This window comes from Flavobacterium sp. Root935 (genome assembly GCF_001429295.1).
Taxonomy (GTDB): domain Bacteria; phylum Bacteroidota; class Bacteroidia; order Flavobacteriales; family Flavobacteriaceae; genus Flavobacterium.
Map to the genome: position 1 here is coordinate 306,313 of NZ_LMJL01000010.1, position 85,208 is coordinate 391,520.

Genomic DNA, 85,208 nt, shown 5'->3' on the forward strand with positions numbered 1-85,208 from the left:
AAAATAAATTTACTTCGTAAATTTATTTTTTACAAGTTTACACAATAAAAAAAGCCTCTTCAAAAGAAGAGGCTTTAGTACTCAGAGCGGGACTTGAACCCGCACGAACATTGCTGTTCACTGGATTTTAAGTCCAGCGTGTCTACCAATTTCACCATCCGAGCATTATATGATTTTGAGCGAAAAACGGGGCTCGAACCCGCGACCTCGACCTTGGCAAGGTCGCGCTCTACCAACTGAGCTATTTTCGCGTTTCAAATTCTATTTAAGAACTCTGCAATACTTGACTTGTTTCGTATTGCGAGTGCAAATTTAGGACATTTATTCAATTACACAAGCATTTTTTTTAAAAATATTTTACTTATTTTATAACTTTCTGATAACCTAAACTTTAAACTTGAAAATTTTTTAAATTTATTTTTTCACTAACATTCTTTTAATCTCATTCAGCTTCATCAGGGCTTCTACTGGCGTGATTGCATTAATATCGAGGCTCAAAATCTCTTCTTTTATCTCTTCCAATAAAGGATCATCCAAATTAAAGAAACTCATCTGCATTTCGTCATTAGCCGCTTTTATTCCTTGCAAAGCATCACTGGAATGATTCTTCTCTAATTTCTTCAAAAGTTTTTGTGCTCTAGAAATAACAAGCTGCGGCATTCCCGCCATCTTTGCAACGTGAATTCCAAAACTATGAGCACTTCCTCCTTTTACCAGCTTTCTAACGAATAAAACAGTATCCTTTAATTCCTTTACCGCCACATTAAAATTCTGGATTCTCGGCATCGATTCTGTCATTTCATTCAATTCATGATAATGCGTCGCAAATAAAGTTTTTGCTCTTCCTGGATGCTCGTGAAGGAATTCAGCAATTGCCCAAGCAATCGAGATTCCATCATACGTACTAGTTCCTCTTCCAATTTCATCCAGCAACACCAAACTTCTATCTGAAATATTATTCAAAATAGAAGCGGTTTCATTCATTTCAACCATAAATGTAGATTCACCCATCGAAATATTATCCGAAGCTCCTACTCTTGTAAAAATTTTATCTACAATTCCCATTCTAACGCTGTCTGCAGGAACAAAACTTCCCATTTGAGCTAAAAGCACAATCAAAGCAGTTTGTCTCAAAATAGCAGACTTACCAGACATGTTTGGCCCGGTAATCATAATAAGCTGCTGTGTTTCTCTATCCAGAAAAACATCATTGGCAATATACGGCGTTCCTACCGGCAATTGTTTTTCAATTACAGGATGTCTTCCGTTTTTAATATCTAATTCAAAAGTATCATCGATTTCCGGCTGTACATATTGGTTTTCTACTGCCATCTGAGTAAACGAACACAAGCAATCTAACTGGGCAACCAAATAAGCATTCATTTGAACCGGCTTAATATATGTACTTATCCAAGCCACCAATTGTTCAAAAAGCTCACTTTCTATTTTGTATATTTTTTCTTCGGCACCTAAAATCTTGGTTTCATATTCTTTTAATTCCTCTGTAATATATCGCTCAGCATTTACAAGAGTCTGTTTACGAATCCATTCTTCTGGAACTTTATCTTTATGTGTATTTCTAACTTCAATGTAATATCCAAAAACATTATTAAAAGAAATTTTCAGCGATGAAATTCCTGTTCTTTCTGATTCTCTTCTTTCAATTCCTTCTAAAAATTCTTTTCCAGAAGTTGAAATCGCACGAAGTTCATCCAATTCTTCATTAATGCCGCTTGCAATTGCATTTCCTTTTGAAATTGCAACAGGCGCATCTTGATTTAATGTCGTTTTAATTTTTTCGCGAAGCAGCTCACAAGCATGAAGACTGTCTCCAATTACTTTTACAGCTTCCTGCGGACTTTCGAGCGCCAAAGTTTTTATCGGAATAATAGCATCTAGAGATTCTTTTAAATAAATAATTTCTCTTGGAGATACCTTTCCTGCAGCGATCTTAGAAATTAAACGCTCTAAATCAGAAATCTGCTTAATTTGATATTGAATGTTATGCAGAATTTCTGGATTCGACTTTAAATAAGCGACAACTTCATGTCGGCTTTTTACTTTATTACTGTCTTTTAAGGGCAGAGCAAGCCAGCGTTTCAATAAACGTCCTCCCATTGGAGAAAGTGTTTTATCGATAACATCTAAAAGCGTAACTGCATTTGGATTATAACTGTGATATAATTCTAAGTTTCGAATCGTAAAGCGATCCATCCAAACATAGGCATCTTCTGCAATACGCTGAATTGCCGTGATATGCTGCACACGATTATGCTGTGTTTCTGATAAATAATACAGAATTGCACCAGACGCAATAATTCCTTCTTTTAATTCCTCAACACCAAATCCTTTTAAAGAAACGGTTTGAAAATGTTTGGTCAGGGTTTCTAAAGCATAATCTTCTTTATAAATCCAATCTTCTAGATAAAAACTATGAAAATCTTCACCAAAAGCGTTTTTAAAATCGTTCTTGTTATTTTTTGGAACTAAAACTTCGCTTGGGTTAAAGTTCTGCAATAATTTATCAATATACTCTGCATTTCCCTGAGCTGTTAAAAACTCTCCTGTAGAAACATCCAGAAAAGAAATTCCGATATTTTTATTGGCAAAATAAACCGAGGCCAAAAAGTTATTTGATTTTGAATGCAGTACTTCATCATTTAAAGAAACTCCGGGAGTTACCAATTCTGTAACACCTCTTTTGACAATGGTTTTAGTCATTTTTGGATCTTCTAACTGATCACAAATCGCTACACGAAGTCCGGCTTTAACTAATTTTGGCAGATAGGTATTTACAGAATGATGCGGAAAACCAGCCAGAGCCGTTTCTGTATCAGACCCTGCTCCTCTTTTAGTTAATGTTATTCCTAAAATCTTTGAAGCTCTAATGGCGTCTTCTCCAAAGGTTTCATAAAAATCCCCTACTCTGAAAAGCAGACATGCATCAGGATATTTAGCCTTGATTTCGTTGTACTGTTTCATCAAAGGTGTTTCTTTCACCACTTTATCTTTAGCTGCCAAATTATTATGTTTTAAATGAAAAAATTAAGACAGCGAATTTATGATTTTTTAACGGCAATTCGAAAACTTCAAAAATTAAAATATTTTAAGATATTTTTAGGTTGTGGTTTCAGAATTTTACATAGCTTTGTTTATCATTTAAAAAAAGACCCTAAAAAGATGAAAAAAATAATTTTATTCGCTATGTTAGCTGTAGCTGGTATTACAGCTACTAATGCACAAACAACTAAAAAAGCTAAAGCTGCTAAAGTTGCAAAAGTTGAAGGAGCAGGAATGCTTTTCGAAACAGAAACTATTGATTACGGAACTATCGCTCACAATGCTGATGGTAAACGTGAGTTTGTTTTTGTAAACAACGGAACTAAGCCATTAATCATTACTAACACTACAGGATCTTGCGGATGTACTGTTCCAACTACTCCAAAAGAACCAATTGCTCCAGGAGCTAAAGGTGTTATTGGTGTAAAATATGCTACTGACAGAGTTGGTGCTTTTACAAAAACTGTAACTGTTACTTCTAATGCTGAAGGACAACCTACAAAAATCCTTACTATTAAAGGTACTGTTTTACCAGATCCAGTAAAAAGCTAATCTGAAAAACATATAAATAATCGAAAAAGCTTCCTTATCTTTGGAAGCTTTTTTTATGACTACAATTCAACACCAATGAGAAAACTCGAAAACAGCGAACTAGACCGTAAATCTATAGAAGATTTTAAGAAATCTGAAAAAACACCTTTAATATTAGTTTTAGATGATATCCGAAGCCTTCACAATATTGGTTCTGTTTTTAGAACGGCAGATGCATTTTTGATTGAAAAGATTATTTTATGCGGTATTACTGCCACTCCTCCAAACAAAGAAATTCATAAAACTGCTCTTGGCGCGACTGAAACTGTAGCATGGGAACATCATGAAAATGTTCTTGAAGTTATTGAAAATTTAAAGAAAGAAAATGTGCTTACAATGGCCATTGAACAGGTTGAAAGTGCGATTTTTCTTCAAGATTTTACAATTGAAAAAGATCAAAAATATGCACTGGTATTTGGTAACGAAGTTTATGGTGTTGCACAGGAAGCTGTTGCAATATGCGATGGATGTATTGAAATCCCTCAGCTTGGCACCAAACACTCACTAAATATAGCAGTTAGCGCTGGAATAGTAGTTTGGGATTTGTTTCAAAAAATAAATTGGCCGAAATAGAAATTATTTTTTTTGTTATTAATTAATTGATATTTTTAGCAAATGAAAAATATCAAATTACTAACCATTCTTGTTTTATTTTCCGTTTTAAGTTTTAATTTTTCCATTGCAAATGAAAATACAAAAACTTTTAACAAAAAGAATACACTTACTTCAAAACATTCTATAAATCCCAAAATAAAGAAGCATAAGAAAGACAATTTCGTAATTGATCCTCCTAAACTTATTGCAGAAGGAGATCAATTATACTGTCCACAAACTACAATTAATATTGTTACTGATTTTACCATCAATCATGATCCTGCAGAAAACGGAACACAGGTACTTTATATACAGATTTCATCAGGATACTCAAGCGGACTTGATCGCTTAGAATTAGCTAATCCTGCATCACATCCAAATATTATAACGAGCTGGGATGCAGCTTCAGGAAAATTACAATTATCTGGATCAACCTCTTCCACTATAATTCCGTATGCTGATTTTGTTGCTGCAGTAAAAGATGTTGTATTCACCAATTCGTCTGCAACGGCATCTGGAACAAGAACTTTTTCTATTACAATCGGTCAAGCTAATTATCTTCCTTCTACAGGACATTATTATTTATTTATTCCAAATGTAGGCGTTACATGGACAAACGCAAGAGATTTAGCCGCTGCCAGTACATATTACGGTCTTCAAGGATATTTAGCTACAGTTTTATCTGCCGATGAGGCTAAATTAATTGGTGAACAGGCTTCTGGAACTGGATGGATTGGCGGAAGCGATGCGGAAACAGAAAGTGTCTGGAAATGGGTTACCGGCCCTGAAGCTGGAACTATTTTTTGGAACGGAAATGCAAACGGTTCGACTCCAAATTTTGCTTTCTGGAATACGAGAGAACCTAATCAGCAGGGAGATGAAGATTATGCACATATTACACAGCCAGGAGTTGGAATAAGAGGCTCTTGGAACGATTTATCAAACACAGGATCATTGACTCCCGGCGATAATTATCAGCCAAAAGGATATGTTGTAGAATACGGCGGAATGCCAGGCGAAGCTCCACTGGAAATTGCAGCAAGTACAAAAATTACAATTCCCGTTGCAACGCCAGCAGCAAATCCGGGTCCAGTTTGTGATTCGGGAACTTTTACATTTACTGCAACGGCATCAAGTGGAGCGACTATTGGATGGTATGATGCCGCTACGGGAGGAAATTTATTAGGAACCGGAACTTCTTACACCACTCCCTCAATAAGTACAACTACAACTTATTATGTTGATGCGGGCTGCGAATCGAATAGAAAATCTGTAACTGCTACAGTAAATGCCACTCCAGCAACCCCAATTACCGAACAAAATACATATACTAATTGCGGACCTGGATCTGTAACTATTAAAGCAACTTCAAATATTGGAAGCATCAACTGGTTTACAGCTTCTACAGGAGGAAATAGTGTTTTTTCGGGAAATAATTTCGTAACTCCTGTAATTTCTTCCAACACGACTTATTATGCTGAGTCTTCTAATAACGGCTGTATTAACTCCACCCGAATTCCTGTAGACATTGTAATTTATGCACCGCCTGCAGTAACTGATGAAACTTTACCTCTGTGCCAGCTTCAAACTATAACACTAGACGCGGGGATTTCTGGAATGAATTATCAATGGTCAAATGGAGCAACAACTCAAACTACTACCATTAATTCTGGAGGAACTTATACTGTTGATGTTACTAGTCCAGCTCCTGAGAATTGCACAAGCAGAAAAACTATAGTGGTTGAAGAGCATAAAGTTCCACAAATTGATCGTATCGATGTTGAAGGAACAAGAGCGATTATCTATCCTGTTAAAGCCGAAAATTATTTTGAATATTCTCTGGATGGAATTAATTATCAAGATTCCACCATTTTTTATAATGTTCCTGGCGGGCTTCAAACGGCTTATGCGCGAGAAAAGAGCGGATGCGGACAAGTTACCAAACAATTTGTAGTTCTTGTTTTTCCTCCATTTTTCACTCCAAACAACGACACTTTCAATGATGTATGGGAGGTAACTGGAATGGAAAATTATCCGCAGGCAGAAGTCACTATTTTTGACCGATACGGAAAACTAGTTGCACAATTAAGCAGATCAAAAATGGGCTGGGACGGCAATTTAAACCAAATTCCGCTTCCTGCTTCTGATTATTGGTACGCTTTAAAAATTGATGATACTAAGCCGATTTTAAGAGGTCATTTTACTTTAAAAAGATGATTTAATTAGATAATGTGTCAATTTGAGAATTAGAAAATGTGCCAATTTGAAAATTAGATAATTTAAAAACACAAAAGAATTATCTAATTGACTAATTATCTAATTACCACATTAGCGTAACTTCTTCTTGATTTCATCTAAGATAAAAACGTAGTCTTCGTGTTTTTTTACAAAATCACGATCTGAAACGTCGATTATTAAAACATTCAAGTCGGTTTGCGATTTTATGTATTCTAAGTATCCGTTGTTGATTTTATCTAAATAGGATGCTTCGATGTTCTGTTCATAATTACGGCCGCGTTTCTTGATATTTTGAAGCAGACGTTCTGTATTCTGATATAAATAAACGTACAGATCTGGTTTCGGCATTTCTTTGTAAATGATATCGAACAAATTTCTGTACAAACGATATTCATCTTCTGCAAGCGTAATTTTAGCAAATATCAGCGATTTAAAAATATGATAATCAGCTACAATAAAATCTTTGAACAAATCAAATTGAGCCAAATCATCTGATAACTGCTGATAACGATCGGCTAAAAATGACATTTCTAACGGAAAAGCATACCTGTTTTGATCTTTGTAAAACTTTGGAAGAAACGGATTATCTGCAAATCGTTCTAAAACCGTTTTAGCATTAAAATCTTCTGCAATTTTATGCACCAAAGTAGTTTTCCCTGCACCAATATTTCCTTCAAAAGAAATATAATTAAATTGATTTAAAGGAATTTCATCGAGCGGGTTTTTCAAATCCTGAACAATAGTACAAACACTTTCGTCTGGAGTAACAGCAATTAGTTCTGTTATAGTTTTCTGCAAAATAGGATGTTTCCAATTTAGCTTCAAATCCTGCATCGGGAGCAAAACAAAATTCCTATTTTGCATCAGCGGATGCGGAATTTTTAGTTTCTCTGAATCAATAATTTCATTATCATAAACAATTAAATCAACATCAATAATTCTGGATTGATAACCTTTTTGATTCAAGCGAATTCTTCCCAGCTCTTTTTCGACCTTCAAAACCTGATTTAGTATTTTTTGAGCAGAAGAATTGGTATGCAAAAGAAGTGCACAATTATAAAATGCATCACTCTCAAAACCCCATGCAGGAGTTTCGTAAAGTTTTGAAACCTGAATGACAGTACCTACTTTTTGATGGATTAAATCAATACATTTTTGGATGTTTTCTAGTCTGCTGCCTTGGTTGCTGCCTATCGATAAAACGACTTGATGCTGTAATTTCATAATTAATGCAAATTAACTAAAACTATTTTAGAATTAACCAATATATTTGTGAAACGACGTCTTAGATTTTATCATAATTTTAGATGTCTAATTTGTAACATTTTGCCCTTTTTCTCTACTTATTAAAAAAATATACATATGAAGTTTTTAGGAAATGTACTTGCTACCGTAATTGGTATTTTTGTATTTATTATGCTCTTCTTTTTTGGAGTAATTTTTATTGTCACACTTTTTGGCGGAGACGACAAGGTTTCTGTTAAATCTGATTCGGTTATTGAATTTAATTTAAAGGAAATCAAAGATGATTATGCTGGGAAGTATAAAGATCCTTGGGTAACTGCTTTTTCTGATAAAAAAGGTATTGGTTTAACTGATGTGATTAATGCAATCGAAGCGGCTAAAACAGATGATAATATTAAAGGAATCTCTATTTTAAATGACGAATCTTCGTTGGGTCTTGCTCAATACAAAGATTTAAGAAATGCTCTTGAAAGTTTTAAAAAATCAGGAAAATTTGTTTGGGCTTATGCCAATACATATTCGCAGAAAGAATATTATTTAACTTCTGTAGCTAATACAATATATATAAATCCAGTTGGTGATTTAGATTTTAAAGGACTTTCTTCTGAAGTAATGTTCTTCAAAGATTTTCAAGAAAAATCAGGAATTCACATGGAAGTGATCCGTCATGGAAAATATAAAAGTGCCGTTGAACCTTTTTTACAAAATAGTATGAGTGATGCCAACAGAGAACAGATTACTGCGCTTTTAAACTCAATTTGGGCTACTGTTTCTTCCGATATTTCAAAAAGTAGAAATATTCCGCTGCCAAAATTAAATGAAATTGCCAACGGACTTTTAGCAAGAACTCCTGAAATGGCAAAGCAGCAACATTTGGTAGACGTAATTGCTTATGAAGATGTGTATCACGATGCCATTAGAAAAGCATTGAAAGTAGATAAAGATGAAGATTACAATAAAATTTCGATTTTAGATTATACTCAAAATAATGCTACAACTGCCCTAGCTAATACTGCAACTGATCAAATTGCAATTATTTATGCTCAAGGTGAAATTGGAAGCGGCGAAGGAGATGTAAATACTATTGGAGAAGGTTCGATGCGTCGTTCTTTGCAGGAAGCAAGAAAAAATGACGACGTAAAAGCGATCGTTCTTAGAATTGACAGCCCAGGAGGAAGCGCCCTGACTTCTGATTTAATCTGGAGAGAAATTGAGGTTACTAAAAAAGTAAAACCAGTCGTGGTTTCTATGGGGAATTATGCTGCTTCTGGCGGCTATTACATTGCCTGCAACGCCAATAAAATATTTGCAGAAAACAATACAATTACAGGATCAATTGGTGTTTTTGGAGTACTTCCAAACTTCAGTCCTTTGGCTAATAAATTAGGAATCAATTCAGAACAAGTAAAAACTCATGAAAACGCAGCAAATTACAGTCCGTTTTTGCCAGTTGATGAGAAGTTCAAGGCTTTTACCTTAGAAGGAGTCGAAAAAATTTACAACACTTTTGTAACGCGTGTAGCAAACGGACGTAAGATGTCTTTCGATCAAGTTGATGCTATTGCGCAAGGCCGAGTGTGGTCAGGAACAGAAGCTTTAAAATTAGGTTTAGTAGATAAAATTGGAGGATTGAATGCTGCAATTGCCGAAGCTGCTAAGATTGCCAAAATAAAAAAATACAGCACTCAGAATTATCCTGAATACGAAAAGACTTTTAACGATTTACTTTCTACTATGCCTTTTGCAAAATCGAAAGAAGCTTTTATTAAAGAAGAAATTGGAGAAGAAAATTATCTTCTTATCGAACAGGTAAAGAAATTTCAAAAACAAAAAGGAATACAAGCATTAATGCCTTACGGAATCAATATTTATTAATATGAATAAGATAATCCTTTTTTTAACGGTTTTGTTTTGGAGCGTTTTAAATGCGCAGAACAAAAAAGAAATTACTTTTAAAGAAACTCCAGCGGTCTTAAAAATAAATACCAATCAAATTTTTGGTACGCTGACTACGCCAGATCTAACAAAAAAATATCCAGTCGCTTTGATTATTGCAGGATCTGGACCAACAGATAGAAATGGCAACAATGCAATGATGAAGAACAATTCTTTAAAAATGCTGGCAGAGGCGCTGGCTAAAAATGGAATTGCATCTTTAAGATTTGATAAAAGAGGAATTGGCGAAAGCAAAGCAGCCGGCGGATTATCTGAAAGCAGCTTGGTTTTCGAAAATTATATAGACGACGCTAAAAGCTGGATTAATTATTTAAAACAAGATAAACGTTTCTCTAAAATAGTAGTAATTGGGCATAGTGAAGGATCATTAATAGGAATGATTGCGTGCGCCAAAGCAGATAAGTTTGTTTCGATTGCGGGTGCAGGTGATTCTGCAGATAAAATTATCAAAACGCAGATTGGTTCAAGATCTATGAAACAGCTTAACGATATGACTTTTCCTATAATCGACAGTTTAAAAAACGGATTTACAGTAAAAAAAGTTGATCCGATGGTGGTTTCACTTTTCCGACCAAGTATTCAGCCTTATCTCATTTCTTGGTTCAAATACAATCCTCAGACAGAAATAAAGAAAGTTACTATTCCAATTTTAATTCTGCAAGGAAACAATGATATCCAAGTTACTGTGAAAGATGCCGAAAATTTATCTGAAGCCAATAAGAATTCTGAAATGGTTATAATTGACAAAATGAATCACGTTTTAAAAATCATTGACGGTGATAAAGACGCCAATTTAGCGAGTTATAATAATGAAACACTTCCTATATCTGAAACGCTGGTCGATAAGATTGTTTCATTTATTCAGAAATAGTGAAATAAAGAATATTAAAAATCCGTTTGAACTAATTTCAATCGGATTTTTTTTATTTAACAAACAAAAGTAAAATTCTTACATTTTTAAGAAAACTTTATCTGCGCACTCTGCTAAAAAAAACTATTTTTGCAGGAGTCGATTTTTAAGATGTTAAACCCTCAAATCTATTTATATGCTAAAGAAAGTTTTAAAAATAAGTGCCATAGTCATTGTGGTATTTGTTGCCGCATTATTTGCCATTCCGTATTTCTTTAAAGATCAAATTAAAGCCAAAATTGCCGAAGCCATTAACGAAAGTGTTGATGCCAAAGTAAGTTTTAAAGATGCTGATTTAAGTTTATTCAAAAATTTCCCAAACGCAACAGTCGGAATTGAGAAACTTGTGATTATTAACAAAGCTCCTTTTGAAGGCGATACATTGGTTTCTTTAGGCGAGTTAAATTTAAAAATGAGTATCAAAGAACTTTTCAAAGGAAAAGAAGAACCGTTAAGCATTCAGGGAATTAGTTCTACAAACGGATTAGTAAATATCATCTTCAATAAAGATGGTGTTGGAAACTTTGATATTGCATTAAAAGATAAAAAAGAAGACAAAAAAAGTGAAGAAAGCAAACCGCTTTCTTTAAAAATTCAAAATTATAAAATCGAGAATTTCACTTTTAGATATATCGATCAAGGTTCAAAAATCAAGATGGTTATTGACAGTTTGAATCATGAAGGAACTGGAGATTTTACGAATTCAAAATTAGATTTGGATACAAAAACTACTGCAAAAGTTTCATTGGACATGGATAAAATGAATTACATGAAAAATGTCAAACTTACTTTAGACGCAGTTCTTGGAATTGATTTAGAAAAAAGCAAATATACTTTTAAAGAGAATAAAGCTTTAATCAATCAATTACCTTTGGAATTTGACGGATTCATTCAAATGGCTGAAAATAAACAGATTTACGATTTGAAATTTAAAACACCTACTTCATCATTTACCAACTTCTTAGGATTAATCCCTTCAGCTTATGCTTCGAGTTTAGACGGCGTAAAAACTACTGGAGATTTTACCGTAAATGGTTTTGCTAAAGGTGAATTAACAGAAACAACTGTTCCTAAATTTAATATTGAAATCGCATCTAATAATGCTTCTTTCCAATATCCAAACCTTCCAAAATCTGTTCAGAATATTGTAATTGATACTAAAATCATTAACGAAACTGGAATTCTAAACGATACTTATGTGAATTTAGACAAGTTATCTTTCAGAATTGATCAGGATGTTTTTAACGCTAAAGCGAATATTAAAAACATAACCGTAAATCCGATTGTTGATGCGGCTTTAAAGGGAACAATCAATTTGGCGAACCTTTCGAAAGCATATCCAATTAAAATGGATAAACCTTTGGCTGGAATTTTAAAAGCTGATGTTACAACTAATTTTGACATGGCTTCTGTTGAAAAAAGCCAGTATCAAAACATAAAAAATGCTGGAACAATGAGTTTATCTGGATTTAAATATACAGATGAAAACAATAAATCTATGAACATCAGTACGGCATTGGTAGAATTCAATCCGAGCAAAATTAACTTAAAACAGTTTAATGCGACAACTGGAAAAAGTGATATTGCTATCAACGGAGTGTTGGAGAATTTCTACGGTTTTATGTTTAAAAAACAAGAACTTAGAGGAAACTTCAACATGAGCTCGAATCAATTGGCTGTTGATGATTTTATGACTTCTGGCGAACCTGCAAAAACAGAGACTAAAACTCCGGCAAAACCAGCTGAAGCAATGAAGATTCCTGCTTTTTTAAATTGTACTTTAAATGCAAAAGCTACAACTGTTTTATACGACAATTTAAAACTAAAAGATGTTTCTGGAAAGTTACTTATCAAAGATGAAAAAGCAACTTTAGAAAACTTTAAAACTTCTATTTTTGGCGGAACAATTGGTCTTAATGGTGCTGTTTCTACAAAAGAAAAGGTTCCAACTTTTGATATGAATTTAGGTTTTAATCAAGTTGATATTGCACAGACTTTTACGCAATTGGACATGATGAAAAAAATTGCCCCAATAGCTGGAATTATTAATGGAAAATTAAATTCGACTATTAAACTGAATGGAAATTTAGATGCGAAAGAATTAACGCCAGATTTAAAATCGATTTCAGGAGACTTAATCGGTCAATTGCTTTCGACTACCGTAAATGCTAAAAACTCAACTTTACTTAATGCCTTAAGTTCAAATGTTAAGTTTATTGATTTAAACAAAGTTAATTTAAATGATATTAAAGCAGCTCTGACTTTTGAAAACGGAAGAGTAAACGTAAAACCATTTGATATTAAATATCAAGATATTAAAGCTACAGTTGGAGGAACTCACGGTTTTGACCAAACTATGAATTACACCATTAAGTTTGATGTTCCTGCTAAATATTTAGGAACAGAAGCCAACAATTTAATTGCAAAATTGTCTGCTGCAGATGCTGCAAAACTGGATAATATTCCAATAAATGCTTCTTTGACTGGAAACTTTTCGAATCCTAAAATCAGTACAGATATGAAAACTGCCGTAAGTAGTTTGACTACACAACTGGTTAATCAGCAGAAAGATAAATTGACTCAAAAAGGAACTTCGGCTCTTACTGATTTAATCAACAAAAACACAAAAGCTAAAGATACAACGCAGGCTGCAAAAACAGAAAAAGAACAGAAAACACAAGAGGTTACCAAAAAAGCAAGTGATTTGCTGAATGGTCTTTTCAAAAAGAAAAACTAATCTCAGTATACTAATAAAAAGGCCAATCAAATGATTGGCCTTTTTTTATACTGCTTTAGGATATACTTTTAATTTCCCGTTATCTAAAATTGAATTGATAATTTGGAAATATTCTAATGGCATACATTTTCTAGTATCCACTCCTACACTTCCACTATCATAAGGGGCGTATTTTTTTAATTCTGAAACTGAGAACAATCCAACAGTTGGCGTTTGAGCAGCACTTGCTAAATGCATAATACCGCTGTCTGCACCAATAAACAAATCTACATTTGCCAATACAGATCCCATTTCGCGAATATCTTTACTGTAATAGGTTGGCGCTTGGAACCCAATTTGCGAAACGTTTTCGACTGGCAATATTTCAATAATATTATAATTGCTGTATTCTTCTTTAAGTTTAGAATAAAAGTTTTCCCACCATTCTCCTGAATAGCATTTAGCTCCCGTTGCATAAGTAAAGATACAGATTGTTCGTTTTGATGGATCTGGAGTTATAAGATCTAAAATTTTCTTTCCGTTATCGAGCTCTGCATCAGTAAGCTTAAGATCCAAAGATGCTACTATTTTATTGCTTTTAGGCAATCCTAATTTTGTCAAATAAGTCCTGAAATTATAAACCGGGTATTTAGCAATATGATCATAATCCGTTTTTGACTCTGTTAGCTCACCGTCCAAATCTCCGTAGAATTTATACTTTGCTCTTGAAAATCGTACAGCCAATCTGCCAGAAGAAGAATTTTGATCGACATTTATAGCCATATCATAAGGTTCGCTCTTAATAGAAATCCAAACCTTCATATACTCAACTAAACTTTTAAAAGGTTTTTTGGGTAAATGAATTGTTTTGTTAACTGCCTGATAATTTTCAAAAACAATTGGTGCTAATGTACCTTTTACAAACAAATCAATTTTACAATTCGGGAAAGTTTCTGCTACTTCTTGAACCAGCGGCGTAATTAATAAAAGATTGCCCAGTCTGCCATTTGGTCTGCAAATTAAAACGCGTTTAATTTCAGCTTTATCAACCAAAACAATATCACGTTCCGTTTTTGGTTTTCCAATGTTTTTAGTCAGACCACGCATCACGCCTCTTCTAAAATTGTTTATTTTGCTTAAAGTACTCATTTATTATTTATAATTAAAGAATTAAATAATTTCGATTTAATTTTAAAAAAAAGCCTTAGATAGAACAAACTTCAAATCTAGGCTTTTTTTTGTTTCTAAAATTAATTTCTTTGAATAAGTAATTATTACAAAATTGTAATCAAATTTATCAAAATTCACATCACCTATTCTTAAAAATTCTAAAAATACAATGATTATGATAATTGATGAAAATTATTATAAGGGTGCTGAATAAGGATAGACAAACAGGAAATAATGCTAGACGTCTATACTTACAACATAGCCTTCGGAACCACGAACATTAAAAACAGTTCCGTTTTCAAAAATTAAATATTGTCCTTTTATCCCAACTAATTTTCCTTGAAACGAAGGCATTTTATCCAGATTTAAGCTATTTACTTTTGCAGGATAACTCAAAACAGGATATTGTAAATCGTACAAATCATCTTTTTGAGAATAAAAATAATCTTTAACCTCAGCTGGAATTAAACTTTCAATTTTCACTTTTTCTGCAATTAAATCAAAAGTTTCGGTAGAATTTTGAAGCATTTTTCTCCAATTGGTTTTGTCCGTGTAATGGTTTTTTAAAGCAACCTCTGTAATTCCTGCCAGATATCTATTTGGAACCTCAACAACTGCAATTGCCTGAGATGCACCTTGATCGATCCAACGAGTTGGGACTTGAGTTTTACGAGTTACTCCTACCTTTATTTCGCAAGCAGCGGCTAAATACACGATATGCGGCTGTAATTGTGCTTTTGATTCATAATCTAAATCACGGTCTGCAATTCCTAAATGTGCTGTACTTAATTCTGGTCTCATAATCCAGTCACCAACTGCCGGACTAGAATAAAAACAGTCGTAACAAAAACCTTGACGGTAAATTTTCTTCTTTTTACTGCAATTTAAACACTGGCAGCCCAAAAAGCTAATTTCGATTTCTTTATCCAATAATTGATTAACATTTAGAAAACTGTCTTCAAAGACCAAATAATATTGAATTGGACTTCCAAGTTCGGTTTGCATTTTTGTCAGGACACCTTGATATTGCATTCGTATTTTTATTTATATTGCTATTTTGGAATTATCAAAAGAATTGGACATTTTAGTGTTAAAATTCGACCTACTAATTAGAATCTTTGCTAGAAATCGGGTTGTTTTTTACAAAAAAATACTATTTTTGATATGAAGACAAAGTTACTATTTGTCTCTCGATATTCAAATTTTAAGTTTTTTGTTTTTACATCACCTGTAAAATTTAAAACCTAAAATCAGTAATCTAAAAAACAAATTCATGCCTCTATCTATAATCAATTCGTTTGCATCATGGGTCCTTAAACAACGGATTCACCAAATAGAACTTTTTTTAAAATACCCAAATGAAGTTCAAGAAGAACTATTGCACAACTTATTGACGGCATCTGAAAATACTGTTATTGGAAAACAATATGAATTTTCGACAATAAAATCTTATCAAACTTTTGCAGAAAGAGTTCCTATTGCAAGTTATGAGGAATTACAGCCTTTAATTGAACGTACACGTCAGGGTGAACAAGGCGTTTTCTGGGAAACTCCAATTAAATGGTTTGCCAAATCGAGCGGTACTACAAACGCAAAAAGTAAATTTATTCCTGTAAGTAATGAAGCACTAGAAGATTGCCACTACAAAGGCAGTAAAGATCTTTTATGCCTGTATTTGAATAACAATGAAGATTCTGAACTTTTTTTAGGAAAAAGTCTTCGCTTAGGCGGAAGTTCTCAGATTTACGAAAATAACAACACCTTCTTTGGCGATTTGTCTGCAATTTTAATTGAGAACATGCCAATTTGGGCTGAATTCAGCAGTACACCAAGCAGTAAAACTTCGTTAATGAGTGAATGGGAAACTAAAATCGCTGCAATTATTAATGAAACCAAAAATGAAAATGTTACCAGTTTTGCGGGAGTTCCTTCCTGGATGCTGGTTTTAATGAATAAGGTTTTAGAAAATACTGGTAAACAAAGTTTATTAGAGCTTTGGCCAAATCTTGAAGTTTATTTTCACGGCGGAGTGAGTTTCTCTCCTTACAAAGAACAATACAAAAAATTGCTTCCTAGCAAAGATTTTAGATATTACGAAATTTACAATGCCTCTGAAGGCTTTTTTGCGATTCAGGATTTGAACAATTCGAGTGATTTATTATTGATGCTTGATTACGGGATTTTCTATGAATTTATTCCGATGGACACTTTTGGAACTTCGAATCAAAAAGTAATTCGTTTGGTCGATGTCGAATTGAATAAAAACTATGCTATTGTAATTACTACAAATTCTGGTTTGTGGCGTTATTTAATTGGCGATACAGTTCGTTTTACATCATTAAATCCATATCGTATAAGAGTTACTGGAAGAACCAAACATCATATTAATGTTTTTGGTGAAGAATTAATGGTTGAAAATACCGATCAAGCCATTGCAAAAGCCTGCCAGATTACACAAACTGAAGTGATTGATTATACTGTTGCTCCTATTTTTATGCAGGACAAAGAAAAAGGCGCACACGAATGGATGATTGAATTTAAGAAAAAACCTGCTGATTTTGGCCTTTTCCAAAAAGTTCTAGACGAAACTTTACAGACTTTAAATTCAGATTACGAAGCTAAACGCTACAATAATATGACTTTAAACCCTTTAGTAATTAATGTAGCTCGTGAAAATCTATTTTATGATTGGCTGAAGGAAAGAGACAAATTAGGCGGACAGCATAAAATTCCAAGACTTTCGAACCAAAGAGATTATTTGGAGCAGTTGAAGGAGATGCAGTCTATTAAAGTTTAATTTTCCAATTAAAATCTTCAACTAAAATGAAAAAGAATTTTAACGAAATGACTAGTGAAGAATTAGTCAAAACACAAAAATCTTTAAAAACAGTAACTTACTTATTTGGTGTGGTATTACTTTTTTTGTTTGGACTTAACATTTTTCTTGTAGCGAATAAAGGTTTTAGCGCCTCTAATGTTATTCCGATTGCATTGCTTCCTATTTTTATTTTGAATATGAATACTTTAAAAGAAATTAAAAAGGAGTTAGAAGCTCGAAAGTAATTTTTCTCTATTGTCAGGCTGAGCGGAGTCGAAGCCATTTTCTATATAAAATCTTGCAACTTCGCTCAGAGTAACAATTCGAATTACATCATATCAATATATCTGTCGTGGTAACCTAAAAGATATAAAACTCCGTCAAGACCTAAACTTGAAATTGAAGTTGAAGCGCTTTCTTTTACTTTTGGTTTGGCATGGAAAGCGATTCCTAGACCCGCTAAATTTAGCATTGGTAAATCGTTTGCTCCGTCTCCAACTGCAATGGTTTGATTAATGTGAATTCCTTCTTTCTCAGCAATTGCTTTTAAGAATTCTGCTTTTTTCTGACCGTCTACAATATCACCTATATATTTACCCGTAAGTTTTCCGTCTTTTATTTCTAACTGATTGGCGTGAACATAATCTATTCCTAATTCTTTTTGCAGGTATTCTCCAAAATACGTAAACCCTCCAGAAAGTATTGCCGTTTTATAACCGTAATATTTTAGAGCTTTCATTAAACGATGTGCTCCTTGTGTTATTGGTAAATTGACTGCAACATTTTGCAGTACTTCTTCGCTTAAACCCTCAAGTAAAGCCATACGCTGCTTGAAACTTTCGTTGAAATCAATCTCTCCATTCATAGCCGATTCTGTAATAGCTCTTACTTGATCTCCTACTCCATTAAGTTCTGCAAGCTCGTCGATTACTTCTGTTTGAATAAGCGTTGAGTCCATATCGAAGCATACTAAACGGCGGTTTCTTCTATAGATATTATCTTCTTGAAAAGAAATGTCAACATTAAGTGTTCTGGAAATTTCCATAAAACTTGCCGTCATAATAATTTTGTTTACAATTTCGCCTGTTACAGACAATTGAATACAAGAACGCGGATACTCTTCTTTTTCGACAATAGAAGTTCTTCCTGTTAATCGAATGATAGAATCGATATTCAGGTTTTGATCTGACATTATTTTGGTCACTGCTGCTAATTGTGAAGCGGCCAGTTTTTCGCCCAAAATATTGATGATATAGCGCTGTTTAGATTGTGATTTTACCCACTTTTCGTAATCTTCAATAGAAATCGGAATAAATTTCACTTTAATTTCTAGTTCATAGGCTTTAAACAAAAGATCTTTTAAAACTGGCGCAGAAGAAGACCCTGCTTCAATCTCGAATAAAATTCCAAGTGACAGCGTATCATGAATATCAGCTTGTCCAATATCTAAAATATTAGCATCGTACGCAGCCAATACAGCTGTTAAACCTGCTGTAACTCCAATTTTATCGTGTCCTGAAACTTTTAATAAAATTATCTCTTTATCTTCTATCGCCATTTTTCCTATTATTGATTTTGAAGCGACAAAAATCGACAATCTATGCTTTATAAAAAAGAATAATCTTTGTTTTTTTGAAAAGAAAAAGCACATTTTCATGTGCTTTTTGGAGTAATTTAACAATTATGTTCCGCTATTAAAATAACATAACTTTTTAATTATTTATTCGGCTGATTTTCATCAAAATTTACCATCCAGTTCACACCGAATTTATCTTTGAACATTCCAAAATATGCACCCCAGAAGGTTTTGTTCATAGGCATTTCTACTTTTCCTCCTGCCGAAAGTCCGTTAAAAATTCTATCTGCTTCATCTGTGCTTTCTACATTAATCGAAATGGAGAAATTATCGCCAAAACCAACATCCCCATATCTTGGATGACTGTCACTTCCCATTAAAATCGTATTCCCAATTGGGAGTGAAACGTGCATAATTCTATTTAGAGCTTCCTCAGAGAGTTGCTCACCTTCTTCTGCTGGTGCGTCTTTGTATTTTCCGATGTACGGAAATTCGCCGCCGAAAACTGATTTATAAAATAGAAATGCTTCTTCGCAAGTTCCATTAAACATTAAATAAGGATTTATTGCTGCCATGATGTTTTTTTATTAATTGTTGATTGTTAATTATAAATTGTTAATGTCTTTTTTACTAATCTTTTAGTTATAGATACACTCTTTACTCTTTTCTCTTTTCTCTTTAATCTTTACTCTCTTACTTATTCCTCAGACAATTCTTTAATTCGATCCAATGCTTTTGGAAAAGTACCTTTAAAATAGTCTATATGCTTTTCGGTTACATCAACTTCTACCTCAAGATCAACTGCATCTCCGTTTTGAGTTAATCTATAGGTTTCCATTGAACCGCTCCATTCATTTGTTTCTTCATTGAGGGGTAATTCCTTAAAATCTTTCAGTTCTCCCAAATGCTTAAAAGCCATATATTCATTTGGGATTTTTTTCTCGATTATACTATTCATTCCTCCACCGTCAGGCCCAAGAAAGTGTATTTTTCCACCTTCGTTCCAATCACTTACTGCATACGACCCTTCATAAAAAACTCCGGTCCATTTTCTGTAAGTTTCGTCTTCCCATAAGACTTTCCAAATCTTTTCTTTAGAAGCCTTGATACTGATATTAAATTTTAATTTTTCCATCTTAATTTGGTAATTTACTAAAGTCCATAAATAAAACATTCCAACGATGACCGTCTAAATCGGCAAAACCACAGCCGTACATCCAACCTTGACTTTCTGCAGGAGGAGCAAAAACAGTTCCGCCAGCTTCTTTTACTTTTTCTGCTAATTCATCAACTTCTTCTCTGCTTTCAGCATCAATCGAAATCAATACTTCCGAGCTCGATTTAGTATCGGTAAGACTGTTTTGAGAAAAGCTGGAAAAAAGCATTTCTTCAAAAAGCATTACAACAAAATGTCCTTCACCTACAACCATGCACGTCGAACTTGGCGTATCATGCTGTTCATTAAACGAAAAACCAATTTTCCAGAAAAAATCTTTCGCTTTTGCTACATCCTTTACAGGAAGATTCAACCATATTTGTTTTGTCATTTTTTTGTTTTTTTTTGGTTAGATATTGTGATAGTAAGTAATGTGTAAGCCTCTGAACCTTTGAACCTTTGAACCTCAAGAAAAAGAATTAATTGTTTTCTGCGTAATTTTTAAAATTATCCAAAATTGCCTGCCAGCCTGCGCGCTGCATTTCTTCTGGATTTTGCGTTTCTGGATCAAAACTTTCAACAATTTCGACTCCGTCTGCCGTTTCTGTAAACTTAATTTCAACCTTTCTTCCATCTGCCATAACATATTCGAGTGCACTTTTTGGTTTAACCAAAGTAAATTCACCTTCAAAATCGAAACTCATGCTTCCATCTTTTGCTGCCATAGTCGATTTAAATTTTCCTCCTTCTCTTAAATCAGATTCTGCATACGGTGTGTGCCAGTCTGGAGATGCAAAACTCCAATTCTTAACATGTTCTGGCGTATTCCATAAATCCCAAACTTTGTCTAAAGATGCATTAACGGTATTTTTGATTGTTATCATGATTTTTATTTTATAATTTATAAATTGATTTATCGTTTAAAATTCTCCACGTAGCTTTTAAAATTTTGAATGATAGCCGTACAAAATTTTTCTTCCATATCTGCAGATTCGATTGCTGTCGGCTCAAATGTTTCAGTAATTTTTACTTGATTATCTTGATTTTCAAAATGAACACTTGCCGTTCTATTATCATAAAGCTTATATTCTAGTAATGAAAATTTGTCAATTTTCGTGTATATGCCTTCAAAATCAAAACCATCACTTCCATCCTTTACAGCCATGGTAAATTTAAATTTACTGCCTTCTGTTAGGTTATTTTCTACAAAAGGCGTATGCCAATCTGGAGAAGCATTATTCCAATTTATAATATGCTCAGGCAATGTCCACAGCTCCCAAACTTTTTCTATAGGTGCATTAATTATAGCTTCTACCGAAATCATAGTTAATTATTTGGTATCTGGCTTTCATCCATATAAAAAACTTCCCAATGATGCCCATCTAGATCCAGAAAAGTTCTTTGGTACATCCATTCATAATCATGCTCTTTATTGTAATCAGTTCCGCCGGCTTTAACTGCTTTTTCCATTATTTCATTCACTTTTTCGCGTGTTTCAACAGAAATAGAAATAAGGACTTCGCTGGTTGTAGCGGTATCACAAATTTGCTTATTGGTAAATGTTTTATAAAAGTCCTCAACCAAAAGCATCACATTTATATTTTCACCAACAATTAAACAAGTTCCCTTTTCATTTGTAAACCTAGAATCGAATGAAAAGCCTAAATCCTTAAAAAAGGATACTGAACGATTTAAATCTTTTACAGCAAGATTTAAGAATATCTTTGTTTTCATCTTTATAAAATTACGAATTAATTAAAACAAATGTAAAATTTTAAGATTAGTTAAAAATGCCAATAAAAGTCATTTTTAGGGGCATTTAAGACAAAATGATTATTTTTGTTTGAAGTTACATTTCAAAAACAATAAAAACCATGAGCAAGAAATTAGGATTAATCGTACCTCACGACTACAAATTATTAAGTATTGCAGCGATATTAGAAGTATTTGAAACTACTAACAAACTCAGTTCAGGAAACGAAAAACCATTTGAAATCATGATTTTTCAATCGAAAGAACAAAATGATGAGGGAAATTTGTTTGGATATGTATCTAACGTAATTGAAACGTCTAATATTATTTTGGATCTGATTTTAATTCCCGCTTTTACAACTGACAATATGAGTGAAATGATTAAGAAGAATAAAAATTTCATTCCTTGGCTGCAAAAACAACATCAAGCTGGAGCCGAATTGGCCAGTTTTTGTACTGGAGCATTTTTGTTTGCCGCTTCTGGTTTGTTAAACGAAAAACTGGCTACCACACATGTTGACGCCTGCAGTGCTTTTACAAAAGCTTTTCCGATGGTGAAATTAAAACCCGAAGAAACTCTAACTGCTGATGGAAGTTTGTATACCAGCGGCGGCTCTACCTCAACTTTTCATTTATTAATTCTTTTAGTTCAAAAATTCTGCGGCAACGAAATGGCTGTCAATATTGCTAAAATCTTTTCTATCGATTTAAATAGATATAAACAAAGTTATTTCAGCACTTTTAGACCCAATCATTTGCACAATGATACTTTGGTTGCTATGTTACAGCAAAAAATTGAAAGCCAATATCATACAATAGAAAAACTGGAAGAAATTACCAAAGACATTCCAACAAGTGCCAGAAACATGACACGTCGCTTTAAGCAGGTAACCGGAATTCCGCCAATAGAATATCTTCAGAATATAAGAGTCGAAAGTTCAAAAAAATACTTAGAGCAAACTCAGCTTTCCATTTCAGAAATCATCGAAAAAACAGGTTACAACGACCCAAAAGCTTTTAGAAAAGTGTTCTATAAAATGGTCGGTATGAAACCAATTGAATATAGAGAGAAATTTAGGGTGCAGTAGTTTTTTTTAGCAGCAGAAAATTTTGTTTTCAAAAGAACTTTCGGTCCTGCTCTACACTATATCTTTTGCTCTGAACCCCAGAGCAAAAGGATGCCGTTTCGATCAGGGCTAAAATTCAACTTTTTGTTTTCAGAAGAAAAAAATCTTTAAAATTTATTCCATACAACAAACAAAAAGTTTTTGAAAATCATAAAAAAAACCTGCTCAGTGAGCAGGTTAAAAAAAAAACTTTGTCAAAATTTAAAACTTTGACAAAGTGATATTTAAGATTTAAGAAGCAATTTCCATACGCTTCAATAAATTTTTACTTAATGTGTGTTCTGCGTATTCTTTGTCAATTGTCAGACTTGTGTCATCTGAAGTTGGCAATTCGTACATAGCATCAGTTAGGATAGCTTCACATAAAGAACGAAGTCCACGTGCACCTAATTTGTATTCTAATGCCTTATCCACAATAAAATCTAAAGCCTCGTTTGTAATAGTAAACTCAACATCATCCATCAAGAATAATTTTTGATATTGTTTTATTAATGCATTTTTAGGCTGTGTCAAAATAGCACGAAGCGTTTCTTTATCCAAAGGATCCATATGCGTTAAAACTGGTAAACGACCAATAATCTCTGGAATCAATCCAAAATCTTTAATGTCTTTTGGAATAATGTATTGCAGTAAATTGTCTTTATCAATATTGTCTACATTTTTAGAAGTTGAATAACCAACTGCCTGACGGTTTAAACGTTTAGAAATAATACGTTCAACTCCATCAAAAGCTCCTCCTGCAATAAACAATATATTTTGAGTATTTACCTCAACAAATTTTTGGTCTGGATGCTTACGACCTCCTTTTGGCGGTACGTTTACAACAGTTCCTTCTAATAATTTTAATAATGCTTGTTGAACTCCCTCACCAGAAACGTCACGTGTTATTGATGGATTATCGCTCTTACGGGCAATTTTATCTATTTCATCAATAAAAACAATTCCTCTTTCTGCTTTAGCTACATCATAATCAGCAGCTTGAAGTAAACGGGTTAAGATACTTTCAACATCTTCTCCAACATAACCAGCTTCTGTTAATACTGTTGCATCAACAATAGCCAAAGGAACATCTAACATTTTTGCAATTGTTTTTGCAACTAATGTTTTTCCAGTTCCGGTTTGACCCACCATAATGATGTTACTTTTTTCAATCTCTACTTCGTCGTCTAATTGCTGCTGCATTAAACGCTTGTAGTGATTGTAAACCGCAACTGACATTACTTTTTTAGTTTGATCCTGACCAATAACATATTGATCTAAGAAAGCCCTAATTTCTTTTGGTTTCTTTAAAATTAAATCTCCAACAAGTTTTGCGCTTCCACTAGACTTTAATTCTTCTAATACAATTCCGTGTGCCTGCTCAATACACTTATCACAAATATGTGCATTGATTCCAGCAATCAATAAATTAGTTTCTGGCTTCTTTCTTCCACAAAACGAACATTCTAATACTACTTTAGCCATTCTTTTTTAGTTACTAAGCTGCAAAGTTACTAAGTTTCTGAGACTTTCAACGAAAACCTCAAAAACTTAGTAACTTCTTAACTTTTATTTTTTGTTTCAAGTTTTATTTGTTTGAAGTTTCAAGTTAACCATAGCAGCTTGAAACTTGAAACTTGAAACTAAGTTTTATCCTCTTCTCAAAACTTCATCAATCATTCCGTACTCTTTTGCTTCGTCAGCTTTCATCCAGTAATCACGCTCACTGTCTTTATGCACTTTATCAAAAGTTTGTCCTGAATGTTGTGAAATAATATGATATAATTCATCTTTTAATTTCAACATCTCACGTAAGTTGATTTCCATATCTGTCGCAACACCTTGTGCTCCTCCAGACGGCTGGTGAATCATAACGCGTGAATGTGGCAGAGCCGAACGTTTTCCTGCAGCTCCTGCACATAATAAAACTGCTCCCATAGAAGCTGCCATTCCTGTACAAATTGTAGCTACATCTGGTTTAATGTACTGCATTGTGTCATAGATTCCAAGACCTGCATAAACACTTCCTCCAGGAGAGTTTAAGTAAATTTGAATATCTTTTGAAGCATCGGCACTTTCTAAAAATAATAATTGAGCCTGAACAATGTTAGCAATCTGGTCATCGATACCAGTTCCTAAAAAAATAATTCTGTCCATCATTAATCTTGAAAATACATCTAATTGAGAAACATTCAACTGACGTTCTTCAATAATATATGGAGTCATATTAGTTGGAGTCATCGCCGCAACGATTTTATCGTAATACATTGCATTTACTCCTTGGTGCTTTGTAGCAAATTTTTTGAATTCTTTACCGTAGTTCATATGTATTTTGTTCTAAGTTTTACGTTTATTTGGTGTATACATTTTTATTCCCTGCAAAGGTCATACCCTTTTATAAAGAATGTCATTATGTCTTCTTTTTTTTAAAGTTTCAAGGTTCTGAGATACTATCCCGAAGCTTCGGGACTAAGTTTTTTTTTTAATCTGGAATATCACATACAGCCGAAACAAAAAAAAGCGTCAAAAGAAAAATCTCTTGACGCTCAAATATAATTATTTTTCAGAAATTATTCTCCGTAAGAAGCAGCAATAAATTCTTCGTAAGTAACTTCTTTTGTTGTTGGATTTGCTTTCTCTTTGAATAAATCTAACAATTTAGCAGCTACAACTTGCTCAGAAAGTCTTTTCACTTCTTCTTGGTTAGATAAAACTCTAGCCACGATTCCTTGAACTTCTTCTTCAGTTGGGTTAGTTTGTCCAAATTGAGCCATTTGTTGTCTGATTGCGTTTGATGTAAACTCTTTCAAATCTTCAAATGTAATTTGGATATTACTTTGAGCCATTGCTTTTCCTTCAATTAATTGGAAACGTAAACCTTTTTCAGATCTTGCGTATTCAACTTCAGCTTCTTCTGCAGAAAGTTTTTTCTCTCCAACAGTTTGCAACCATTTTTTAAGGAATTCTGCTGGTAAATCAAATTTTGTGTTTTCGATCAAGAAATCCTGAACGTCTAACAATAATTTTTGATCTGCTTGCTGCGCGAATTGAGCTTCAGCATCTTCTTTGATTTTAGCTTTTAAATCTTCTAAAGAAGCTACTTTTCCTTCACCAAAAAGTTTATCAAATAATTCTTGGTTTAATTCTGCCAATTCTGATCCGTTGATAGCTTCGATTGTAAAGTTTACTTCGATATCTAAACCGTGAACATCATCATGAGATACTTTTAAGTAATCCATTAATTGGTGATCGTCTTCGAATAAACCTTTTGTGCTTACTGTAACAACATCTCCAACTTTTTTACCGATGAATTTATCTCCAGCCTCTTTGTTGAAAGTAGATACAGAAATTGTAGTTGTATTGTTGATTCCTTTTTCTTCGTTTGTGAAAGTTCCAGTTAAATCTGAATCAGCTTCAACTTTATCTTGAGGAATTGCTTTTCCAAATTGTTTTTGGATACGCTCTACTTGTCCGTCGATTAATTTATCGTCAGCAGTAACAATATATTTTACGATATTATTTTTAGCTTCTAAATCAATTTCGAAGTTAGGCACTAAACCAATTTCGAATTCAAAAGTTAATTCTTCAGCATCCCAGTCAAGGTTTTCGTTTACTTTTGGAAGAGGAGTTCCTAAAAGATTTAATCTTTCAGATTGAATATAACGCTCTAAAGCTAAATCAACTACTTTTTTAACTTCTTCTTGTTTAATACCTTTTCCGTATTGTTTTTCAACAAGATCTTTAGGAACTTGTCCTTTTCTAAATCCTTTTACTTGCGCCAAAGGCAATTTTTCGTTGATTCTTTTTGCCACTTGACCTTTATAATCCATATGAACCACGTTCATTACAATTGTCTCGTTAACAGCGTCTATTGCTACTCTTTTAATATCCATCTTCTTCTTTAATTTACATAATAAAATTGGGTCGCAAAATTATAAAATTTTTGCAACCCAACCAAGTTTTTAATCTATTGTATTTGAAGCAGTTTTAATCTGCTCAATTTGTTTTTATTTATCGTCTCCTAATATTTTATAGGTAATAGATTGCAGAATAGACAAAATAACACTAAAAATCAATGCTGTCCAGAAGGAATCGACTGCAAAACCGCCAACAATATTAGTGCATAACAAAATAATTATAGCATTGATTACCAGCAAAAACAAACCTAAAGTCACAAATGTAACAGGTAAAGTCAAAATGACTAAAATTGGTTTTATAAAAACATTCAGTAATCCCAAGACTACTGCAACAATTACAGCTGTCCCAAAACTTGCAACGTGTACGCCAGTCAAAAGATTAGACAACAATAAAACTAAGGCAGCAGTAACAAGGAGTCTAAGTAATAATTTCATAGTTTTTTTCTTTTAAAATTTTAATAAAAGTAATGATTTTTTACTAACCATATATTATTCAAAAATGGTTTCTTTAGCTTGAAGATTTCAGATTACTGTAGGATATTATTTTGCTTTGACTCGTATTCTCTCTGATAATCTTTTACTGTTTTTCCTTGTCCGTCTGGTTTCCAACCAGGAGCAAAAAACACATACTTTAATCTATTCTGCCAGCCAATGTTAGGTTGTTTAACATCTTTCCACATTTTCTTCCATTCGTAAAACAACATTTCAAAAGCACTATCATCTTTTGGCCTTGGATAGATACCGAATTTCACAGGAATTTCTGATTCTTCTTTCTGAAAAGTTCCAAACATTCTATCCCAAATTATCAAAGCCATTCCCATATTTTTGTCTAAATATTTGATATTTCTGGCATGATGCACACGGTGATGTGATGGCGTAACTAAAATCCATTCTAGAATGCCCATACTTTTTACGCTTTGTGTATGTACCAAAGTTCCATAAACTTGAAACAATGCATAAGCCGCCATAATATGCCAGGGATCAAAACCTAAAAAAGCCAAAGGGGAAAAATACAAATAGCGGTAAAGCGGCTGAAAAACAGGCGATCTGAATCCTGTAGAAATATTATAATATTCAGAACTGTGATGCGTAATATGTACAGACCAAAAAAAACGTGATTTATGATCTACAACATGCAATACATAATAAGCGAAATCTTGTAATAAAAAAACTGCAACCCAATAATGCCATATTTGTGTATTCCAAGAAAAAATGCGGTGTTCGAAAAAGAAAAACATAACCCCAAAAGCAAATGATTTCATTATAAAATCTAATGCAAAATTTAGCACCGCAAATGTGACATTTACAAAAATGTCATTCTTAGAATACAAGTTTTTTTTGCCAAAATGACTAAAAAACATTTCGACAAATATCAAAAGTGCTAAGAATGGAGAGGAGTATAAATAAATTAACCCCAAACCATTTTCATCAAATAAACTATAAAAATTGAAATCCATTAATTATAAACATTAAAATTCATAAAGCAAATTTATGAATTTTAATGTTTAAATGTAAGTTAATTCTTATTTTTTAATTGAGGCAGTGTGATAACTATTTACATATTTAACTGAAAAAAAATCTAAAAAATTTACTCTTTCAAAAACTCCGTTGTCAATTCAAAAAACATTTTAGGATTTTCAGCATGAAGCCAATGTCCTGCGTTTGGAATAGTTTCTAATTTTAAATTTGGAAAATGCTGACGAATAGATTCTACATCTGAATCTTGAATATAACCCGAATTTCCTCCACGTATAAATAAAGTTGGTTTATCAAAAACCAAATTATCTGGAAGCGGTTTTCCAATTGCATCTAGATTATTATTAAACGCTTCCAAATTAAACCTAAAAGCCAATTGTCCAGGTTCTTTCCAATATAAATTTTTTAGTAGAAACTGTCGTGTTCCAAAATCAGTAACATATTGTGATAAAGTTGCCTCTACATCATTTCGGCTTGGTTTTACAGAAAAATCTATTGCATTTAATCCTGCCAAAATATCCTGATGATGCTGTTTATAAAATTTCGGACCTATATCTGCTACAATTAATTTGTCTACAATTTCGGGATGTGTTGTCGAAAAAAGCATCGCAACCTTTCCACCCATTGAATGCCCCAGAATATCAATTCTGCTTAAATTATTGGCTTGACAATATTCATATACATCTTGAACCATTGCGTCGTAACTCCATTCATCTGAATGAAAACTGCGTCCGTGGTTTCTTAAATCCAAAATATGAACTTGAAATCCAGCTTCTACATATTGTCCCGCCAAAGTTTTCCAATTATCAGACATTCCTAGAAACCCGTGCATGATAATAAATGGTTTTCCTTCGCCTTCTATTTTTGAGTAAAGCATATTTATATTTTTTATTCTGAAGAATTATTTCAATTTATTCAAATACATATTCACTACATTATCCAAACCAAGATAAAGTGCTTCTGAAATCAAGGCATGGCCTATAGAAACTTCTAATAAACCTGGAATATTTTGTTTGAAAAACTTAATATTATCTAAACTTAAATCGTGTCCGGCATTAATTCCCAAACCTAATTCGTTTGCCAATTCTGCAGCTTTTACATAAGGATCAATTCCGTTTTTATTTCCCAAATCATATTGATGTGCGAATGCTTCTGTATATAATTCAATCCTGTCCGTTCCGGTTTTTTTTGCTCCTTCGATAATTTCTAAAACTGGATCAACAAAAATCGAAGTTCTAATTCCGTTTCTCTGAAATTCCTGAATAACTTCTGTCAAATATTCTTGGTTTTTAATCGTGTCCCAACCTGCGGAAGAAGTAATTGCTCCAATTGCATCTGGAACCAATGTTACTTGATCGGGTTTGCATTCTAAAACCAAATCAATGAAATTATGCTGTGGATTTCCTTCAATATTATATTCTGTAGTAACAATTGCTTTCAAATCGCGTGCATCCTGATAACGAATATGACGCTCATCTGGACGTGGATGAATCGTGATTCCCTGCCCTCCAAATCGCTGAATATCGACAGCTACTTTTAATAAATCAGGAACATTTCCGCCTCTTGCATTTCGAAGCGTTGCAATTTTATTGATATTTACACTTAACTTTGTCATATAAATAGATAATTAATTCTAGTAACACTATATTTGTTACGACAAAAATACAAAGTAAAACGCAGCAGTTTTCGGTATTTTTTGATTATTTTGCATCAAATATCTTCAATGATTTATGACAGAAATTACAAACTATATCACAAATGATTTCAGAGCGATTGATAGTCAGGAAACGATAGCCTCGATCCAGGACTTTTTTATCGATGTAAATTTTTCTCATTTTCCCATTTTAGAAGATGGGGTTTTTATTGGAAGCATCTCTTCTGAGGATGTAGAAACATTTGACACCGATAAAAAAGCGATTGACTACAAATATACTTTAGAACGTTTTTTTGCCAGAAAATCGATGATCTGGTTAGATGTTCTGGAAGTTTTTGCTAAAAACCACACCAATATCCTTCCAATTCTTGATGAAAATAATGCTTATATAGGTTATTATGAAATGGAAGATATAATGAAGTTTTTTCAGGAAACTCCATTTTTAAAAGAGCCAGGAGCGATTATTATTGTTCAAAAAGGTCTTTTGGATTATTCTATGAGCGAAGTAATGCAGATTGTAGAAAGCAATAATGGTAAGGTTTTAGGTTCTTTTGTATCTGAAGCTGATCTGGAAAATGTTCAAATTACAGTAAAAATTGGTTTAGGAGCGATAAATGAAATTATTCAGACCTATAGAAGATATGGCTATGAGATTATTTCAGAACATCAGGAAGACACCTATATTAATAGCTTGAAAGAACGTTCTGATTATTTAGACAAATACCTTAATATATAAATTATTAATGTGGCAATGAGAAAATTAGTTAATTAGATAATTTTCACAGCTGCAAATTATCTGATTGACACATTGACAAATTACCTAATTTAACTCGAATGAAAATAGCCATTTACGGACAATATTATCAAAATAGTACTGAACCTATTATAAAAGACATTTTCTCTTTTTTCAATTCCAACAATGTTGAAATGGTAATTGAAGAAAATTTTCTGAAAATGCTTTATGAAAAGCAGCTGATAAAAAAAGAATATAAAACTTTTTCGCCAAGCACTGCTTTAGATAATAGTTTTGAAATGCTGATTAGTATTGGCGGTGATGGAACAATTTTGAGAGCAGCTGCTTTTGTTCGAAATTCAGGCGTTCCTTTGTTAGGTATAAATGCAGGAAGATTAGGATTTCTTGCTAAAGTTCAAAAAGAAAATATTGATAGTTTGTTACAGTTTGTTATTGATCAAAATTACACCACTTCTGAAAGAACTCTATTAGGATTAACTTCTGAGCCAAAGAATGATGCCTTCGAAGAACTTAATTTTGCAATGAATGAAGTTACAGTGAGTAGAAAAGATACTACTTCGATGATAACTGTTGAAACTTATTTGAATAACGAATATTTAAATTCTTATTGGGCAGATGGATTAATCATCTCTACTCCTACCGGCTCTACTGGATATTCTTTAAGCTGCGGCGGTCCCATCTTAACACCAGATGTAAAAAGCTTGGTAATAACACCTATTGCGCCTCATAATTTAACTGCCAGACCACTTGTTATTCCAGATGACACAGAAATCACACTGCGGGTAACAGGAAGAGAAGACCAATATTTGGTTTCTTTAGATTCGAGAATTTCTTCAGTGAAAAATGAATCAATTTTAAAAATAAAAAAAACAGATTATAAAATAAAAATGGTTGAAATACCAGGCGAAACGTTCTTAAAAACCTTAAGAAATAAATTGCTCTGGGGAGAAGATAAAAGAAATTAAACTCTTTTCTGATTCTTCACTATACGATAATACCACATTTTCTCGTTCTGCATGTAGTGAATCATCATTAAATGACTCAAAATCATAATGTAAATTGAAAAAGGAGCACATTTAACCAAAGGAACTTTGATTCGTATTGATAATTATTATATTTGCACGCAATTTTGAATTAAATGAAGAAAATTTTTAATTTATTGTTATGTTTTTTCCCCTTTATTACACTTAATGCTCAAATCAATGAGATAGGTGTTTTTTTTGGCGGAAGTAACTTTGTAGGTGACGTTGGAAAAACAACTTATATCGCCCCAGAAAAACCAGCTTTTGGTGTTCTTTATAAATGGAACAGAAGCCCAAGGCATTCCTGGAGATTTTCATATACACAATCAAGTGTAATTGGAAATGACTTCAAATCTGAAGAAACAGGTAGAAATCAAAGAGGATATCGTTTTGAAAACAATATTAAAGAACTTTCTGCAGGACTTGAGTTTAATTTTTTCGATTTTAATCTTCATGATTATCATACAAAGATTAGTCCTTATGTATTTACAGGTCTAAATTTCTTTATCTTCGACAACTTATATCGATATAATACAAGCCCAAACACAATTTATTCTGATAATTCAAACTCTTTTGCTATACCTATTATATTAGGTGTAAAATCGAACATAACGCCGCATCTTGTTTTAGGAGTTGAAGCTGGAGCACGTTATACTTTTACAGATAACATTGACGGAAGCAATCCTAAAACAAACAATCCAAATATTTTAAAGTTTGGAAATTTAAATAATAATGACTGGTATGTTTTTTCAGGTATCACCTTAACGTATACCTTTGGACAAAAACCTTGCTATTGCGCAGAATAATAAAATGAATTTAATAGAATCAATAGATCACACAAACTTACCTAAACACCTTGCCATTATTATGGACGGTAACGGACGCTGGGCAAAACAACAAGGTTTCATGCGCGCGTTTGGACATGAAAATGGTACAAAATCAGTAAAAGAAATAATCAAGACCTCAGCTAAGCTGGGAATTGAATATTTAACTCTATACGCCTTCTCAACTGAAAACTGGAACCGACCAAAACTTGAGGTTCAAGCTTTGATGAAAATATTGATCAATTCATTAAAAAAAGAGCTCGTTACGCTTCAAGAAAACAATATTAGACTCAATGCAATTGGAAATCTTGACAAATTGCCAAAAACAGCCCAAAAAGAACTTTTGGATGTTATAGAAAAGACAAAAAACAATTCTCGATTAACACTTACTCTTGCCTTAAGCTACGGATCTAGAGAGGAGCTTGTAAATGCTGTAAAGGCAATTAGTGATAAAGTTAAAAATAATATAATTTCAATAGACACTATTGACGATTCAATTATAAATGAGCATCTTTACACGCAAAATTTACCAGACGTAGATTTATTAATACGAACAAGTGGAGAACATAGAATAAGTAATTTTTTGCTGTGGCAGATCGCTTACGCAGAATTGTATTTTACTAATGTCTTGTGGCCAGACTTTAAAGACCAAGATTTATATGAGGCTATTATTAGTTATCAAAAAAGAGAACGTAGATTTGGAAAGACCAGTGAACAAATTAAATAATTTTTTAGTGTTGCAAAAAAAAATACAAATAGTCCTTACCCTATTACTTTTGGGTAGTTTTTCACAAATTAAAGCACAAGAAAGAGTTCCTTTTGATCAAGGAAAAAAATATATTCTGGCCAAAGTTTCCGTTGTTGGTAAAATAAGCTTCAATGAACAGACTGTAGTAACATTTTCAGGCCTTCAAAAAGGACAGGAAATTACTGTACCTGGAGAAGAAATTAGTAGTGCAATTAAAAAATTAGGTAAACTAGGCCTTTTTGATGAAATTGCTTTCTACGTCAATAAAGTAGAAAATGATAGTATTTATCTAGATTTAAATATTATTGAACTTCCTAAATTAAACGAAGTTAAATTCGTTGGAGTTAAGAAAAGTAAAGTAGAAGGTTTAATTAAGGACAATAACTTGACAAAAAACAAAATTGTCAACGAAAACTTAATTACTACAACTAAAAACTATATTGAAAACAAATACAAAAAAGAAGGTTATTATAATACCAAAGTTACTATAACAAATACTCCAGACACTATTAACGGACATCAGGTTAATATGCTTGTCAGGATAGATAAAGGAGATAAAGTAAAAATCAGCAGTATTGATTTCATTGGAAACAAACAGCTCACAAGCAGTCAATTGCGTGCTGCAATGAAAGATACGAAACAGAAAAACTTTATTCGCGTTTTTAAAGCTTCTAAATTTATTCCAGAAAAATACAAAACTGACTTAGAAAAAGTAATTGCTTCTTATAAGGAGAAAGGATACCGTGATGCACGTATCATTTACGATTCTGTTAAATACAACAAACAAAAAAATACACTTGCTATTAAGATTAATGTAGAAGAAGGAAATAAATACTACTTCGGAAATATTAAATTCTTGGGTAATACTGTTTATTCAGATCAGCTTTTAAACCGCTATTTAGGAATTAAAAAAGGAGAAACTTACAACGGAGTTTTATTAGAAAAAAGAATTGCCGATAAGACAAAACCAGATGCAGAAGATATTACCAATTTATATCAAAACAATGGTTACTTATTTTCAAATATCAATGCTGTTGAGGTAAAAACAGTTAACGATACAATCGATTTTGAAATTAGAGTTACAGAAGGTCCAATTGCTTATTTCAATAAAATTACGGTTGTTGGAAACGACAAAACAAATGACCACGTAATTTACCGTGAGTTAAGAACAAAACCAGGTGAAAAATATAGTAAAGAACAACTTGTAAGAACTATTCGTGAGATCGGACAATTAGGTTTCTTTGATCCTGAGGCAATTGATCCTAAGTTTAAAAACGTAGATGCTGGAGCAGGAACTGTTGACATTGAATACCATGTTGTAGAAAAAGGATCTAGCCAGGTTGAACTTCAAGGAGGTTACGGCGGTGGAGGTTTCATCGGAACATTGGGACTTTCGTTTAATAACTTCTCTGCTAGAAAATTATTTGACAAAGAAGCTTATAAGCCTTTGCCAATGGGAGATGGACAAAAAGTTGCGCTTCGTTTACAAGGAAGTACTTATTTCCAAACGTATAGTTTATCGTTCTCAGAACCTTGGTTTGGAGGAAAGAAACCAGTACAATTTAGTTCTTCTATCTCTTATAGTAAGCAATTTCTTAACAATTATATTACCCGAACTGTTGATCGTGGCAAAAGTTTTAATATTTTTACACTCCAAGTTGGTTTAGCTAAACGATTAACTGTGCCAGATGACTACTTTGTATTATCACAGTCTGTAAGTTATCAGCATTATGATTTGAACAATTATAATACAGGATTATTTACTTTTGGTAACGGTGCATCAAGAAACTTAGCATATACGATTGGACTTTCAAGAAGTAATAAAGGTGTGAACCCAATATTCCCTACTTATGGTTCAGAGTTTAGCATTTCGGCGAAAGTAACACCTCCATATTCATTATTTAATGGAATTGATTATGGAAATTTAAAAAATGAAAAAGAATATAAAACACAGTATACTGGAACATCTGGAAGTGGTGTAGACGGAAAACCGCTTAACAATGGCGATTATGTTAAAACAGAAACTGTAAACGGACAAACTGGTTATGTAAGTGTTGGTTCGGACTTTGGAAGTGCTGATACTGATGTTGCAAAAGTCGATCAGAGAAAATACAATTGGTTAGAATACTATAAGGTTAAATTTAAAGGAGATTGGTATACTAAAGTATATGGAAAGTTAGTACTAAGAACCTTAACAGAATTTGGTTTCTTAGGAGCTTATAATCAAGAAAGAGGTGTAATTCCTTTTGAGCGTTTTTACTTAGGAGGAGATGGTATGGCCAACTACTCAATGGATGGTAGAGAGACTATTCAGTTGAGAGGTTATCCAAACAACTCTTTAACTCCAGTAAATGCTAGCGGAGATGCAATTGGAGCAACTATTTATAACAAGTTCTCTATGGAGTTACGTTACCCAATTACATTAAAAGCATCAGCTTCTATTTATGCTTTAACATTCTTAGAGGCAGGTTCATCATATCCAACGTTCAAAGATTACAACCCATTTGATTTAAATCGTTCTGCTGGTGCTGGTTTACGTGTATTCATGCCTGCATTTGGATTACTTGGTATTGACTTTGGTTACGGATTTGATGCTCTTCCTGGACAAACAAAAGCTAATGGATGGGAAACTCACTTTATCATTGGACAACAATTTTAGAGAAATAACGTTTGGTTAAAAATCATCAAATAAAGTTATGTTATGAGAAAACAATTTTTATTTATATTTTTAGCCTTGATTGTAGCAAATACAAGTCAGGCACAAGGTAAGACGACTAGGATAGGCTACATCGACATGGAATATATTTTAGAAAATGTTTCCGATTACAAAGAAGCCAAATCACAATTAGAGTTAAAAGCTCAAAAGTGGAAACAGGAAGTTGAGGCTAAAAAATTAAATATTAATACCCTAAAGGAAAGTTTAAAAGCAGAAAAAGCTTTACTTACTAAAGAATTAATAGAAGAAAGAGAAACTGAAATAAAGTTTCAGGAACAAGAGATGATGGATTATCAGCAGAAACAGTTTGGAGCTGATGGTAATTTAATGCGTCAGAAAGCTGCTTTGGCAAAGCCAATTCAGGATCAAGTTTTTACTGCTGTTCAAGATATTGCAGAAGCTAAAAATTATGATTTTATTTTTGACAAATCATCAGATCTTACAATGCTTTTCAGTAATAAAAGATTTGACATCAGTGATCAAGTTTTAAGGGTTTTAAATCGTACTGAAAAACGTGAGCAGCTGACGAAAAAACAATTGAAAGAGCAGGAAGCTAAAGAGAATCTTGAAAATGCAATAGATGAAAATCCAGCAATGGCCGATCGTCAAAAAGCTCTTGACGAGAAAAAAGCGGCAAGAGAAAAATTAATTCAAGATCGAAAATTAGAACAAGAAGCTAAGAAAAAAGAATACGAAGACAGAAGAAATGCCATAGCTGCTGAGAGAGAAGCTAAAAAAAATGGCACGGTTTCTGGAACAGCTAAAACAACAACAGCAACAGAGGCAGCAAAAACAAACACAACAGCTAAACCTGCCGCTACGAGTGGTGCACCTGGTACAAATGGTACCGAGCAAACACCAACCGCTGAACCAACGATGACTAAAGCAGAAGAAAGACAGATGCTTTACGAACAGCGTAAAAAAGAATTGGAAGAGAAAAGAAAGAAAATTTTAGAGGAAAGAGAAGCGGCTAAAAAAGCAAAAGAAGCCGAAACACAAAAAACAAATACGACCAATAATTAATTAATATTTTTAAAAATGATGAAACAAATCAAAACTTTACTAATTGCTGCAATTCTTATTTTAGGAGCAAGTAACACAATGAACGCACAAGCGAAGGTAGCTCATGTTGATGTAAGCGAGATCATGTCGAAAATGCCTGCTATGCTAGACGCTCAAAATCAACTGCAAAAATTAAGTGGAACATATGATGCTGAATACAAAAAGATGGTTGATGAATATCAAGTAAAAATCAAAAAGTATGAGGCAGAAGCTGCTACAGTAACTGATGCTGTTAACGGTGAGCGTTCTAAAGAAGTTCAAGATATGCAAAAAAGAATTGTTGATTACAGAGACAATGCACAAAAAGAACTACAACAAAAAGAAACTGATATCGTAAAACCTTTAATGGAAAAAGTTAGAGCTTCTATCCAAAAAGTTGGAAAAGCTAAAGGTTTCCAATACGTTTTAGACGGTTCTACTTTATTATTAGCTGATGGTCCAAACATCACTGCTGACGTTAAAAAAGATTTAGGATTCTAAGAAATTCGAACTCGTATAATCAAACTGCTCAATGTATAATTTGAGCAGTTTTTTTTTACAAAAAATTAAAACTAATCTTTGTCATTATTTCTAGATTTGAATTAACTTAGAGTAATAAATTTTATCAAAAAATATTAAATTTGCTTTATGATAAACAACAATCCTATAGGCGTTTTTGATTCTGGTATTGGCGGAACTTCCATTTGGAGCGCCATTCATGATCTGCTTCCAAACGAAAAAACGATATATCTGGCTGACAGCAAAAACGCACCTTACGGTCAAAAAAGCAAAGATGAAATTGTTGATTTAAGTAAAAAAAATGTAGAGTTTTTACTAGAGAATAATTGTAAACTAATTGTTGTTGCCTGCAATACCGCTACGACAAATGCAATATTTGAACTCCGCGCAGACTACGATGTTCCATTTGTTGGAATTGAACCTGCAATTAAGCCTGCAGCAAACAATTCGCAGACCCAGGTAATTGGAATTCTAGCCACTAAAGGAACTTTAAACAGTGAGCTGTTTAATAAAACTGCCGAAATGTTTCAAAATACCAAAATAATTGAACAAGTTGGTTATGGCCTTGTTCAACTTATTGAAGATGGAAATTTATACTCGCCAGAAATGACACAATTGCTGGAATCATACTTAAAACCTATGATCGAAGCTAATATTGATTACCTGGTTTTAGGGTGCAGTCATTATCCTTATTTGATTCCTCAGATCAAAAAAATTCTCCCAGACCACATTAAAATTATTGATTCGGGAGAAGCTGTTGCCAGACAAACTAAAAATTTACTTCGAGATAAAGTAGGCTTTTCAGACATGACACAAAATGATCCTGTATTTTATGTCAATTCTGATCCTAAAGTTCTTGAGTCAATTTTAGAATATAAATATCCAGTAATAAGAAAAGACTTTTAATGTATTATTCAATTTTTCGCTTGACAAACCAAATTCCGTCCAGCGATAAATTAAGTGATATTTTATGGTAATTTTCTTTTATGAGATCATCTGCTATTCTTCCTTTTTGCCCATACGAATATGACACATTCAAAGATGAAAAAGTATTATCTATTGGAAGATTAAGTCCTACAGAAAATGATGCATTCTTTACACGTTGTGAATCAACTTCAAGATAACCCGTGTCATAATTTATTCCGGCAGCATATCCTACTCTATCCCAATATTTTCGGGCATTCTTTTTAGAACTATAGGTAAAACCAAGTGCAAAACGATCTTGGTTTACAAAGTCGCCATATAAGTCAGATTGCTTTGTATCGCCCCATAAACTTTTTTCGTAATCTAACGTCAGATTCAAATTATTCTTAAATCGTTTACTCACTCCAAAACCTATTTCTAAAGGCATATAATAATCATCTGTATCTGAAGCTTGGTCAGTTTCTATAGAAGATTGAACTTCATCTGCAATACTTGTTACAGACTGTATTTTAGAAGCTTTTACTCTTGTCGGGACTTTAAATGTTGTACCAACCGTAAAAGTCGAATCTATTTTATATTGTGTCCCAAGTGTAGCCCGAACGCCGCTATAATTTGTCTTTTTATTTATTGTTGTAATTGAATTTGAAATTAAAAAAGACCGCTCATCAACTGTATTTCCAAAAAGTACCGTTGCAGTTGCTCCTAATGTCAATTTTTTTCCAAATTTATATCCGTATGAAAAATCCAAATTATTTAAACCGCCCGATCCCTGTGCTGTTACATAGTAATATTCTTGGCTGTCGGCTATTGGCAGTTTCAAATTTGAAATTTTAAATACCGAGCTGGAATACGGACGCATTGATACACTAAATCCAGAATTTTTTGTAACTGGAAAAGCAAAAGCCAAATGAGAAAACTGAAAGTTATTTCGTTTCTCTGAGCGTGAACCGCTTTGATATGTTGTTGCAATAGCTTTTCCTCCAATATCAAATAAAAAATGATTTTGATACATAAATCCAAGTGAAGCCGGATTTAGATTATTGATAAAAGTATCTGAAGGCAAAGCAATTCCAGAAGAACCAATTGAAGGCAGATAACCAAAATCTGAATCATATAAACTTCCAACACCATATAATGAGTATGGCGAACTTGAAATGCTTTGTGAAAACGAACTCAGCGACATCAAAATGAAGCAGCTCCATAAAACAATTTTATTTTTCATTTAGTATGAGATATAATAAATTTTCAGCTGAATTTTATTGTTTAAATGCTTTTGATCGCCTAGAACTATTCTATTAACAGACTGGGCAATTCCAGGTAAAGTCAATATGAGAGAGGATCTCGAATCTGATTGCTTGAGCATTTCTTTCTGGAGAAAATTTCCAACTGAAATTGAATACCCAACATTTTCGTTAAACTCGTCACTCTTCTTATTCAATTTTCCATAAACAGAAGTTCCGGCTGAGTTGACCAATGTGCCGCTTATTCTATTTAAATTATCGCCAACATAAACAGTCAACGAATCTGCCAGAGGATATTTTTCAGAATAAGAATTGTTTACTGGTTTCAAAATTAATTCTGCATCTACAATTGCTCCATTTACAGCAATATTTTTAAACTGCTTTATATTTGGAAAATCGACTCGGCAGGCTACACCTGTTCCAGATTGAATAAATCCTTGATTACTAGTGAGCGTGCTAGATAACTTACTACTGGAAATGGGGAGATTTTGCAGTATAGTTCCCGTTTTATTGAGCGAAATAGAGTTAAATTGTTTCGTAGCATCCAGAATTGTAAAATCAATTATAAAAGGCGTCTCACTATCTGTTTGGTATTTAGAATAGTACAATCGGACTTTACTGGACGAAACACTAAATCCGATTACATTTGAAGAGGTAGAATTTTCTGGGACTAAAACAAGTCCTTTCAAATATTCTGTAAAACTATCAAAATCTGTAACCTCCCTTTTCTTTATTTTTTGAAAAAGAGCTTCTCCAAACTCTTTACTCATTTGAATATTTATAGAATCTTTTTCTTTTGGTCTTGGCTTAAAAGATATTGTCCCTAAACTTTCGGGACTGTAAGTCAAAGTCGAATTATTATAGAAATTGTTGTCTTCTGTATTAGGTTTAACTTTTTGAGTTAATCGATGAATATTAAAAGTCTGCACTCTGGTGGTATCTCCGTAATAATAACGATCATATTTAAGAATCATCGAAATTGAATCGAAAACATAATTTACAGATTCTGTATCTGATCCTACACTAGATAAAGCATAAACACTTGTAGAAAGCTGAAAATAACTATCTGATTTCACTTTTCCAAAAATTGGATCGTCATAGTTTCCTATCAGAATTCTAGAGCGGTTTGAAGTTGCAAGCGAGTCGAAATTTATAGTTGACATGTCGACTGTAACCGTATCAATCATAATTACTTTATTACTTAAAGCCAAATAATCTGATCCAACCGTAAACTCCCCCGTGTCAGTATCTGTACCACATGAAAATATGGTTAGTACAAAAAGCAGTATCAATATAAACTTGTGCATAATATATTTTTTGAACAAATATAAAATGCAGGGTTTCGTGATACACTATAACATATACTACTGTGCATTTTTAAGCTACAAATCACTCAAAACGATCTACAATACCAATTGCACTCTCAAAATTTAATTCGACCATAAAAAGAACGATTTTGTCTATCAAAACACGGCGTACATATATCTTCTTTTTTTTAAGACCGTCATCCACCTAATTTTGAGCCAATAAAATAAATAATGAAAGTACGGTTTTTAATGTGTTCTCTTTTTTTGATTTCTTTTTTAGGAATGAAAGCCCAAGAACATTTTGGTGTTTCTATGAATATCAAAACGGAGCCCACAAAAAAGATAAATTTTAATGAAACAGATATTGCAGTTTTCTATCAAAAAAAAATTGGAACTCAAAACACTATTACTAACACAGTAGAATACTCGAATTTGAAAGTGAATTACGAATTCAATCCTTATAATTTCAATGCTGATCAGGATAAACTCAATCAAATTCAAAACAAATTTGAATATTCTTATGAGATGTCAGAAAAAACAAACTGGCAGATTTCTATAATTCCGACCGCAAATTTTCAGGGAAATTTAGATTTCTCAGATCTTACTGTTTTAGGAAATCTGGAAATTAACCAAAAAATCAGTTCAAGACTAAATGTAATACTGGGAGCTGGTCGAACATCAATATTTGGTGCACCAAGATTTACTCCAATTATTGCTTTTGATTATAAAATGAATGAGAAAACTAACTTTCGAATTGGGTTTCCAGATTCAAAGTTTTCCTATTCAAATAATGAACGAAACAAGTTTAGTCTGACGAACAGTTTTAATGGAAACTTCTATCATTTGGATGTTTCTGCTGATAAAGATAGTAATGCCGAAAAAGCAGTTTTATCACAAATGACATCGGCTTTTGAGTATGAAAGGAATGTCACCAAAAATTGGTTTTTAAATTTTAAAGCGGGTTTGGATTTTAATAAAAAATACAACTTATTAAACAATAACGATCATAAAGTTTATGACTATAATACTGGAAATGGATATGTTTTAGGAGTCGGGATCAAATACAAACAATAAATAATTAAATACACTATGATTAATCTAAAAAAAGGAATTTTATTCACAGCGCTTTTCTCAGGCCTCTTTTTTATAAGTTGCAGCAATGACAATGATGATGACGATTTAATGGGAAACTGGATTAAAAAATCAGCCTTCGACGGCCCTGCAAGATCTAGTGCAACAAGTTTTGTTATTGGAGATTTTGCTTACGTAGCCGGAGGTTATACTGGCGATGTTTATTTAAAAGATTTATGGGCTTATAACTCAACTGGAGATTATTGGGAGCAGAAGGCTGACTTTGCAGGCGTAGGCAGAAGCTCTGCATCTAGTTTTGCATTAAACGAAAAAGGATATGTTGGTCTTGGTTATGATGGAACAAATAAACTGAAAGATTTTTATCAATATGATCCTTCTAGCAACAGCTGGACACAAAAAACAGATTTTGCTGGAACGGCTCGTTATGCAGCAGTTGGTTTTCAAGCCGGCGGTAAAGCTTATTTTGGTACTGGTTATGATGGAAATTATTTAAAAGATTTTTATCAATATGATGATCAAGCCAATACTTGGACACTTGTAAATGGCTTTAGCGGAAACAAAAGACGTAATGCCACAGTTTTTGTAATTGCAGATAAAGCGTACTTAGCAACTGGTGTCAATAACGGAGTTTACCAAGAAGATTTTTGGGAGTTTGATCCTTCAACAGATGTTTGGACTAGAAAAAGAGATATCGATAAAGATACAGATGATGATGACAGCTACAACGACGATTATGCAATTGTACGTTCTAATGCATCAAGTTTCTCTATGAATGGATTAGGATATGTTGTAGGTGGTGAAAACGTAAAAACAATTTGGGAATACAACCCAACAACCGACTTATGGGTAGAAAGAACTCCAATGGAAGGCGCTACAAGAACTGATGCAGTTGGTTTTGCAATTAACAATCGCGGGTTTTATATGTTAGGAAGAATTGGTTCTACTTATTTTGATGATGCTTGGGAATTTAGACCATTAGAAGAACAAAATGATGACGATAATTAATATCCAAAAATTCTTCTGGAATACCATCCAGAAGAATTTACTATTTATTGTATTTCTCTTATTTTTTACTGCCTGTACTAAAAAAGAAGTTCTAACAGCTAATGCTTTTAAAACAAATTCGGGATGGGGCTATACCATTTCATACAAAGAAAAGATTTTGATTAAGCAGTCAATTATTCCTGTAATTAGTGAGAATAAAAGTTTTAAAACAGAAGATGATGCTTTGAAAGTTGCTGATCTTGTAAAACAAAAACTCAAAGAAAACTTATCCCCAACGGTAACCAAAAAAGATTTAATTTTATTAAAAATAAAATTGTAAAATGCAGCTAGATACCATTAAAAATACAGGCTATAACAAAATCTTGTTTCATTGTGTAATATGGATTTTCTTTATTTTAACTTCCTTAATACAGTTTTATGAAAGTCCGTTTAAGATCAATAATGACTTTTATGTGCAATGGATAACCGGGATTGTATTGTTTTATCTGAACTATTTTTACTTGGTTCCAATTTATCTTTTACAAAAAAAATATTGGTTTTATTTTATAGTTGCTTTTGGCCTTATCGCCGCTTTTATGATTATTAGGATAAATTATTTTATTCCTGAATTTAGACATTTAAGACCCGAAAATGTAATGCCTGCCAGAATGATTCCTGAAGGTCCGCATTTTTTCCCGAAAGGCAAAATGACGCATAGAATTGAAATGAGACAGCCACTTTTTTTTAAGATTGGTCCATCATTTTTCTATATTTTAATTATAACGATCAGCGCTATTATTAGAACATTAACCGAATTCTATAATAATCAGCAAAATAAACTTATTGCAGAAACACATAGAACAAATACAGAATTAATATACCTGCGCAAACAAACCAATCCGCACTTTTTATTCAATTCGTTAAATAGTATTTATTCTTTGGCACACAAAAAATCTGATTTGGTCCCTGATGCCATCGTGACCTTGTCTGAACTTATGCGCTATATGCTGTATGAGACAGACAATAAAACGGTGGCTTTAGAAAAAGAGGTTAACTATATTCAGAATTACATTGAACTGCAAAAACTCAGATTAAACAACATTGAAGACATTGTAATTAATGTTCATGGCAATACTAGAAATAAATTTATTGAGCCATTGTTATTGATTTCTTTTGTCGAAAATGCTTTTAAATATGGAACCGATTATAAAGGTGCAGCCCACATAAAAATTAAAATTTTGATTACTGATAATAATCTTGATTTTTGGATTGAAAATACCATCGAAAATTATGTAAAAGATCCTGAAAATTCAGGAATTGGATTGGTGAACATTCAAAACCGCCTCGATTTATTGTACCCTAATGCGCACGAACTAACCATTACTCAGGATAATGAATATTACCGAGTTCATTTGAATCTAAAATTAGATGAAATTAAAACCGCAATAGATTAAACAAACTGATTATGGACAGAAAAAAATTCATTCGAAATGGTATTTTAGGCATTGCTTCATTAGCAACAGCTTCAAAATTATTAGAATCATGCTCCAAAAGTGACAATGATGAAACCAACTCAGGTAATTCTGGAGATGGAAGCTGTACTGTTTCACCTTCAGAGACAAAAGGCCCTTTTCCCATCAAAACGCCAAGCCAGCTTGTTTTAGAAAATATTAAATCTGATCGTGTTGGAGTTGCTCTGCTGATTAATTTAAAGATTGAAAACCAAAAGAACAATTGCGAACCTCTGTCGGGAGTTTTAGTAGATGTCTGGCATTGTGATAAAGACGGAAATTATTCTGAATATGGAGGAACATCTATGCAGCAGACAGATTATACTTCTGTACATTTTTTAAGAGGAAGACAAACTTCTGATACCAACGGAAATGTTTCTTTTATTTCGATTTATCCTGGCTGGTATCAAGGAAGGGCGCCGCATGTACATGTTGAAGTTTTATCGAGCACTGGCAGTTCTTTATTAGTAACTCAAATTGCTTTTCCAGAAAACGTTTCAAGTCAGGTATATTCTAGCAGTAATTATGCTGCACACGGACAGGCCGATACCGCAAATACAAAAGATAATGTTTTTGCTGATAGTTTATCTAATGAGTTGGCAACTATAACCGGCAATTTAACAGACGGTTACACTCTTACTAAAACGATAACTGTTAACGCTTAATTGTGATCTCTTAACCAGTATTTTATGAAAACTTTAAAACTTAATCTACTGGTTTCAAATTACTTTTGAATGCCAAAACAAATTGTAAAAATTTAATCCAGAACAAATGAAATGTGTAATTATTGATGACGAACCTTTAGCTGTAGAACTACTGCAAGATTTTGTTAAAAAAGTGGACTCACTTGAATTAGTAAATTCGTTCAACAATGCGATTGATGCCGTTTCATTTATTAATCAAAATAATGTTGATTTGGTATTTTTGGATATTCAGATGCCGCATTTTTCTGGAATTGACTTTTTAAATACAATCGAAAAAAAGCCTTTGGTTATTTTTACAACTGCATACTCAGATTATGCTGTAGAAGGATTTAATCTTGGTGCTGTCGATTATTTGGTAAAACCAATCCCTTTTCATCGATTTTTAAAAGCGGTAGTAAGAGCACAGCAGGTTTTACAGCCGACAACAGCAATTCAAGCAATTTCGGAAAATACAACTGCTCCAGAAATCGAACAAGATTTTATGTTTGTACGCGCGGAGTACGAAAATGTAAAACTAAATTTTGCTGATATTCTTTTTATTGAAGGTTTAAAAGATTATGTCAAAATTTACACTACAGATAATAAATTCATTTTGACTTTAATCAGCCTGATTAAATTAGAAAATTTACTTTCTAATAAGGGTTTTGCACGAATTCACCGATCGTATATTATCAATATAAAACATGTGAAATCTATTCAAAAAAATAAGGTATTAATAAGCGATAAACGTATTCCTATCAGCGAAAGCTATAAAAATACTTTCTTCGAAAAAATCAACCTCTAAGTTTTTTAAATCCCAAAAAAGAAAATTCCAAATTCCAAGGTTTGATTCTTTTGGAATTTGGAATTTTATATTGATTTTTTTATAAAGCCTAATCTTCGTTTTTAAACCAGCTTGAATACATTACATAATTATTTGAAATGCGTTCGATTTCACCTGCAAAATTAGACTGATCTATGTCTTTTACTTTTTTGGCGGGAACGCCTGCATAAATACTTCCAGAAGTTACAACAGTATTTTGTGTAACCACGGCTCCAGCAGCAATGATTGAGTTACTTTCTATAACACAATTATCCATTACAATAGCGCCCATTCCAATCAAAACATTATCATGAATAGTACAGCCGTGTACGATAGCATTATGCCCTATCGAAACATTATTTCCAATTACTGTTGGATGTTTTTGATAGGTGCAGTGAATAATTGCGCCATCTTGAATGTTTACTTTATTGCCAATTTTAATAAAATGAACATCTCCTCGAACAACAGCATTAAACCAGACACTGCAAGAATCGCCAAAAGTAACATCGCCTACAATAGTCGCATTTTCAGCAACATAACAATCCTCTGGAATCAAAGGTGATTTTCCGTTTACAGATTTAATCAGCATAAAAAATAAAATTTAGTTAATTGCAGGACAGTTACAATCGTAACGTGCTTTTTTACAAAATAAATTAATTCCTAAAGTAATTTGATGATAACCACCAGTATCAAATTTTACATCTCCCATCACTTGAGAATAAGTGTACGCAAACATAAAATTCTTAAAATTTACACCTACAATTGGTGTTATAAATTGTAATTTTTGAGAAGAAACTCCGCTTCCTGAAAGATATTGAGCTCCATCAAAACCTCTTCTATAAGAAAGAGCCGCCCAAAGACTTCCAAAATCCATATTTTTGTAAGCTTTAAGGTTTATGTCTAGTGTTTTCTCTTTGGTTTGGTCAAAAAATTGAAAAAGAATAGACGGTTCCCAGGTAATATTATCATTTTTACCAAAAACATATCCTACACTCAATAAAAACTTTCTAAGGTTATCACTTTCATAGTCAGTATATAATTCTCGTCTTGTTTCTAGTAAACCCTGCACGGTTGCATGTGCATAAAAGTCCATAAAATTATAGGAAGCTCCAATATCAAGATTAAAATAAGAGTCTTTTTGAATCGAACCAAAAACGATCGGATCAAAAGTTCCTCCAAATTTCGTTTCATCTAATTGATTCTGTATCAAACCTCCGCTAATTCCAAAAGACAACTGATTTAGATCAATTTCATCTCTTGAAAACATAATATGATGTGCATAAGTTAATTTTACACCTTTCTGTGAATGATATCCGTTTTTATCATTAAAAACAATAATACCAGCCCCAGAGCGCTCGCCTACTCTTCCGTTAAAACTTAATGTTTGTAAAGATGGCGCATCTTCTTGCCCAAACCATTGTTTTCTAGCAGTTAATCTAATTTTTGCACAATTAGCGGCACCAGCCATTGACGGGTGAATTAAATAATAATTATCAGACAAATAGTCAGAATAAACAGGTATTCCTTCCTGAGAAAAAGAATAAAATGAAGTAATAAGAAAAACTAATAAAACCTTGATTTTTAATTTCATAAAGGCAATTTTGTATCTATATAATTTTCACTCCTGCAATTTAATACGATTTCTTTGAAAAGAGTCTTAATTATTTTATTAAAAAATCAAATATAGCTATTAGTAGAAAATAACTTTAGTAAATTTGCAAAAAATATAATACCATGACAAAAATCACCATAAAAGAAACTCAAAATCCTACTATATTAAAGTTTGAATTTGAAGATTTCATTACTCAAAATCAAAACTTTGAGTTTAAAAACATCGACGAGGCTCAGGCTTCTCCACTTGCTCAGCAGTTATTCTATTTACCATTCGTAAAGACAGTATATATTTCTGGAAATTTTATTGCTATCGAAAGATATAGTATTGTAGATTGGGATGACGTTAAAGATGCTGTTGCTGAACAAATTAGTTCTTTTGTTGAGAATGGAGGAGTTATCATTAAAGTTGATGAAACTAAAACAAAAAAACAACCCATAACGGTTTACGGAGAAACTACTCCAAATCCTTCTGCACTAAAATTCGTAGTAAGCAGAATGCTGACTCGTAATGCTGTAGAATATAAAAATATCGATCAAACTGCTTCTTCTCCATTAGCTCAGGAATTGTTTAAATTTCCTTATGTAAAAGAAATCTTTATTGATGAGAATTATATTTCTGTTACAAAATACGAGATTAACGACTGGTCTGAAATTACTTTAGAACTTAGAACTTTCATTAAACAGTTTATCGAAAATGGCGGAACTGTTTTAGACGAAAGTTTAATTCAAACTACAACAAAAAATGAAGTAACAAAAGATGAAGCGTTTGATAAATTAGACGTTACTTCTCAACAAATTATTAATATTCTAGAAGAATATGTAAAACCTGCAGTGGCTGCTGACGGTGGAAATATTGCTTTTGAATCTTATAATGAAGATGATAAAACGGTAAAAGTGCTTTTACAAGGTGCTTGCAGCGGTTGTCCATCATCAACATTTACCTTAAAAAGCGGTATCGAAAATATGCTGAAAAGCATGTTGAACGATGAAGCTATAAAGGTTGAAGCTGTTAATGCTTAATGCCTTTTTTCTTATATAAGAATTTCAATTATATTTGCAGCACAAACCTACCTTCTCTACTTTTGAGAAGGTTTTTTTTATATTAAAATCATGAACGAAGTTACTTCAGACCAAGTTAGTACCTACATCACGAGATTTATTAACATCTTAGTTGATTATTCTCCTAAATTAATCTCTGCATTTCTAATTCTATTTGTCGGTTTATATGCCATCAGACTAATAAACAGATTGATTAGAAAAATAATGGTGAAGAGAAATCTTGACCCAACTTTAACAAAATTTCTAGCAGATATTTTATTATGGGCACTTAGAATTCTTTTATTTGTCACTTTTATTTCAAAACTTGGAATCGAAACTTCTTCTTTTGTTGCGATTTTAGGAGCAATGGGACTTGCTGTTGGTTTGTCTTTACAAGGATCGCTTTCGAATTTTGCAGGAGGAATGCTTATTATTGTTTTTAAACCTTTTAAAGTTGGCGATACAATTGAGGCACAAGGTGTTATTGCTACTGTTGAAGAAATTCAAATTTTTGTAACAAAAATGATTACTGGAACTAATCAGACCGTTTTTGTACCAAATGGTGCATTATCAAACGGAACGATCATTAATTATTCAATGCAGGCTGAAAGAAAAGCGGACTTGACATTTTCAGTTTCTTATGACTCGGATATCAAAAAAGCGAAAGATATTCTTTTAGAGATTTTACTATCAAATCCGAAGGTTCTTAAAAATCCTGCGCCAGAAGTTTTTGTAAAAAACCTATCTGCCAGTTCTGTTGATTTTGCAGTTCGCCCTTGGGCCGCAAAGGCAGACTTTGGCTCGGTAGTTTCAGATACTTTAGAGAATTGCAAAATTGCATTGGATGAAGCAGGAATATCTGTTCAGCCCTTTACGATTCAAAAATAATTATTATTGCTTTTTTGACGGGGCAGTAATCATAAAATCTTTTAAATAATAAGGTTCAAAATAAGCGACATCTACAGTGTCGCTTTTTTGATATTTATCAAAACTGATTTTACTCATAGCTTGTGCCGAAGGATATTTAATGTTTTCTAAAAACACAAAATTTTCTTTGGTCAAAACAGCTTTACATTTATCGGCACAATCGCCTACAAAGTAAAGTTTATCTGTATATTCTTGAAATGAATTTTCTTCAATTATTTCGGCTTTAATAGCTCTTTCGATACTCAAATCTGTATTGAATACGGCACTGTAAACTTCCATACGGCGTGCATCTAACATCGGAATAATTTTTCCATCTGTAACTTCTGCCTGAGATGCCAAAGTTTTAAGTGTGTCAACAGCGATTAACGGGATATTTAATGCATAACATAAACCCTTTGCGGCAGAAACACCAATTCTTAAACCTGTATAAGATCCTGGTCCCTGACTAACTGCAATTGCATTTAAATCTTGAACAGAAATACCTGCTTTTTTAATTACTTCTTCAATAAAAACATGAAGTTTTTCGGCATGCGAATATCCCTCATCTGCAAGCTCGCTGCAAACAATGGTTTTCCCATCTTTAGCAACAGATACAGAACAATTTTTAGTAGCCGTTTCGATGTTGAGAATAAAAGACAAAGTATTATATTTTAAAATTAGTATTGAATTGTATTCTTATTTCTTAGAACCTTCAGCTTTCTTAAGTTTTACCTTATCTCCAGAATTAAGATCTTTAGAGACTGTTGTATACGGTCCCGTAATTACAACATCACCTGGTTTTAAGCCAGACATTACTTCAATATTAGTGTCATCTTGAATTCCAGTTTTGATGATTCTAATTTTAGCTTTATCGCCAACTTTTACAAAAACACATTCAAATTTTTTATCGCTTTTGGGAGCTGCTTTTTTATCAGCATTAGGATCTTCAACAGTAAAATCTTTTACAGCTGTAGTATCCGATTTTACTACAACAGAACTAATTGGCACTGCCAAAACGTTTGTTTTTGTGGTTGTAATGATATCAACAGTAGCTGTCATTCCTGGTCTAAAAGGAGAATAAGTACTTGGTTTCCCTTCTAATAAATCTTGATACGATTCTTTTAAAATACGAACTTTAACCTTAAAATTAGTTACCTGATCAGAAGTTAGAGTTGTACTTGCAGAATTAGAAATGCTAGTTACAATTCCTTTAAATTTCTTTTTCAAATAAGCATCAACTTCAACGTTTGCTTCGTCTCCAATTTTAATTTTTACAATATCATTTTCGTTTACGTCAACTTCAACTTCCATATTATTAAGGTTAGCAACACGCAAAAGTTCCGTTCCAGCCATTTGCTGCGTTCCTAAAACTCTTTCTCCTAATTCTACGTTTAGAACAGAAATTGTTCCGTCTGCAGGAGAGTAGATAGTTGTACGTCCTAAATTGTCTCTCGCTTCACTTACAGAAGCCGAAGCACTTTGAACACTGTAATATGAATTTTGCTTTGTCGCTTTCGCCACTTCAAATGAAGCTATAGCTTTATCCCAATCAGATCTTGAGATTACACCTTTGTCGTACAAGGTTTTATTACGTTCATAATTAGCTTTTGCTTCTTTAAAACTAGCCTCAGATTGTGTTAAACCAGCTTTAGAACCTGACAAGTTAGATACCGAACGGTTGTAACTAGAGGTATATAAATCTGGGTTAATTTTAACCAGCAAATCTCCTTTTTTAACAACCTGACCTTCTTTTACGTTAAGTAAAATAATTTCCCCAGATACTTCTGGAGAAATCTTCACTTCAATTTCTGGTTGAATTTTACCTGTTGCCGAAACTGTTTCAACAATTGTTGAAGCTGTTACTTTTGATATTTCTACTTCTTTTCCTTCATCCTTATTTCCTATAACTCCCGATTTCGAAAGACCGATTAAAATTGCAATAAGTACTACTGCACCACCTACTAAGAAATAAATTGTTTTTTTTGACATAATAAATTATTTTGTAATAATGGGAACGATTGGAATTCCGAAATAAAATTCAAGTATTTTAATTTTGAACATGTAATCATATTTTGTTCTGATAACATCAGACTGTGCATTTGTCAACAATGTTTGAGCTTGAGTAAAATCAAATGAATTCATCAAACCTACATCGTATTTTTCTTTTGCATAATTGTACGCCTGCTGTCTTGCTTCTAAAGTTACAGTAGACGCTTCGTAAGTATTTAGGGCTGCTTTTGCATCTGTAAAAGCAGTATAAACGTTACGTTGCAAATCTAAACTTTTTTGTTCTAAATCTATTTTAGATTTTTCTAAACTTACTTTGTTTCTTTCTACATTGTTCTTAACTGACCATCCATTAAAAATTGGAACATTTAATTGTAATCCAAAATTATGTCCCTTATTATCACTAAACTGTTGGAATATCGGATCTGGTCCTACTGTATAGGGTTGGTCGTTTGGGTCAAATTTAACTTGATCGCTGTAACTTGCTCTTGTATTAAAACCATAAAAACCACTAAGTGTTGGCTGATAAGCTCCCTTTGCTATAGCAACATTTTTTTCAGCAATCTCAAGATTTGTTTGTGCCAGCTTAACTTCTGTTCTTATATCCTTTGCTTTGTTATAAATTTCAACTGGAGTTTGACCAAGAATATTATTCTCATCTTGTAGATTTGTATTATCTATTACGTCAAAGTCGGCAAATTCTTTCAATTGTAAAAGCTGAGCTAAGCTTAATTTTGAAATCAATAAATTATTTTCTGAAATAGCAATATTTTGTTTATCTGTGGCTACAGTTGCTTTTAAATCAAACAAATCACCGCGAGGAATTGTTCCTGCATTTACCATTTCCTCAGAACGAGCAAAACGCTTTTCGTCAATTGATAATTGTTCTTTTTTAACTTTTAAATCTTCTTTATTTGATAAAATCTGTAAGAAAGCACTAGCTACATTCAGAGAAATATCTTCCTGCATCTTCAACAATTGATATTTTGATGCGATAATAGATAACTTCGCTCTTCTATAAGTATTTTGATTTTGGAGACCTTTGTAGATATCAACTCCAGCATTTAGACCAACTGAAGAATACTGAGTAGTTTGATTACGTAAGATACCAGTTGTAACATCCTGATTCAGACCAATATTCCATGAGTGAGATGCATTACCATTAACAGATGGAAGATAATTTCCTAACGCACCTTTTTTATCGATATCAGCATTTTTTACGTCTAATTCAGATAATTTTATCGTAATATTATTTTCTAATGCGTATCTCACACATTCTTCCAATGTCCATTGTTTTGATTGCGCGTGTCCAGCTAATCCAAAACCGAATAACATTGCAAAAACCAGACTATTAATTTTATTTATTTTCATATATTTTAAATGAAAGCGCAGTAAATGAAACTACGCAAATTTAACATTTTTTAAAACCAAAAAGATCCTTAAAACTTCAAATTAAATTATTTTTTTTCTGCCTCATTAATCAGTCCTTGATTCCAGATTTTTATTTTATCTGTACTCTTTACACCGCTTTTAACTTGAACGTAGATACCGTCGCTTACCCCCAGAACCAAATCTCTTCTTTGAAATTTCTGTGGCGCAGTTTCGATCTCAACATAAGGTTTTTGTGTTTTTTTGTCAAATTGAACTAGTGATTCTTTTATTGCCAGAATTTTATCTGCTTTCTCTAAAATAATTGAAGCATTTGCACTCAAACCAGCTCTAATAAAAGTGTCATCTCTATTAACCATTTGAGCTTTAATTTCAAATTGAATTGCTCCATTTTCTGTAACACCTTTTGGCGCAATATAGTTTAGAACTGCATCAAATTTTTTGTTTTCAATGGCACCAATTGTAATCTCAATAGGCATTTTTTCTTTGATTTTACCTACTTCAGATTCGTCAATTTTTCCAATAAAAATCATTCTTCCAACGTCAGCAACGCTGGCAATTGTAGTTCCTTCATTAAAATTATTACTTTCAATAACTTGATTTCCAACTTTTACAGGAACGTCTAAAACCATTCCGTTAACTGTAGAGCGAATTAAAGTATTGGCATAACTTCCTAAAGAAGATGTTGTTCCTGTTTTAACAATATCCAAGCTTTGTTTTGCTGCCAGATAAGTTTGTTTTGCCTGATTGTAAGCTACTTGAGCAGCATCAAAATCATTTGCAGAGATTACATCTTTTTCAAATAATGTTTTTTGCCTTTTATAAAGTCGTTCTTGATTATCCAAAGCAATTTTAGCAGTCTGCACTTGATTTTGTGTACTGCTTACATTAGAAACGTTTGCCACAACTCTAATTTTTGCAATCATATCTCCAGCTTTGATTTTCTCACCCGCTTTGATATAAACCTGCTCAATAATACCCGAGATATTTGGTTTGATTAACACCTCTTCATCAGGTTGAATATTACCAGTTGCAATTGTATTTTTTACAATCGTTTTAATTTCTGGTTTCTCCGTTTTAAACACAATTGGCGACTCTTGGTTTTTAGCATACAAATAGTAAAGTGCGCCAAAAAAAACGATCGCAATAAATATTAAAATGGTTATAGTTACTCCTTTTTTCATTTGTTCTTGGTTTAATCGATTTATTTTGATTGATAATTTATTCTGTTCTTAAAGCATCTACAGGTTTAACATTGATCGCAGTCTGTGCTGGAATAAATCCCGCGAGCAAACCTGATCCAACTAATATTAATAAGGCAACAAATACAACTCCTAAGTCAACACTTGGATTGGCAAACATAGTATTATCGCTTGGAGGCATCGAATCCAGTGCTAAATTTAACAGTGCTATAATTCCAGTTGCGACGGCAATTCCCAGCATTCCAGAAATTATAGTTAGAAAAATAGATTCTGATAATATTTGCGAGCGAATGGCTGCGGGCGTTGCTCCCAAAGCTCTTCTTATTCCTATTTCTTTTGTACGTTCTTTAACTACAATAAGCATAATATTTGAAATTCCGATTACACCAGAAATCAAAACTAATGTTCCTACAAAATATGCAATTACTTTTAAAATATTAAACAAACTTTGCACCTTATTAAATTGTTCGTATAAATCGAAATTTCCAACCGCTCTATCATCTGTTGGATTTATAGAATGCAAAGATTTTATAATCTCTAAAATTTTAGGTTTTAAATCGGTTATAGAAGTTTCGTCTTTTGCTGTAAGCGCCATCCATCCCACTTTGTCTCCGTAATTAAAAGCCTGCTGAAAAGTTGTAAAAGGAATAAAAATATTCTTTTGCTCCTGCTCTGCGTTTCCTCCTTGCTGTTTAGATTTGTAAACTCCAACAACCATAAAATTAATCCCGTTAATCTTAATATAAGTCCCAACAGCTTCTTCTTCTTTTCCGTAAAGTTCGCTGATAACACCTTTACCAATAACGGCAATTTTTCTTTTCTCCTGAATATCCTGCTGATTGACAAAACGTCCTTTAATAATATCCATTGGCTGTTGTTTGATCAGCTCAGGATAATCTCCATATATGGTAAATGATGAAGTTTTTGTTCCTCTCACCACATTGTTTGTTCCGTTAAAATCTCCCAATTGATTACGAGGCGAAACATATAATAAATCTGGCAAAGCCGCTTTTAAAGCAGTAACATCGCTGTTTCTAAAATCGTATCTTCGTGTTTTTGGCAAACCTTTATAGGCCTTAGAGGTTGTCTGGCTCCACATAAACATTGTATTTGTGGCAATTCCATCAAATCCTTTTTTAATACCATTTTCCAGACCATTACCGGCAGCAAGTAAAATTACCAAAATAAATATTCCCCAAAAAACACCAAAAGCTGTCAGAATAGTTCTGAAAGGGTTGGCAGTTAAAGCCTGTAAAATCTCGTCCCAATTATCTTTTTTAAACATATCTATTCGTCTCTAAGTGCTACAATAGGCTTAATTTTAGCGGCTCTGTATGCAGGAAAAAATCCGGCAACTGCGCCCGCAAACACTAATAAAAACAGTGTTGTCAAAGCTACATTAAAATCAACTTCTGGATTTCTAAAATACTCACTCTGAACCATTGGCCCAACAAATTCAAGCAATAATAAACTTGCTAAAAGTCCAACAAATCCAGCGATTGTTGTAATAAAAATTGATTCGTGAAGTATCATTGTGATAATAGAAAATGGAGATGCTCCTAATGCTTTTCTAATTCCAATTTCTTTAGTTCTTTCCTTTACAATAATCAGCATAATATTACTAACTCCCACAACACCAGCTATTATTGTACAAATACCAACCCACCAAAAAAACAATCTGATATATAAATTCAAGTCGTAAAATTGTTTTGCATCTTTAACCGAATTATAAACCCCAACTCCGCTGTCGTCCTCAGGAGCCACCATGTTTTTACTTTTCAATAAGTCTTTTAAATCTTGTGTAAATTTTTCAGACTGAGCCAAAGCTTCATCATAATTATTTGTCTTTTTCAATGTAAAAAACAAATTACTGATTTTATCTCCACCGCCAAAGGTTCTCTGTACTGTTGATAATGGCAAATAAGCTCTAGTTTCTTCACGTTCTCCACCTGGATCTGTAAAAATTCCAACTACTTTGAAATTAATATTATTGATTAATATTTCTTCCCCAAGCGCTTCTTTATCTTTAAACAAGTCCGTTTTTACTTTCATTCCAATAACAGCAACCTTTTCATTATTCTGAAGGTCTTTGCTATTTATATATCGTCCTTGAACTATCGTTAGGTTTTCTATTCCGCCATAATCTGGATCAACACCTCTAAATTGGTAACTTCCAGATTCTTTTCCATAGCTAAAAGACTGTCCCCAATAATTATTGGTTGAAGCTCTTAAATCTAATTTATCTTCAAATTTCTGAACCGACTGATTATAATCGCTATTACGAAATTGAACTTGTCTGCCTGGATTCAACCCTTTGTATTCTTTGGTTGTTGTTCCCGACCAAACTTCTATAATTCCTGCGGCGTCACGCTCAAATTGTTTTTCAATTCCATTTTGAAGACCTTTTCCTGCACCAAGCAGAATAACCAAAATAAATATCCCGGAAGCCACAGAAATTCCAGTTAAGAATGTTCTTAATCGGTTTTTAGAAATGGCTTCAAATATTTCCTGCCAGCGTTCAATATTAAACATAAGACGAAGCTCTAACTTGTTCTACTTTTTTATCATCGATAATTAATCCGTCTTTTAGGACTACATTTCTTTTGCACATTGCGGCAATATCAGGTTCGTGTGTAACAATTAAAATCGTTTTTCCTTCGTCATTAATTCCCTGAATCAGTTCCATAACTTCATAAGAAGTTTTAGTATCAAGAGCTCCTGTTGGTTCATCCGCCAATAAAACTTTCGGATTTGAAGCTAATGCTCTTGCGATAGCCACACGTTGTTTCTGACCTCCAGAAAGTTCATTTGGTAAATGGTGAGAATGTGATCCTAAACCAACTTTCTCTAAATATTTCATTGCAATTTCATAACGCTCTTTCCTTTTAATTCCCTGATAATACAATGGCATAGCGACATTATCTAGCGCAGATTTGTAATTAATTAAGTTAAAAGATTGAAAAACAAATCCTAAAAATTTATTACGATATTTTGAAGCAATTGTTTCGTTTAATTTTTTTATCGGAGTTTTGTCTAAAATATAACTTCCAGAATCGGCTTCATCCAGAATCCCTAAAATATTAAGAAGAGTAGATTTACCCGAACCAGATGATCCCATGATCGCAACTAATTCTCCTTCTTCAATATTAAAATTAATCCCTTTTAACACATGTAATTCTGAACTTCCCATTTTATAGGATTTGTGTAAATCTTTAATTTCGATCATGGTATTGTTAAATTTTTGAGACAATAATAACGTTTTTATTAAGTAAATTATGATAATAAAAAGTTAATAATTTCGTTACCTTTTTGTATAAGACTTCAATCTGTAGTAATTGTTACACTTTTTTAATAAAATATGATTGTTTTCGTAATTTTGTTTCGATTTAAAAATTCACATTAATGAAGCTTTCTTCAATTATTCCAATGTTTATAGTACTTGCAGTACTAACAAGCTGTTCTTCTACTCAAAAATTAGAAACATTAAAACCAGAACCAGACGACGCAAGTCCGTTAGTCTACGACAGCAGTCCTTCGTTTATCAATTTACCCATTACGATTAAACTTAGTGATATTGAAAATCAAACAAATGCTCTCTTAAACGGATTAATTTATGAAGACAATACTATCGAAGATGATGATATTGAAATGAAGATCTGGAAACAAGCTCCAATTAAAATTCAGAATGATCCATCAAATCCAGATAAGAGAATAAAAACAATCTTACCGCTTAAAGCTACCATCAAGTATCGTATTGGCACCAAAAAGTTAGGTGTAGAATTATATGATGTTAGGGAATTTAATCTAAATGGAATTATAACATTGTCCAGCGAAGCTGCTCTAACAAATTGGAAACTTACCACCAAAACTGAATTCAAATCTCTTGACTGGAGCGAGAGTCCAACAATGAGCATTTTTGGTAAAAATATGCCGATTACGTATTTAATAAATCCCGCAATTTCTATTTTTAAAGATAAATTAGAAAAGAAAATAGATGAAGCTATTGAAAAATCAATGGATTTTAAACCAAATGTACTTCAGGCAGTAGAAAAAATCTGCACGCCTTTTGAGATGAGTGACACTTACGAAAGCTGGCTGCGAATTGTTCCCATCGAAATTTATTCGACAAATGCCAAACTCAAAAATGATTCTTTCTTACTCGATATGGGTATGAAATGTAATATGGAAACTATTGTCGGTAAACAGCCTGACTCTAAATTTAACGCCAGCAAAATTGTTCTAAAGCCTGTTGCTAAAATTCCAAATCAGATTTCTGCCAATATTGCTGCTATTTCAAGTTATGTTGATGCTTCAAAAATTATGACCAAGAATTTTGCTGGTCAGGAATTTGGTTCTGGCAGCAAAAAAGTAACGGTTAAAAATGTTACAATCTGGCATAAAGACGGCAAAATGGTAATTGCATTGGATGTTTTAGGTTCTATAAATGGAACTCTTTATTTAAATGGATTTCCACAATATAATCCACAAACCAAGGAAATTTATTTCGAAAAACTAGACTATGTATTAGACACCAAAAGCAAATTGATGAGAACTGCCAATTGGCTTGCACAAGGATACGTTTTACGAAAAATGGAAGAAAGCTGCAGATATTCTATTCAGCCTAATTTGGAAGAAGGTAAAAAAAGTATGGCAGGCTATTTAAAAAACTACTCTCCGATGCCTGGTGTATTTGTAAATGGAAAAATGGAAGATATACAGTTCGATAAAATTCAGCTTACCAATCAAGCCATTATTGCTTTTATAAAAATAAACGGAACTGTAAATGTTTCCGTTAACGGACTTAAATAAAAAAAGCAGTGTAAAATTACACTGCTTTTTGTTTTTTAGATTGATACATTCGATAAATCAAATATCCTATTATCATTACCAGTAAATACGGAATGGCCATTAAATAAACAATTCCGTCATTAACTGCTTCTGCTTTCTTGGTATTAGAATCACCAGACAAAGCGGCGCGGCACATTGCACACTGAGCATTTGCTGTAATTCCTATAAAGAAAAGACAAATTACAAACAGAAAAGTTTGAAACTTGAATTTTCCTTTCTGTATTTTATCTTTAGTTAGCATAGTATGGTGAAATCATTAAAAAAACTATTACTCCAGTCACAGCAACATACAACCAAATTGGAAAAGTAATTTTAGCTATTTTTCTATGTCTGTCAAATCGCTGCGCCAATGCTCTTACATAAGTAATTAGTACAAGTGGGATAATTGCTATCGACAGTAAAATATGAGTGATCAAAATGATAAAATATAAGTATCGTATTGAACCTACCTTTGCACTTTCTGCCAAATCAAGAACTCCATCATGATTTAAATCACCAAATTTAGTCGAATCTGCTGTCATATGATAAGCCACATACATAACCAAAAACGCTACAGATAAGGCAATTGCAAAAGTCATTAATCGTTCGTGTAATTTCTGGTTTCCATTTTTTATTGCTAAAACGGCCCAAACCAAAACAATAGCTGTAACTCCATTAATTGTTGCATAGATGGGAGGCAATACAGACAAGGGCTCTACATTAAAACCAAAATCTTTTAGTTTTACTCCAAACAAAATTGCAACAACAACCGGAATTACAATTGAAACAGCAATAATTAATTTACTATATTTTTTCTCTAGATTATTATCTTCCATTTTTATTCTTCTAATAAAATTTTAATGTCTTGTTGAATATCACGAACTCCTTTTTTATCTAGACCATCATAATAAATAGTTGGATTTCCGTAGTTATCTTTTCTGCAACGAATATTACCATCTTTATCAATCAAGGCAAATAAACCAGAATGCTCAAATCCGCCGCTAACTTTATCATTTTCACCAGCATAAAGATTAAAACCTTTGTTTGATAAATCCATAATTACATTTCTATCTCCTGTCAAGAAATTCCAATTTGAAGATTTTACACCAAGCAGCTTAGCATGATCTTTTAAAACCTGCGGTGTATCATGTTTTGGATCAATTGTTATAGAAACAATTCCAAAATTAGGATTTCCAAAAAAAGCTTTTTCAATTTCCAGCATACTCATATTCATTTTTGGACAAATAGAAGGACATGTTGTAAAGAAGAATTCTAAAACGTATACTTTTCCTTTATAAGTATCATTTGAAATTTTGACATTATCTTGATTCGTCAATTCAAATTTTGGAGCTGGCCCAATTGTCAAAAGCTTTGCTTCTTTTGAAGATTTAGAACCAACATTATCTAAGCGATTTCCTTTTACGACTTCACCGTTTTTTACTCGATCTACAATTTTAGGAACTGCATAAATCCCAAAAATCAAAATGATAAAGGAGATTCCTATATATGATTTATTTTTGAACATTATAAATGAATTTTAAAGTTGCTTTGTGGCGTTATGATTCTTCTTTAAAGCGGCGCGGTATTCGTATAAGATAATTTTAAAATCATCCAGCATTTCATTGCTTAGTTCTGACGGATGAAAAGTATCATACCCTTCCTTATACTCGTCTTTATCTTTTCTTCCTCTTAAATTGCGTTCTTTATCAATGATATAAACATTTGAAGTTCCAAGATTCTGATTTAATTTCTGTTTTAAATGAAGCTGATCATAGAATTTTTGAATTTCATCATTTGAAGCAAATACGAAATTCCAGTTTTTAACATCTGTAAAAGGAGATAAAGCGTCAATAATTTTCTGAGCTTCTTTTTCGGTACCAAGCGGACATAAAACTACAAACTGAAGATCTTCAAAACCATTATAACGTTTATAGATTTTTTCATTTAAGTTAAAATAATTCCCTCTATTGTCTAATATATTTGAACCTGAAAAACCAAGTACAGTTATCTTTTTATCAAGAGAAACTTTTTTTCCGTTTAATGATTTCCAATTTCCGAAATCAGCAACTTTTGGTGTTATTACAGGAAGTGTTGTAAAACTATTTACCCCAGAAGCAAAAAATAAATAAGCTACAATTGGCAGGACAAAAAGTACAAAGAGAACTATATTTTTTTTCATTGTATTAACGGAAATTATTGAGGTACAAAAATAAAAAAATCCCGATGTTATCGGGACTCTTTTCGAATTAATATCATGTTAAAAATTCCATTTAATAGTAGAATCTTTAAAAACCCCATAAATATAATGTCCTTCTGTCAATAGAATAAACAATAAATATAAAACTAGGAAGATAACAGGAGAAACAACAGACCATCTAAGGCTGCTTTTTTCACCTTCCATGTGCATAAATGCCCATACAATATAATATGCTTTAAAAACTGTAAGGATATAGAAAATCCAGTTTAATAAATTCAATCCAACAAAATGAGTGAATTCTAATGATGCAGGTTTGTAGATACCTAATATAACTTCTACTGTAGTTACTACAGAAAGTAATGCGAAAACAAACCAGATTCTTTTTGTATTTGATACGTGCTCGTGTGACATAATGATTAAATTCTAAAAATTAAACTAGGTAGAAAACTGTAAATACAAATACCCAAACTAAATCTACGAAGTGCCAGTATAAACCAACTTTCTCTACCATTTCGTAGCTTCTTCTCTTCTCGTAAGTACCTAATAATACATTAAAGAAAATGATAATATTAATGATAACTCCTGAGAATACGTGGAATCCGTGGAAACCTGTAATAAAGAAGAAGAAATCAGCGAATAATTTATTACCATATTCGTTTCTAATCAAGTTAGCACCTTCTACAACATATTTAGCATTTGCTAAATGAGCTTCAGATTCTTCTCTTGACAAAACAGTCTTTTTCTTTTTATCAGTAAGTTTTTCTGTTCTAATTAAAATTTCTGGATGAGCTTTAAATCCTGCTTGAACTTCAGCAACTGTGTAAGTTGGAAGAGATTGTGCATCTTCCATAAACCAAGTTGAATGACTTCTTGTTAAAGCTTCTCTTTGTTCTGGCAATTTAACAGCAAAGTCAGCCAAAGCTACTCTTTTACCATCTTTATCCACAAATTGAAGTAAACTACCTCCAACTGTTTCAACTGCACCATATTCACCTTTAATGAAGTTTTTCCATTCCCAAGCTTGAGAACCAACGAAAATTAAACCTCCAATAATAGTTAAGAACATATAAATTGCAACTTTTGTCTTTTTCAATTGGTGACCTGCATCAACAGCTAATACCATTGTTACAGATGAAAAGATCAAAATAAAAGTCATTAAAGCTACATAATACATTGGAGCCGCAACACCATGCATAAATGGAAAGTGAGTAAACACTTCATCAGCCAAAGGCCAAGTTTCAATAAATTTAAATCTAGAAAAACCGTAAGCTCCTAGAAATCCAGAGAATGTTAAGGCATCTGATACGATAAAAAACCACATCATCATTTTTCCATAACTTGATCCTAGTGGCTGGATCTCATGACCGCCTCCCCAAGTTTTTTCGTCGTTGTTTGCAGTAGTAACTGTCGCTCCCATAAAAGATATTCGTTAAAAAGTTCCCAAATTTACGTTTTTTTCTTATTTAAAGAAAAATAAAAATAAAAATAAATATACCCATAATAAATCCAAAAAGTGCCAATACATCGCACCTAGTTCTATACCAAGAGTTTGAGTCGAATTGTATTTTTGTTTAAAATGATTATAAATTATAATTAAAAGTGAAATTAATCCGCCAGCCAAGTGTAACAAGTGCGTAACCGTTACAACATACAAGAAAGTTGTAGTAATTGAACTACCTTCTCCTGTAAAATAATATCCTTGTTCAACGATTTGTCCAAATCCTTGAAATTGTAACACTACAAATAAAATCCCTAACGCTAAAGTTCCCAAAAGCAATCCCGTAACAGCGCTTCTGTTGTCCTTTTGGATGGCTTTTTTAGCCAGATAAAAAGTAACACTACAAGCAATAATTACAGCTGTACTCCAATAAAACGCAGAAGGCAGCTCAAAATTCTTCAACCAGTCTGCTCTTGATTTACTTACTACAAATGCACTTGTTAATCCAGCAAACATCATGGTCATACTAACCATCGCAAAAAGAAGAATCAGTTTTGCTGATTTCGACTTTCTTACTTGTTCTTCATTTGTTGTCATTGTCATTTCCATAACTATCTTAAAAATTTATCTACTATATATACAATTTGTAAAAGCGAAATATAAGAAACACTTACCAGCATTAATGTTCTAGCTGCTTTGGCAGTTCTTAACTTGTACAAACGAACTGCATAAAAAAGCATCCAAATACCTAACAGAAAAACTAAAATTGCTGCGATTGGAGAAATAAATAATTGTCCTGTAAAACCTAAAACCGGCAGCAATGATGCTATTATAAGCCAAATTGTATATAAAATAATTTGTAATGCTGTTCCTTTGTCTTTTTTACCTGTTGGCAGCATAAAAATCCCTGCCTTCTCATAATCTTCATATAAAAACCATCCGATAGACCAAAAATGCGGAAACTGCCAGAAAAACTGAATTAGAAACAAAGTTCCTGCTTCGATGCCAAATTCTCCTGTCGCCGCTACCCAGCCCAGCATAAATGGAATTGCTCCTGGAAAAGCTCCAACAAAAACAGACAAAGAAGTAACCGTTTTTAATGGCGTATAGATACTTGTATACAAAAATATAGATATTGCAGCAAACATTGCCGACTTTGCATTTATCGTATAAAGAAGTGCAATTCCTAGAATCGTAAGCAGACTTGCTACTAGCAAAGCTACTCTTGGCGACATTCTGCCTGAAGGAACTGGACGATTTTTAGTTCGATCCATCAACGAATCGATATCTTTTTCTATTACTTGGTTAAAAGCATTTGATGCCCCAACCATGCAATATCCTCCAACTGCTAAAACAGCCAAAGTACTCCATTTAAATGGATGTTCAGAATCAACTCCTAACAAATATCCTGCAATAGAAGAAAATAAAACACTAATAGCCAATCCAGCCTTAGTAATCTCTTTAAAATCTAGAAATATTGATTTGATTGATAATGTATTTTTTGCAGCGTTCAATACCGTTGTTGTTTGTGTATTTTTTTGAGTGCTGCAAATGTACAAATTAGATTGTAGAATTTAGACCTATAAAAATAGATTTTTTTCAATAAAACCTTTACAAATTAAGAACTCGCCATACTTTAACACTATTATTTCGAAAAATCTTATTAAAAACTAGTAATCAAAATACCAATTGAAAATATCTGAACGCAAACCTATACTAAACCAAGTTGTACTTTGCTTAAATGTTGCAGCAGTTTCCTGCGTTGGGTCGAAATTTCGATAAATTAAACTTCCAAATAATTTCAAATTTGTCATCGGATTAATCAAATATCCGCCTTGAATATCCGCGATGAAAATACTTGTTTTATTTCCCTGCCCTACTTTTACACCTGTATTATAAGGACGGTTTTCATCATAGCTTTTATAAATATTGCCGCCATAGTTATACGAGTCTTCAGCTGTGTCAAAATCTAAACCTCTTGTTCCCATTGTAAATTTAGCATCTCCAAACAAACGTCCTTTATGGTAGCGGCCAATCACAATTAACTCTTTAAAGTTTCCTCCCCATTGGTGCCCAACGCTTTGATTATTGTGTCCGTAATTTGTAATAACAGCGCTATGAGAGTACACATAAGGACGTACATGGTTAAATTCTACCTGAAACAATAAATCTTTTACATTAAATGCATTGAAATATTTTGCTCCAAGCTGGAATCCAAATTTATTTTTCCAGCTTTGATTCCCTGCTCCAACATCCGAAACAGAAAATTCATCAATCAAAAATTGAGAATATAAATTGATGTTATTATTCCATTTGTACTTACCTGTTATCCCTAAAAGCGCATTTCCGCTTCTAGATGAAGATCCAAATTCTACTGCACGATAAAAAATTATAGGGTTCACAAAATTAATATCAAAACCTCTGTTGTTGGTATTTGTCCAGACTACAGATTCAAAGAAACCTAAATTTAATCTATTTGAAACATTCCAGCTCAAATAATGGTTTGCCATGAATTTTGTAGCATATGTTCTATCTACCGTTACCTCTGGGCGAACATCTTTCATCCACATATAAGTATTGGTATACTTAATTTTCCAGAAATTGGTATTAATTTTAAAATAAGGATAAGGACTTGCTCCATCGCTTTCTAAAAGCGAACGATAACCATCTCCTATAAAATTTCGGCCATACCCCAATTGCAGATCAAAAATTTTGTTTGGTGTAAACGTAATATTGGCATCAGCCAAAGGAAAATCATAAGCATCTGTTTTGAATCTTTTTGCAATCCCAACTCCTGGAATTATCGCAGGATTTCCTCCAGATGGTTTAATTGATTCTGCATAATCATTAAAATAGCCTGCAAATCTTCCTTGACTTTCAAAAAATGTAGTCGTAAAATTGATCTGCTTTCCTAAACCTCCTCTAAAATTCAATGCTCTTGTATTTACATAAGTATATGATGCATCAAGATCTGAGGCTTTACCCATTTGCAAATCGACAATTGGGTTCAAAGAAAACCAGTAATCTTCTCCTTGAATCTGTACTAGATTTTCGTTCCACCATTTTCTTCCCAGCCAGGTTGAAACATTTTTCTGCAAAGACTCATTAACGGCTTTTAAGTTATAATACTTAGAAACCTCAGCATACGTATAAGGTTTAGAAGCCGTATGATTATTGCTTCCCACTTGGTTCATTGCCGCATCGAACTGAGCATAATAACTGTGAGAAAAAGGAATATTTAAATGACTTTCAAATTCTGGATTATTGTATTTTTTATATACAATGCTATCCAGCTCTGTCATTGGTTTTTCAATTGGCTTTAAAATTTCAGATGCTGCCAAAGCTTCAGCAGCAAGCTGCTCTGAACTTTTAAGTGGCAAATCGATAGAAATTGTATATTTAGAATAAGTAGCTTTTCCGTTGTAAGTTGACGGCTTTATTTTTGGAAATTTTTCAAATACCCGTTTTGCTTCTTGAGACAATTCATCATTTGCTGCTGATACATAAATTACTTTAAATTCTCCTTCTGCATTCACTTCAAAAAGTACTTTTACTGCACCTTTATAATTATTTTGCTTTAAGTTTTCTGGAACTTGAAAATTATTAAATACAAAATCCTGAACTTCTTTATAAAAACAATTTTCGAGTTTTTTACCTTCTAAGTTTTCGCAGTTAGGAAAAACAGGAAACATTTCTGCCGTAAAACCTGGTTGAACTGAAGCTCCATTTTGCTGTGAAGAAACAATGAAAAATGAAAAAATTAAAACAAGGGATAAAAAAAACTTATTCACTTAAAATATAGGTATTTATTTAATATTGATTTGGGGAATTTTCTCCGTTTGAAATTGCTTTTGCCGCTGAAGTTCCTATGCGCTTAACTCCTAAATTGATCATTTCTGATGCTTCTTTATAAGATCGCACACCTCCAGCTGCTTTTACCGATAAAGGTGAAGCATTTTCAAGCATTATAATTATAGTTGGAATTGTCGCTCCATTAGGAGCATTGTTATCTGTTCTATAAAATCCTGTTGAAGATTTTACAAAAACTGAAGCAAAGTCTTCTTCTTGAAAATTTGAAACTACAACATTTTTTATCAAAGCCGATAGTTGAATAATTTCTTTATCTGTTAAAGCCGCAACTTCTATAATCCATTTTACAGTTTTGTTATTCGCTAGACCAATCTGGGTTCCAAACAAGATTTCTTGTTTTACTAAATCTATTTCGCCATTTTTAAAAGCTTCATAATTACAAACAAAATCCAGATCGTCGGCTCCATTTGCAATTGCTTCGTTTGCTTCTTTAATCTTAGTTTCAAGACTTGACTTCCCTTCTGGAAAATCAATTACAGTTCCTACTAATAAAACAGAATTGGCTTCTGAAATCATTTCTTTAGCCAGAGAAACATATTCTGGCCGAATCATAATTAATTTAAATCCTTCTTGAATAGCTTCTTGAATGGCCTTTTTAACCACAATAGTATTTTCTGCTTCAGAAAGACCAGCTTGCGATGCAGTTTTTAAATATGTGGAGTCTAGATATTGCTTTACATTTATCATGATCGAAGTTGCAGAAAACCAGCACAAAAGTACATTTTATATTGATAAAAAACAGCGTTTTAAAAGTTTGATTTTCTTGTAGAAAAAAACCCACCGAAGTGGGTTTCTAATATTATATTTTATTGATTTGCTTTTTAAAGGCTATAGCAGAAAAAACTGCCGTGAACGCCCCAAGCGCATTTGCTAAAACATCTGCAACATCCGAAGCTCTGGTAACTGTAAGAGCAGCTTGCAGGATTTCGATTGTAATTCCAAAAAAAACAGAAAAAATAAACGAAATCAAATAAGCTTTATAATCGTCTGCTTCTTTTCCTTTTAATTCTTTTTTGAAAAACAAAATCCATGAAATTGTAAATCCAAAGTGGAAACAGAAATGTACAATTTTATCAAGACTTGGAATATTAACTGCTGGTAAATTACCCGAATCTGTCAAACAGAAATAAGCAATAATTCCAGAACAGACAATCGCCCAAAGTAATAATAACTGTTTAGGCACCGATTAATGTTTTATAAGCTTCATCAGATAATAAAGAATCAATCTCTGATGCATCAGCAATTTTAATTTTAATCATCCATCCTGCTCCATAAGGATCAGAATTTACAGTTTCAGGAGCACTTTCTAAGTCTTCATTAAAAGCAATGATTTCACCTGTTAATGGTAAAAATAAATCTGAAACTGTTTTTACAGCTTCAACAGTTCCAAAAACTTCATCTTTTGAAAGTGTCTGATCTAAAGTTTCTACCTCAACATACACGATATCCCCTAACTCTTTTTGTGCAAAATGAGTAATTCCTACAGTCGCAACATCTCCTTCGATGCTAACCCATTCGTGATCTTTTGTGTACTTTAAATTTGCTGGTATGCTCATAATAGTATGTTTGAAAATTGATAATTTAAAATTTAAGCCACAAATGTAATAATCTTCTAATGAAATTTAGTTTAGAAACTAAAAATTAATTTCCAAAATTATAACGAAGTGTGAAACCTGATCTGATGTTCGTTAAAGGAAATGAAGTCGAAATAACTGCTTTCGAGAACGAATGATCATAATAAAATATTGCTGTCAAGTTTTTACTGAAAGCATAATCAGCAGTCAGCTTTAAGGTCCAGATATTTTGTCCCGCAGCCAGCTGATTATTATCGTAATCTAAATACCTAACTAAAGTTTCATTGTTTCTATATGAAAAATCAGCTTTGATATTAATATCACTTTTAATAATTCCAGTTGGATTATCTGCCAATCTTGAAGAGAAAATTACATCTTTAAAACGATATCCTAACCCAACAACATACTCTACTCCTTTAACTTCTGTCAACAAATTGTTGTCAAAACTCATCGATAAGGCTCGGTCTTTTTTAATTTCCGTTAATAAACGAAGTGAACTCTTCAGCTCAAAATCAACTCGAATAAGCGGACTAAACTGCTCTACCAAGTTAACATTCGACATAATTGTTTTATTAAAGAAATTCGAATTGACATCCTGCCCGTTAGGATTTTCTAAATAATCAAAGTTCGATCTAAACTGGCTGATTGTATATGAAGCCCTGTAATTATGCTGTAAAGAAAAACGTTTAAAATGATCTTTAAAATATTTATAGCGCATCAAACCATTATACTTCACAGTCCAGTTCGGGATAGGGAAACTTCTAAAAATACTTGTCGAAGCATTTGAGGCATCACTTCCTGTATAAGCTGCTAAAAACGAAGGAAGCAAGACTGCCTGATTACTTTTACTAAATCCTATTGGATACCCATCATTTGACTGGATTAACTTTCTTTGACTATTATTTGGATTTGCAAGATTATCCAATGGAGCATTCGGATCTTCTGTTGGAAGAGTAGACGCATCATATCTAGGAATAACTGCTCCATAATGATCTTCCGCTAAACGATTTGCAATTATTAAACGATTATTTCTAAAATCATCAAATGCCGCAGACTGCGTTTCATTACTTGTTGAAAAAGCAGTTTTGATCAATACTGTTGAAATAGAAAACATTCCGTATGTATATGGCGACAAAGGCTTATAATACAATCCTCCAATTGAATCTCTAACCGTATATTGTTCGGACGAGTTTTCAGAATACGCACGATCCATATTTAAATCAATTTTCAAATCAGGAAACAAATCAACATTTGCTGTAATTTTCAAAAGTTTATTACTTACCTGAGTATAATTTTGATTAAAATTTTGATAATTGGTCAACCATCCATTTTTGGCCGCTTCGTAACGTATGTCATCCTGACTACCAAATACGAATCCTAATGATGGTTTTGATGTACCAAAGAAACCTACTCCTGGTATATATCCTGGCAAAACAGTACCGCTGTTTTTAGTATAATTAATTTGAATGTTCTTAACACTTGTCAAAACTCCAATTAAACCGTCGTAGAAAGGACTTCTACTTACTGTTGGCTTCGCAGTGTTTACAATTTTTTCACCTGGCTTAGGTGGCGCTGTTGGTTTTGTTTTCGCAGCTGTTTTAGAACCTGGCGTTAGACCTAAATACTTATACAACGTGTTCATATTTAATGTTGTAGTTAAAGTATTTGAATTAGCATTTTGGATTGTATTTCCTAAATCCCACAGAGTTGTCGATCCATCTGGATTTTCTTCTTCATATTGCGAAAATGCTGTTGAAGCTCTTTGCCAATTATAATCGGCAGTATAAGAATAAGTTGCTTTTACGAAACTGAAAATTGGAATTTTATTAATTGGTATATCATAATTTAAAACCAATTGCTGCAAATGCTGGTTTGGTGTACCAATATCAAAATAATCGTCCCAAATATTAAAGTCTTCTTTTGGCGAATTATCGTCATTCAAAAAGTTTCTAACAATATTATTCGATGCCGCAGTATAATTTAATTTTAATGATTTTGTCAGATTGAATCCAAAACCATATTGATAATTGAATGCAAAATTTCTTCTGTAAAGCGGATCAAGACCAATACCTTCTACATCAACTTGTCGATATTGCTGGCGATTACTTTGTCTAATAATATTTGTATTAAAAGAGATATTTGAAGGAAGATAATTAAAATTGAAATCACTCAATAGTTTCCAATATTCACTTGTTTTCATGAATTTGGTCTGCTTGAACGGAACCACTTCTTTCGGCTGGAATGTATACGCATAATTCACGGCTGTGTTCGATTGTTCATCTTCATAATCTTCTACTTCATAATCATGTCTTTCTACTTGATTATAAGATTGAGAGAATGTAAAGTTTTCTACATCATAAACATGAGGTTTCTGCTCTTGGGCTCTATCTTTTCTTACGCCGATAAAGTTGATGCTCTTACGTTTAGTATAATCTACTGCACGTGTTCTAATATTATCTTTTTCTGCTGGATCTGTTGTTTCTGCAATTAACTGTTTCAGTTTAATATCCTGATTAAACGGATCGTATTCTGGTGTAATAACTTCCTCTCCAATTGCATAATTGAACGGAAGATTAATTCCCCATTTCTTAGGCAGTAATTTTCCTAAATTTAAGTTTGTTACTATGTTATATTGTTGAATATCTTCACGATCTCTTTCATTAGCCCCCTCTTCAAGAGAACCAAAACCAATGGTACTCTTTTTTCCTGATGCTGATAATGTCATCAAATCGGCCATATTGGTATCAACATTTAACAAGGCTGCCATACCGCCTTTGTTTTCCAAATCAGACATACGAAGCTCGTTAAACCAAACTTCTCCATTAATGTTTTTATGATCTGCAGCACTTTTTACTCCAACCATTAAATTTCGCACTAAACCAAAATTCGGATTTCCTTTTATACCTAAAGTCAATTTACCGTCTTGGTCACCTCCTTCTATAGATGGATCTCTATCTGGATAGTAAATACCATTTACATCTCTTCTTGGGTCATTAGGATCAATCTTCATTGCCAATATTTTCATTCTGGTCAGCAAAGACAAAGCCACGTCAATATTATTTTCTTCCAGCCAAACCAAATCTGGACTTATCTCACATGATCCTCCAGTATTTGTTACTTTTAATGGAATTTCAATCTGATAAAAGTTTTGCGTAAAGTCATTACCAAAACGAATAAATCCAATCATTTCATTATCTAAAAGCTGGCTATCATTTGGAAGTGATTCCGCATGAATGAACATTTTCAACTTTTTGTATTGACGCATATCAACACTTACATTTTTGAAAACTGCTCTAGAATCTTGATATTCTAATCCTGAACCTCCAATTCTTAATGCTAAAGACTGCTCATTTTGGTTAATGATTGTATTGTTGTTATATGCCTGTTCTCTTTGAACTCCTGGCGGAATAACATAATTTACTGGGCATTTAGTCCCATTTTCCTGAATATTAACTGCCGCAACATCAAACTCAGTTCCGTCGTTTTCTGGATTTGTATCATTAGCATCTAATGTTCCTGTGTATCTTCTCCATTCTCCTCTAACTAAATCTAATGCTCCAAAACGAACTGTCATTTGATCATTAAATCCAGTCATAAACATACGCATGAAACGAATCGATCTAAAATCTGTAATATTTCCAATAGTATTTTGTGGCTGCGAAACTGGGATTTTAAATTGAATCCATCTTGCATTTGTTGTGCTTCCGTTTGGAAGTTCGACATTTTTTACTTCTCTAATGTCTGTAATATAATTTTGTCCAATCTGCATTCCTGGTCTTAAATCAATACTGTATTCATAATACGCATTGATTGTACTCATTGTATTATCACGGTTGATATCTTCTACGTCTGGAAGAGTTGTAGAACCACGATTCGGATCATCTACACTTACTGCAGAGTTCCCCTCAGTTCCATTATATTTTTTATAGCGATTTAAAACGCCGCCATCTGTATTTAAATAATAGGTGTAATCATCTGCTGCTGGATCACTTTCACCAGCGTAATTATTATAAATAGAAGCTTCTTTTGAGTTCGGAAGTCCATCTAAACCAACATCTTGATTTCTACGATTATCCGGATTGGTGTCAAAAGCATAAATTAACGATTGTGATGCAGGCACATCTCCCCAAAGTGGCTGCGGATTTACCATTACCTGATCTGGTCCTAATCCGTTTTCATATTGTTTTCTGCCGTCTTTTAAAACGTCTTCTGAAACTTCTCCTAAGTTGAAATAAATTTTACCTGTATTGGTCGGCTGTGATTCTCCTGTTCCAACATATGGATCCAGTACCCAAAACTGAATATATTCTACATTTCCCTGCTCAAAATTGGTTGAATTCAGCGCACGCATAATTCCTCCAAAATTGGTCGAAGGACTACTTGCCCCAAAATTTGGATTGTTATTGTAAGGCCCTCTATCTGATGGATAATACGTTAAATCTAAAGTATTAACTACTTGAATTTGTCCTTGAGCAATATCTGTATTCGGATAAAGCTCTCTACTATAGATTCTTCTTGTTGAATTTAAAGACAAATCATCATTTGAAATTCCAGAAGGTTTTGAAGCGTAAAAAACTGGATCAATTGTATACCATGCTAGCTTTGCACGTTTGAAACCATAATCTAAAGTATTAGAACTTGCATTGAATGTATTATCATTTATTGAACCAATATATGGAGTCGAAGATAAACTCCATGCATATGCAGATCTCATATCAATAGTTGTCTGAGAACCTTCAAAATCATCTATGTAAATAGTTGCCTCACCTTCAAAATCACTGGCTTTTGGTGCATCTGGTTTTAAAAATGCAACTTCTCCACGAATGGAAAGATTAGAAGGAACATCGGTATCAACGTTTGGTAGCTTATTGGCTAATCTAGTTAAAAATGGAACTTCTGTAGAGTAATTTCCGTTAAAACCAAAAATAGTATTGTTTACAGATTCCTGTCCGTAGCTTGATTTTTGAGTAAAAGGACGCTCTGTCATCTTTAAAAAGGTTGCCCCTAAAACAAAATTTTCAGACATTTTACGTTCAATATTAAATCCCATAAATCTTCTGGTCTGCTGTCCAAAAATTGAATTATTTTCTAAGGAAACTTCAATTGGTGTATTGGAAGCTTGAAGAGAAGGATCTAAAATCTGCACTCTTCCTAATTGATAATCAACACTATAATCAATACCTTCAACCAAAACCCTTCCTGCCGCAGTTACTACAACAGAACCTTGTGGAACGTTGAATGCTCCAATTGGAATACCATTACTTCCCGAAGATTTGTATTTTCCTCTTAATAAAAATTTGTTTTTATCACTATCCTGTAACGCACCAGCTTGTGTACTCCTGTACATATTTCTGAATACATATTTTTGCTGATTTGGGTTATAGGTAGTTGGATCATTATAATTTTCTCCAGATCCTGTATTTTGTAATTTTCTAAACAAAAGTTCTCCAAAAGGCTCTTTGGTTGTAAAAATAATTCGAGCATTTTGTACATCGACAGTTACTCCTGGAACATAATCAAAAAAACCGTCCCCTCCTGTCTGCGGATCATTGGTAGAATTTAAACGATCTAGATTGAAAACATTTAACAAAGGTGTCTGATCTACTTTATCGTCTGGCGCAGGATTTGCAGGAAAAGAACTCCCTGCTACTGGTGTTATATAATTTATTGGTGATGGATCTGTGTAAAGAATGTTTAGCCTGAAATCTTCTTGCTTGATTTGATACGCCTGTGGAATTTGATAAACGTTTTTCATCATCAAGTTCCACACTGGATTATTAACATTAGTCAAACTGCTTTTCAGCATTTTTAAAACCAAACTCTGCGTTACAATGGCTTGATTAGCGTTATTGTTTCCTGTAACTACAGTTGCATCTACACCATCGCTTCCGAATTCTCCAACTTGATATACTTTTCCTCCAACAGTGTATTCAAAGGCAACTGCCAAAATTTCGTCATTGGCCAGACGCTGCTGCAAAGAGATATAACCTAATTGTGGATTAAAAGTATATTCGTTTGTTGTTAACTTTCTAGCATTTTCTAAAACAGAATAATCGGTACCTTCGCTTACATTTGCATTGTTAAATCCAGAACCAGCAGTAACAATCTCCCTAATATTAGAATTTAAATAACTTCCTCCTTGCCCAATTGTTGCAGGATCGTATTTATTATTCGTATTATCTGTTGGAGAATCTATAGGATTATTAAAAAATCCTGCCGAATTGGTAATCACTACAACTTCATTGTCTGGCACGCCGCTAACTTGACCTTCACCTAAATCTTGAAGCGCAATAATATTTCTTAAGTTATTATTGTTTGTCGTTACTCTATTCTGTTTATTGGTAACCCATACTTCTAGTCTTGTAATTTGAACACGGCTGTCAATAAATGGATAATTTCTTAGAGATGAATCGTATTTATTTCTAAAGTATTGTGACAAGAAGAAATGTCGGTCATTATCGTAATCTAATGCAAACAAATCAAAGTTTTGAACTGTTCCTCCACCTTCTGCGACTATACTTTTGGTTTGAGACTTCTGTTCTGAGAAAACTCCGGTAATAGTTGTTTTACCAAATTGTGCTTTTACTTTTGCTCCAAATAAACTCTGTGCACCTCGAATAAGTGTGCTATTAAGAGGCATGCTGACGTTACCAACTTCTACACTTTGTATTATATCATCTTCTGATGGAGTATACGCGAGTTTAAATAAGTTTTGAAAAGCAAAAGTTGACTGCGTATCGTAATTGGCATTTACCTCAAGACGAGTTCCTATTTTACCCATTAAACTCATACTGATTCTTTGATCAAAATCAAAAGTCAGGCTGGATCTGTTTCTTGGAGAAAATGAAGGATTGTCTTGTTTGGTATAACGCAAACCTAGATCCATTTCGACTGATCCTGTGGGCTTTACATCAATGGTATTACTTCCAAAAATACTTTCGAACAAACTGGAATTGATATAATATCTAGGAAGTAAATCTTTTTTTGCGGCTTCGCTTCCTGTTTTTTTACCATCAATTGCATCTGATTTTTTTCTAAAGTAATCTCTTCTAGATTCTTTTAGAACTAAATCTTCGTATTCTTTTGGAGTTAAAATTAAAGGGTAATTGATTGAAAAACCATCAACAGAATTGGTGTAAATATAACGGTCTGTAATTGGATCGTATCTATAAGCTGATAGTATACTTGGTGGATCTGCAATTTCAATTTTACCAACTGAAAACTGAGTTTTAGTTGTATCTTGAGCTGCCGGGGTGACCTGCGCACGCAAAACATTACCGCAGAGTAAGACCAGCAACAAAATACAAATTTTACGCATAGAATTCTTTTATATAAAATGAATTTATAAGCTTTTTAAAGCTTTTTTGATAATCGTTTCTACTGTAGCTTCTGGATCTTCTTTAACGATCTTTTCTACTACTTTTTCAGACGCTTTACGAACAAAACCTAAAACTTCCAAAGCAGATAACGCTTCATCTCTATTTGTATTGTTTTGAACTACTGAAACTTCATCCAAATCGTACAACTTTAACACTTTTTCCTTTAAATCAAGTATAACCCTTTGTGCTGTTTTGTTCCCAATCCCTTTTATAGATTGAATTACGCCTACATCTCCTGATGCAATCGCATTTATAATTTGTTTTGGTTCTATTGACGAAAGCATCGTTCTCGCGATTCCTGCTCCGATTCCTGAAACAGAAAGCAGCATTCTAAAAATTTCGCGTTCCGATTTCTCTGCAAAACCATATAAAGTATGCGCATCTTCTTTTATTTGAAGATGCGTATACAATTTTATATTTTCAGAATTTGGTATTAAAGAAAAGGTATGCAGTGATATATTCACCTGATAACCAACTCCTCCACAATCAATTACAACTTCTGTAGGATTTTTTTCTACTAATCTTCCCTGCAAATGTGCTATCATAAATATACTTTATTAGTATCAAATATAATAAAAATGCCATAAAATTACGACAAAGTTATTCAATCCTTGTTAGAACGTTTATTGTGAGATTTTATTCTTTTTGTTTTCTTTTTCCTGTGCATCAATCACAGCGATTGCAGCCATGTTTACCATTTCTTCTACGCTTGCCCCTAATTGGAAAATGTGAACTGGTTTACCCATACCCATCATAATTGGTCCGATTGAATTCACTTTATACAATTCTTTCAACAATTTATAAGTGATATTTGCTGACTCTAGATTAGGGAAAATCAATGTATTTACTTTTTTACCAGCTAATTTAGAGAATGGGAATTTCTCCTGCAACATTTCTGGATTTAAAGCAAAATCTGCCTGAATTTCTCCATCAACGATCATTTCAGGATGATTTTTATGTAAGTAAGCAACAGCTTCTCTAACTTTTGACGCGCTTGCGCTAGATGAAGAACCAAAGTTTGAGAATGAAACCATTGCAATAACAGGCTCAATACCAAACATTTTTGCTGTTTTAGAAGTCATAATTGCAATGTTAATCAAATCTTGTGCAGATGGATTAATGTTGATTGCAGTGTCTGATAAAAACATTGGCCCGCGAGAAGTAAGCATCATGTTTGCTGTTGCAATTAGAGAGGCATTATGTGCTTTTTCTATTAATTGCATCATTGGTTTTACAACAGAAGGATAGCTTCTAGAATATCCAGTAACTAAAGCATCTGCTTCACCTTCATTAACCATCATGGCTGCAAAATAGTTTCTTTCGCGCATGAATTTCTCAGCATCTAATTTTGAAACACCTCTGCGCCCTCTTGTTTCCCAAAACGAATTTGCAAATTTATTACGTCTTACTTCTTCTTCATCTGTCTTAGGATCAATGATTTCTAGATCAGCATCAAAACCTAGTTCTGCTTTCAATTCTAAAATCACTTCTTTGTTTCCTAATAAAATTGGGAATCCAATTCCGTCTTCGTAAACAATTTGTGCTGCTTTTAATACATTTAACTGATCTGCTTCAGCAAAAACAATTCTTTTAGGATCTAATTTTGCACGATTTGTAATCAATCGTACCATTTTATTATCATTACCCATACGCTCACGAAGATTGTCTTCATAAGCTGCCCAGTCTGTGATAGGATTTTTTGCTACACCAGATTCCATTGCTGCTTTTGCTACTGCAGGCGCAACAACTGTAATCAATCTAGGATCAAATGGTTTTGGAATGATATATTCTTGTCCGAAACCTAATTTGGTTGCACCGTACGCTACGTTAACCTGCTCTGGAACTGGTTCTTTTGCTAAAATAGCCAACGCTTTTACGGCAGCCATTTTCATTTCTTCGTTAATTTTTGTCGCTCTTACGTCTAGTGCGCCTCTAAAAATATAAGGAAAACCTAAAACGTTATTTACCTGATTAGGAAAATCTGAACGTCCTGTCGCCATAATAACGTCTTTACGCGTTTCTACAGCTAAATTATAATCGATTTCCGGATTCGGATTTGCCATTGCAAAAACGATCGGGCTTTTTGCCATTGTTAGTAACATTTCTGGCGAAAGAATATCTCCAGAAGATAATCCGATGAAAACATCAGCATCTTTTACTGCATCTGCCAAAGAAATTTTTGGTCCGTCGACAGCATATTTTAATTGTAAATCTGAAAGTGCTGGATTGTCTTTTGTTAAAAGTCCTTTACTGTTGAACATTAAAACATTCTCTACTTTTACGCCCAATAAAACGTATAAATCAGTACAAGCAATTGCCGCAGATCCTGCTCCAGAAACTACTACTTTTACATCTTCTGCTTTTTTACCTGCTAATTCAAGTGCATTGATTAAAGCTGCTGAAGATATAATTGCTGTTCCGTGCTGGTCATCGTGCATTACCGGAATATTCAATTCTTCTACCAGTCTTCTTTCGATTTCAAAAGATTCTGGCGCTTTAATATCTTCAAGATTAATACCTCCAAAAGTTGGAGCAATATTTTTTACGGTTTGAATAAATTCTTCAACATTTTCGGTGCCGATTTCGATATCAAAAACATCAATATCAGAGAATATTTTAAATAACAGACCTTTACCTTCCATTACAGGTTTTCCTGCTTCAGGGCCTATATTTCCAAGTCCTAAAACAGCTGTACCGTTTGAGATTACGGCTACTAAATTTCCTTTAGCTGTATATTTATAAACGTCATCAATGTTTTCTGCAATTGCTAAACATGGTTCTGCAACTCCCGGCGAATAAGCCAATGATAAGTCTCTTTGGGTTGCATATTTTTTTGTTGGAACTACCTGAATTTTTCCTGGAGTCGGCTCTGAATGGTACAGTAACGCTTCTCTTCTTTTACTCTCTTTGTTCATTATTTTTAGCTTTTATTCTAGCTTACAAAGATATAAGTCTTGTTTTAAAATGGCGTATTTTTAGCATTTTCTTTTCTTAAAATCCATTTTGATAAATAAAAAAAGTCCAATAGAAATTGGACTCCTTTTAAATTTTTATTGTTTTTAAGTGTGCTTTATTGAGAAATATAAGAATTCAAATGATTAATGGTGTCTTTTTGAATTTCTATAATTGCCTTAACAACATCGCTTATTGAGATTATTCCGACTACTACTCCATCTTCTAAAACAGGCAGGTGTCGGATTCTTTTTTCGCTCATAAGTTCCATACAATCTTCAAGATTATCTGAAAGTTTTACTGTAAAAACATTACTTTCCATAATCTCATGAACAAAAGTTTCTTTAGAAGATTTATCTTTTAGAACAATTTTACGGGCATAATCTCTTTCTGATAAGATTCCTTTTAAATTATTATCGTCAATAATTAAAATTGCTCCGATATTTTTTTCTCCCATTACTTTTAAGGCTTCATAAACCGTTAAATTCGAAATAACGGAATAGACATTTCTTCCTTTTGCTTTAAGTATTTGATCTACAGTCATAATGAAAAATTTTTAGGTTTATAAAGTTAAAACAAAAACAAACACGATTTGCAACGAAATCGATTTTTTAAAAACATAAACAATTCATTTTAAACATAATACATCAAAATTTAGATTTTCAAAATTATCCACTAAAGAAAGAAACTTTTTACAATTCTTTTTTGAAGAAAATTTGATTTTTTAACGTTTAGGATTCACATTGTGTAAATAATAATCAAATGTCCCGATGAGACAAAATGCATGGCGATATTTTGGGATTCTACCAATCATTAACTCCTAACGGAGTTATTTTGCAGAATTAAATATTATGAATTAGCAACTCATTAGAAGTTATGGCATGATACAAGAGTGATTATAATCATCGTAATATTATATCTGGATGTTTAAAAGAACATTTATTCCTCAGGGATTAAATCAATACCATTAAAAATATTGAACAGCAACTCCGTTAGGAGTTATGGGTTGGTAGAAAAAATAATGATAATCATCACAATATTATCTTTTAGGGATATATGAAAGCACATTAAAAACAAATCAGAGACTCCGCTAGAACCTATGGATTGGTAGAAAAAATAATGATAATCATCCCAATATTATCTTTTAGGGATATATGAAAGCACATTAAAAATAAATCAGAGAATCCGCTAGAACCTATGGATTGGTAGAAAAAAAAAAAAAAANAAAATATAGAAGAACAACTCCGCTAGGAGTTACGGGTTGGTAGAAAAATAATGATGATAATATCAATATTATCCCGTAGGGATATCTGGAAAAACATTAAAAGTATAACCATGCCAAAATTCAGAGCATTTTTTTACAAAAAACCCTTTTCTAAAATTTAGAAAAGGGTTCTATGATTGGAATTTGGAATTTAAAAAATTGAAAATTTCCTTTTTTTTACATTGCTACAATAATAAACTCACTTCTTCTATTTTGCATGTGTTGTTTTTCGGTGCACTTAACTCCGTCTGCACATTTGTTTAATAATTGCGTTTCTCCATAACCTTTGGCAGATAAACGTTCTTCGCCTATTCCTTTTTGTACCAGCCAATTTTTTGTCGATTGTGCTCTTTTTTCAGAAAGGATCTGATTGCTTTCTGATGACGAACGGCTGTCGGTGTGTGAACGAATATCTAGTTTCATTTTTGGATATTCATTTAAAAGATTTACCACTTTCATTAACTGTGGTTCTGATGTCTTTTTGATTGTTGCTTTACCCAAATCAAAAAAGTTCATTGGCAGATTTAATAGTTTTGCCAAATCTGCCCCCACTTTTATCGATCCTAATTTTACTGGACTTATTGCAACTTTTTTGATTTCTATTTTTTTCGCAGCAAGAGGAACAAATACTTTGTTTAATGCAATCATTAATGTTGTTTCTCCGTCTTTTTGAATATTTACAGCAACTTCTTTTGCGTTGTAATCTGTTTTGGCTGTTCTAATGGTATATTTTCTGCCACATTTTACAGTAGGAAAAATGTAATTTCCTTTTTCATCTGTAACGATTGTTCCAACTGGATCAAACTTATCATTAAATAAAGTAAGAGAAGTATTGGCCAGCAGTTCATTAGATTCTGCATCTGTAACTGTTCCTGTTAAGTTTTGCTCACAGATTAATCTTCTAGTTTCTGTAAATCGATAAATATCATCTAACCCTTGACCGCTGTCTCTATTGGAAGAGAAAAATCCGTTTCTAATTTTACTGTCAATGCTAAAAGCGAAATCGTCTTGTTTACTGTTTACAGGTTCCCCAACATTTAAAACTTCATCAAAAGTTCCGTTTGCTTTTATTCTAACAGCAAAAATATCAAGTCCGCCTAAACCTGGGCGTCCGTCAGATGCAAAATACAATTCGTTGTCTCCAGAAATAAAAGGAAAAGTTTCTCTACCTTCGGTATTAATTGAAGGTCCTAAGTTTTCTGGTGTCCCAAATGTACCGCCTTCATTAATAGTTACTTTATAAATATCCGACTGGCCTAACGTTCCTGGCATATCCGACGCGAAATACAATATTTTTTCGTCTACACTTAACGCTGGATGTGCAGTACTGTATTGGTCGCTGTTAAACGGAAGTTCTTTTATGTTTTTCCATTCTTCGTCAATCCATTCTGCTTTGTACAATTTTAAAAGCGTTACATTTTTATCGTTGCTTCTTCTCTTGCCATCAGTAAAGTTATTTCGGGTAAAATACATTGTACGACCATCTTTTGTGAAAATCGGACTTGACTCATTGAATTTATCTTTTTTTCTTTTTATTAAAAGTTCAGGTTTTCCAACACTTCCGTCAGGCATTAAAACAGCCGAATATAATCTTGAGAAAGATCTATTTGTCCATTGAAAATTAGTCTTAACCACTCCGCCTGTATCGCGCGCCGAAGTAAAGATTATTTTGTTATTATAAGTAGTGCTTCCGTAATCTGAAAAATGAGAATTAACTCCCGCATCTCCAATTTCAAATCGACCTGAATTTTCTTTTATTTCCTCTAAATAATTTTTATCATTTCGAATTAAATCGGCTCTCTTTTCTAAAACCGCTTTTTCATTAAATTTCTGTAGAATTTCATCCGATTTACGGTAGTTTCCAGCTGATTTTAAAGATTGGGCGTAACGGTATAAATATTCCGATTCTTGGTCTGGGTTTATTATAAATAATTGTTCATACCATTTTAAGGCACTTTTTAATTCTCCATTAAAATAATATGAGTTTGCCAGACGCTGAATTAATCCTTCGTTATTAGTTTCTGTGGTTACTAAGTTTTCGTATACTTTTATTGCATCTGCGTAAGCATATTCACTGTACTTTTTATCTGCATATTTTACATTCATATTTGTGAATGGATTTTGTGCATTCACATTTAAGAAAAAGCCTGACAGCAAAAAGATCAAAATTAATTTGTTTACTTTCATAGGTATCATTAAAAGAATCTTGGAGATATCATTTTATTATAATTATTGAAGAATTCGAATCTTAGGAAAATCTCATGAGATCCAGAATTGTATTTTCTAAGTCTTGTAGTTTCATGATCGTAACCATAACCTACGTACATTCCTTTTGTAACTTGAAATCCAGCCATTGCACTAACTGATGCACTCCAACGGTATGCAAGCCCAAGAACGAATTTATCATTAAACATAAAATTCCCCGAAACATCTACCTGCAAAGGTGCTCCTTCTACCATTTTGGTCATTAAAGCTGGTTTGAATTTGATATACTCTAAACGATCCAGATTAAAGACATAACCGGCTATTAAATAATAATTGATTTTTTCTTTGAAAATAGCGGTGTCGTCAGAATTATAGCGATTTGTTTCTATAAAATTAGGAACAGATAATCCAATATATGCTCGATCTGAATGATAGTAAATTCCAGCTCCTACATTTGGACTAAATCTGTTTTTTAAGTTTTGAAATTGTGGATCATCCTGATCTTCCATACTTAATTTATTGACATCAAGATTAAAAAGATTTGCTGTTCCTTTTATCCCGAAAGACAAGTTCCAAGTTTCTGAGGTTGGTATCGTATAAGACAAATCTGCTGATAAGGTGTTTTCTACAGTTGGTCCGATTTTATCATTTACTAAAGAAACCCCAAGTCCTAAATCGCTGTTACTTAAAGGTGTATTTACAGAAAATGTGCTTGTTTCCGGCGCGCCATCTAAACCAACCCATTGCGTACGATACAATCCAAAAACGCTTAAAGCTCCTCTTGAACCTGCGTAAGCTGGATTGACTTCGATTGTATTATACATGTATTGAGTATACTGCGCATCTTGCTGCGCATTAGACACAATCGAAAAAAACATAAAAATTAAAATTAATTTTTTCATTTATTAAGTTTTAAAACGGCTCAGCTAGAACTAAGCCGTCATCTATTTTTATTTGTTAATGTATAAGTAACCTGATTCTTCGTGCGGGTTTTTAGCACTGTCTTTGTATTTCAAAATATAGAAATAGGTTCCTACTGGCAGACCGTCTGTTTGTTTAATCGTAGAACGTCCGTTAGAATATCCTAAAAAGACTCTGTCTGTATTATTATATTGATCTATACTGAAAACCAATACTCCCCAACGGTTGTAAATTTCAACAGTATTATCTGGATAACATTCTATGCCTCTAATAAAGAATCTTGCATTCTTTTCGTCTCCATTTGGAGAGAAAGCTTTAAATACTTTAATTGCACATCCATTTAAATCTAATACCGTAGGATTGTCGCCATTGTTGCTAGAATCATCTGATTTGTCTTCAACAACTACACCTCTACTACTTTTACCTTGTGCAATTGCCTGATTACTAACACTGCCCAGATTAATATCTTCTTGAGTTATTTTGTAAACTGCAGTGAAATTAGTTTCATTAGATTCGTTTACATTTAGATCAATTGGCTGGCCAGAAACTACTACTCCAGTTAATGGATCTGTTATTGTAATACCAATAAGCGGTACATTTCCTGTATTGGTTACTGTAAACTTGTACGTGATTGTTTCGCCTGCATTAGCATAACCGCTCTTATCTTCATCATTGAATACTGCGGTTTTGATAACTGCTATTGCTGGAACTTCAACAAAAACATTCATTACTGCTGTTGAACAATTTAAAGGATCTGCTTTTTCGCAAACCTGATACGTCAATGGATAATTTCCTCCTGGTGTATTTGGTTTAACATTTACAGTTCCGTCAGCATTCCATTCAAAATAGGCATTCGTTGTTAAAGGTTTTACCACAACATCTGCAGGATTGATCGGTTGTCCGTTTATTAAATCATTATCTAAAACATTTACAAATTCTAGAGAACCATTAATTCCGTCTACACTAATATTATTATCATTACTTAAAGTAATTTCGTTTGATGCTGGAGAAGCAGGATCAAGCGTATTAAATACTGTAATTTTAATTGTTGCCTGACTACAATTTGATGTATTTGCAACTTCACAGATTTGATAAGTCAATTCGTAAACTCCATTTGGTGTGTTTGCAGCAATGTTGATTGATCCGTCTGTATTTAGTGTTAGATTTGGATTTGCAACAACAGTTGATAAAATAACATCTGCAGGATTTGGATTTACTCCATTTACAAGATCATTTGCAAAAATATTAAGTGATGCATTCATTCCTTTTTTCACATCAATTGGTCCTGCCTCATCATTATTTGCTTTGATTGAGAATGTCGGACGAGCGTTACAACCAGAAGTTGCTGCTGGATAAGCTACAGAAATTGTTACGGTTGGGTTTAATGAAAATTCCAATTTTACTCCATTTCTCGTAAGTTCAAAACCATCTGCACCTTCTGTCCATTGTCCGTTGTTTAGAATCCATCCCGGCCAATCTACTCCATTTCCACTACCGTCCACTATAGCGCCGGGCCAAATAATATTTCCGCTTAATGGTAAGTTTGTTTGAGTAGCTACAACATTATTTGCGCTGTCGATCCATTTAACTGTCAATAGATTCGCTGTTGTAAAATTATCTGGCGTAACTGTATAATTTACATAAGGAACATTGTTTGAACAGTAGCTGTTTGCAGATACTGTCATTTTTGGTTCTGTTACAGTTACTTTTACAACATTTGAACTACAATTTGACGGATTTAATTTCTCACAAATAGTATATGGCAATTCATAATCTCCTACTGGCGCATTAGGCGCAAGGATAACATTTCCGTTTGCATCTATTGTTAAATATCCTTTTGGATCTGTTCCTAGGGTAAGATTTACATCTGATGGTACTAAAGCATTTCCGTTTTTAGTATCGTTTGTAAAGACATTTATTACTGTTTGTGAAACATTTACTCCAACCGCCGATGGCACAAGATCTTCATTTGCTACAAGATCTCCTCCGGTAACCGTTACAACCGAAATTACTGAATCACAGTTTGTCGGATTTGTATTTTCGCAGATACGGTATTCTACATTATAATTTCCTGCCGGCGTGTTTGGCGCCACAGTAATAGTATGATCTGGATTTAATGTAAATCCTGACGGAAGTGTTCCAATAATTTCAAAACTTACTTCTCCTGAAGAAGTTCCAACAACTGCTGGATTTCCGTTTAGTTTATCATTAGCAGTTAATGAAATTGTTGTTCCTCCGATATTTCCATTAATTGAAGTTACTGGATCTGCAACTGCTTCAATTTTTGGTGCAGTTACTGTT

The 85,208-nt window shown here is 33.0% G+C and carries 74 protein-coding genes and 2 tRNA genes; 26 read left to right on the plus strand and 50 right to left on the minus strand.

From position 1 onward, the window contains the following. Window positions 1–78: 78 nt before the first annotated feature. From ASE40_RS12300 to mutS, 3 genes are all read right to left on the minus strand, one after another. Window positions 79–164 (minus strand) — tRNA-Leu (locus tag ASE40_RS12300). Between the two features lie 14 nt (window positions 165–178). Next, a tRNA-Gly gene (locus ASE40_RS12305) sits at window positions 179–251 on the minus strand. 163 nt (window positions 252–414) lie between these two features. Further along, a complete protein-coding gene (mutS, locus tag ASE40_RS12310) occupies window positions 415–3,021 on the minus strand; it encodes a DNA mismatch repair protein MutS (RefSeq protein WP_057117333.1) in 2,607 nt (868 codons plus the stop codon). A gap of 159 nt (window positions 3,022–3,180) precedes the next feature. Between mutS and ASE40_RS12315 the strand changes: the two genes are divergently transcribed. The 3 genes from ASE40_RS12315 (at window position 3,181) to ASE40_RS12325 (ending at window position 6,462) form a co-directional block, all read left to right on the plus strand. Beyond that, window positions 3,181–3,612: a DUF1573 domain-containing protein gene (locus ASE40_RS12315; RefSeq protein WP_057117671.1), complete on the plus strand. Its 432-nt coding sequence runs from the start codon at window positions 3,181–3,183 to the stop codon at window positions 3,610–3,612. Between the two features lie 75 nt (window positions 3,613–3,687). Further along, window positions 3,688–4,224, plus strand: a complete 537-nt coding sequence (locus ASE40_RS12320; protein ID WP_057117336.1) for an RNA methyltransferase — start codon at window positions 3,688–3,690, stop codon at window positions 4,222–4,224. Between the two features lie 42 nt (window positions 4,225–4,266). After that, on the plus strand, window positions 4,267–6,462 hold the full coding sequence (locus tag ASE40_RS12325; protein WP_057117338.1) for a T9SS type B sorting domain-containing protein: 2,196 nt from the start codon (window positions 4,267–4,269) through the stop codon (window positions 6,460–6,462). A 111-nt stretch (window positions 6,463–6,573) separates the two neighbouring features. On the opposite strand, the gene folK is transcribed toward ASE40_RS12325, so the two are convergent. After that, entirely contained in the window at window positions 6,574–7,707 is a 1,134-nt protein-coding gene (gene folK / locus ASE40_RS12330) for a 2-amino-4-hydroxy-6-hydroxymethyldihydropteridine diphosphokinase (protein WP_057117340.1), read from the minus strand. Window positions 7,708–7,845: 138 nt separating this feature from the next. On the opposite strand from folK, the gene sppA reads away from it, so the two are divergent. From sppA to ASE40_RS12345, 3 genes are all read left to right on the plus strand, one after another. Next, window positions 7,846–9,603 carry a signal peptide peptidase SppA gene (gene sppA / locus ASE40_RS12335; protein WP_057117342.1) on the plus strand — a complete coding sequence of 586 codons (1,758 nt, stop codon included), beginning with the start codon at window positions 7,846–7,848 and terminating at the stop codon, window positions 9,601–9,603. Between the two features lies 1 nt (window position 9,604). Next, window positions 9,605–10,555: an alpha/beta hydrolase family protein gene (locus ASE40_RS12340; protein WP_057117344.1), complete on the plus strand. Its 951-nt coding sequence runs from the start codon at window positions 9,605–9,607 to the stop codon at window positions 10,553–10,555. 175 nt (window positions 10,556–10,730) lie between these two features. Beyond that, window positions 10,731–13,331, plus strand: coding sequence for an AsmA-like C-terminal region-containing protein (locus tag ASE40_RS12345; protein WP_057117345.1), 2,601 nt, complete (start codon window positions 10,731–10,733; stop codon window positions 13,329–13,331). A 45-nt stretch (window positions 13,332–13,376) separates the two neighbouring features. On the opposite strand, the gene ASE40_RS12350 is transcribed toward ASE40_RS12345, so the two are convergent. After that, window positions 13,377–14,459, minus strand: coding sequence for a glycosyltransferase family 9 protein (locus ASE40_RS12350; protein ID WP_057117347.1), 1,083 nt, complete (start codon window positions 14,457–14,459; stop codon window positions 13,377–13,379). 258 nt (window positions 14,460–14,717) lie between these two features. After that, the gene (locus ASE40_RS12355) at window positions 14,718–15,512 is read right to left on the minus strand and encodes a DUF2797 domain-containing protein (RefSeq protein ID WP_057117349.1); all 795 of its coding nucleotides are present in this window, start codon (window positions 15,510–15,512) and stop codon (window positions 14,718–14,720) included. Window positions 15,513–15,753: 241 nt separating this feature from the next. Between ASE40_RS12355 and ASE40_RS12360 the strand changes: the two genes are divergently transcribed. Continuing rightward, a complete protein-coding gene (locus tag ASE40_RS12360) occupies window positions 15,754–17,277 on the plus strand; it encodes a GH3 auxin-responsive promoter family protein (protein ID WP_057117351.1) in 1,524 nt (507 codons plus the stop codon). 26 nt (window positions 17,278–17,303) lie between these two features. After that, a complete protein-coding gene (locus ASE40_RS12365; protein ID WP_057117353.1) occupies window positions 17,304–17,543 on the plus strand; it encodes a hypothetical protein in 240 nt (79 codons plus the stop codon). Between the two features lie 83 nt (window positions 17,544–17,626). Here the strand turns inward: ASE40_RS12365 and serB are convergent, their stop codons facing one another. The 7 genes from serB to ASE40_RS12400 form a co-directional block, all read right to left on the minus strand. Next, the gene (gene serB / locus ASE40_RS12370) at window positions 17,627–18,856 is read right to left on the minus strand and encodes a phosphoserine phosphatase SerB (protein ID WP_057117356.1); all 1,230 of its coding nucleotides are present in this window, start codon (window positions 18,854–18,856) and stop codon (window positions 17,627–17,629) included. Between the two features lie 158 nt (window positions 18,857–19,014). After that, complete coding sequence (locus ASE40_RS12375) at window positions 19,015–19,449, minus strand: VOC family protein (protein ID WP_057117357.1); 435 nt, start codon at window positions 19,447–19,449, stop codon at window positions 19,015–19,017. 122 nt (window positions 19,450–19,571) lie between these two features. Continuing rightward, on the minus strand, window positions 19,572–20,009 hold the full coding sequence (locus ASE40_RS12380) for an SRPBCC domain-containing protein (protein WP_057117672.1): 438 nt from the start codon (window positions 20,007–20,009) through the stop codon (window positions 19,572–19,574). Window position 20,010: 1 nt separating this feature from the next. Further along, complete coding sequence (locus ASE40_RS12385) at window positions 20,011–20,421, minus strand: VOC family protein (protein ID WP_057117359.1); 411 nt, start codon at window positions 20,419–20,421, stop codon at window positions 20,011–20,013. Window positions 20,422–20,509: 88 nt separating this feature from the next. Continuing rightward, a complete protein-coding gene (locus tag ASE40_RS12390; RefSeq protein ID WP_057117360.1) occupies window positions 20,510–20,914 on the minus strand; it encodes an SRPBCC family protein in 405 nt (134 codons plus the stop codon). Window positions 20,915–20,943: 29 nt separating this feature from the next. Next, entirely contained in the window at window positions 20,944–21,354 is a 411-nt protein-coding gene (locus ASE40_RS12395; RefSeq protein ID WP_057117361.1) for an SRPBCC domain-containing protein, read from the minus strand. A gap of 2 nt (window positions 21,355–21,356) precedes the next feature. Continuing rightward, the gene (locus tag ASE40_RS12400) at window positions 21,357–21,764 is read right to left on the minus strand and encodes a VOC family protein (RefSeq protein ID WP_057117363.1); all 408 of its coding nucleotides are present in this window, start codon (window positions 21,762–21,764) and stop codon (window positions 21,357–21,359) included. A 140-nt stretch (window positions 21,765–21,904) separates the two neighbouring features. On the opposite strand from ASE40_RS12400, the gene ASE40_RS12405 reads away from it, so the two are divergent. Next, entirely contained in the window at window positions 21,905–22,870 is a 966-nt protein-coding gene (locus tag ASE40_RS12405) for a GlxA family transcriptional regulator (RefSeq protein ID WP_057117365.1), read from the plus strand. A gap of 270 nt (window positions 22,871–23,140) precedes the next feature. On the opposite strand, the gene clpX is transcribed toward ASE40_RS12405, so the two are convergent. From clpX to ASE40_RS12440, 7 genes are all read right to left on the minus strand, one after another. Further along, window positions 23,141–24,373 carry an ATP-dependent Clp protease ATP-binding subunit ClpX gene (clpX, locus tag ASE40_RS12410; RefSeq protein WP_057117367.1) on the minus strand — a complete coding sequence of 411 codons (1,233 nt, stop codon included), beginning with the start codon at window positions 24,371–24,373 and terminating at the stop codon, window positions 23,141–23,143. Window positions 24,374–24,538: 165 nt separating this feature from the next. Then, window positions 24,539–25,213, minus strand: coding sequence for an ATP-dependent Clp endopeptidase proteolytic subunit ClpP (gene clpP / locus ASE40_RS12415; protein WP_057117369.1), 675 nt, complete (start codon window positions 25,211–25,213; stop codon window positions 24,539–24,541). Window positions 25,214–25,458: 245 nt separating this feature from the next. After that, window positions 25,459–26,781, minus strand: a complete 1,323-nt coding sequence (locus ASE40_RS12420; protein WP_057117371.1) for a trigger factor — start codon at window positions 26,779–26,781, stop codon at window positions 25,459–25,461. 114 nt (window positions 26,782–26,895) lie between these two features. Then, entirely contained in the window at window positions 26,896–27,240 is a 345-nt protein-coding gene (locus ASE40_RS12425) for a phage holin family protein (protein WP_057117373.1), read from the minus strand. A gap of 92 nt (window positions 27,241–27,332) precedes the next feature. After that, entirely contained in the window at window positions 27,333–28,262 is a 930-nt protein-coding gene (locus tag ASE40_RS12430; protein ID WP_057117375.1) for a sterol desaturase family protein, read from the minus strand. Between the two features lie 131 nt (window positions 28,263–28,393). Beyond that, the gene (locus ASE40_RS12435) at window positions 28,394–29,158 is read right to left on the minus strand and encodes an alpha/beta fold hydrolase (protein WP_057117378.1); all 765 of its coding nucleotides are present in this window, start codon (window positions 29,156–29,158) and stop codon (window positions 28,394–28,396) included. 24 nt (window positions 29,159–29,182) lie between these two features. Continuing rightward, the gene (locus ASE40_RS12440) at window positions 29,183–29,896 is read right to left on the minus strand and encodes a pyridoxine 5'-phosphate synthase (protein ID WP_057117380.1); all 714 of its coding nucleotides are present in this window, start codon (window positions 29,894–29,896) and stop codon (window positions 29,183–29,185) included. Window positions 29,897–30,011: 115 nt separating this feature from the next. On the opposite strand from ASE40_RS12440, the gene ASE40_RS12445 reads away from it, so the two are divergent. The 8 genes from ASE40_RS12445 to murI all read left to right on the plus strand — a co-directional run bounded on the left by ASE40_RS12445 (window position 30,012) and on the right by murI (window position 38,465). Then, window positions 30,012–30,671, plus strand: a complete 660-nt coding sequence (locus tag ASE40_RS12445; protein ID WP_057117382.1) for a CBS domain-containing protein — start codon at window positions 30,012–30,014, stop codon at window positions 30,669–30,671. 98 nt (window positions 30,672–30,769) lie between these two features. Further along, the gene (locus ASE40_RS12450) at window positions 30,770–31,654 is read left to right on the plus strand and encodes an NAD kinase (RefSeq protein WP_057117384.1); all 885 of its coding nucleotides are present in this window, start codon (window positions 30,770–30,772) and stop codon (window positions 31,652–31,654) included. 173 nt (window positions 31,655–31,827) lie between these two features. Then, on the plus strand, window positions 31,828–32,517 hold the full coding sequence (locus tag ASE40_RS12455) for a DUF6089 family protein (protein WP_057117386.1): 690 nt from the start codon (window positions 31,828–31,830) through the stop codon (window positions 32,515–32,517). Window positions 32,518–32,521: 4 nt separating this feature from the next. Beyond that, window positions 32,522–33,262, plus strand: coding sequence for an isoprenyl transferase (locus ASE40_RS12460; RefSeq protein ID WP_057117673.1), 741 nt, complete (start codon window positions 32,522–32,524; stop codon window positions 33,260–33,262). Next, the gene (locus ASE40_RS12465) at window positions 33,195–35,942 is read left to right on the plus strand and encodes an outer membrane protein assembly factor (RefSeq protein ID WP_057117388.1); all 2,748 of its coding nucleotides are present in this window, start codon (window positions 33,195–33,197) and stop codon (window positions 35,940–35,942) included. Before ASE40_RS12460 ends, ASE40_RS12465 begins: the two co-directional genes overlap by 68 nt. 42 nt (window positions 35,943–35,984) lie before the next feature. Then, window positions 35,985–37,022 (plus strand): OmpH family outer membrane protein, encoded by a 1,038-nt coding sequence (locus tag ASE40_RS12470; RefSeq protein ID WP_057117390.1) that lies wholly within the window; start codon window positions 35,985–35,987, stop codon window positions 37,020–37,022. Window positions 37,023–37,037: 15 nt separating this feature from the next. Then, window positions 37,038–37,541: an OmpH family outer membrane protein gene (locus ASE40_RS12475; protein WP_170830271.1), complete on the plus strand. Its 504-nt coding sequence runs from the start codon at window positions 37,038–37,040 to the stop codon at window positions 37,539–37,541. Window positions 37,542–37,688: 147 nt separating this feature from the next. After that, window positions 37,689–38,465, plus strand: a complete 777-nt coding sequence (gene murI, locus ASE40_RS12480) for a glutamate racemase (RefSeq protein WP_057117392.1) — start codon at window positions 37,689–37,691, stop codon at window positions 38,463–38,465. 4 nt (window positions 38,466–38,469) lie between these two features. Here murI and ASE40_RS12485 read toward each other — a convergent pair whose 3' ends face one another. After that, window positions 38,470–39,705 carry a hypothetical protein gene (locus ASE40_RS12485; protein WP_057117394.1) on the minus strand — a complete coding sequence of 412 codons (1,236 nt, stop codon included), beginning with the start codon at window positions 39,703–39,705 and terminating at the stop codon, window positions 38,470–38,472. Then, window positions 39,706–41,031 carry a DUF4270 family protein gene (locus ASE40_RS12490; protein ID WP_057117396.1) on the minus strand — a complete coding sequence of 442 codons (1,326 nt, stop codon included), beginning with the start codon at window positions 41,029–41,031 and terminating at the stop codon, window positions 39,706–39,708. It abuts the gene before it with no gap. Between the two features lie 231 nt (window positions 41,032–41,262). Here ASE40_RS12490 and ASE40_RS12495 point away from each other — a divergent pair, with 231 nt between their 5' ends. From ASE40_RS12495 to ASE40_RS12520, 6 genes are all read left to right on the plus strand, one after another. Beyond that, complete coding sequence (locus ASE40_RS12495) at window positions 41,263–42,105, plus strand: DUF6268 family outer membrane beta-barrel protein (protein ID WP_057117399.1); 843 nt, start codon at window positions 41,263–41,265, stop codon at window positions 42,103–42,105. A gap of 15 nt (window positions 42,106–42,120) precedes the next feature. After that, window positions 42,121–43,128, plus strand: coding sequence for a Kelch repeat-containing protein (locus tag ASE40_RS12500; protein ID WP_057117401.1), 1,008 nt, complete (start codon window positions 42,121–42,123; stop codon window positions 43,126–43,128). Further along, window positions 43,112–43,447, plus strand: a complete 336-nt coding sequence (locus tag ASE40_RS12505) for a DUF4907 domain-containing protein (protein WP_241774365.1) — start codon at window positions 43,112–43,114, stop codon at window positions 43,445–43,447. Before ASE40_RS12500 ends, ASE40_RS12505 begins: the two co-directional genes overlap by 17 nt. A gap of 1 nt (window position 43,448) precedes the next feature. Then, a complete protein-coding gene (locus ASE40_RS12510) occupies window positions 43,449–44,561 on the plus strand; it encodes a sensor histidine kinase (RefSeq protein WP_057117403.1) in 1,113 nt (370 codons plus the stop codon). An 11-nt stretch (window positions 44,562–44,572) separates the two neighbouring features. Next, window positions 44,573–45,283 carry an intradiol ring-cleavage dioxygenase gene (locus ASE40_RS12515; protein ID WP_057117405.1) on the plus strand — a complete coding sequence of 237 codons (711 nt, stop codon included), beginning with the start codon at window positions 44,573–44,575 and terminating at the stop codon, window positions 45,281–45,283. A 106-nt stretch (window positions 45,284–45,389) separates the two neighbouring features. Then, on the plus strand, window positions 45,390–46,106 hold the full coding sequence (locus tag ASE40_RS12520) for a LytR/AlgR family response regulator transcription factor (RefSeq protein ID WP_057117407.1): 717 nt from the start codon (window positions 45,390–45,392) through the stop codon (window positions 46,104–46,106). Between the two features lie 88 nt (window positions 46,107–46,194). Here ASE40_RS12520 and ASE40_RS12525 read toward each other — a convergent pair whose 3' ends face one another. Then, window positions 46,195–46,713 carry a gamma carbonic anhydrase family protein gene (locus ASE40_RS12525; RefSeq protein ID WP_057117409.1) on the minus strand — a complete coding sequence of 173 codons (519 nt, stop codon included), beginning with the start codon at window positions 46,711–46,713 and terminating at the stop codon, window positions 46,195–46,197. A gap of 12 nt (window positions 46,714–46,725) precedes the next feature. Next, window positions 46,726–47,715 (minus strand): type IX secretion system membrane protein PorP/SprF, encoded by a 990-nt coding sequence (locus tag ASE40_RS12530; protein ID WP_057117411.1) that lies wholly within the window; start codon window positions 47,713–47,715, stop codon window positions 46,726–46,728. Between the two features lie 143 nt (window positions 47,716–47,858). Between ASE40_RS12530 and ASE40_RS12535 the strand changes: the two genes are divergently transcribed. Both ASE40_RS12535 and ASE40_RS12540 read left to right on the plus strand, forming a co-directional pair. Beyond that, the gene (locus ASE40_RS12535) at window positions 47,859–48,758 is read left to right on the plus strand and encodes a NifU family protein (RefSeq protein WP_057117414.1); all 900 of its coding nucleotides are present in this window, start codon (window positions 47,859–47,861) and stop codon (window positions 48,756–48,758) included. A 90-nt stretch (window positions 48,759–48,848) separates the two neighbouring features. Further along, window positions 48,849–49,664 (plus strand): mechanosensitive ion channel family protein, encoded by an 816-nt coding sequence (locus tag ASE40_RS12540; RefSeq protein WP_057117416.1) that lies wholly within the window; start codon window positions 48,849–48,851, stop codon window positions 49,662–49,664. Window positions 49,665–49,667: 3 nt separating this feature from the next. Here the strand turns inward: ASE40_RS12540 and tsaB are convergent, their stop codons facing one another. The 7 genes from tsaB to ASE40_RS12575 all read right to left on the minus strand — a co-directional run bounded on the left by tsaB (window position 49,668) and on the right by ASE40_RS12575 (window position 57,506). Next, window positions 49,668–50,342 carry a tRNA (adenosine(37)-N6)-threonylcarbamoyltransferase complex dimerization subunit type 1 TsaB gene (gene tsaB, locus ASE40_RS12545; protein ID WP_057117418.1) on the minus strand — a complete coding sequence of 225 codons (675 nt, stop codon included), beginning with the start codon at window positions 50,340–50,342 and terminating at the stop codon, window positions 49,668–49,670. A 36-nt stretch (window positions 50,343–50,378) separates the two neighbouring features. Then, window positions 50,379–51,671 (minus strand): efflux RND transporter periplasmic adaptor subunit, encoded by a 1,293-nt coding sequence (locus ASE40_RS12550; protein ID WP_057117419.1) that lies wholly within the window; start codon window positions 51,669–51,671, stop codon window positions 50,379–50,381. 6 nt (window positions 51,672–51,677) lie between these two features. After that, complete coding sequence (locus ASE40_RS12555) at window positions 51,678–53,060, minus strand: TolC family protein (protein ID WP_057117421.1); 1,383 nt, start codon at window positions 53,058–53,060, stop codon at window positions 51,678–51,680. Between the two features lie 86 nt (window positions 53,061–53,146). Then, window positions 53,147–54,262: an efflux RND transporter periplasmic adaptor subunit gene (locus ASE40_RS12560; RefSeq protein ID WP_057117423.1), complete on the minus strand. Its 1,116-nt coding sequence runs from the start codon at window positions 54,260–54,262 to the stop codon at window positions 53,147–53,149. 37 nt (window positions 54,263–54,299) lie between these two features. Continuing rightward, complete coding sequence (locus tag ASE40_RS12565) at window positions 54,300–55,565, minus strand: ABC transporter permease (RefSeq protein WP_057117424.1); 1,266 nt, start codon at window positions 55,563–55,565, stop codon at window positions 54,300–54,302. 2 nt (window positions 55,566–55,567) lie between these two features. Continuing rightward, complete coding sequence (locus tag ASE40_RS12570) at window positions 55,568–56,812, minus strand: ABC transporter permease (RefSeq protein WP_057117425.1); 1,245 nt, start codon at window positions 56,810–56,812, stop codon at window positions 55,568–55,570. Then, on the minus strand, window positions 56,805–57,506 hold the full coding sequence (locus ASE40_RS12575; protein ID WP_057117426.1) for an ABC transporter ATP-binding protein: 702 nt from the start codon (window positions 57,504–57,506) through the stop codon (window positions 56,805–56,807). Before ASE40_RS12575 ends, ASE40_RS12570 begins: the two co-directional genes overlap by 8 nt. A 176-nt stretch (window positions 57,507–57,682) precedes the next feature. On the opposite strand from ASE40_RS12575, the gene ASE40_RS12580 reads away from it, so the two are divergent. Further along, complete coding sequence (locus ASE40_RS12580) at window positions 57,683–59,089, plus strand: DUF4403 family protein (protein ID WP_057117427.1); 1,407 nt, start codon at window positions 57,683–57,685, stop codon at window positions 59,087–59,089. A 16-nt stretch (window positions 59,090–59,105) separates the two neighbouring features. On the opposite strand, the gene ASE40_RS12585 is transcribed toward ASE40_RS12580, so the two are convergent. The 19 genes from ASE40_RS12585 to ASE40_RS12675 form a co-directional block, all read right to left on the minus strand. Beyond that, window positions 59,106–59,369, minus strand: a complete 264-nt coding sequence (locus ASE40_RS12585; RefSeq protein WP_057117428.1) for a hypothetical protein — start codon at window positions 59,367–59,369, stop codon at window positions 59,106–59,108. Then, window positions 59,359–59,943: a DUF420 domain-containing protein gene (locus ASE40_RS12590; RefSeq protein ID WP_057117429.1), complete on the minus strand. Its 585-nt coding sequence runs from the start codon at window positions 59,941–59,943 to the stop codon at window positions 59,359–59,361. The genes ASE40_RS12585 and ASE40_RS12590 overlap by 11 nt, the downstream gene beginning before the upstream one ends. 2 nt (window positions 59,944–59,945) lie before the next feature. Next, window positions 59,946–60,632 carry an SCO family protein gene (locus ASE40_RS12595; RefSeq protein ID WP_057117430.1) on the minus strand — a complete coding sequence of 229 codons (687 nt, stop codon included), beginning with the start codon at window positions 60,630–60,632 and terminating at the stop codon, window positions 59,946–59,948. Window positions 60,633–60,644: 12 nt separating this feature from the next. Beyond that, on the minus strand, window positions 60,645–61,286 hold the full coding sequence (locus ASE40_RS12600) for a hypothetical protein (RefSeq protein WP_057117431.1): 642 nt from the start codon (window positions 61,284–61,286) through the stop codon (window positions 60,645–60,647). A 78-nt stretch (window positions 61,287–61,364) separates the two neighbouring features. Beyond that, window positions 61,365–61,715, minus strand: a complete 351-nt coding sequence (locus ASE40_RS12605) for a cytochrome C oxidase subunit IV family protein (protein WP_057117432.1) — start codon at window positions 61,713–61,715, stop codon at window positions 61,365–61,367. Window positions 61,716–61,734: 19 nt separating this feature from the next. Continuing rightward, window positions 61,735–62,721 carry a cytochrome c oxidase subunit 3 gene (locus ASE40_RS12610; RefSeq protein WP_057117433.1) on the minus strand — a complete coding sequence of 329 codons (987 nt, stop codon included), beginning with the start codon at window positions 62,719–62,721 and terminating at the stop codon, window positions 61,735–61,737. A 42-nt stretch (window positions 62,722–62,763) separates the two neighbouring features. Then, a complete protein-coding gene (locus tag ASE40_RS12615) occupies window positions 62,764–63,351 on the minus strand; it encodes a heme-copper oxidase subunit III (protein ID WP_057117434.1) in 588 nt (195 codons plus the stop codon). A gap of 2 nt (window positions 63,352–63,353) precedes the next feature. After that, window positions 63,354–64,256: a heme o synthase gene (gene cyoE / locus ASE40_RS12620; RefSeq protein WP_057117435.1), complete on the minus strand. Its 903-nt coding sequence runs from the start codon at window positions 64,254–64,256 to the stop codon at window positions 63,354–63,356. 156 nt (window positions 64,257–64,412) lie between these two features. Next, a complete protein-coding gene (locus ASE40_RS12625; RefSeq protein ID WP_057117436.1) occupies window positions 64,413–66,533 on the minus strand; it encodes an energy transducer TonB in 2,121 nt (706 codons plus the stop codon). Between the two features lie 19 nt (window positions 66,534–66,552). Then, window positions 66,553–67,296 (minus strand): deoxyribose-phosphate aldolase, encoded by a 744-nt coding sequence (deoC, locus tag ASE40_RS12630; RefSeq protein WP_057117675.1) that lies wholly within the window; start codon window positions 67,294–67,296, stop codon window positions 66,553–66,555. A gap of 115 nt (window positions 67,297–67,411) precedes the next feature. Further along, window positions 67,412–67,795 (minus strand): VanZ family protein, encoded by a 384-nt coding sequence (locus ASE40_RS12635; protein ID WP_057117437.1) that lies wholly within the window; start codon window positions 67,793–67,795, stop codon window positions 67,412–67,414. Next, window positions 67,788–68,168, minus strand: coding sequence for a glycine cleavage system protein GcvH (gene gcvH, locus ASE40_RS12640; RefSeq protein WP_057117438.1), 381 nt, complete (start codon window positions 68,166–68,168; stop codon window positions 67,788–67,790). Before gcvH ends, ASE40_RS12635 begins: the two co-directional genes overlap by 8 nt. 85 nt (window positions 68,169–68,253) lie before the next feature. Continuing rightward, window positions 68,254–75,504 (minus strand): cell surface protein SprA, encoded by a 7,251-nt coding sequence (gene sprA / locus ASE40_RS12645; RefSeq protein WP_057117439.1) that lies wholly within the window; start codon window positions 75,502–75,504, stop codon window positions 68,254–68,256. A gap of 24 nt (window positions 75,505–75,528) precedes the next feature. Continuing rightward, window positions 75,529–76,110, minus strand: coding sequence for a Holliday junction branch migration protein RuvA (gene ruvA, locus ASE40_RS12650; protein ID WP_057117440.1), 582 nt, complete (start codon window positions 76,108–76,110; stop codon window positions 75,529–75,531). 78 nt (window positions 76,111–76,188) lie between these two features. Continuing rightward, on the minus strand, window positions 76,189–78,480 hold the full coding sequence (locus ASE40_RS12655; RefSeq protein ID WP_057117441.1) for an NADP-dependent malic enzyme: 2,292 nt from the start codon (window positions 78,478–78,480) through the stop codon (window positions 76,189–76,191). A gap of 155 nt (window positions 78,481–78,635) precedes the next feature. Continuing rightward, window positions 78,636–79,061 (minus strand): CBS domain-containing protein, encoded by a 426-nt coding sequence (locus ASE40_RS12660; RefSeq protein ID WP_057117442.1) that lies wholly within the window; start codon window positions 79,059–79,061, stop codon window positions 78,636–78,638. An 897-nt stretch (window positions 79,062–79,958) separates the two neighbouring features. Then, on the minus strand, window positions 79,959–81,968 hold the full coding sequence (locus ASE40_RS12665) for an OmpA family protein (RefSeq protein WP_057117443.1): 2,010 nt from the start codon (window positions 81,966–81,968) through the stop codon (window positions 79,959–79,961). Window positions 81,969–81,976: 8 nt separating this feature from the next. Then, window positions 81,977–82,888, minus strand: a complete 912-nt coding sequence (locus tag ASE40_RS12670) for a type IX secretion system membrane protein PorP/SprF (protein ID WP_057117444.1) — start codon at window positions 82,886–82,888, stop codon at window positions 81,977–81,979. A gap of 48 nt (window positions 82,889–82,936) precedes the next feature. Next, the coding region (locus ASE40_RS12675) for a gliding motility-associated C-terminal domain-containing protein (RefSeq protein ID WP_198530119.1) at window positions 82,937–85,208 on the minus strand (2,272 nt) is incomplete at its 5' end.

Bases quoted from the DNA above. Each gene is read 5' to 3' on its own strand.
- ASE40_RS12315 (WP_057117671.1), top strand. From the start codon at position 3,181: ATGAAAAAAATAATTTTATTCGCTATGTTAGCTGTAGCTGGTATTACA.
- ASE40_RS12320 (WP_057117336.1), top strand. From the start codon at position 3,688: ATGAGAAAACTCGAAAACAGCGAACTAGACCGTAAATCTATAGAAGAT.
- ASE40_RS12325 (WP_057117338.1), top strand. From the start codon at position 4,267: ATGAAAAATATCAAATTACTAACCATTCTTGTTTTATTTTCCGTTTTA.
- folK (WP_057117340.1), bottom strand. From the start codon at position 7,707: ATGAAATTACAGCATCAAGTCGTTTTATCGATAGGCAGCAACCAAGGC.
- sppA (WP_057117342.1), top strand. From the start codon at position 7,846: ATGAAGTTTTTAGGAAATGTACTTGCTACCGTAATTGGTATTTTTGTA.
- ASE40_RS12340 (WP_057117344.1), top strand. From the start codon at position 9,605: ATGAATAAGATAATCCTTTTTTTAACGGTTTTGTTTTGGAGCGTTTTA.
- ASE40_RS12345 (WP_057117345.1), top strand. From the start codon at position 10,731: ATGCTAAAGAAAGTTTTAAAAATAAGTGCCATAGTCATTGTGGTATTT.
- ASE40_RS12350 (WP_057117347.1), bottom strand. From the start codon at position 14,459: ATGAGTACTTTAAGCAAAATAAACAATTTTAGAAGAGGCGTGATGCGT.
- ASE40_RS12355 (WP_057117349.1), bottom strand. From the start codon at position 15,512: ATGCAATATCAAGGTGTCCTGACAAAAATGCAAACCGAACTTGGAAGT.
- ASE40_RS12360 (WP_057117351.1), top strand. From the start codon at position 15,754: ATGCCTCTATCTATAATCAATTCGTTTGCATCATGGGTCCTTAAACAA.
- ASE40_RS12365 (WP_057117353.1), top strand. From the start codon at position 17,304: ATGAAAAAGAATTTTAACGAAATGACTAGTGAAGAATTAGTCAAAACA.
- serB (WP_057117356.1), bottom strand. From the start codon at position 18,856: ATGGCGATAGAAGATAAAGAGATAATTTTATTAAAAGTTTCAGGACAC.
- ASE40_RS12375 (WP_057117357.1), bottom strand. From the start codon at position 19,449: ATGGCAGCAATAAATCCTTATTTAATGTTTAATGGAACTTGCGAAGAA.
- ASE40_RS12380 (WP_057117672.1), bottom strand. From the start codon at position 20,009: ATGGAAAAATTAAAATTTAATATCAGTATCAAGGCTTCTAAAGAAAAG.
- ASE40_RS12385 (WP_057117359.1), bottom strand. From the start codon at position 20,421: ATGACAAAACAAATATGGTTGAATCTTCCTGTAAAGGATGTAGCAAAA.
- ASE40_RS12390 (WP_057117360.1), bottom strand. From the start codon at position 20,914: ATGATAACAATCAAAAATACCGTTAATGCATCTTTAGACAAAGTTTGG.
- ASE40_RS12395 (WP_057117361.1), bottom strand. From the start codon at position 21,354: ATGATTTCGGTAGAAGCTATAATTAATGCACCTATAGAAAAAGTTTGG.
- ASE40_RS12400 (WP_057117363.1), bottom strand. From the start codon at position 21,764: ATGAAAACAAAGATATTCTTAAATCTTGCTGTAAAAGATTTAAATCGT.
- ASE40_RS12405 (WP_057117365.1), top strand. From the start codon at position 21,905: ATGAGCAAGAAATTAGGATTAATCGTACCTCACGACTACAAATTATTA.
- clpX (WP_057117367.1), bottom strand. From the start codon at position 24,373: ATGGCTAAAGTAGTATTAGAATGTTCGTTTTGTGGAAGAAAGAAGCCA.
- clpP (WP_057117369.1), bottom strand. From the start codon at position 25,213: ATGAACTACGGTAAAGAATTCAAAAAATTTGCTACAAAGCACCAAGGA.
- ASE40_RS12420 (WP_057117371.1), bottom strand. From the start codon at position 26,781: ATGGATATTAAAAGAGTAGCAATAGACGCTGTTAACGAGACAATTGTA.
- ASE40_RS12425 (WP_057117373.1), bottom strand. From the start codon at position 27,240: ATGAAATTATTACTTAGACTCCTTGTTACTGCTGCCTTAGTTTTATTG.
- ASE40_RS12430 (WP_057117375.1), bottom strand. From the start codon at position 28,262: ATGGATTTCAATTTTTATAGTTTATTTGATGAAAATGGTTTGGGGTTA.
- ASE40_RS12435 (WP_057117378.1), bottom strand. From the start codon at position 29,158: ATGCTTTACTCAAAAATAGAAGGCGAAGGAAAACCATTTATTATCATG.
- ASE40_RS12440 (WP_057117380.1), bottom strand. From the start codon at position 29,896: ATGACAAAGTTAAGTGTAAATATCAATAAAATTGCAACGCTTCGAAAT.
- ASE40_RS12445 (WP_057117382.1), top strand. From the start codon at position 30,012: ATGACAGAAATTACAAACTATATCACAAATGATTTCAGAGCGATTGAT.
- ASE40_RS12450 (WP_057117384.1), top strand. From the start codon at position 30,770: ATGAAAATAGCCATTTACGGACAATATTATCAAAATAGTACTGAACCT.
- ASE40_RS12455 (WP_057117386.1), top strand. From the start codon at position 31,828: ATGAAGAAAATTTTTAATTTATTGTTATGTTTTTTCCCCTTTATTACA.
- ASE40_RS12460 (WP_057117673.1), top strand. From the start codon at position 32,522: ATGAATTTAATAGAATCAATAGATCACACAAACTTACCTAAACACCTT.
- ASE40_RS12465 (WP_057117388.1), top strand. From the start codon at position 33,195: ATGAGGCTATTATTAGTTATCAAAAAAGAGAACGTAGATTTGGAAAGA.
- ASE40_RS12470 (WP_057117390.1), top strand. From the start codon at position 35,985: ATGAGAAAACAATTTTTATTTATATTTTTAGCCTTGATTGTAGCAAAT.
- ASE40_RS12475 (WP_170830271.1), top strand. From the start codon at position 37,038: ATGATGAAACAAATCAAAACTTTACTAATTGCTGCAATTCTTATTTTA.
- murI (WP_057117392.1), top strand. From the start codon at position 37,689: ATGATAAACAACAATCCTATAGGCGTTTTTGATTCTGGTATTGGCGGA.
- ASE40_RS12485 (WP_057117394.1), bottom strand. From the start codon at position 39,705: ATGAAAAATAAAATTGTTTTATGGAGCTGCTTCATTTTGATGTCGCTG.
- ASE40_RS12490 (WP_057117396.1), bottom strand. From the start codon at position 41,031: ATGCACAAGTTTATATTGATACTGCTTTTTGTACTAACCATATTTTCA.
- ASE40_RS12495 (WP_057117399.1), top strand. From the start codon at position 41,263: ATGAAAGTACGGTTTTTAATGTGTTCTCTTTTTTTGATTTCTTTTTTA.
- ASE40_RS12500 (WP_057117401.1), top strand. From the start codon at position 42,121: ATGATTAATCTAAAAAAAGGAATTTTATTCACAGCGCTTTTCTCAGGC.
- ASE40_RS12505 (WP_241774365.1), top strand. From the start codon at position 43,112: ATGATGACGATAATTAATATCCAAAAATTCTTCTGGAATACCATCCAG.
- ASE40_RS12510 (WP_057117403.1), top strand. From the start codon at position 43,449: ATGCAGCTAGATACCATTAAAAATACAGGCTATAACAAAATCTTGTTT.
- ASE40_RS12515 (WP_057117405.1), top strand. From the start codon at position 44,573: ATGGACAGAAAAAAATTCATTCGAAATGGTATTTTAGGCATTGCTTCA.
- ASE40_RS12520 (WP_057117407.1), top strand. From the start codon at position 45,390: ATGAAATGTGTAATTATTGATGACGAACCTTTAGCTGTAGAACTACTG.
- ASE40_RS12525 (WP_057117409.1), bottom strand. From the start codon at position 46,713: ATGCTGATTAAATCTGTAAACGGAAAATCACCTTTGATTCCAGAGGAT.
- ASE40_RS12530 (WP_057117411.1), bottom strand. From the start codon at position 47,715: ATGAAATTAAAAATCAAGGTTTTATTAGTTTTTCTTATTACTTCATTT.
- ASE40_RS12535 (WP_057117414.1), top strand. From the start codon at position 47,859: ATGACAAAAATCACCATAAAAGAAACTCAAAATCCTACTATATTAAAG.
- ASE40_RS12540 (WP_057117416.1), top strand. From the start codon at position 48,849: ATGAACGAAGTTACTTCAGACCAAGTTAGTACCTACATCACGAGATTT.
- ASE40_RS12550 (WP_057117419.1), bottom strand. From the start codon at position 51,671: ATGTCAAAAAAAACAATTTATTTCTTAGTAGGTGGTGCAGTAGTACTT.
- ASE40_RS12555 (WP_057117421.1), bottom strand. From the start codon at position 53,060: ATGAAAATAAATAAAATTAATAGTCTGGTTTTTGCAATGTTATTCGGT.
- ASE40_RS12560 (WP_057117423.1), bottom strand. From the start codon at position 54,262: ATGAAAAAAGGAGTAACTATAACCATTTTAATATTTATTGCGATCGTT.
- ASE40_RS12565 (WP_057117424.1), bottom strand. From the start codon at position 55,565: ATGTTTAAAAAAGATAATTGGGACGAGATTTTACAGGCTTTAACTGCC.
- ASE40_RS12570 (WP_057117425.1), bottom strand. From the start codon at position 56,812: ATGTTTAATATTGAACGCTGGCAGGAAATATTTGAAGCCATTTCTAAA.
- ASE40_RS12575 (WP_057117426.1), bottom strand. From the start codon at position 57,506: ATGATCGAAATTAAAGATTTACACAAATCCTATAAAATGGGAAGTTCA.
- ASE40_RS12580 (WP_057117427.1), top strand. From the start codon at position 57,683: ATGAAGCTTTCTTCAATTATTCCAATGTTTATAGTACTTGCAGTACTA.
- ASE40_RS12585 (WP_057117428.1), bottom strand. From the start codon at position 59,369: ATGCTAACTAAAGATAAAATACAGAAAGGAAAATTCAAGTTTCAAACT.
- ASE40_RS12590 (WP_057117429.1), bottom strand. From the start codon at position 59,943: ATGGAAGATAATAATCTAGAGAAAAAATATAGTAAATTAATTATTGCT.
- ASE40_RS12595 (WP_057117430.1), bottom strand. From the start codon at position 60,632: ATGTTCAAAAATAAATCATATATAGGAATCTCCTTTATCATTTTGATT.
- ASE40_RS12600 (WP_057117431.1), bottom strand. From the start codon at position 61,286: ATGAAAAAAAATATAGTTCTCTTTGTACTTTTTGTCCTGCCAATTGTA.
- ASE40_RS12605 (WP_057117432.1), bottom strand. From the start codon at position 61,715: ATGTCACACGAGCACGTATCAAATACAAAAAGAATCTGGTTTGTTTTC.
- ASE40_RS12610 (WP_057117433.1), bottom strand. From the start codon at position 62,721: ATGGGAGCGACAGTTACTACTGCAAACAACGACGAAAAAACTTGGGGA.
- ASE40_RS12615 (WP_057117434.1), bottom strand. From the start codon at position 63,351: ATGGAAATGACAATGACAACAAATGAAGAACAAGTAAGAAAGTCGAAA.
- gcvH (WP_057117438.1), bottom strand. From the start codon at position 68,168: ATGAGCATACCAGCAAATTTAAAGTACACAAAAGATCACGAATGGGTT.
- sprA (WP_057117439.1), bottom strand. From the start codon at position 75,504: ATGCGTAAAATTTGTATTTTGTTGCTGGTCTTACTCTGCGGTAATGTT.
- ruvA (WP_057117440.1), bottom strand. From the start codon at position 76,110: ATGATAGCACATTTGCAGGGAAGATTAGTAGAAAAAAATCCTACAGAA.
- ASE40_RS12655 (WP_057117441.1), bottom strand. From the start codon at position 78,480: ATGAACAAAGAGAGTAAAAGAAGAGAAGCGTTACTGTACCATTCAGAG.
- ASE40_RS12660 (WP_057117442.1), bottom strand. From the start codon at position 79,061: ATGACTGTAGATCAAATACTTAAAGCAAAAGGAAGAAATGTCTATTCC.
- ASE40_RS12665 (WP_057117443.1), bottom strand. From the start codon at position 81,968: ATGAAAGTAAACAAATTAATTTTGATCTTTTTGCTGTCAGGCTTTTTC.
- ASE40_RS12670 (WP_057117444.1), bottom strand. From the start codon at position 82,888: ATGAAAAAATTAATTTTAATTTTTATGTTTTTTTCGATTGTGTCTAAT.